This window comes from Ruegeria sp. YTSA064, assembly GCF_059610325.1.
In genome coordinates this window covers 1-115,343 of sequence record NZ_JBXWNK010000014.1, presented here as the reverse complement: position 1 = coordinate 115,343, position 115,343 = coordinate 1, and the positions used below count along the sequence as shown (strand labels likewise).

105 protein-coding genes and 1 tRNA gene (1 of these 106 running past the window's edge) are annotated in these 115,343 nt (G+C 55.6%); 64 read left to right on the top strand and 42 right to left on the bottom strand.

What is annotated here, in order from left to right:
- The 3 genes in view from coaE to AC2FI7_RS19545 are tightly spaced (each overlapping or abutting the next) and all read right to left on the bottom strand, a layout consistent with a single transcriptional unit that may run on beyond the window.
- A protein-coding gene (gene coaE / locus AC2FI7_RS19555; RefSeq protein ID WP_010442983.1) for a dephospho-CoA kinase crosses the window boundary here: on the bottom strand, positions 1–273 show its 5' end (the start). 321 nt of this gene lie to the left of the window's left edge; only the first 273 of its 594 coding nucleotides appear in the window; it begins with the start codon at positions 271–273; the stop codon falls past the left edge of the window.
- Positions 270–1,103, bottom strand: a complete 834-nt coding sequence (locus tag AC2FI7_RS19550; protein WP_496833571.1) for a shikimate dehydrogenase — start codon at positions 1,101–1,103, stop codon at positions 270–272. The genes coaE and AC2FI7_RS19550 overlap by 4 nt, the downstream gene beginning before the upstream one ends.
- On the bottom strand, positions 1,100–1,699 hold the full coding sequence (locus AC2FI7_RS19545; RefSeq protein ID WP_496816748.1) for a Maf family protein: 600 nt from the start codon (positions 1,697–1,699) through the stop codon (positions 1,100–1,102). The genes AC2FI7_RS19550 and AC2FI7_RS19545 overlap by 4 nt, the downstream gene beginning before the upstream one ends.
- A gap of 403 nt (positions 1,700–2,102) precedes the next feature.
- On the opposite strand from AC2FI7_RS19545, the gene hemJ reads away from it, so the two are divergent.
- From hemJ to AC2FI7_RS19510, 7 genes are all read left to right on the top strand, one after another.
- Complete coding sequence (hemJ, locus tag AC2FI7_RS19540) at positions 2,103–2,552, top strand: protoporphyrinogen oxidase HemJ (protein WP_010442980.1); 450 nt, start codon at positions 2,103–2,105, stop codon at positions 2,550–2,552.
- 126 nt (positions 2,553–2,678) lie between these two features.
- Complete coding sequence (gene rho / locus AC2FI7_RS19535; RefSeq protein ID WP_010442979.1) at positions 2,679–3,950, top strand: transcription termination factor Rho; 1,272 nt, start codon at positions 2,679–2,681, stop codon at positions 3,948–3,950.
- 30 nt (positions 3,951–3,980) lie between these two features.
- Positions 3,981–5,267, top strand: a complete 1,287-nt coding sequence (mnmE, locus tag AC2FI7_RS19530) for a tRNA uridine-5-carboxymethylaminomethyl(34) synthesis GTPase MnmE (RefSeq protein ID WP_010442978.1) — start codon at positions 3,981–3,983, stop codon at positions 5,265–5,267.
- A 12-nt stretch (positions 5,268–5,279) separates the two neighbouring features.
- Entirely contained in the window at positions 5,280–7,148 is a 1,869-nt protein-coding gene (gene mnmG / locus AC2FI7_RS19525) for a tRNA uridine-5-carboxymethylaminomethyl(34) synthesis enzyme MnmG (protein ID WP_496816747.1), read from the top strand.
- Positions 7,145–7,768, top strand: a complete 624-nt coding sequence (gene rsmG, locus AC2FI7_RS19520; RefSeq protein ID WP_010442976.1) for a 16S rRNA (guanine(527)-N(7))-methyltransferase RsmG — start codon at positions 7,145–7,147, stop codon at positions 7,766–7,768. The genes mnmG and rsmG overlap by 4 nt, the downstream gene beginning before the upstream one ends.
- Positions 7,761–8,564 carry a ParA family protein gene (locus AC2FI7_RS19515; protein ID WP_029622185.1) on the top strand — a complete coding sequence of 268 codons (804 nt, stop codon included), beginning with the start codon at positions 7,761–7,763 and terminating at the stop codon, positions 8,562–8,564. The genes rsmG and AC2FI7_RS19515 overlap by 8 nt, the downstream gene beginning before the upstream one ends.
- A gap of 20 nt (positions 8,565–8,584) precedes the next feature.
- A complete protein-coding gene (locus tag AC2FI7_RS19510; RefSeq protein WP_010442974.1) occupies positions 8,585–9,478 on the top strand; it encodes a ParB/RepB/Spo0J family partition protein in 894 nt (297 codons plus the stop codon).
- Here the strand turns inward: AC2FI7_RS19510 and AC2FI7_RS19505 are convergent.
- Genes AC2FI7_RS19505 through rph form a run of 4 tightly spaced genes read right to left on the bottom strand, consistent with a single transcriptional unit; the run spans position 9,468 to position 12,293 of the window.
- Entirely contained in the window at positions 9,468–9,821 is a 354-nt protein-coding gene (locus tag AC2FI7_RS19505) for a YbaN family protein (protein WP_010442973.1), read from the bottom strand. The two genes, AC2FI7_RS19510 and AC2FI7_RS19505, sit on opposite strands and share 11 nt — an antisense overlap.
- 3 nt (positions 9,822–9,824) lie before the next feature.
- Positions 9,825–10,979, bottom strand: coding sequence for a radical SAM family heme chaperone HemW (hemW, locus tag AC2FI7_RS19500; protein ID WP_010442972.1), 1,155 nt, complete (start codon positions 10,977–10,979; stop codon positions 9,825–9,827).
- Positions 10,969–11,583 (bottom strand): RdgB/HAM1 family non-canonical purine NTP pyrophosphatase, encoded by a 615-nt coding sequence (rdgB, locus tag AC2FI7_RS19495; protein ID WP_010442971.1) that lies wholly within the window; start codon positions 11,581–11,583, stop codon positions 10,969–10,971. Before rdgB ends, hemW begins: the two co-directional genes overlap by 11 nt.
- Positions 11,580–12,293, bottom strand: coding sequence for a ribonuclease PH (gene rph, locus AC2FI7_RS19490; RefSeq protein WP_010442970.1), 714 nt, complete (start codon positions 12,291–12,293; stop codon positions 11,580–11,582). The genes rdgB and rph overlap by 4 nt, the downstream gene beginning before the upstream one ends.
- Before the next feature lie 112 nt (positions 12,294–12,405).
- On the opposite strand from rph, the gene hrcA reads away from it, so the two are divergent.
- The gene (gene hrcA, locus AC2FI7_RS19485) at positions 12,406–13,470 is read left to right on the top strand and encodes a heat-inducible transcriptional repressor HrcA (RefSeq protein ID WP_010442969.1); all 1,065 of its coding nucleotides are present in this window, start codon (positions 12,406–12,408) and stop codon (positions 13,468–13,470) included.
- 10 nt (positions 13,471–13,480) lie between these two features.
- Positions 13,481–14,044, top strand: a complete 564-nt coding sequence (locus AC2FI7_RS19480; RefSeq protein ID WP_010442968.1) for a nucleotide exchange factor GrpE — start codon at positions 13,481–13,483, stop codon at positions 14,042–14,044.
- Between the two features lie 58 nt (positions 14,045–14,102).
- On the opposite strand, the gene mutS is transcribed toward AC2FI7_RS19480, so the two are convergent.
- Positions 14,103–16,718, bottom strand: coding sequence for a DNA mismatch repair protein MutS (mutS, locus tag AC2FI7_RS19475; protein ID WP_050806479.1), 2,616 nt, complete (start codon positions 16,716–16,718; stop codon positions 14,103–14,105).
- A gap of 161 nt (positions 16,719–16,879) precedes the next feature.
- Here mutS and AC2FI7_RS19470 point away from each other — a divergent pair, with 161 nt between their 5' ends.
- The gene (locus AC2FI7_RS19470; protein WP_496816744.1) at positions 16,880–19,135 is read left to right on the top strand and encodes an NADP-dependent malic enzyme; all 2,256 of its coding nucleotides are present in this window, start codon (positions 16,880–16,882) and stop codon (positions 19,133–19,135) included.
- A 3-nt stretch (positions 19,136–19,138) separates the two neighbouring features.
- Positions 19,139–20,011, top strand: coding sequence for a ribokinase (locus AC2FI7_RS19465; protein WP_010442965.1), 873 nt, complete (start codon positions 19,139–19,141; stop codon positions 20,009–20,011).
- Here AC2FI7_RS19465 and msrA (AC2FI7_RS19460) read toward each other — a convergent pair.
- From msrA (AC2FI7_RS19460) to AC2FI7_RS19450, 3 genes are all read right to left on the bottom strand, one after another.
- Positions 20,008–20,679 (bottom strand): peptide-methionine (S)-S-oxide reductase MsrA, encoded by a 672-nt coding sequence (gene msrA / locus AC2FI7_RS19460; RefSeq protein WP_010442964.1) that lies wholly within the window; start codon positions 20,677–20,679, stop codon positions 20,008–20,010. The two genes, AC2FI7_RS19465 and msrA (AC2FI7_RS19460), sit on opposite strands and share 4 nt — an antisense overlap.
- A 91-nt stretch (positions 20,680–20,770) precedes the next feature.
- Entirely contained in the window at positions 20,771–21,052 is a 282-nt protein-coding gene (locus AC2FI7_RS19455) for an SCP2 sterol-binding domain-containing protein (protein WP_037321989.1), read from the bottom strand.
- Between the two features lie 135 nt (positions 21,053–21,187).
- Positions 21,188–22,414 (bottom strand): argininosuccinate synthase, encoded by a 1,227-nt coding sequence (locus tag AC2FI7_RS19450; protein WP_010442962.1) that lies wholly within the window; start codon positions 22,412–22,414, stop codon positions 21,188–21,190.
- 139 nt (positions 22,415–22,553) lie between these two features.
- Between AC2FI7_RS19450 and AC2FI7_RS19445 the strand changes: the two genes are divergently transcribed.
- Together AC2FI7_RS19445 and ilvA are read left to right on the top strand one after the other, a co-directional pair.
- Positions 22,554–23,321, top strand: a complete 768-nt coding sequence (locus tag AC2FI7_RS19445) for a hypothetical protein (RefSeq protein WP_010442961.1) — start codon at positions 22,554–22,556, stop codon at positions 23,319–23,321.
- A gap of 57 nt (positions 23,322–23,378) precedes the next feature.
- The gene (gene ilvA / locus AC2FI7_RS19440; RefSeq protein ID WP_010442960.1) at positions 23,379–24,605 is read left to right on the top strand and encodes a threonine ammonia-lyase IlvA; all 1,227 of its coding nucleotides are present in this window, start codon (positions 23,379–23,381) and stop codon (positions 24,603–24,605) included.
- On the opposite strand, the gene AC2FI7_RS19435 is transcribed toward ilvA, so the two are convergent.
- Complete coding sequence (locus tag AC2FI7_RS19435; RefSeq protein WP_010442959.1) at positions 24,602–24,952, bottom strand: Hpt domain-containing protein; 351 nt, start codon at positions 24,950–24,952, stop codon at positions 24,602–24,604. The two genes, ilvA and AC2FI7_RS19435, sit on opposite strands and share 4 nt — an antisense overlap.
- A gap of 121 nt (positions 24,953–25,073) precedes the next feature.
- Between AC2FI7_RS19435 and AC2FI7_RS19430 the strand changes: the two genes are divergently transcribed.
- Positions 25,074–26,348, top strand: a complete 1,275-nt coding sequence (locus tag AC2FI7_RS19430) for a PP2C family protein-serine/threonine phosphatase (RefSeq protein ID WP_010442958.1) — start codon at positions 25,074–25,076, stop codon at positions 26,346–26,348.
- Here AC2FI7_RS19430 and AC2FI7_RS19425 read toward each other — a convergent pair.
- The gene (locus tag AC2FI7_RS19425; protein ID WP_010442957.1) at positions 26,345–26,788 is read right to left on the bottom strand and encodes an NUDIX hydrolase; all 444 of its coding nucleotides are present in this window, start codon (positions 26,786–26,788) and stop codon (positions 26,345–26,347) included. The two genes, AC2FI7_RS19430 and AC2FI7_RS19425, sit on opposite strands and share 4 nt — an antisense overlap.
- A gap of 76 nt (positions 26,789–26,864) precedes the next feature.
- On the opposite strand from AC2FI7_RS19425, the gene hslO reads away from it, so the two are divergent.
- The 8 genes from hslO to AC2FI7_RS19385 all read left to right on the top strand — a co-directional run bounded on the left by hslO (position 26,865) and on the right by AC2FI7_RS19385 (position 36,105).
- On the top strand, positions 26,865–27,851 hold the full coding sequence (hslO, locus tag AC2FI7_RS19420; protein WP_010442956.1) for an Hsp33 family molecular chaperone HslO: 987 nt from the start codon (positions 26,865–26,867) through the stop codon (positions 27,849–27,851).
- Positions 27,841–28,440 (top strand): CoA pyrophosphatase, encoded by a 600-nt coding sequence (locus AC2FI7_RS19415; RefSeq protein WP_496816740.1) that lies wholly within the window; start codon positions 27,841–27,843, stop codon positions 28,438–28,440. The genes hslO and AC2FI7_RS19415 overlap by 11 nt, the downstream gene beginning before the upstream one ends.
- A complete protein-coding gene (locus tag AC2FI7_RS19410) occupies positions 28,437–29,591 on the top strand; it encodes a CCA tRNA nucleotidyltransferase (RefSeq protein ID WP_496816738.1) in 1,155 nt (384 codons plus the stop codon). The genes AC2FI7_RS19415 and AC2FI7_RS19410 overlap by 4 nt, the downstream gene beginning before the upstream one ends.
- A gap of 194 nt (positions 29,592–29,785) precedes the next feature.
- Positions 29,786–31,624, top strand: a complete 1,839-nt coding sequence (locus tag AC2FI7_RS19405) for an ABC transporter ATP-binding protein (RefSeq protein ID WP_496816736.1) — start codon at positions 29,786–29,788, stop codon at positions 31,622–31,624.
- A complete protein-coding gene (locus AC2FI7_RS19400; protein ID WP_496816734.1) occupies positions 31,621–33,453 on the top strand; it encodes an ABC transporter ATP-binding protein in 1,833 nt (610 codons plus the stop codon). The genes AC2FI7_RS19405 and AC2FI7_RS19400 overlap by 4 nt, the downstream gene beginning before the upstream one ends.
- 39 nt (positions 33,454–33,492) lie before the next feature.
- A complete protein-coding gene (locus AC2FI7_RS19395) occupies positions 33,493–34,716 on the top strand; it encodes a class I SAM-dependent RNA methyltransferase (protein WP_496816732.1) in 1,224 nt (407 codons plus the stop codon).
- Between the two features lie 22 nt (positions 34,717–34,738).
- Positions 34,739–35,524: an ion transporter gene (locus AC2FI7_RS19390; protein ID WP_496816730.1), complete on the top strand. Its 786-nt coding sequence runs from the start codon at positions 34,739–34,741 to the stop codon at positions 35,522–35,524.
- Positions 35,525–35,586: 62 nt separating this feature from the next.
- On the top strand, positions 35,587–36,105 hold the full coding sequence (locus AC2FI7_RS19385; protein WP_029622180.1) for a L,D-transpeptidase family protein: 519 nt from the start codon (positions 35,587–35,589) through the stop codon (positions 36,103–36,105).
- 1 nt (position 36,106) lies between these two features.
- On the opposite strand, the gene AC2FI7_RS19380 is transcribed toward AC2FI7_RS19385, so the two are convergent.
- From AC2FI7_RS19380 to cysQ, 7 genes are all read right to left on the bottom strand, one after another.
- Positions 36,107–37,540, bottom strand: coding sequence for a nodulation protein NodH (locus tag AC2FI7_RS19380; protein WP_010442948.1), 1,434 nt, complete (start codon positions 37,538–37,540; stop codon positions 36,107–36,109).
- Between the two features lie 6 nt (positions 37,541–37,546).
- Positions 37,547–39,247 carry a DUF5927 domain-containing protein gene (locus tag AC2FI7_RS19375; protein WP_496816728.1) on the bottom strand — a complete coding sequence of 567 codons (1,701 nt, stop codon included), beginning with the start codon at positions 39,245–39,247 and terminating at the stop codon, positions 37,547–37,549.
- The gene (locus tag AC2FI7_RS19370; protein ID WP_010442946.1) at positions 39,244–40,230 is read right to left on the bottom strand and encodes a glycosyltransferase family 2 protein; all 987 of its coding nucleotides are present in this window, start codon (positions 40,228–40,230) and stop codon (positions 39,244–39,246) included. The genes AC2FI7_RS19375 and AC2FI7_RS19370 overlap by 4 nt, the downstream gene beginning before the upstream one ends.
- Before the next feature lie 149 nt (positions 40,231–40,379).
- Positions 40,380–41,426, bottom strand: a complete 1,047-nt coding sequence (locus tag AC2FI7_RS19365; protein ID WP_496816726.1) for a glycosyltransferase family 2 protein — start codon at positions 41,424–41,426, stop codon at positions 40,380–40,382.
- The gene (gene galE / locus AC2FI7_RS19360; RefSeq protein WP_496816724.1) at positions 41,423–42,406 is read right to left on the bottom strand and encodes a UDP-glucose 4-epimerase GalE; all 984 of its coding nucleotides are present in this window, start codon (positions 42,404–42,406) and stop codon (positions 41,423–41,425) included. The genes AC2FI7_RS19365 and galE overlap by 4 nt, the downstream gene beginning before the upstream one ends.
- A complete protein-coding gene (locus AC2FI7_RS19355) occupies positions 42,403–43,203 on the bottom strand; it encodes a 3-deoxy-manno-octulosonate cytidylyltransferase family protein (protein WP_010442943.1) in 801 nt (266 codons plus the stop codon). Before AC2FI7_RS19355 ends, galE begins: the two co-directional genes overlap by 4 nt.
- Positions 43,203–44,000 carry a 3'(2'),5'-bisphosphate nucleotidase CysQ gene (gene cysQ / locus AC2FI7_RS19350; protein WP_010442942.1) on the bottom strand — a complete coding sequence of 266 codons (798 nt, stop codon included), beginning with the start codon at positions 43,998–44,000 and terminating at the stop codon, positions 43,203–43,205. Before cysQ ends, AC2FI7_RS19355 begins: the two co-directional genes overlap by 1 nt.
- Before the next feature lie 123 nt (positions 44,001–44,123).
- On the opposite strand from cysQ, the gene AC2FI7_RS19345 reads away from it, so the two are divergent.
- Positions 44,124–44,945 (top strand): ABC transporter permease, encoded by an 822-nt coding sequence (locus AC2FI7_RS19345; protein ID WP_170471040.1) that lies wholly within the window; start codon positions 44,124–44,126, stop codon positions 44,943–44,945.
- On the opposite strand, the gene AC2FI7_RS19340 is transcribed toward AC2FI7_RS19345, so the two are convergent.
- Positions 44,942–45,544, bottom strand: coding sequence for an alpha-ketoglutarate-dependent dioxygenase AlkB family protein (locus tag AC2FI7_RS19340; protein ID WP_029622179.1), 603 nt, complete (start codon positions 45,542–45,544; stop codon positions 44,942–44,944). The genes AC2FI7_RS19345 and AC2FI7_RS19340 overlap by 4 nt on opposite strands.
- A gap of 214 nt (positions 45,545–45,758) precedes the next feature.
- Between AC2FI7_RS19340 and dnaK the strand changes: the two genes are divergently transcribed.
- The 3 genes from dnaK (at position 45,759) to radC (ending at position 49,807) form a co-directional block, all read left to right on the top strand.
- Positions 45,759–47,666 (top strand): molecular chaperone DnaK, encoded by a 1,908-nt coding sequence (dnaK, locus tag AC2FI7_RS19335; RefSeq protein ID WP_010442939.1) that lies wholly within the window; start codon positions 45,759–45,761, stop codon positions 47,664–47,666.
- 74 nt (positions 47,667–47,740) lie between these two features.
- Entirely contained in the window at positions 47,741–48,892 is a 1,152-nt protein-coding gene (gene dnaJ / locus AC2FI7_RS19330) for a molecular chaperone DnaJ (protein ID WP_010442938.1), read from the top strand.
- A 159-nt stretch (positions 48,893–49,051) separates the two neighbouring features.
- Complete coding sequence (radC, locus tag AC2FI7_RS19325) at positions 49,052–49,807, top strand: RadC family protein (protein WP_010442937.1); 756 nt, start codon at positions 49,052–49,054, stop codon at positions 49,805–49,807.
- A 3-nt stretch (positions 49,808–49,810) separates the two neighbouring features.
- Here radC and AC2FI7_RS19320 read toward each other — a convergent pair whose 3' ends face one another.
- The 3 genes from AC2FI7_RS19320 to secA form a co-directional block, all read right to left on the bottom strand.
- On the bottom strand, positions 49,811–51,367 hold the full coding sequence (locus tag AC2FI7_RS19320) for a phosphate ABC transporter substrate-binding/OmpA family protein (RefSeq protein WP_496816719.1): 1,557 nt from the start codon (positions 51,365–51,367) through the stop codon (positions 49,811–49,813).
- A 25-nt stretch (positions 51,368–51,392) separates the two neighbouring features.
- Positions 51,393–52,313, bottom strand: coding sequence for a hypothetical protein (locus AC2FI7_RS19315; protein ID WP_010442935.1), 921 nt, complete (start codon positions 52,311–52,313; stop codon positions 51,393–51,395).
- A gap of 100 nt (positions 52,314–52,413) precedes the next feature.
- Positions 52,414–55,131, bottom strand: coding sequence for a preprotein translocase subunit SecA (gene secA / locus AC2FI7_RS19310; RefSeq protein WP_010442934.1), 2,718 nt, complete (start codon positions 55,129–55,131; stop codon positions 52,414–52,416).
- Between the two features lie 176 nt (positions 55,132–55,307).
- Between secA and AC2FI7_RS19305 the strand changes: the two genes are divergently transcribed.
- Genes AC2FI7_RS19305 through AC2FI7_RS19295 form a run of 3 tightly spaced genes read left to right on the top strand, consistent with a single transcriptional unit; the run spans position 55,308 to position 57,783 of the window.
- Entirely contained in the window at positions 55,308–56,156 is an 849-nt protein-coding gene (locus tag AC2FI7_RS19305) for a peptidylprolyl isomerase (RefSeq protein ID WP_010442932.1), read from the top strand.
- Between the two features lie 5 nt (positions 56,157–56,161).
- On the top strand, positions 56,162–57,388 hold the full coding sequence (argJ, locus tag AC2FI7_RS19300; RefSeq protein ID WP_010442931.1) for a bifunctional glutamate N-acetyltransferase/amino-acid acetyltransferase ArgJ: 1,227 nt from the start codon (positions 56,162–56,164) through the stop codon (positions 57,386–57,388).
- On the top strand, positions 57,385–57,783 hold the full coding sequence (locus AC2FI7_RS19295; protein ID WP_010442930.1) for a (deoxy)nucleoside triphosphate pyrophosphohydrolase: 399 nt from the start codon (positions 57,385–57,387) through the stop codon (positions 57,781–57,783). Before argJ ends, AC2FI7_RS19295 begins: the two co-directional genes overlap by 4 nt.
- 57 nt (positions 57,784–57,840) lie before the next feature.
- Here AC2FI7_RS19295 and AC2FI7_RS19290 read toward each other — a convergent pair whose 3' ends face one another.
- Positions 57,841–58,782 (bottom strand): sterol desaturase family protein, encoded by a 942-nt coding sequence (locus tag AC2FI7_RS19290; RefSeq protein ID WP_496816715.1) that lies wholly within the window; start codon positions 58,780–58,782, stop codon positions 57,841–57,843.
- A gap of 367 nt (positions 58,783–59,149) precedes the next feature.
- Here AC2FI7_RS19290 and AC2FI7_RS19285 point away from each other — a divergent pair, with 367 nt between their 5' ends.
- From AC2FI7_RS19285 to AC2FI7_RS19240, 10 genes are all read left to right on the top strand, one after another.
- The gene (locus AC2FI7_RS19285; protein ID WP_496816772.1) at positions 59,150–61,093 is read left to right on the top strand and encodes an AMP-binding protein; all 1,944 of its coding nucleotides are present in this window, start codon (positions 59,150–59,152) and stop codon (positions 61,091–61,093) included.
- A gap of 75 nt (positions 61,094–61,168) precedes the next feature.
- Entirely contained in the window at positions 61,169–61,987 is an 819-nt protein-coding gene (locus AC2FI7_RS19280; protein WP_010442927.1) for an ABC transporter ATP-binding protein, read from the top strand.
- 29 nt (positions 61,988–62,016) lie between these two features.
- The gene (locus AC2FI7_RS19275) at positions 62,017–63,003 is read left to right on the top strand and encodes a branched-chain amino acid ABC transporter permease (protein ID WP_010442926.1); all 987 of its coding nucleotides are present in this window, start codon (positions 62,017–62,019) and stop codon (positions 63,001–63,003) included.
- Between the two features lie 3 nt (positions 63,004–63,006).
- The gene (locus AC2FI7_RS19270; RefSeq protein ID WP_010442925.1) at positions 63,007–63,264 is read left to right on the top strand and encodes a hypothetical protein; all 258 of its coding nucleotides are present in this window, start codon (positions 63,007–63,009) and stop codon (positions 63,262–63,264) included.
- A 3-nt stretch (positions 63,265–63,267) separates the two neighbouring features.
- Positions 63,268–64,344 (top strand): branched-chain amino acid ABC transporter permease, encoded by a 1,077-nt coding sequence (locus AC2FI7_RS19265; protein WP_010442924.1) that lies wholly within the window; start codon positions 63,268–63,270, stop codon positions 64,342–64,344.
- A gap of 76 nt (positions 64,345–64,420) precedes the next feature.
- On the top strand, positions 64,421–65,704 hold the full coding sequence (locus tag AC2FI7_RS19260; protein ID WP_010442923.1) for an ABC transporter substrate-binding protein: 1,284 nt from the start codon (positions 64,421–64,423) through the stop codon (positions 65,702–65,704).
- Between the two features lie 88 nt (positions 65,705–65,792).
- Complete coding sequence (locus AC2FI7_RS19255) at positions 65,793–66,626, top strand: ABC transporter ATP-binding protein (protein ID WP_029622175.1); 834 nt, start codon at positions 65,793–65,795, stop codon at positions 66,624–66,626.
- 19 nt (positions 66,627–66,645) lie between these two features.
- A complete protein-coding gene (locus AC2FI7_RS19250) occupies positions 66,646–67,863 on the top strand; it encodes a phenylacetate--CoA ligase family protein (protein WP_010442921.1) in 1,218 nt (405 codons plus the stop codon).
- A gap of 105 nt (positions 67,864–67,968) precedes the next feature.
- Complete coding sequence (locus AC2FI7_RS19245) at positions 67,969–69,633, top strand: ABC transporter permease (RefSeq protein ID WP_010442920.1); 1,665 nt, start codon at positions 67,969–67,971, stop codon at positions 69,631–69,633.
- 78 nt (positions 69,634–69,711) lie between these two features.
- The gene (locus AC2FI7_RS19240; RefSeq protein ID WP_010442919.1) at positions 69,712–70,062 is read left to right on the top strand and encodes a DUF2794 domain-containing protein; all 351 of its coding nucleotides are present in this window, start codon (positions 69,712–69,714) and stop codon (positions 70,060–70,062) included.
- Here AC2FI7_RS19240 and AC2FI7_RS19235 read toward each other — a convergent pair.
- The 3 genes from AC2FI7_RS19235 to AC2FI7_RS19225 form a co-directional block, all read right to left on the bottom strand.
- Positions 70,059–70,796, bottom strand: a complete 738-nt coding sequence (locus AC2FI7_RS19235) for a C40 family peptidase (protein ID WP_010442918.1) — start codon at positions 70,794–70,796, stop codon at positions 70,059–70,061. The two genes, AC2FI7_RS19240 and AC2FI7_RS19235, sit on opposite strands and share 4 nt — an antisense overlap.
- The gene (locus AC2FI7_RS19230) at positions 70,793–72,175 is read right to left on the bottom strand and encodes a leucyl aminopeptidase family protein (protein WP_496816711.1); all 1,383 of its coding nucleotides are present in this window, start codon (positions 72,173–72,175) and stop codon (positions 70,793–70,795) included. The genes AC2FI7_RS19235 and AC2FI7_RS19230 overlap by 4 nt, the downstream gene beginning before the upstream one ends.
- Positions 72,176–72,238: 63 nt before the next feature.
- The gene (locus tag AC2FI7_RS19225) at positions 72,239–72,628 is read right to left on the bottom strand and encodes a hypothetical protein (RefSeq protein ID WP_010442916.1); all 390 of its coding nucleotides are present in this window, start codon (positions 72,626–72,628) and stop codon (positions 72,239–72,241) included.
- Between the two features lie 143 nt (positions 72,629–72,771).
- On the opposite strand from AC2FI7_RS19225, the gene AC2FI7_RS19220 reads away from it, so the two are divergent.
- The 10 genes from AC2FI7_RS19220 (at position 72,772) to AC2FI7_RS19175 (ending at position 79,191) form a co-directional block, all read left to right on the top strand.
- Positions 72,772–73,422 (top strand): carbonic anhydrase, encoded by a 651-nt coding sequence (locus AC2FI7_RS19220; protein WP_010442915.1) that lies wholly within the window; start codon positions 72,772–72,774, stop codon positions 73,420–73,422.
- A 104-nt stretch (positions 73,423–73,526) separates the two neighbouring features.
- A complete protein-coding gene (locus tag AC2FI7_RS19215; protein WP_010442914.1) occupies positions 73,527–74,057 on the top strand; it encodes an SRPBCC family protein in 531 nt (176 codons plus the stop codon).
- 478 nt (positions 74,058–74,535) lie between these two features.
- A complete protein-coding gene (locus tag AC2FI7_RS19210; protein WP_496816709.1) occupies positions 74,536–75,747 on the top strand; it encodes a tyrosine-type recombinase/integrase in 1,212 nt (403 codons plus the stop codon).
- Positions 75,740–76,222 (top strand): hypothetical protein, encoded by a 483-nt coding sequence (locus AC2FI7_RS19205; RefSeq protein ID WP_496816707.1) that lies wholly within the window; start codon positions 75,740–75,742, stop codon positions 76,220–76,222. The genes AC2FI7_RS19210 and AC2FI7_RS19205 overlap by 8 nt, the downstream gene beginning before the upstream one ends.
- Before the next feature lie 65 nt (positions 76,223–76,287).
- Positions 76,288–76,461, top strand: a complete 174-nt coding sequence (locus AC2FI7_RS19200; RefSeq protein WP_170408056.1) for a helix-turn-helix transcriptional regulator — start codon at positions 76,288–76,290, stop codon at positions 76,459–76,461.
- Between the two features lie 111 nt (positions 76,462–76,572).
- Complete coding sequence (locus AC2FI7_RS19195) at positions 76,573–76,941, top strand: hypothetical protein (RefSeq protein ID WP_496833568.1); 369 nt, start codon at positions 76,573–76,575, stop codon at positions 76,939–76,941.
- Positions 76,942–77,041: 100 nt separating this feature from the next.
- On the top strand, positions 77,042–77,251 hold the full coding sequence (locus AC2FI7_RS19190; RefSeq protein WP_496816704.1) for a transcriptional coactivator p15/PC4 family protein: 210 nt from the start codon (positions 77,042–77,044) through the stop codon (positions 77,249–77,251).
- Entirely contained in the window at positions 77,251–78,333 is a 1,083-nt protein-coding gene (locus AC2FI7_RS19185) for a bifunctional DNA primase/polymerase (RefSeq protein ID WP_496816702.1), read from the top strand. Before AC2FI7_RS19190 ends, AC2FI7_RS19185 begins: the two co-directional genes overlap by 1 nt.
- A gap of 103 nt (positions 78,334–78,436) precedes the next feature.
- Positions 78,437–78,880: a DUF5681 domain-containing protein gene (locus AC2FI7_RS19180; RefSeq protein WP_496816700.1), complete on the top strand. Its 444-nt coding sequence runs from the start codon at positions 78,437–78,439 to the stop codon at positions 78,878–78,880.
- Positions 78,877–79,191 carry a hypothetical protein gene (locus AC2FI7_RS19175; RefSeq protein WP_496816698.1) on the top strand — a complete coding sequence of 105 codons (315 nt, stop codon included), beginning with the start codon at positions 78,877–78,879 and terminating at the stop codon, positions 79,189–79,191. The genes AC2FI7_RS19180 and AC2FI7_RS19175 overlap by 4 nt, the downstream gene beginning before the upstream one ends.
- A 952-nt stretch (positions 79,192–80,143) precedes the next feature.
- On the opposite strand, the gene AC2FI7_RS19170 is transcribed toward AC2FI7_RS19175, so the two are convergent.
- Together AC2FI7_RS19170 and AC2FI7_RS19165 are read right to left on the bottom strand one after the other, a co-directional pair.
- Entirely contained in the window at positions 80,144–81,322 is a 1,179-nt protein-coding gene (locus AC2FI7_RS19170; RefSeq protein WP_496816696.1) for an adenylate/guanylate cyclase domain-containing protein, read from the bottom strand.
- A 247-nt stretch (positions 81,323–81,569) separates the two neighbouring features.
- Positions 81,570–82,355 carry a heparin lyase I family protein gene (locus tag AC2FI7_RS19165; RefSeq protein WP_496816694.1) on the bottom strand — a complete coding sequence of 262 codons (786 nt, stop codon included), beginning with the start codon at positions 82,353–82,355 and terminating at the stop codon, positions 81,570–81,572.
- Positions 82,356–82,566: 211 nt separating this feature from the next.
- Between AC2FI7_RS19165 and AC2FI7_RS19160 the strand changes: the two genes are divergently transcribed.
- Positions 82,567–83,259 carry an SOS response-associated peptidase gene (locus AC2FI7_RS19160; protein WP_496816693.1) on the top strand — a complete coding sequence of 231 codons (693 nt, stop codon included), beginning with the start codon at positions 82,567–82,569 and terminating at the stop codon, positions 83,257–83,259.
- 221 nt (positions 83,260–83,480) lie between these two features.
- Here AC2FI7_RS19160 and AC2FI7_RS19155 read toward each other — a convergent pair whose 3' ends face one another.
- Both AC2FI7_RS19155 and AC2FI7_RS19150 read right to left on the bottom strand, forming a co-directional pair.
- Positions 83,481–83,909: a DCC1-like thiol-disulfide oxidoreductase family protein gene (locus tag AC2FI7_RS19155; RefSeq protein WP_496816691.1), complete on the bottom strand. Its 429-nt coding sequence runs from the start codon at positions 83,907–83,909 to the stop codon at positions 83,481–83,483.
- Positions 83,887–85,449: a hypothetical protein gene (locus AC2FI7_RS19150; protein WP_496816689.1), complete on the bottom strand. Its 1,563-nt coding sequence runs from the start codon at positions 85,447–85,449 to the stop codon at positions 83,887–83,889. The genes AC2FI7_RS19155 and AC2FI7_RS19150 overlap by 23 nt, the downstream gene beginning before the upstream one ends.
- 484 nt (positions 85,450–85,933) lie before the next feature.
- On the opposite strand from AC2FI7_RS19150, the gene pyrE reads away from it, so the two are divergent.
- Positions 85,934–86,470 (top strand): orotate phosphoribosyltransferase, encoded by a 537-nt coding sequence (pyrE, locus tag AC2FI7_RS19145; RefSeq protein ID WP_496816687.1) that lies wholly within the window; start codon positions 85,934–85,936, stop codon positions 86,468–86,470.
- Positions 86,471–86,875: 405 nt separating this feature from the next.
- Here pyrE and AC2FI7_RS19140 read toward each other — a convergent pair.
- A tRNA-Leu gene (locus tag AC2FI7_RS19140) sits at positions 86,876–86,962 on the bottom strand.
- A 198-nt stretch (positions 86,963–87,160) separates the two neighbouring features.
- Between AC2FI7_RS19140 and AC2FI7_RS19135 the strand changes: the two genes are divergently transcribed.
- Positions 87,161–88,144: a complex I NDUFA9 subunit family protein gene (locus AC2FI7_RS19135; protein WP_010442913.1), complete on the top strand. Its 984-nt coding sequence runs from the start codon at positions 87,161–87,163 to the stop codon at positions 88,142–88,144.
- Here the strand turns inward: AC2FI7_RS19135 and AC2FI7_RS19130 are convergent, their stop codons facing one another.
- Positions 88,145–88,948 carry an undecaprenyl-diphosphate phosphatase gene (locus tag AC2FI7_RS19130; RefSeq protein WP_010442912.1) on the bottom strand — a complete coding sequence of 268 codons (804 nt, stop codon included), beginning with the start codon at positions 88,946–88,948 and terminating at the stop codon, positions 88,145–88,147.
- Positions 88,949–89,177: 229 nt separating this feature from the next.
- Between AC2FI7_RS19130 and AC2FI7_RS19125 the strand changes: the two genes are divergently transcribed.
- The 7 genes from AC2FI7_RS19125 to AC2FI7_RS19095 all read left to right on the top strand — a co-directional run bounded on the left by AC2FI7_RS19125 (position 89,178) and on the right by AC2FI7_RS19095 (position 101,057).
- Positions 89,178–90,611 carry an NAD(P)-dependent oxidoreductase gene (locus AC2FI7_RS19125; RefSeq protein WP_010442911.1) on the top strand — a complete coding sequence of 478 codons (1,434 nt, stop codon included), beginning with the start codon at positions 89,178–89,180 and terminating at the stop codon, positions 90,609–90,611.
- Between the two features lie 124 nt (positions 90,612–90,735).
- The gene (gene gltB / locus AC2FI7_RS19120; RefSeq protein ID WP_010442910.1) at positions 90,736–95,268 is read left to right on the top strand and encodes a glutamate synthase large subunit; all 4,533 of its coding nucleotides are present in this window, start codon (positions 90,736–90,738) and stop codon (positions 95,266–95,268) included.
- Between the two features lie 186 nt (positions 95,269–95,454).
- Positions 95,455–96,375 carry a Hint domain-containing protein gene (locus AC2FI7_RS19115; protein ID WP_496833566.1) on the top strand — a complete coding sequence of 307 codons (921 nt, stop codon included), beginning with the start codon at positions 95,455–95,457 and terminating at the stop codon, positions 96,373–96,375.
- 38 nt (positions 96,376–96,413) lie between these two features.
- Positions 96,414–97,154, top strand: coding sequence for a monofunctional biosynthetic peptidoglycan transglycosylase (gene mtgA, locus AC2FI7_RS19110; RefSeq protein WP_010442908.1), 741 nt, complete (start codon positions 96,414–96,416; stop codon positions 97,152–97,154).
- 58 nt (positions 97,155–97,212) lie between these two features.
- Positions 97,213–97,878 (top strand): FtsZ-binding protein FzlA, encoded by a 666-nt coding sequence (fzlA, locus tag AC2FI7_RS19105; RefSeq protein WP_010442907.1) that lies wholly within the window; start codon positions 97,213–97,215, stop codon positions 97,876–97,878.
- Positions 97,879–97,953: 75 nt separating this feature from the next.
- Complete coding sequence (queG, locus tag AC2FI7_RS19100; RefSeq protein WP_010442906.1) at positions 97,954–98,991, top strand: tRNA epoxyqueuosine(34) reductase QueG; 1,038 nt, start codon at positions 97,954–97,956, stop codon at positions 98,989–98,991.
- Between the two features lie 62 nt (positions 98,992–99,053).
- The gene (locus AC2FI7_RS19095) at positions 99,054–101,057 is read left to right on the top strand and encodes a hydantoinase/oxoprolinase family protein (protein WP_010442905.1); all 2,004 of its coding nucleotides are present in this window, start codon (positions 99,054–99,056) and stop codon (positions 101,055–101,057) included.
- A 24-nt stretch (positions 101,058–101,081) separates the two neighbouring features.
- Here the strand turns inward: AC2FI7_RS19095 and msrA (AC2FI7_RS19090) are convergent, their stop codons facing one another.
- From msrA (AC2FI7_RS19090) to AC2FI7_RS19060, 7 genes are all read right to left on the bottom strand, one after another.
- Positions 101,082–101,594 (bottom strand): peptide-methionine (S)-S-oxide reductase MsrA, encoded by a 513-nt coding sequence (gene msrA, locus AC2FI7_RS19090; RefSeq protein WP_010442904.1) that lies wholly within the window; start codon positions 101,592–101,594, stop codon positions 101,082–101,084.
- The gene (msrB, locus tag AC2FI7_RS19085) at positions 101,591–102,040 is read right to left on the bottom strand and encodes a peptide-methionine (R)-S-oxide reductase MsrB (RefSeq protein ID WP_010442903.1); all 450 of its coding nucleotides are present in this window, start codon (positions 102,038–102,040) and stop codon (positions 101,591–101,593) included. The genes msrA (AC2FI7_RS19090) and msrB overlap by 4 nt, the downstream gene beginning before the upstream one ends.
- Positions 102,041–102,134: 94 nt before the next feature.
- On the bottom strand, positions 102,135–103,013 hold the full coding sequence (locus AC2FI7_RS19080; protein ID WP_010442902.1) for a DMT family transporter: 879 nt from the start codon (positions 103,011–103,013) through the stop codon (positions 102,135–102,137).
- A gap of 111 nt (positions 103,014–103,124) precedes the next feature.
- The gene (locus AC2FI7_RS19075) at positions 103,125–103,412 is read right to left on the bottom strand and encodes an HU family DNA-binding protein (RefSeq protein ID WP_010442901.1); all 288 of its coding nucleotides are present in this window, start codon (positions 103,410–103,412) and stop codon (positions 103,125–103,127) included.
- A 130-nt stretch (positions 103,413–103,542) separates the two neighbouring features.
- Positions 103,543–105,006: an AMP nucleosidase gene (locus tag AC2FI7_RS19070; protein ID WP_496816678.1), complete on the bottom strand. Its 1,464-nt coding sequence runs from the start codon at positions 105,004–105,006 to the stop codon at positions 103,543–103,545.
- Entirely contained in the window at positions 105,003–106,805 is a 1,803-nt protein-coding gene (gene ade / locus AC2FI7_RS19065) for an adenine deaminase (protein ID WP_496816676.1), read from the bottom strand. Before ade ends, AC2FI7_RS19070 begins: the two co-directional genes overlap by 4 nt.
- Positions 106,806–106,961: 156 nt before the next feature.
- Positions 106,962–107,837 (bottom strand): LysR substrate-binding domain-containing protein, encoded by an 876-nt coding sequence (locus tag AC2FI7_RS19060; RefSeq protein ID WP_496816674.1) that lies wholly within the window; start codon positions 107,835–107,837, stop codon positions 106,962–106,964.
- A gap of 119 nt (positions 107,838–107,956) precedes the next feature.
- Between AC2FI7_RS19060 and AC2FI7_RS19055 the strand changes: the two genes are divergently transcribed.
- Both AC2FI7_RS19055 and AC2FI7_RS19050 read left to right on the top strand, forming a co-directional pair.
- Positions 107,957–108,712: a class II aldolase and adducin N-terminal domain-containing protein gene (locus AC2FI7_RS19055; protein ID WP_496816672.1), complete on the top strand. Its 756-nt coding sequence runs from the start codon at positions 107,957–107,959 to the stop codon at positions 108,710–108,712.
- Between the two features lie 25 nt (positions 108,713–108,737).
- Positions 108,738–109,724: a sterol desaturase family protein gene (locus AC2FI7_RS19050; RefSeq protein ID WP_010442896.1), complete on the top strand. Its 987-nt coding sequence runs from the start codon at positions 108,738–108,740 to the stop codon at positions 109,722–109,724.
- A 56-nt stretch (positions 109,725–109,780) separates the two neighbouring features.
- On the opposite strand, the gene AC2FI7_RS19045 is transcribed toward AC2FI7_RS19050, so the two are convergent.
- Positions 109,781–110,413: a class I SAM-dependent DNA methyltransferase gene (locus AC2FI7_RS19045; protein WP_010442895.1), complete on the bottom strand. Its 633-nt coding sequence runs from the start codon at positions 110,411–110,413 to the stop codon at positions 109,781–109,783.
- Between the two features lie 88 nt (positions 110,414–110,501).
- Here AC2FI7_RS19045 and AC2FI7_RS19040 point away from each other — a divergent pair, with 88 nt between their 5' ends.
- The 3 genes from AC2FI7_RS19040 to katG all read left to right on the top strand — a co-directional run bounded on the left by AC2FI7_RS19040 (position 110,502) and on the right by katG (position 115,000).
- Complete coding sequence (locus tag AC2FI7_RS19040; protein ID WP_496816670.1) at positions 110,502–111,347, top strand: SDR family oxidoreductase; 846 nt, start codon at positions 110,502–110,504, stop codon at positions 111,345–111,347.
- Positions 111,348–111,393: 46 nt separating this feature from the next.
- Positions 111,394–112,377, top strand: a complete 984-nt coding sequence (locus AC2FI7_RS19035; protein ID WP_010442893.1) for a glycosyltransferase — start codon at positions 111,394–111,396, stop codon at positions 112,375–112,377.
- A gap of 421 nt (positions 112,378–112,798) precedes the next feature.
- Entirely contained in the window at positions 112,799–115,000 is a 2,202-nt protein-coding gene (katG, locus tag AC2FI7_RS19030) for a catalase/peroxidase HPI (RefSeq protein ID WP_170779994.1), read from the top strand.
- Positions 115,001–115,343: the final 343 nt, after the last annotated feature.

Genomic DNA, 115,343 nt, shown 5'->3' with positions numbered 1-115,343 from the left:
AGCAACCAAGGGGTGTACGATATTCTCAATCATTTTCAATGCATTAGAATCATTCGAAATGATCTGTTTTAGAGCTTCGCGGCTAACGGCTTCCTTTACAATCGCAGATGGAAACGCGTTGCGCATGGGCTCAACTGCAGAACCACCCTTTGCATAAAGCCGATGGACCGCCGCATCCGCATCCCAAAGCGCGCAACCTTCATCTGCGAACATCTGAGCGGTCGTGCTTTTGCCCATTCCGATTGATCCGGTGAGCCCGAGCGCAAAACTCATGCCAAGGCCGCCGCGCGCGTTTCGGCATCAACTTCAGGACGGACGCCAAACCAGCGTTCAAATCCGGGAACAGCCTGATGCAGCAGCATTCCCAACCCGTCGACAGTGGTACATCCCGCCTCTTCCGCCTGTTGCAAGAGACGCGTTTGAAGCGGTGCATAAACCAGGTCGGTGACAACAGCGCCGGGTTGCAATCCGTCCAGCGGAACGCGCAGTTCCGGCTGCCCCTGCATACCCAAGGAAGTCGTATTGACGACCAGTTCGGCATTCTCGATCACGTTGCCTGCCTGTACCCAATCCACGACGGTGATCCGCTGGCCGAACTCTTCTTTCAAATGATCGGCGCGGGTGCGGGTACGGTTGGTCAGCAGGATTTCGGGCACGCCTGCCTCTGCCAGCGCCTGCAGAACGGCACGGGCGGCCCCGCCTGCACCAAACACAACCGCCGGACCATCCGCTGGGTTCCAATCCGGCGCACCCGCGCGCAGATTTGCCATGAAGCCGTACCCATCCGTGTTATCCGCATGAATCGAGCCATCTTCGCGGAATACGAGCGTATTTGCCGCCCCGAAGACCGAGGCCCGGTCCGAGACGTGATCTGCCAAGCGCAAAGCCGCTTCCTTGTGCGGCACAGTCACATTGGCCCCAACAAACCCGGCTTTGGGCAGCGTGTGCAGAACAGTTTCCAGATCGGCCGGCGCGACATCCATCGGGATATAATGCCCTGCCAACCCATAGGTTTTAAGCCAATGACCGTGCAGCTTTGGTGACCGGGAATGCGCAACCGGATGCCCAATCACTCCGGCCAGAGGAATTCGATGGTCCGTCATTGATCGATCACTCCCTTCACGGCCAGAAAGTTAAGCAGCTCCAACAGGGGCATACCCAAGACGTTAAAATAGTCGCCGTCAATGGTAGTGAACAGACGTGCACCTTCTTCTTCCAGCTTATAGGCCCCCACCGCATGACGAATGCTTTCCCAGTTGCGCGCCACATAATCGCGCAGATAGGCATCCGAGCTGGCACGCATCCGCAAGCGCACCTGACCGACATGCCGCCAGATCGGTTTGCCATCCTGATAGATTACTGCTGCGGAAAGTAGCATATGTCGCTTGCCGCGCATGGCTTTGAGCTGTGCCAGTGCATCTTCCGGCGTATCAGGTTTTGATAGCAACTGCCCTTCGAAATCTAGCACCTGATCACAGCCCAGGACCATGGCACCCGGAACCTTGTCACTAATTTTGCGCGCTTTCATCTCGGCCAGTGCATCAGCGATATCGCGGGGCGATGCCTGCTCGGCCAATAGCGAACGCTTGGCCGTATCTTCATCTACACGCGCGATCTGAGCTGAAAACGAGACGCCCGCGTTTTTCAGCAGCTGCGCGCGGATCTCGGACCCCGAGGCAAGGACTATGGGGACAGTCATGTGGAAAACCCCGTGTGCAAATCATTGAGTAGTCTTGAACGGTTTGTATGACTTTCCGGTTGACACACAACCCCGGGATTTTAGCACAAGACTTCCCCGAGTCGCCCGGATCCTGTCCATACAGGACAAGGATAAGTCGAAAAGATCGGATAAGCAGACTATCCCAAGATACCCTACTGGTTATCCACAGAGAACATTATGAGCGATCACATTAAGTATCTGTAATTATGTTGTTTTTTGAAATATCAATAGATTGTACAGCTCAGCGAATTGTTTTGTCCACCTGGGGAAAAACGCAGGACAAAAAAGTAATCCACCGATTTTGACCTCCCTACAAAACCATCATCCTTTTTCTTTCTTATTTTTTTTATTAGGAGGGTTTCAGGCAAATCCGGAAAACCCGATGACCGATTTTCTTTTCGCAATATACCCATGGGTGAAATCGCTGCACATCATGGCCGTGATTTCATGGATGGCTGGGTTATTCTATCTGCCCAGATTGTTCGTGTATCACGTTGAAAAGGCGCAGGCCGTCGAGGGTGCGCAACAGATTTTCTTTGAAATGGAAGAAAAGCTGATGCGCGTGATCATGCGTCCAGCAATGATCGTGGCCTGGGTCTGCGGGCTGATCATGGTGTTCACGCCCGGTATCGTCGGATGGGATTGGAGCTGGCCTTGGGTCAAAGGTGCAGCTGTGATCGGGATGACCTGGTTTCATCATTGGTTGATGGACCGGCGCAAGGACCTTGCTGAGGGGCGAAATAAGCTCACTGGGCGGCAGTATCGCATGATGAATGAGGTTCCGACCATTCTGATGGTTGTGATCGTTCTGGCGGTCGTTCTGAAGTTCTAAGGGCCTGTTTGACTCTTCTTAAGTAAGCGCTTATCTATCGCGTAACGCGCCCGTCCGGGCGAGGTATCTTCCGTTCTGAAATTCCACTCTGGCGCCGCGGTCCAAGCGGCCGAGGTTCGTATCATCATGACAACTGAATCCCTGAATCTGGCTGACCTTAAGGCCAAAAGCCCCAAAGACCTGCTCGCCATGGCCGAGGAGCTTGAGATCGAGAACGCCTCGACCATGCGCAAAGGCGAAATGATGTTCCAGATTCTGCGCGAACGCGCGGATGAGGGATGGACCATCGGTGGCGATGGCGTGCTGGAAGTGTTGCAGGATGGCTTTGGCTTCCTGCGTTCGCCCGAGGCGAACTATCTGCCAGGCCCAGATGACATCTATGTTTCGCCTGATATGATCCGCAAACACTCATTGCGGACCGGAGATACGGTTGAAGGTGAGATCAAAGCGCCCGATGAAAACGAGCGTTACTTCGCGCTGACCAACGTCACCAAGATCAACTTTGAGAATCCAGAAAAAGCCAAACACAAGATCCTGTTCGACAACCTGACGCCTCTGTACCCGGATGAGCGTTTGAAAATGGAGATCGAAGATCCCACCATCAAGGACAAATCAGCCCGTGTGATTGATCTGGTATCGCCGATTGGTAAAGGTCAGCGTTCGCTGATCGTGGCGCCGCCACGGACCGGTAAGACGGTGATCCTGCAGAACATCGCGCATTCGATCGAACAGAATCACCCCGAATGCTATCTGATCGTCCTGTTGATCGACGAACGACCAGAAGAGGTGACGGATATGCAGCGTTCTGTGAAGGGTGAGGTCGTGTCCTCGACCTTCGACGAACCCGCAACGCGCCACGTGGCGGTGTCGGAAATGGTGATCGAAAAAGCCAAGCGTCTGGTCGAGCACAAACGAGATGTTGTTATTCTTCTCGACTCGATCACAAGACTTGGTAGGGCGTTTAACACCGTGGTGCCTTCCTCGGGTAAAGTTCTGACCGGTGGTGTGGACGCAAATGCCCTTCAACGGCCCAAGCGCTTCTTTGGTGCTGCGCGGAACATTGAAGAGGGTGGTTCGCTGACCATTATCGCCACCGCACTGATCGACACTGGTAGCCGGATGGACGAGGTGATCTTTGAAGAGTTCAAAGGCACCGGTAACTCGGAAATCGTTCTGGATCGCAAAATCGCAGACAAACGTGTATTCCCTGCCATCGACATCCTCAAGTCTGGTACCCGGAAAGAGGACCTGCTGGTCGATAAGGGTGATTTGGCCAAGACCTTCGTTCTGCGCCGCATCCTTAACCCGATGGGTACGACCGATGCGATCGAGTTCCTGTTGTCGAAGTTGAAACAGACGAAGACGAACGGCGAGTTCTTCGATTCGATGAATACCTGACACAGGTCTTAACCAACGCGAGGCCTTCGAATGGATACGATATTCGCCTTGGCCAGCGCGCAAGGCAAAGCGGGGGTGGCGGTCATCCGCCTCTCTGGCCCGCAGGCGCATTCTGCGGCCAACATTTTGGCCGGTGGAGGCCTGCGATCACGCGGGATGACGGTTCGGACGCTTAGCGCCGCCGATGGGATGCGGTTGGATGAGGGTTTGGTCCTGACCTTCAAGGCTCCCTCTAGCTTTACGGGCGAGGACGTGGCCGAACTTCAGATTCATGGCAGCATGGCTTCGGTTAACGCCGTATTGGCATCTTTGTCGGATATGGATGATCTCCGCCTGGCAGAGCCGGGTGAATTTACCCGGCGCGCTTTGGAAAACAGTAAAATGGATTTGGCGCAGGTCGAAGGCCTTGCCGATCTGATTGACGCAGAAACCGAAGCGCAACGGAAACAGGCGCAAACGATTTTGGCAGGTGCTTTGGGCACTTTAGCTGAAGGGTGGCGGCGCGATTTGATCCGTGCGGCATCATTGCTTGAGGCTGTGATCGATTTTGCCGATGAAGAGGTGCCCACAGATGTAACGCCCGAAGTCCGCACATTGATTTCAGGTGTCATGGGCGAACTGACCCGAGAGGCGAAAGGTGTTCGCATCGCTGAACGGATTCGCTCTGGCTTTGAAGTTGCCATTGTTGGTCTTCCTAATGCAGGTAAGTCGACTTTGTTGAACGCCTTAGCTGGACGCGAGGCGGCTATTACATCTGAATATGCCGGTACGACGCGGGATGTGATCGAAGTGCGTATGGATCTTGCAGGATTGCCAGTTACTCTGCTTGATACAGCCGGTTTGCGAGTAACCGACGATCATGTCGAAAATCTAGGGATCGAGCTGGCTCGCAAACGGGCAGATGTTGCTGACTTGCGTGTATTCCTAACGGATACACCTGACGATTTAGGTATCCAGATGCAGGAAGATGATATTCATGTACTGCCAAAATCTGACTTACGAGCAGCTGATGGGCGTGGGATATCCGGTAAAACCGGGCAAGGAATTGACCACCTTATCGACAATATATCGTGTATCTTAAGTGAACGGGCTACTAGTCATGGTATTGCGACCCGTGAACGCCATCGCGTTGCGATGATAAAGGCAGCGGAAGCGTTGGCTGCGGGACAGACAGTTCTGGAATTGGGGCCAGATATGTATGATATAGCAGCTGAGGAACTGCGAACAGCCATTCGCGCTCTTGAATCTCTGGTTGGACGAATAGATGTCGAAACCCTTCTGGATGAGATCTTTGCTAGTTTCTGCTTAGGTAAATGAGGAGTGTTTCACGTGAAACATTCAAAATTTGATGTCGTTGTTATCGGTGCCGGGCACGCAGGTACCGAAGCCGCACATGCGGCAGCGCGCATGGGCGTTAAAACTGCTTTGGTGACTCTGTCTGAACGGGACATTGGCGTCATGTCGTGTAATCCTGCGATTGGAGGGCTAGGTAAAGGACATCTGGTTCGAGAGATCGACGCTCTTGACGGAGTAATGGGACGCGTCGCGGATCGTGCCGGTATTCAGTTTCGTTTGTTGAACCGGCGCAAAGGCCCGGCGGTCCAGGGTCCGAGGGCGCAAGCCGACCGGACCCTTTATCGGGCTGCGATGGCAGAGGAAACTAAGAAACAGGACAACTTATCGGTTATCACAGGCGAAGTAACCGACTTTCTGATGGACGGTCATCGTGTTGTCGGGGTTAAGCTGGCTGACGATTCCGAGGTTCCGGCGCAGGCGGTCATTTTGACGTCTGGAACATTCTTACGCGGAGTAATTCATATCGGGGACGTGTCTCAGCCCGGAGGACGTATGGGAGATCGCCCATCAATTCGGCTGGCAGAGCGTCTAGATGAGTTTGCATTGCCCATGGCGCGGCTGAAGACCGGTACACCGCCCCGATTGGATGGTCGGACCATAAATTGGGATATACTGGAACGTCAGGATGGCGACGCGGAGCCAACTCTGTTTTCATTCATGTCTAGGTCGGTGACCGCCCCGCAAATTGCATGTGGTATAACTCACACGAACGCACAAACGCATGAGATTATAGAAAAAAATCTATCGCGTTCTGCCATGTATGGCGGTCATATCGATGGTGTCGGCCCAAGGTATTGCCCGTCCATTGAGGATAAGATCGTTCGATTTGCGGACAAGGAGTCCCATCAGATATTCTTGGAACCGGAAGGGGTTCAGGATAATACAGTATACCCAAATGGTATTTCTACCTCGTTGCCGGAAGATGTTCAGGTTGCCTACGTTCAATCGATTGTTGGACTAGAACATGCAAAAATCCTGCAACCAGGATATGCGATCGAATACGATTATGTTGACCCGCGTATCCTGTCGGCATCTTTGTCCGTTCCTGATGTGCCTGGTCTATATCTTGCGGGTCAGATCAACGGCACTACAGGATATGAGGAAGCTGCTGCACAAGGCCTGGTCGCCGGTTTGAATGCTGCGTTAGAGGTGCAGTCTCGAGTGCCCTTCTATTTTACCCGTTCGGACAGCTACATCGGGGTGATGATTGATGATCTTACCACCCGTGGGGTTGCCGAACCCTATAGGATGTTCACTTCACGGGCTGAGTTTCGGCTATCCCTCCGTGCTGATAATGCGGATCAAAGACTGACCCCGATAGGGGAGGAACTGGGCTGTGTTGGGACGCAGCGCCGGGGCCTATTCGCGAATAAGCTCGAAAAGCTAGCGGCTGCCAAGGCCAGTCTAACTGCGCGAACGTATACTCCCAAAGAAATTCTGGCTGCAGGGATTAATGTCAATCAGGATGGAAATCGTCGCGACGGGATGGCAGTACTCGCCTTTCCTGACGTTTCTTTTGAAAATATTGTCCTGCTTGAACCTGAATTGGAAGGGACAGAGAGGGAAATCCGCCGTCAGGTTGAACGCGATGCCTTGTATGCAAACTACATAGCGCGCCAGCAACGTGATGTTGAAGCAATGAAGCGAGACGAGGCCCATGAAATACCTCGGGATTTCAACTATTTTGGGCTGGACGGATTGTCGTCGGAAATGAAGCAAAAGCTGTCACAAGCCAAACCGGCCAATATTGCTCAAGCTGGTCGCGTTGAAGGTGTGACACCGGCTGCATTAACTTTAGTCCTGGCTAAGCTCCGGCGCGACGTGAAAGCTCGCAACGCATGAAAGGTCAAGACGTTGCCATCGCTGAGAAACTGAATGTTTCACGTGAAACATTCGAACGTCTCGCGATCTATGTTGCATTGCTTGAGCGTTGGAATCCAAGAATCAACCTAGTATCAAGGAACAGCTTAAAGGATATCTGGGTTCGTCATATTCAAGATTCAGTTCAAGTATTCAGAACATCAAAGCCTGTAGATCATTGGGTTGATTTAGGCAGCGGCGGCGGGTTTCCCGGAATGGTCTGTGCAATCATGGCAATAGAGTCCGCACCAGAAACCCGATTTACGCTGGTCGAAAGTGATCAGAGAAAATCCGCATTTCTTCGAAATGTGGCCCGGGAATGCGGGGCGAATTGCACGGTCTTAGCACGAAGAATCGAAGCAATTGATCCCTTGGGCGCGGATATCTTGTCGGCTCGGGCATTAGCGGATTTGACCACCTTATTATCTTTTTGCGACAGGCATTTAGATGAAAATGGCGTAGCTCTGTTGCCAAAAGGCGCAACCTGGAAAAAAGAGCTTTTAGACGCACGCAAGGAATGGAATTTCGACGCCGATCCTATTAAAAGTCTTACAGAACCTCAGTCTGTTATCCTGAAAATCAAAGGAGTTGCGCGTGGTTGATCTGTCTCGTCCTGCCGGACCTCGGATAATCGCGGTTGCGAATCAAAAAGGCGGGGTGGGGAAAACCACGACTGCAATCAATCTGGCAGCCGGGTTGGCCGAGGCAGGTTGCAAGGTTTTAGTCGTAGATCTGGACCCCCAGGGCAATGCCTCAACGGGATTGGGGGTCGAAGATCGCGATTGGACAACCTATGACCTAATATTGGACGACGCATCATTGGAAGCAGTGGTACAGGAAACAGAAATTAAAGATCTATTTGTAATTCCGGCCACCGTTGACCTAAGTTCAGCAGATATTGAACTGATCTCGAATGAAAAACGCAGCTATCTATTGCATGATGCGCTGCGCCAGAGAGCGATTGACTCGTTTGATTTGGATTTTGTTCTGATCGATTGTCCGCCATCTTTGAATTTGCTCACTGTAAACGCCATGGTAGCAGCTCATTCTGTCCTTGTGCCCTTGCAAAGCGAGTTCTTTGCGCTCGAAGGCTTGTCGCAGTTGATGCTGACTATCCGCGAAGTACGTCAGACCGCGAATCCTGACCTCAGGATCGAAGGTGTTGTGTTGACTATGTTTGACAACCGCAACAACTTGTCCCGTCAGGTCGAAAAGGACGCACGTGACAATCTTGGTCAGATGGTATTTAAGACCAAGATACCCAGAAATGTGCGGGTCAGCGAGGCGCCATCATATGCGCTTCCTGTACTGCAATATGATTCGGGCTCACTCGGCGCGATGGCATATCGGCATTTGGCGCGAGAAGTCATGCATAAGAACAACAAAGTAGCCATCTAAGTGGCCGTCAGGAGGGCAACATGAATGCCAGGAAAGGGAAACCCCGAGGACTAGGTCGCGGATTGTCGGCATTAATGGCTGATGTGGCACCAGAAGCTGATGGTCGTATCTCGTCGGAATCTCGCCGCCCCGACCTTACAGTGCCGATTGAGAAGTTGCAGGCAAACCCAGATCAGCCGAGACGTCGATTTGCGCAAGAGCAGCTGGATGAACTTGCCGCATCAGTCAAAGAAAAAGGCATTATTCAACCTTTGATTGTGCGCAGTATAGCAGGTGGCCAATATGAGATTGTCGCCGGTGAGCGCCGGTGGCGCGCCGCTCAGATGGCACAACTCCATGATATTCCAGTAATTATTCGCGAGTTTGATGATACCGAGGTGCTCGAAATCGCGATTATCGAGAATATTCAGCGTGCTGATCTGAATGCCGTGGAGGAAGCGGCAGGATTCAAGCAGTTGATGGATCGCTTTGGACACACGCAGGAAAAACTTGCCGAAGCTTTGGGTAAAAGCCGAAGCCATATTGCCAACCTGTTGCGTCTGCTGTCTTTGCCGATGGATGTGCAAACACTTGTGATTGAGGGGAAATTGTCTGCCGGTCATGCAAGGGCTTTGATTACAGCAGAAGATCCTTCGGAATTGGCGAAACAAGTTGTGCGTAACGGTCTTTCCGTGCGGGCTACTGAAGCGTTGGTCAAGAAACAACAGGGTGGTGCGGATAAGTCAGCGCTGAAACCCAGAAATCTGAATGCTGGGAAAGATGCAGATACGCGCGCCCTCGAAAAGGATTTGTCAGCTATTCTGGCAATGAAGGTCACCATCAACCACAAACCCGGATCTGAAACGGGACAGGTGGTGTTGTCCTATGAAAACCTTGATCAGCTGGATGATCTTTGCGCCAAGCTTAGCCGCTAGGGCGGGTCCAGATAAAAAGCATGACGCCGCTTAGCACAACGGCCTGAATGATCAGGACGTGTGAAGGCATGGACAGCAACACCGACAGGCCAAATACGGCGGCAACTGAAAGGGTGGCCGCCTTTTTTGCGCCAGGCCTAATTGCGCCCGAGTTCTGCCAGTCGATAATTAGCGGACCAAAGGTCTGATGGGTTAGCAGCCAATTATGCAGCCTTGATGAAGAGCGCGCAAAGAAAAATGCCGCGAGCAGAAGAAACGGCACTGTTGGAAGCAAGGGTAAGACCACTCCAACCATGGCGAGCGCGACGCAGGCCAACCCCAATCCAGCCCAGAGATATTGCATTTGTTACTCCAATAGCTCTCGGATAATGGCATTGAGAACGGCGCGGCCTTGAGATGTGGCGCGTAGCTGGTCGTCTTCCAGGATCAACATGCCCATATCGGCCAGTGCATAAAGCTTTTCCTGCGGTAGGTCTTCGCCCGAGAGTTGCTTGTATCTACCAATATTTAGGCCTTCTGAGATCCTTAGACACATCATAAGGTATTCAGACGCTTGTTCACGTTGTGTTAGTTTGAACCGGTTGCTTTCCCCACTTCCATTTTCAACGGCGGCTAGCCATTTGGTTGGTGAAAGAATGGTCTCGGTCGCGAATTTGTGGCCATCAAGGGTGATCCGCCCGTGTGCACCAGGCCCGATACCCACGTAATCACCATAGCGCCAATAGATCAGGTTGTGCTGAGACTCCGCTCCGGGTCGGGCATGGTTTGAGACCTCATAGGCGGGTAAACCATGGGCTTCGCATATCTCTTGCGTGGCCAGATACATATCCGCCGCGCTGTCATCCTCGGGCAGACCGCGCAGCTTACCAACTGCATAGCGATCTCCGAACGCCGTTCCCTCTTCGATGGTGAGTTGATAAAGCGACAGGTGATCGATCGCCATCGACAGGGCCTCGGCCAACTCAGCGCGCCACGCGTCCAGAGTTTGATGTTGTCGGGCATAGATCAGATCAAAACTGACACGGTCAAAGCAGCTACGGGCAATATCAAAAGCGGCGCGGGCTTCAGCCACGGTGTGAATGCGACCCAGACGGCGCAGGTCATCGTCGTTGAGGGCCTGCACACCCATTGAAATACGGTTCACACCAGCATCGCGATAGGCTGCAAAGCGACCGGCTTCGACTGAGCCGGGGTTGGCTTCAAGCGTGATCTCCATATCGTTGGCAGGGCGCCAAAGGGCGCGGGCCTCGTCGATGATGGCGGAGACGGTGTCCTGTGCCATCAGCGAAGGCGTGCCACCGCCAAAAAAGATGGTGTTAAGCACCCGACCTTGCGTTTCACTGGCTGCGCGTTTAAGCTCATTCAGATAGCTATTAAGCCATTGTTTTTGAACAATATTTCTTGAAACGTGGCTGTTGAAGTCACAATAAGGACACTTGGCCTCGCAAAAGGGCCAATGCACATACAGGCCAAAGCCCCCGTTACGCCAATCATCCGCCAAAGCAGCCTTTCACGAACATCTCCACCGCGCGGCCGCGATGGCTGATCTTGTTCTTTTCCCAACGGTCCATCTCGGCAAAGGTAATGTCGTGCCCTTCGGGGACAAACATTGGGTCATAGCCAAAGCCATCCTTGCCACGAATTGGCCAGGTCAAATGTCCAGGGGCCACGCCCTCGAACACCTCGTCATGCCCGTCGGGCCAGGCCAGAACCAGAGTACAGCGGAATTGCGCTGTGCGAGGGTGGGCAGCGCTCTTCGCTTCCAGCTCGTTATGTGCGCGGGTCATCGCCATCAGAAAATCACGGCCATTGCCGGTTTCTGCCCAATCGGCGGTGTAGACGCCTGGCGCGCCATCCAGCGCGTCGATGGTGATTCCGGAATCGTCCGACAGGGCGGGCAGGCCGGTGGCTTGCGCGGCGGCGTGGGCCTTAATCCGGGCGTTGCCTACGAAGGTATCCTCTATCTCTTCTGGTTCAGGTAGGTCCATTTCGCCGGCGCCCACGACGGCAACACCAAAGGGTTCGAGGAGATGTGCCATCTCCTCAAGCTTGCCTTTGTTGTGCGTGGCGACCAGCAGCTTGTCCCCGTTGAACTTACGAGTCATGCGGTGGCAGCTTTCTGTGAGGCAGCCAGTTCAGCCACGCCTTTTTCCGCCAGATCCATCAATTGGTCCATCTGTGCGCGGCTAAAGACGGATCCCTCGGCACTCATTTGCACTTCGATCAGTTTGCTAGAGCCGGTCATGATGAAGTTGCCATCGACGCCGGCCTCACTGTCCTCGGGGTAGTCGAGGTCCAAAACCGGCTGACCGGCATAAATCCCGCAGGATACGGCGGCGACGGGATCAACCAAAGGGTCCGAAATTACATCGCCTGTTTTCATCAGCTTGTTCACGGCCAGACGCAACGCCACCCAACCGCCAGTGATCGATGCACAACGTGTGCCGCCATCGGCCTGAATTACATCGCAGTCGACAGTGATCTGACGTTCACCCAGTGCAACCCGGTCGACGCCGGCGCGCAGCGCACGGCCGATCAGGCGTTGAATTTCTACGGTGCGGCCACCTTGTTTGCCGCTTGCCGCTTCACGCCGCATCCGCGTATTCGTCGCGCGGGGCAGCATGCCGTATTCGGCGGTGACCCAGCCCAGGCCCGAGCCTTTCATAAATGGTGGAACGCGGTCCTCGATCGTGGCGGTGCACAGTACATGGGTGTCACCCATCTTAATCAGGCAGGAACCTTCGGCATGTTTGGTAAAGCCGGTTTCAATTGAAACGGCGCGCATTTCGTTTAGATCACGTCCTGAGGGTCGCATGGAAAATCCTTTGTTTGCTGGGTTGGGGATACCGCTCTGCAGCGTTACGATGCAACCCCGATTGACCTTTCTTGTGCCTGCTATTTAATGACGATCCAGCAGAGGATTGCCGATGAGCGAAGCGAGCAAAATTCTGAGCGAGATGAACGACCGGTCACGTGAGGTGTTCCGGCTGATCGTCGAAAGCTATCTGGACAGCGGTGAGCCGGTCGGCAGCCGCACTCTGACACGCACGCTTTCGGAAAAAGTCAGCGCGGCGACCGTGCGTAACGTGATGCAGGATCTGGAATTCCTGGGCCTGCTGGACAGCCCGCATGTCAGTGCTGGTCGGATTCCGACGCAGCAGGGATTGCGGATGTTCGTCGACGGATTGCTTGAAATGGGCGATCTGGGCGCGGATGATCGGCAGAAGCTGGACGAAACACTAGGCTCTAACGCAGGCGATGTTGGTGGAATGTTGGATCGTGTGGGTTCGGCATTGTCACACGTGACACAAGGCGCCTCGCTGGTTCTGACACCCAAACATGAGGCCGAAATCAAACATATTGAGTTCGTCTCACTTGGTCATGATCGCGCCTTGGTGGTTCTGGTCTTCTCGGACGGGCAGGTCGAAAACCGGCTGTTCACACCTCCGCCCGGGCAAACACCAAGTTCGATGCGTGAGGCTGCGAACTTCCTCAATGCGCTGATCGAAGGGCGTACGCTTAGCGAAGTGCGTCGCCAGATGCTGTCGCAGATAGATGCGCGGAAGCAGGAAATCGATATTTTGGCGCGTGAGATGGTCGAAAGCGGCATTGCTGCGTGGGACGGGGATGGCAGCGACTCGGCTCGATTGATCGTGCGCGGACGCGCGAATCTACTGAATGAGCCGGGTCAGGCCGAGGAGTTGGATCGAATCCGCACCCTGTTTGATGACCTTGAGCGCAAACGTGACATCGCTGAATTCCTTGAATTGACCGAGGAAGGTGAGGGTGTGCGCATTTTTATTGGCTCTGAGAACAAACTTTTCTCACTTTCGGGTTCCTCTTTGGTGGTGTCTCCATATATGAACGCTGATCGTAAGATAATCGGTGCGGTTGGGGTCATCGGGCCCACACGTCTGAATTACGGACGGATCGTGCCGATCGTGGATTATACGGCGCAACTGGTTGGGAAGCTGATTTCCGACCGGAGCTAGAGGGTAAGAGATGGCAGAGCCCAAGAACGAAGATTTTCTGGACGACATCATGTCCGCAGAAGCAGAAGAGCTGGCCGAGGAATTTGCTGAGATCAGCGATGAAGCTCTGGAGTTGGACGAATTGCGCGCAGAGCGCGACGACTACAAAGACAAATTCATGCGAGCGCTTGCCGACGCTGAAAACGCCCGTAAGCGTGGCGATAAGGCACGTCGGGATGCCGAGCAGTACGGTGGATCCAAGCTGGCGCGTGACATGTTGCCGGTCTATGACAACATGAAAAGAGCGCTCGAAGCCGCGACCGATGAGCAAAAAGAGCTTGCTGCCGGCTTGTTGGAAGGTGTCGAACTCACCATGCGCGCGCTGAAGGACGTATTCCAGAAGCACGGGATCGAAGTAATTACACCTGAGGTGGGCGATCGATTTGATCCGAACGTTCATGAAGCGATGTTTGAGGCACCGGTTCCTGGCACCAAAGCAGGCGACATCATTCAGGTTTCGGCAGAAGGTTTCATGCTACACGACCGCCTGTTGCGCCCGGCGCAGGTAGGTGTTTCGTCGATGCCTGCGGGCTGATTGGCTTCAAAGAAGCCAAGCCTTCGGCGAGAGTATTTTTGAGAAGATGAAGGGGCGGTCAGGATTTGGCCGCCTCTTTTAGTTTGTAGATCAGGTCAAGGGCTTCGCGCGGGGTTAATTCATCCGGCAGAATCTCATCCAGCATATCCGTGACCGGTGTTGCCTTGGGGGCGGGAGGTGGCGGCGGCGGAGCGGCTGAAAACAAGGGCAGATCGTCGATCAAGGTTTTTTGCTTGCCTCCTTCGCGCTCAGTTTTTTCCAACTGGTCCAGAACAACACGCGCGCGTTCGACAACTGAGGCGGGCAGGCCAGCAAGTTGAGCAACCTGAACACCATAGGATCGGTCGGCGGCACCTTTATGGACCTCGTGCAGGAAGATCACCTCTCCCTCCCATTCCTTGACGGCTACTGTGGCGTTGTCTACGCCCTCCAGACTTCCTGCCAGAGCCGTCAATTCATGGTAATGCGTTGCAAACAGAGCGCGGCATTGATTGGCGGCGTGCAGGTGTTCCAGCGTGGCCCAGGCGATCGAAAGCCCGTCATAGGTGGCAGTGCCACGGCCGATTTCATCAAGAATGACCAGCGCGCGGTCGTCGGCCTGGCTGAGGATGGCTGCGGTTTCAACCATTTCGACCATAAAAGTTGATCGACCGCGCGCAAGATCATCTGAGGCCCCGACGCGGCTGAAGAGCTGGCTGACCACTCCGATATGCGCTTGCTCAGCAGGGACATAACTGCCCATCTGAGCAAGCAAGGCAATCAGCGCGTTCTGCCTCAAGAAGGTCGACTTACCGGCCATGTTCGGCCCGGTCAGCAACCAGATGGCGGCACCATCTACAGCGCTGAGATCGCAATCATTCGCAATGAATGCATCGCCGCCTTGCTGGCGCAACGCGTATTCAACAACCGGATGACGTCCACCTTCCACCTCAAAGCTGCGCGAGCTGTCGACCTGCGGACGACACCAGCTTTCCCCACGCGCTAGATCAGACAAAGAAGTAGTCAGATCCAGTTCTGCCAGACCTCGAGCCGCCTGGTTCAGTCGGGCGGCACGGTCCAGAATTTCGTCAGAAAGCCTTTGATAGAGCCGCTTTTCAATCTCCAACGCCAGATTTCCTGCGTTCAGGATGCGGGTTTCGATCTCGGACAGTTCCACAGTTGTGAATCGCACCTGATTGGCGGTGGTCTGGCGGTGGATATAAGTCTCAGAGAATGGCAGGCTCAGCATCTTCTCGGCATGGGTGGCCGTGGTTTCAATGAAATAGCCAAGCACGTTGTTGTGCTTGATCTTCAACGAGGTGATGCCAGTGTGTTCCGCATATTTTTGCTGAAACCCTGCAATAACAGAACGGCCTTCGTCGCGCAGCGTGCGGGCCTCGTCCAGCTCGGCGTCAAAACCCGGAGCGATAAATCCACCGTCGCGCGCCAGTAGGGGCGGTTCAGCAATCAATGCCTCATCGAGTAGGTTCAGTAGATCATCGAATCCTACGAGGTTCTGCAGAGCAGTTGCCAGCAGGATCGGCAGATCCTGGCCCTCGCAAATTCCGGCAATCGCAACAGCCTGAGTCAGCCCGTTACGAATGGCAGTCAGGTCACGGGGACCACCGCGTTCAAGTGACAGACGAGATAGGGCGCGGTCCAGATCTGGTGTTTTACGTAGGGCTTCGCGTAGATCCGAAGCAATTAGACTGTCTTCGGCAGCGAAACTCACGGCGTCCAGTCGGGCATGAATGACGTCCAGATTGCGCGAAGGACTGGATAGGCGCTGTTCCAGCAATCGCGCGCCACCAGGTGTCACAGTACGATCAACCACCGAAAGCAAAGAGCCCGCGCGACCACCGGACAAGGATCGGGTCAGTTCAAGATTACGACGTGTGGCCGCATCTATTTGCACTACCCGGTCCTCGGACTCTTTCAATGGAGTTTGCAGAAGGGGTAGTTTTCCTTTCTGTGTGATCTCCAAATAGTCAATCAGCGCGCCCATGGCCGAAATCTCGGCGCGTCCAAAATTGCCGAATGCATCCAGCGCGCCGACGTGAAACAAGCCGCAGATGCGCTTTTCAGCAGCAGTGCTGTCAAAGCTGGCACGTCCCACCGGGGTTAACGAAATGCCCAGATCGCGCACCGGTTCTTGCAACATCTGTTCCGTCCCGTCGGCCACGATAAGCTCGGACGGGGCTAACCGCGCCAGTTCGGGGCTGAGGCGTACGGTCGCCAATGGCATTACATGAAACGCACCCGTGGAAATATCTGTCCACGCCAGTGCAGCCTCATCCCGTACCTGGGAGTAGGCGGCCAGAAAGTTATGACGCCGCGCCTCCAATAAGGCGTCTTCGGTCAATGTTCCCGGAGTCACCAAGCGCACAACATCGCGCTTAACAACTGATTTAGAGCCTCTTTTCTTCGCCTCCGCCGGGCTTTCCAACTGCTCACAGACCGCAACACGAAAGCCCTTGCGGATCAAGGTCAGCAGATACCCTTCGGCAGAATGCACGGGCACGCCGCACATCGGAATGTCGATCCCGTTATGCTTTCCACGCTTGGTTAAGGCGATGTCCAGCGCTTCGGCCGCGTTGACGGCATCTTCAAAGAACATCTCATAGAAGTCGCCCATGCGATAAAATAACAGGGCGTCTGGATGAGCCTCTTTGATCTCAAGATATTGCGCCATCATCGGCGTGACTGTGGACAAAGGCGGCCCCCTTATGGCGTGTTCCGGGCGCGACCTTACAAATCCCGCATCTTCTGTAAAAGCCGAAAACTCATTCTCGTTGAGGCGCGGCCCCGCCTGCGCTATGAGGCAAAAGCCCTTAAGTCATGGAAACGACCTGTAAGATGCCCAAAGCGAAGATCACCAAAGAAGAGGCGCTGGCCTTTCACCTCGACCCGACCCCCGGCAAGTGGGAGGTGCAGGCCACTGTTCCCATGACCACGCAGCGCGATCTTTCGCTAGCCTATAGCCCCGGCGTTGCGGTTCCATGTGAAGCCATCGCTGAAGCGCCCGAGACTGCGTATGACTATACAAATAAAGGCAATCTTGTTGCTGTGATCTCGAACGGCACCGCCGTTCTGGGCCTTGGGAATCTTGGCGCGCTGGGCTCAAAACCGGTGATGGAAGGCAAATCGGTCCTGTTCAAGCGGTTCGCTGATGTGAACTCGATCGATATCGAACTGGATACCGAAGACCCTGATGAATTCTGCCGCGCGGTGCGTCTGATGGGGCCGACCTTCGGCGGTATTAACCTTGAGGACATCAAAGCGCCTGAGTGTTTCATCATCGAACAGCGCCTGAAGGAAGAGATGGATATCCCAGTCTTCCACGATGACCAGCACGGAACAGCAGTGATCTGTGCAGCGGGCTTGCTGAATGCCCTGCATATCTCGGGCAAGAAGATCGAAGATGTGAAAATTGTACTGAACGGGGCAGGTGCTGCTGGGATCGCCTGTATCGAACTGCTTAAGGCAATGGGCGCGCGGCACGAGAACTGCATTGTCTGCGATACCAAGGGCGTGATCTATCAGGGCCGGACCGAGGGCATGAACCAGTGGAAATCAGCTCACGCGATCTTGACCGATCTGCGCACTCTGGAAGATGCCATGAAGGGTGCGGATGTGTTCCTTGGCGTGTCGGTCAAAGGGGCTGTGACGCAGGATATGGTGGCGAGCATGGCCGACAATCCGGTCATCTTTGCGATGGCGAACCCCGATCCTGAAATCACACCTGAAGAGGCACATGAGGTCCGCGTTGATGCAATCGTTGCGACGGGTCGCAGCGACTATCCGAACCAGGTGAATAACGTTCTGGGCTTTCCTTATCTATTCCGCGGCGCGTTGGATATTCATGCCCGTGCGATCAATGACGAGATGAAAATTGCGTGCGCCCATGCGCTGGCACGATTGGCGCGTGAAGATGTGCCGGATGAAGTAGCAATGGCCTACGGCAAGTCGCTGACATTTGGTCGCGACTACATCATCCCGACACCTTTTGATCCGCGCCTGATTCACCGTATCCCGCCTGCGGTTGCCAAGGCCGGTATGGATACCGGCGCGGCGCGACGACCGATCATCGATATGGACGCTTATGAGCTGAGCCTGAAATCCCGCATGGACCCGACGGCCAGCATCTTGCGCGGCTTGAACGCGCGGGCACGTCAGGCGCAAAGCCGGATGATCTTTGCCGAGGGCGACGATCCGCGCGTGTTGCGCGCAGCCGTCATGTACCAACGCTCGGGCTTTGGGAAGGCGCTGGTTGTAGGACGACCGGACGATGTCAAAGAAAAGCTCGAAGCCGCTGGTCTTGGGGACGCGGTGCGCGAGATTGAGGTGGTGAACGCGGCCAATACCTTACATCTCGAGGCCTATAAGGATTTTCTCTATCAACGGCTGCAGCGCAAAGGGTTTGACCACAAGGACATTCACCGCCTCGCTGCGCGGGACCGACACGTCTTTTCGTCTCTGATGCTGGCGCATGGTCATGCGGATGGTCTGGTGACCGGTGCAACGCGCAAGTCGGCGCATGTTCTGGACCGCATCAACCATGTGTTTGACGCCGATGCCGCCCATGGCGCGGCGGGGGTTACCGCCTTGTTGCACAAGGGGCGGATCGTTCTGATTGGCGATACGCTGGTGCATGAATGGCCGGATGAGAACGATCTGGCCAATATCGCTGAACGCGCGGTTGCGGTCGCGCGTCATATGGGGCTGGAACCTCGGGTGGCCTTTGTCAGTTTCTCGACCTTCGGTTACCCGGTGTCTGAACGTGCTGAGAAGATGCACCGTGCTCCGGTAGTGCTGGACGAGCGCGGCGTCGATTTCGAGTACGAAGGGGAGATGACGGTTGATGTAGCCCTGAATGTGGATCAGCAGGAAGCTTATCCGTTCCAGCGCCTGACCGGACCAGCCAATATCCTGATTGTTCCCGCACGACACTCGGCTTCAATCTCGACCAAGCTGATGCAGGAAATGGGTGGAGCCACCGTGATCGGCCCAATCCTGTCCGGAGTCGACAAGCCGATCCAGATCTGTTCGACGGTTTCGACCGCGAATGACATTCTGAACATGGCCATTCTGGCCTCCTGCGATATTGGGTAAATCATGACGGTATGGAACCTCGGCTCAATCAACGCGGATATGGTCTACGCCCTGCCGCATTTGCCCTCAGCGGGTGAGACACTGGCGGCCAGCGGGTTGCAAAGGTTTCTGGGCGGTAAAGGGGCCAACATGTCGGTGGCTGCGGCCCGCGCGGGGTCACGGGTTTCGCATATCGGCGCGGTCGGGTCAGATGGCCTTTGGGCGCGAGACAGGCTGACCGAATATGGCGTGGACACCCGGCATATTGCTGAGGTGGATGTACCTACGGGTCACGCCATCATTGCGGTGGATGCGCAGGGCGAAAACCTGATTGTGCTGTTTCAGGGTGCAAACCACGTCATTTCTAACGACCAACTTGGACAGGCGTTGTCCTCGGCTGTTTCGGGTGACCTGCTGGTGATGCAGAACGAAACCAATGCTCAAATTGAGGCCGCCAAACTGGGTTGCGAAATGGGGCTGACCGTGTGCTATGCGGCCGCTCCATTTCAAGCCGAAGCGGTACAGGCGGTTCTGCCCTATCTGGATTTTCTGATCCTGAACGAGGTTGAGGCCGAGCAGTTGCAGGATGCAACGGGCCTGGCCCCGTCAGACCTGCAGGTCGAGCATGTTATCGTCACCTTTGGCTCAAAAGGTGCGCGGTATTATCAGCGGGGTCATAAACCACAGGCGTTTCGGGCGCATAAGGTCAACGCCGTGGATACCACGGGTGCTGGTGACACTTTTACCGGCTATGTGCTGGCGGGCATGGATCGGGGCATGCCAATGGAGCAGGCAATTGCACAAGCAAACCGTGCCGCGGCCCTGATGGTCACGCGGCACGGGACAGCTGATGTTATTCCTGATCTAAAAGAGGTACGCGAAGCGCAGCTGGATTAGGAACCGGCAAAGGGTGCTTCGCTTCCCCACAATTGCTTGACGCGCGCATCGCGACCGCAGGCTTTGCGGTATGCTTTGTACGCGTTCTTTTGGCGCTTGGGACCAAACCGGGTCAGGACCAGCTTGTCGCCCTTGTAATAATCCTGATGATAGGCTTCCGCCGGATAAAACGTGCCGGCCTGCAGGATCGGTGTGACCACCGTTTGACCCAACGCGTTTTGCGCGCTGCTCTTGGCCTGCTGCGCCAACGCCTTTTCCCCTGTGTTAGAGACGAAAATGGCGGTCCGATAACTCTCACCACGATCGCAGAACTGACCTCCCGCGTCCGTTGGATCGACCGAACGGAAGAACATGTTCAGCAAGGTTTCACGGGAAACGCGGGCGGGATCGAAGGTGATCTGCACCGCCTCGTAATGCCCGCTTCCGCCTTTTGAGACCTGATCATAAGTTGGGTTCTCGGTCGTACCGCCCGTATAACCCGAAACTGCACCTATTACCCCGGGCACGGATTCGAAATCGGATTCGACACACCAAAAACAACCCCCGGCTACGGTCAGCGTTTCTGTCCCCGCCGCCGGGGCTGGCAAGGCGCGCAGCATTGCGACCAACAGGATCAGCACAAACAGAAGCGAAGGTTTCAGGCAATCAAGGTAAGTGGTCCGGGTCATGGCAGGTCTCCTTCCGAAACCAAGCTGCCCGCCGGATTGCGCTTGTGCAATGTGCTGACATGATTTGTCACGCGCTGGTGAGATGAGTTTATCAGCCCAGCAACTGCCCCAGCTTCATCGCCACACCCATATTGCCTGAGATCTTCAGCTTGCCCAAAGCAACCCCGGTCATCGGGTTCAGCTTGCCGGTCAGCAGTTTGGTCAGGTTATCGCGCGAGATACGGATGGTGCAATCGGTCTCGCGATCTTTGGTTGAGGCAGTGTTGTCGGCCAGGACAATCACGCCATCCTCACCGCAATCGAATTTCAGTGATCCGTCAAAGCCCTTGCCATTCAGACCTTTCTGAATTCCGTCGGCGATGTCTTGCAGCATGATCCGTCCTTCTTTGGTTGACGTATGCGTAAAGACAAACGCCTGATCCGGGCAAGCCTGACCTGACGGGAACCGTGCAAAGAAAAACCCCGGCGCCTTATCGGACACCGGGGCCGTTTTTCGAATTCTGATTGCCTACTTGTTCAGTCGTTTGTCACGCGCCGCCAAGAGTTTCAGGCGCAGTGCGTTCAGCTGGATGAAACCTGCTGCGTCTTTCTGATCGTATGCGCCGGCGTCTTCCTCAAAGGTCACGTGTGCTTCGGAATAGAGCGAATGATCCGACCAGCGGCCCACGGTCGAGGCCAAACCTTTGTACAGTTTCACGCGGACGGTGCCAGTAACGTGCTCTTGTGATTTGTCGATGGCCGCCTGCAGCATCTCACGCTCGGGGCTGTACCAAAAACCGTTATAGATCAGCTCAGCATATTGCGGCATCAACTGGTCTTTCAGATGCATCGCACCGCGATCCATGGTGATGGATTCGATGCCACGGTGCGCTTCCAACAGTATGGTGCCACCGGGAGTTTCGTAGATGCCGCGCGATTTCATGCCAACGAAGCGTCCTTCGACCAGATCGAGACGGCCAATACCGTGCTTGCCGCCATATTCGTTCAGCTTGGTCAGGATGGTTGCGGGGCTCATCGCCTCACCATTGATACTGACCGCGTCACCATTTTCAAAGCCGATCTCGATAAACTCGGGCTCATTAGGCGCGTCCTCGGGGTGGACGGTGCGCTGGTAGACGTAATCGGGGGCCATATCGGCGGGGTCTTCCAGAACCTTGCCTTCGGACGAGGTGTGCAGCAGGTTGGCGTCGACCGAAAACGGCGCTTCGCCGCGCTTGTCTTTGGCAATCGGGATCTGGTTCGCCTCAGCAAATTCCAGCAGACGGGTGCGGCTGGTCAGGTCCCACTCGCGCCAGGGGGCAATCACCTTGATGTCGGGGTTCAGCGCGTAAGCCGCCAGTTCGAACCGCACCTGATCGTTGCCCTTGCCGGTCGCGCCATGGGCGACGGCATCAGCACCGGTCGCCTCAGCAATCTCAACCAGACGTTTCGAGATCAGAGGTCGCGCGATGGACGTACCGAGCAGGTATAGACCTTCATAAACCGCGTTGGCGCGGAACATGGGGAAGACGAAATCGCGGACGAATTCTTCGCGGATGTCCTCGATATAGATGTTCTCGGGCTTGATCCCAAGCAACTCTGCCTTTTTGCGGGCAGGCTCAAGCTCTTCACCCTGACCCAGGTCGGCGGTGAAGGTCACGACCTCACAGCCATACTCGGTCTGCAGCCATTTCAGAATGATTGAGGTATCAAGGCCACCGGAATAGGCCAGAACAACTTTCTTGGGCGCGGACATCTGACTTCCCTTTATGCGTAGAACGACTGGCCCCTAGCGGGTTTTGGACGCGGGGGCAAGCTGTGTGGATTGACGCAGGGCGGGAATTGAGGTGAAACGGTCCGTTAGAGAACAAGGAATAGTTGAGAGGGCGGTTTTTATGCTGGGATTAGAGATATTCGTGCATTCGGTGAGAATGGTTCTTAGGAATCTGACACAGGCATTGCAGATTTCTGTTGTACCAGCGTTGATTGGCGGCTTCCTAGCAATCGGCTTGTTCTTTCTGTTCGGCATCCCTTTTGAAGAATTTAACAGTGAAACCACTGGCTTTCCTGACGGTGTAACGGCGGCATCCTTCACCGGATTTCTGCTCTGCTTTATGATCGTTATATTTGGGGTCATGCTGTGGATTGTCGTGTCGTGGCACCGCTTTGTTCTTCTTGAGGAATATCCAAGCGGTTTGGTTCCGTCTTTCAGGTTCGACCGTGTGCTCGCCTATTTCGGACGTCTCCTGATGCTCGGCCTAATCGCTCTAATAATCATGATACCGGGGACGTTGATCATGAGCATGATGGCGCAAGCCTCTGCAGTGCTAGGAATTCTGGTTTGGCTGGGTTTGATCATCTTTCTCACCATCGGCTTCTATCGGGCCTCCGCGATTTTGCCCGCCGCAGCGATCGGAAAACCGCTAAAGCTGTCTGAAGCTTGGCAGGCGACCTCTGGCGCAAGCGGAGCAATCGCACTTCTGGTCGTCTTGTCTATCCTCTTCCAATTGTTGCTTCAGCTGCTGGCATCACTGCTGCTGTTCGTCCCGATCATCGGTATCTTCATTGTCTTGTTTGCGAGCATGCTGATCGTCCCATTGATCAATGTTAGCATCCTGACGACGATCTATGGTGTGTTCATCGAGAAACGCGAGTTGTCCTGAGCCCGTACACATATGTATTCCTTGCCCTTTCAGCGGTGATCGGGCAGGGAAATCGACATGACTGATTTCATGCCCCGTGCCCGCGCTGCCGAACAGGCGATGCGCTCTGTTTTTCCAGCAACGCCTCTACAGCGGAATGCCCATCTGTCCGAACGTTATGGCGCGGATATCTGGCTCAAGCGCGAAGACCTCAGCCCGGTGCGGTCCTACAAGATCCGCGGCGCATTCAATGCGATGCGCAAGCAGCAGGGGCAGGAGCTATTCGTTTGTGCCAGCGCAGGCAATCACGCGCAGGGCGTGGCCTATATGTGCAAGCATCTGGGCGTGAAGGGTGTGATTTTCATGCCGGTGACAACGCCGCAGCAGAAGATACAGAAAACCCGTATCTTTGGTGGTGACAATATCGAGATACATCTGACCGGTGACTATTTCGACGATACTCTGTCCGCCGCTCAATCCTGGTGTGCAGAGCAGGGTGGGCATTTCTTGTCTCCGTTCGACGATGCTGATGTGATCGAGGGACAGGCCTCTCTGGCGGTTGAGATCGAAGCGCAATTGGGCGGCGTGCCTGATCACGTGATCCTGCCTGTTGGTGGTGGCGGAATGTCTTCGGGGGTCGCCACGTGGTTTGGGGGCCGGACGCATTGTTTATTTGTGGAGCCAAAAGGCGGCGCGTGCTTGCATGCGGCAATGGCAGCGGGACATCCGGTGGCGTTGGAGCACGTGGACAATTTTGTAGACGGCGCGGCAGTCGGAAAAATTGGTGCGAAACCCTTTGAGCTGCTGAAGGATCATCATCTGTCAGATGTTCTGGTCCTGTCCGAGGATCGGATTTGTACCACCATGATCGAGATGCTGAATGTCGAAGGCATCGTTTTGGAGCCAGCTGGCGCCTTGGCGATTGAGGCGGTTGCCGATGTCCAGAGCTTTATCCGCGGCAAGACCGTGGTGTGTGTAACCTCTGGAGGCAATTTTGATTTCGAGCGCCTGCCTGAAGTGAAAGAGCGCGCGCAGCGCTATTCAGGCGTGAAGAAATACTTCATCCTACGACTACCGCAGCGCCCAGGTGCGTTGAAAGAGTTCTTGGGCATCCTTGGCCCAGAGGACGATATTGCACGATTTGAATACATGAAAAAATCGGCACGCAACTTTGGTTCCGTGCTGATCGGCATAGAGACCCGCAAACCCGAGAATTTTATGCGTCTGTTCGCGCATCTGGATGACGCAGGGTTCACGTATACAGATATCACCGAGGACGAGACCCTGGCGCAGTTTGTAATTTAGAGCAGGTTTTCGGCGAGACCCTCCTGAAACAAGGCTTTCGAAGCGTCAAAAGCCGTACAGATTTCACCCAGATCGACTGCAGCGCCGTCGCCGGCAGCGGCCCGTCGCTCGCCGTCCTGACATAGCTTCGAGAAGCTGTCGAACCCAAGACTTAATGCGCTGCCTTTCAGGAAATGCAGGTTCTGCTCGATCTCGATCCGGGCCGTATCATCGCGCAGCTTCTTGATGACCTCCTGAACCTCGTCCAGAAAGATATCAACAACCACATCGAACTCTTCTGCGCCGACTTCATCACGTAACTGTCTGACTCTGGACCACTGAATCATGCCACCCTCTTGCGGTTGCATATTGGTATCCTGCTGCGGGTAAATCTGGAGTTAAACTTTGGCTGCTCGATCTTTCATCGGATGTTAAGTTGACGCCCTTAGCGTTTTGTCAACTGGAGAGTTGAGCAAGTACAGGGACTTCATGGTGCCGGATGCCAGTCATGTTGAGACCCGGGTCGAGCTGGATTTTGGCGCGATCCGTAAGGTTCTTGTTGTAGACGACAGCCGTCTGCAGCGGCGCATTCTGCTGGCCTCGCTGAAGAAGTGGGGGTTCGAAGTTCTTGAGGCCGATAGCGGCGAGGCTGCGATTGAGTATTGCGCAACCGATACGCCCGATCTGGTGCTTAGCGATTGGGTTATGCCCGGCATGGGCGGGCTGGAGTTCTGTCGCGCCTTCCGAGAGCTGGATAGTGATCAATATAGCTATTTCATCCTTCTGACCTCAAAAAGCGAAAAGCAGGAGGTCGCAAAAGGGCTAGACGCAGGCGCAGACGATTTCCTGATCAAACCTCTTGAGGCGGATGAACTGCGTGCGCGCATCTCGGCTGGTGCGCGTATTCTGGACATGCAGCGCGAGCTGTCGCGCAAAAACCAGCTGATCGAAACCGCGCTGAACGAGCTGAAGCTCGCCCATGACGCGATCGATAAAGACCTGATACAGGCGCGAAAGATTCAGGAATCGCTGGTGCCAGAGTTGAAGGGAACCTTCGGTAAATCTCAGGTCAGCCTGCTTTTGAAACCCTGTGGGCATATCGGCGGCGATCTTGTTGGAATGTTCTCACCCGGTGTTAATCGGCTGGGGTTCTATAGTATCGATGTCTCAGGCCATGGCATCACGTCCGCGATGATGACGGCTCGTCTGGGCGGGTATCTGTCCAGTACGCATTTCGACCAGAACATCGCGATGGAACGCCGGTTCAGCAAATTCTACGCCTTGCTACCGCCCGAAGAGGTCGCGTCTCTGCTCAACTCCCGTCTGATCGCCGACACCGGGATCGAAGAGTATTTTACGATGGTTTATGCCATCGTTGATCTTCGCAACGGACATCTAAAAATGGTGCAGGCAGGTCACCCGCATCCGCTGCTGATGCGCCATGATGGCAAAACCGAGTTTTTGGGCGAAGGTGGGTTTCCAATTGGTCTGCTGCCGGAAGCACAGTTTCAGCAAACCGAAACCTATATGCAGCCGGGCGACAAGCTGCTGTTGCACTCGGACGGGTTTACAGAATGTCAGCTCGCCGATGGCAGTTTGCTGGACGAAGACGGGCTTAGGTCAATGGCTGTCGAGTGCGCTGAAGATAACGGAGGGCCGGAATTCCTTGAGGATATGTTCTGGCGACTCAGTCAGGTGATGTCGCCAGACAGCGGCATGACCGATGACGTCTCTGCCGTGTTTTTCGAATATAACGGACCTTAGAGCCCATGCAGGTGGCGCTGGGCGAAATGGGCGTCGCCCTCATTGCCTAACAGATGAACGGCATCTGCGGTCTCCATCCAAATGGCCTCATGAATGTCTTCGGTCGGAGGGCCTAGGCGACGGACGGGGTGGGCGCGGTAGATTAGGCAGACTTTCTCGGCCCACAGGTCGTATTCCGGCATGTAGGTGTATCGCCGAAACGCACCCATACGCCGGGGTGCGGCGATCAGCCAACCGGTTTCTTCGTAAACCTCACGGTGAAGCGCCGTAATGGGTGATTCCCCGGGATCGATGCCGCCGCCCGGCAGCTGAAGATCGGGGCCAGGTTCCAGCTGACAGGTCAGCAACAAACGGTTGCCCTGAGGTAGCAAAGCATAAACGCCGACTCGCCGGGTGTATTTACGATCTGCCTCGGGGCTTTCACCGAACCGTCTGATCATGTAAGGCCCCTTTCAACCAAAACTGTTCAACCTATATGGTGGCGGTATGCCAACCTGTGGCGCTTAAGGAAACCCCATGTCTATTGGAACCAAAATCGCGTGGGACGACACGGTCCTGCCCTTTCAACTCGATGTATCGGACATGCGTGGCCGCGTGGCGCGGCTGGACGGTGTGTTGGACGGCATCCTGAAACAGCACGACTACCCTGAGGTGGTCGAGGCGCTGGTGGCCGAGATGGCCCTGCTGACCGCATTGATCGGGCAGACAGTATCGCTGCGCTGGAAGCTGTCTTTGCAGGTGCAGTCCAAGGGCGCCGTACGGATGATCGCAACCGATTACTACGCGCCGCAGGTCGAAGGTGAGCCCGCGCAAATCCGTGCCTACGCCAGCTTTGATCGTGACCGGCTGACCGATGCTGCCCCCTTCGATCAGGTGGGCGAGGGCTATTTCGCCATCATGATCGATCAGGGCGAGGGCACGCAGCCCTACCAAGGCATCACGCCATTGGCCGGCGGATCGCTGAGCGCCTGTGCCGAGGCTTACTTTGCACAGTCTGAACAGCTGCCAACCAGGTTTTCACTGAGCTTCGGCAAATCGACCGAACCCGGTGTCGGGGAACACTGGCGCGCAGGCGGGATTATGTTGCAGCACATGCCCAAGGCTTCGCCCTTTGCCGCATCCGGGGAAGGCAGCGGAGAGATTCTGACCGCCTCGGATCTGGTGGATGGTGAAGAGGGCGAGAACTGGGATCGCGTTAACATCCTGCTCGACACCGTAGATGATCTGGAGATGATCGGGCCGTCCGTTGCGCCAACCGACCTTCTGGTGCGCCTGTTTCACGAGGAACAGCCTCGCGTCTATGATGCGCAGCAGGTAAAATTCGGCTGCACCTGTTCCGAAGATCGCGTGCGCCAAAGCCTGTCGATCTATTCGGCGCAGGATATTGCGACAATGACCACGGACGAAGGCACCGTCACAGCAGATTGTCAATTCTGCGGTGCGCACTACGTGCTGGATCCAACGACCGTCGGGTTCGAGGCCGAAGGTCCGGATGGCGCGTGATCTGATCTCGGAACTGACAGCGGCTCTGGGTCGTAATGGCGATGGGTCCAGTGACTTTGATCTGAACCCGGAGACGGTGCTGCCTGCGGGGCGCAAATTGCGCCCTGCGGGTGTGTTAGTGCCTATTTCCATAGTCGGCGATGTGCCGCAGTTGATCCTGACCAAGCGCTCTTCGGCGTTGCAGCACCACCCGGGCCAGATTGCCTTTCCGGGTGGAAAACAGGATGAAGGTGACGCGGATGTCACGGCCACCGCCTTACGCGAAGCCCGAGAAGAAATCGGTCTGCCACCCGAATTGCCGCGCATACTGGGCCATCTGCCAACCCATGAAACCGTAACCTCCTTTTCGGTCACGCCTGTTGTTGCGATCCTTGAAGCCAGCTTCGAAACCATCGCCGAACCGGGCGAAGTGGATGAGGTCTTCTCAGTTCCGCTTGCGCATGTCTTGAACCCAGAGAATTATGTCGTCGAGTCGCGCCGTTGGCGCGGCCAAAGACGGTATTACTATGCTGTGCCCTATGGCCCCTACTACATCTGGGGAGCAACGGCGCGGATGCTGCGGGGACTGGCAGCGCGGATGAGTGAATGAAGCGGATCACAGAAGATTGGTTAACCGAACAAGCCACACAGGATGTGTGCGCCGCACTGACTAACGGTGGGGCGCAGGCGCTATTCGTCGGTGGTTGTGTGCGCAATGCTCTGCTGCACGCACCGGTTTCAGACATCGATATTGCCACGGATGCAAAGCCCGAGCGGGTTATGGAACTGGCGCAGAAGGCTGGGCTGAAACCAATCCCGACTGGGATCGAACATGGCACGGTAACCGTCGTCAGCAAGGGTATTCCTCATGAGGTCACAACGTTCCGCCGTGATGTCGAAACGGATGGTCGACGTGCGGTTGTGGCCTTTTCAGACAGGGTCGAAGAAGACGCTGCGCGTCGTGATTTCACTATGAACGCGCTTTACGCCAAACCTGACGGCACGATCCTTGATCCGCTGAACGGTTTGCCGGATCTACAGGCGCGTCGCGTGCGGTTCATCGGGGAGGCCAGTGATCGCATCCGCGAAGACTACCTGCGATCGCTCAGATACTTCCGCTTTCACGCTTGGTATGGTGATGCAGACCAGGGCTTCGACCCCGATGCGCTGGATGCGATTGCTGCGAATTTGGACGGGTTAGAGACACTTTCCCGCGAAAGGGTTGGGGCCGAGATGCTGAAACTTCTCGCTGCGCCTGACCCCGCTCCGTCGGTTGCCGCCATGCGCAGCACAGGTGTTCTGGCGCAGCTTTTACCCGGCGCGGACGACCGGGCTTTGGCGATCCTCATCAAGTTGGAACAAGACGCCCACGCCACGCCCGAAGCGATTCGCCGTTTGGCTGCAATTGCACCACCCGAATTCGCAAAAACCCTGCGCCTCAGCCGTGCGCAACTGCAAAGACTGACTCGGATGCGCGACGAAGCGATGGCGACGACCAGCGTCACGGAACTGGGTTACCGCTATGGCTCGGAAGGCGGTTTACACGAGACGCTTTTGCGCCACGCATTTCTTGAACAGCCATGGTCAGACGACCTGAGCCAAGCCTTGCAACATGGGGCGGCGGCCAGTTTCCCGATCAAGGCGCCGGATTTGATCCCAGCCTTCTCGGGTCCCGCGCTGGGCGCAAAACTGGCCGAGCTTGAGGCGCGGTGGATCGCATCGGATTTCACGCTCAGCCGCGAAGAATTGCTGGCAGAATAAATTGAAGTCTCAAAAGGGGATGACAAATCCGATTTGATTTGGCAGGGTGCGCCAGACTCATATGGAGGGAGGAATGCGAATGTATTACGGGATCTGGTTCGGCTAAAGCCCGGAACACTTTGACCCGTAGGGGTGGTGTTCTGGCGCCATCTTTCTTCGCATGACCTATTTTTTGCTCAATCGGGGCACTCTCCATGTTTCGCTACTTCGAAAACCTTGTTGACCCTTTTGTCGCCTATGAACAGATAGATACCCCACCTACGCGGCTGTGGCCCTTCATGCTGGGCTATTCGCAGCCGTTCATGCGCATCTTTGTCTGGGCCGCGTTGATGTCTGTGATCGTTGCTGCTGTCGAGGTCGGGCTAATCTTCTACATGGGCCGCGTTGTGGACTTGCTGGGAAGTTCACCCGCTGAATTTTGGCAGGCGCACGGGACCGAGCTGATCGTGGTCGCCGCGCTGATTCTGTTCATTCGTCCAATTTTGCAGTTTGTTGATGTGCTTTTGCTCAACAACACGATCCTGCCAAACTTCGGCACGCTGATCCGCTGGCGAGCGCATAAACATGTGTTGCGTCAATCAGTTGGCTGGTTCGAGAATGACTTTGCAGGGCGTATCGCAAACCGGGTTGTTCAGACCCCGCCCGCTGCGGGCGAGGTGGTGTTTCAGGTCTTTGACGCGATTTCATTCTCGATCGCCTACATGATCGGCGCGGCCATATTGCTGATGGCGGCTGATCCGCGCCTGTTGCTGCCGTTATTGATTTGGTTGGTGTTCTATGGGGCCTTGGTGCGGTGGACCGTCAAGCGGGTCGGACCCGCGTCGCAAGCCGCGTCTGATGCGCGTTCGACCGTAACAGGGCGCGTGGTGGACAGCTATACCAACATTCACTCCATCAAGATGTTTGCCCATGACACGCAGGAACAGGATTATGCGCGCGAGGCGATTGCAGAAACCCGCCGCACTTTCCAGATCGAGATGCGGATTTTCACCATCATGGATGCCGCACTGGTTGCGTTGAACGGTGTGCTGATCGTGGGCGTCGTCGGCTGGGCGATCCTGCTTTGGGCGCAAGGTAGCGCTACGGTCGGTGTGGTGGCCGCCGCCACTGCGTTGACGCTGCGGCTGAATGCCATGACCGGGTGGATCATGTGGGCGTTGACCAGTTTCTTCCGGGAACTGGGCATCGTTGCCGAAGGGATGCAGACCATTGCACAGCCGATCGACTTGTTGGATGAGCCTAATGCGAAATCCTTGCGGCTGGGCAATGGCCAGATCGAAATCCGCGACCTGTCGCATCATTATGGGCGCGAAACTGGTGGTTTAGATCACGTCAACCTGACCATCCGGCCAGGCGAAAAGATTGGCCTGATCGGGCGGTCGGGGGCCGGAAAATCGACTCTAGTAAAGCTACTTCTGCGGTTTTACGACGTCGAGAAAGGCGCGATCCTGATCGATGGTCAAGACATCTCGAAGGTTACGCAGGACAGCCTGCGCAGCCATATCGGGATGGTCCAGCAAGACAGCGCTCTATTGCACCGCTCGGTGCGGGCCAACATATTGTATGGCCGGCCTGATGCGACTGAGGAACAGATGATTGCCGCCGCAAAACAGGCCGAAGCGCATGAGTTTATCCTTGATCTGCAGGATCCGGAAGGCCGCACTGGCTACGATGCGCATGTTGGCGAGCGGGGTGTGAAACTGTCTGGCGGTCAGAGGCAGCGGGTGACGCTGGCGCGTGTGATCCTTAAAGATGCACCGATTTTGCTGTTGGATGAGGCGACATCCGCCCTAGATTCCGAAGTCGAAGCTTCGATACAGGAAACACTCTACGGCATGATGCAAGGCAAGACCGTGATCGCCATTGCGCACCGGCTCAGCACGATTGCGCAGATGGACCGCATTCTGGTGATGGATGGTGGTCGCATCGTCGAACAGGGCGGCCATTCCGAATTGCTGGCGCAAGGAGGACTTTACGCCCAGTTCTGGGCGCGGCAATCTGGGGGCTTCCTTAACCCGGAGGCCGCTGAATGAGGATTGCCGACCTCATCCAACCGTTCAAAGACATCGAAACGCCCCCGCCGCAAACGCTGGGGGCGTTCATTCGCTGGAGCCTGTCCGGCGCCTGGCCGATGCTGTTCGTCGCTGCTGCGTTCTCGGCGATCGCAGGCGGTATGGAGGCCGGCACCGCCTGGGTCTTGGGACGGGTTATCGATCTGACTACAACCAGCGGGCCCGACGCGTTTTTGACCGGCGGCAATATTGCGATCATTTTGGGTGCTGTCGCATTCTTCATGCTGTTGCGTCCCGCGCTGTTTGGGCTGTCATCGATCACGAATAACTACATCGTCATGCCCAACATCACACCACTGGTATTAGCCAAGCTGAACCGCTGGACGCTGGGTCAATCGGTGACCTATTTCGACGATGATTTCGCCGGGCGGATTGCCCAAAAACAGATGCAAACCTCAAATGCGATGACGCAGGTGGTGTCCGAAACCATCAGCGCGATTGTGTTCGCCTTGGCCTCGCTTGCGGGGTCATTGCTTTTGTTAGGGTCTATTCATCCGCTTGTGATGGTCCCGTTCGCCGCTTGGTTGGTTGTCTACTTCCTGCTGGTGCGCTGGTATCTTCCACGCATTCGTGTGCGCTCTGCCGCGCGTGCTGGAGCACGGGCGATGGTGTCGGGGCAAGTGGTCGACACGATTACAAATATCAAGACGGTCAAACTGTTCGCTCATTCGGAATTCGAAGACCACGCTGCGCGCAACTCTATGGTCGACCTGCGAGAACGGTCGCTGGAATTCGGCAAGTTGTCGGCCAGTTTCCGGTTCATCCTGATGACGCTAGCCGGGGTTCTGCCAGTCCTGCTGATTGGTGCGACGCTGTGGCTTTGGCGGGTGGGCGGCGCGTCTGCCGGGGATATCGTAGCGGCTGGTGCCGTGGCGATCCGTATCTCACAAATGACCGGCTGGGTCAGTTTCACGTTGATGGGTCTATACGCCAATGTTGGCGAGATCGAGAACGGGATGCATACCCTGACCAAGCGCGACCGGGTCGAAGATGCCCTGAATGCGACTCCGCTTGTGGTTACGGAAGGTGAGATCGCCTTTGACCATGTCAGTTTTGCCTATGGCCGAGATGTGGGTGGCGTATCGGACCTGCATCTCACGGCGACACCGGGTGAGAAGCTGGGCATTGTTGGGGCCTCAGGTGCGGGGAAATCCACTTTGGTTTCACTGCTACTTAGGCTCTATGACGGGGAAAATGGCGTCATCTCAATTGACGGGCAGGATGTTTCTCGGGTGACACAGGACAGTCTGCGCCAACAGATCGGGATGGTCACGCAGGAAACTGCGATGTTCAACCGCTCGGCGCGCGAAAACATCCTCTATGGCCGTCCTGACGCGTCCGAGGCTGAAATGATTGAGGCCGCGACTAAGGCCGAGGCGCATGAATTCATCCTGGGGCTTGAAGATGCGCAGGGGCGTAAGGGCTATGATGCGCATCTCGGTGAGCGGGGTGTGAAACTCAGCGGCGGACAACGGCAGAGAATCGCTTTGGCCCGTGCTATCCTGAAAGACGCTCCAATATTGGTTCTGGACGAGGCGACCTCGGCGCTGGATTCCGAGGTCGAGGCTTCGATTCAGGCCGCGCTGCACCGAGTGATGCAGGGCAAGACCGTTCTGGCGATCGCGCACCGTCTGTCCACGCTCAGCGAGATGGATCGGATCATCGTTCTGGATCATGGGCATATCGTCGAGAGCGGAACACATAAGGCGCTATTGGAACGTGGCGGGCTTTATGCCCGGTTCTGGCACCGTCAGTCGGGTGGATTCATTCAGGCGGAAGCGGCAGAATAAGGGGTTTTGTTGGTCGCAAACCCCCGGTATCAGGCCCCCATGACGCAGCACTACACCATTAACCGCCTCGGACATCAGGGCGACGGGATCGCCGATGGTCCCATCTATGCGCCACGCACCCTGCCGGGTGAGGTGGTCAGCGGCACGCTGCTGGGGCAGTTCCTGAGAGACATCCGTGTAGAAACGCCTTCGGATCAGCGGGTCAAAGCACCCTGCCGTCATTACAAGGCCTGTGGGGGTTGCCAGCTGCAGCACGCAGCTGACGACTTTGTCGCCAACTGGAAGATCGACGTGGTCCGCAACGCGCTCGCCGCGCAGGGGCTCGATGCCCCGATGCGGCCCATTCACACCTCGCCCGAGCGATCGCGCCGCCGTGCGACCATCGCCGTTCGGCGCACCAAAAAGGGTACTCTGGCCGGGTTTCACGGACGCGCTTCGGACACGATCACCGAAATCCCGGATTGTCACCTGCTGCATCCCACCTTGATCGACGCCATTCCGGTGGCCGAAGCCTTGGCCGTGTTGGGTGGCAGCCGCAAAGGCGTGTTGGCCGTAACGCTGACCCTGTCCGAAGGCGGTCTGGATGTGGCGATTAAAGGCGGCAAACCGCTGGATGGACCATTGGAACTGGCGCTCGCGCAAGCGACCGAGCACCACGGCCTTGCCCGGCTCAGTTGGGATGATGAAGTAATCGCCATGCGTGAACCTCCGATCCAACACTTTGGAAACGCTGGCGTCACCCCGCCGCCCGGGGCGTTTTTGCAAGCCACCAAGGATGGAGAACAGGCTCTATTACAGGCCGTTTCCGATGCGACGCTGGGGGCCAAGCGGATCGTCGATCTTTTCGCGGGATGCGGAACTTTCTCGCTGCCGCTGGCACAGACAGCCGAGGTGCATGCGGTCGAGGGCGAGGCCGAAATGACGAAGGCCTTGGATCAGGGATGCCGCAAGGCGCAAGGCCTGAAACAGGTCACAACCGAGGCCCGAGACCTGTTTCGCCGCCCGCTCATGCCCGATGAGCTCAAGAAATTCGATGCTGTCGTGCTAGACCCGCCGCGCGCAGGGGCCGAGGCGCAGGTGGCCGAGTTAGCGCAGGCCCAGCGTCCAGTGCTCGCATATGTCGCATGCAATCCAGTGACCTTTGCCCGCGATGCAAAAATATTGGTTAACGCCGGATATACCCTTGAATGGGTGCAGGTGGTTGACCAATTTCGATGGTCGTCACACACCGAACTTGCCGCTCGGTTCATTTTGAACAATTAACCCTGAGATAAGGACCACCCGCATGGTGATCGCCCAACGACTGCTGCCCATCATCGAAGCGCCGACTTTCGGGAAGTTCATCACCGGCGTGATCCTGTTCAATGCGGTCCTGTTGGGGATGGAGACATCACCCACGCTGATGGAGGCGGCAGGCCCGCTGATCGTGACGCTTGATAAACTGTGCCTCACCATCTTCGTCATCGAAATCGTGGTGAAACTGATCGCGACCGGGCGTCGGTTCTTCACAAGCGGCTGGAACATTTTTGACTTTGTGATTGTGGGTGTCGCCCTTGTCCCCAGCGCGGGGGCGCTTTCTGTTCTTCGGGCACTGCGTATCTTGCGGGTATTGCGCGTCATCTCCGTTGCGCCGCGCCTGCGCCGGGTGGTCGAAGGCTTCATCTCGGCGCTGCCGGGCATGGCCAGCGTGTTCTTGCTGATGGCGATCTTGTTCTATATCGGCGCGGTGATCTCGACCAAACTGTTCTCATACAGCTTTCCGGATTGGTTCGGTGATCTGGGCATGTCTGCCTATACGCTGTTCCAGATCATGACGCTGGAAAGCTGGTCCATGGGGATCGTCCGCCCGGTGATGGAGGTCTATCCCTACGCCTGGCTATTCTTTGTTCCCTTCATCATGGTGACCACCTTTGCGGTGGTTAACCTTCTGGTTGGTTTGATCGTGAACTCGATGCAGGATGCCCACCATGCCGAGGATGAGGTCAAAACCGACGCCTATCGTGACGAGGTTCTTGAAAGGCTCGAGTCGATTGAACGCCGCCTAATGGAACAGTCGCACATCAAAAAGTGATTTAAGTTTCGCACAAATCTGGCATAATAATGGGCAAAAAAGAGCATCAGGCAGTGAAAACTATGGATCGTCGAGCATTTGGAATGGGCGCGATGGCAACGCTGAGCCTTTCAGCGTGCGCCTCAGCGAAACCCAGATTTCTTTCTTATCGCGGGCCCGAGGTGACCTCATTGGTCATCAACAAGGGCGCACGCAAGATGTATCTTCTTCATAACGAGCAGATTTTACGGGAATATGATGTCGATCTGGGATTTGCGCCCAGAGGTACAAAATCCAAAAAAGGCGATGGACGCACGCCTGAGGGCACTTATCTGATTGACCGCCGCAACCCACGTAGTCGGTATCACCTGTCGCTGGGCATCTCGTATCCGAACTCGGAAGATCGGGCGAAGGCCAAGGCCGCTGGCGTTGATCCGGGTGGCGATATCTTCATTCACGGACAGCCGAACCTACGATCCGAGTTCAAGCGTGCGAAGAAGACGCCTGATTGGACAGCGGGCTGCATCGCTGTGAAAAACGACGAGATCGAAGAGATTTACGCGATGGTGAACGAGGGAACTGTCATCACTCTGCGTCCCTGAATCAAAGCGGTTTCCAAGCACCAAACCCGAGCTGCACATAGTCGCGCTGGTAGGCTTCGGCTGCCAGCGCTTCAAGCCGTGCATCGTAAATTTGATCCAGCGAGAAGGGCACATCAGGCATTGCCTTCACCGGAGTTGGCGGTGCTTCGTGTCCCACTTGACGGGCAAGCTCGGGCAATTTGATTGCCATCTCAACCTCACGCAGAATCAGATCGGGTAGGGTGAATCCAGCCATGCCTTCTAGTGTTTGCGCCTGCCCGCACCATTCTCCGTCGACGCGGATCGGGGTCTGACCCGCAAGAATACTGCGCAACATGCCCAGATATGCCGAGAAAGCTTCGTAATGTTGGTCAAGTGAATAAGCACCTAGATCACCTTTGGCAGGTAGCGGCACTTTGTACCGCCGGCTCAGCATATTACGGATGCTGACATAGGCGCCGGGGCCGGTGTGCAGGATACGGTCACAGAATACCGCATGCGCGCGTGCCAACGGATGCCGTAACACTGTGAATTTGCGGTGATCGGGATGGCTTTGCATCCATTGACGCGTCTGTTTCTGATTGCGGCCAGTGATAAGGTCATCGGTTGTGACTCCATCGAGATCGGCGAGCCATTGCGCCACTTCCGCCTCGGGGCCACCGCGCACGGGTAGATACATCAGGGGCGTGTTTGCCGCGCCCACATAGCGCGAGACGGCAGGACCGCGGCGCGGCTCGAAATTTGGGATTTGGTGCAACTTGAACCAGTCGTACTGTGACAGTGCCTGCTCCATGTCGTCTGGATTGGTCACTTTCGACAAGACGGGTGCGGGGTTCTGGCGCTTGAGATGTTGGTTCAGCTCGGCAAGCCGTGCGCTGACGCCCAGCCAGGCTGCAAGCCCGTTCAGAACGTCCAGGTCATTCAGATCGTCATAGTCTATATAAAACGGCGTCTGCCCTGTGGTTTGCAAGTGCTTGAGAACGGTCTGTCGAAACGCCTGCCGTTGTTCAAGTTGGTCACAGAACTCTTCGGTGTCAAAGGTGACCTGCGCATCGCGGCGCTGCTTGATGTTTACCAATCTCCACTGCTTGGTCTCCAATGCGATTTTCCACGAGATGTAGCTGTCCAGAGGATTGCGCTTCAGGATGATCTTGGCACAGCGTGGATCATCAAGCGCAGGCCCAAGAGCACGCGCATCGTGATCACTGAAGAATCGAAAGCCGTTCATCTCGCCCGGTGCGTTTCGGATCGCATTGATCAGAGCCAGAGGATCGTTCTCGCGATCTTCTAGAGTAAACCCAAGAACGCTATCCAGTTTTGGCAGGCCGACGAAGTAGGGGTTGAACGCCTCACCGTGACAGGTCACCCCGTCGAGCGTATTCAACTGCAATTCCAACAGGTTCGAGCCAGTGCGCATATCGGCCAGTACGATGAAGTAATCGAAGAGGCGGGTCATTTTTAATTACTGCACCAGATAGGGCTTTTTGAACGATTTGGCTTGTCCGCCAAATACATCGTTAACAGGAAAATCACCCATCAAATAGGGATGCATGCCCTGGTTTTTGAGATTCTGCAGAAACTTACCAAACCCCGTCAGATCCACCATCGTGGGTGCCTCGGTCAAGTGGGTGGGCGGGGGCGCACCCATATCTTCAAGCACGGTCTGCAGGTGTTCCATGGGGGATTCCACGAACTCAGCCATAGTCCAGACCCGTATTCTAGATTTTGCGCGGGCTGTATCCAGCAACTCAAGCTGCTTTGTTTCCCGCTGCTGCAAACGGGCAGCTTCACACCGAATATCGGCAAAGTTCATGTTGGACCTGAACAAGGGAACCGCCCAGGCGCCAGTGATGATTGCAATACTGGCGTTCAGATCGCGCAACAGGAACTCGTTGATCTGTTGGGAATCAGTCGGTCCGAATTGAAAACATTGGCGCTCGCCCCGTGTGTTCCAGATGACGTTCGACAGGAATGCAGTCGGATTGTAGTCGCGGAGAGACGCGCAATCTGGAAGCGCGCCGTTCATCATTGTGCCACCGTTTGCAAATTGCGCCTTCTCCGGGTGAAACAGATGTCCGTGCACCCGTGCACTCGTCACATTTGCAAGCCAGGGCTCGAAATCTTCAAACAGCTCTGAAAAGCCTTGAAGCACGGAATAAGGAAAAGCGGTTAGGCCGCGTTCGCTTGTCGCGCGCGGAAAACAACTCTGCATGTACAATCCGTCCCGGCCGCGAATGCGCCGCTCGACAGCTTTAGAAAACACTCGGTCGATCTTTCCCGGATTGGGCTCAGCCGGTGTCATCGCGCTGTTTTCATCCGACAAAAAGGATTGATACAGCCTGTCTGCTCCGTGCCAGACTTTCCGCGCCACAAAGCAATCCGAGCGGCGTAGCAATTGTAGGTGGTCGTCGTAGAACATATGAGGTCGGCCCTGATAGTCGAACTTCGACAGTGTCAGCGACCGGCTTTCGATATGCGTGGAATACAGGCGCGCGAGTGTTTGGAAATAGCTTTCGTCCGGGATCCAGACCCTCCGAAAATACCGGTCATAGTCCGGGCGCTTGGGGTCCTGCAAAATGGCTGACAGGGTTTGCCGTGTCAGGCACCACCATTGGCTGCCCATATGTGGCACAAGACCTTCAGGGATCGCCCTGCGCATTCCTACTACGCGTTGAAGCCGCACGTAGGCGTCAAACAATCTCCGCTGTTTGCGCCATGAGAACGGAAAACGCAGCGTGAAGCGTTCAAGATCCAACCCCCCCATGGTCCAGCTGACATCGCGTGTTGTGGCGCTTTCGATGAAATCAACGCGGGGGCGATCAGCCAGATAATCCATCAGCTCGCCCACAGGGCGAAGCGGCAAACAAGCACCCGAGGCAAGGAAAACGTGACGCACCTGCGGGAAACTGTCCAACATCTGAGTTGCAGCGGACTGTGAGGCTGCAACGATGCCCCACCCACCCCATTCACAGACATGTCGATCCGAGAACTGGATTAAAGGATTATCTGAACAGGCGGTGACCAGAGTGGAATATGCCGAGTTGGTCACCTTGCGATCCACATGGATCACGACCGGGCAGCCCGATGCGGTCCAATGCCGCGCCACCCGCTCTACTCGGTCGAGTGCGGTGTGCACCAGCATGACGATGCCCAGGCTGCTCATGCCCAGTTCCCTTTTGACATCATGCCGAGGATCTCAAGCTGTCGCCAGTTGATGTATTTCTCGGACCAGTTGTTCCAGAAAACGGGCTTATTCTCCAAGTGTTCGGCATAAGCTCTATATTCGCCCGAGGCGCGATAATGCTGGCTGCGGCTTAGTTCCTCACGGGCCTTGTTGCCCAGAGTGTCGATTAACTTAGCATGTAGCAGTGCGCCGCTGGTTTTTTCACCCCCACGTTCCTCGTAAACTTGGTTGAGGCCACGGGGCAGCAGCGCATGGGTCGAGCTGACATAGGCGTATCGGCGATGCCATTTCACCAAAGGGATTTTGTTCAGTGCAGGGGCTTTTTCGGGCGTATCATGAAAGAAAACCCGTGCTCGGGCACCACCTTGAATCCACAGGTTTCCATAGGTGGGATTCCGGGCGATCATGTAGTTGCCTGAGTCAAACCACGGGGCGATCTCGAACGGATTCTGACCGGCATGATAGGGCGTGTCTTCGACGACCCCCTCAGGATACATGTCGATCAGCATTGTGCCGAAACTACGAACGCTGGTGTCATCCAACCAGTCGGTCAACGCCCTTATCGGGCGGGTATCACAGAACGGGTAAACAAAGAACTCGTCCGGATCGACGGTCAAAACCCAGTGTTTGTGGGCATAGGTTCGCAACAGATAATTTGACCAGTCCAGCCCATAAGTCGAACTTTTGTAGCTGGCATCCGTCCACCACAGTGACACGTCTGGTTGGTCGGTTAAAAATTCACGCGTTCCGTCATCGCTATTGTTGTCGACGAATAGGAAATGGTTGATGCCAAGCTTGCGGTAATAGTCCAGAAAATAAGGCAGGCGGATACATTCGTTTCGCACGACGCTCATCAACAAGATGTCTTGCGGGCGAATATCTGACGTGTTGTTCTGTATCGCTTTCAATTCGCGTCTTTTGCGCAGGCACCGCAAAAGGCGACGCTTGCGTCGCAATCTCATGCGATAGGAATCCAAAAGGCTCACGCGGCTGCCCAACCTTTTTTGATATACGCGCGTCTGCCCGGGGCCGCCTGAGGCCTGAGTGGTGCCGAGCCGTCATCGTTTTATGACATCTAGTTACCTTGCGAAGCAATGGGTTTAAATCCCGTTTACTTCCCCGTAGTGGCTGGAAAGCCGCCGCCGTTCAGCAGCCCCAAAGTCTCCAATTGTTGCCAATCGCGCAGCTTTACAGAATCAGACCCCCAAAGATCGGGCTTATTAATTATCCCATCATAATATGTGCTGAATTTTTCAGGGTCGTGGAAATGCTGGCGCCTGTGTTTTTCTATCTGCGATTGTTCTACAACCCCCGGCAGGAATTTCGTGTGCAGCAAAACGCCCGAAGGAGCCTGCCCCTCTGGCCCGTCATATTCAAAATTCAGGGCTCGCGGCAGGGCGGAGTGGCAGGAATTCACATAAGCCATATGTCGCGACCAATTGATCAAAGGGATTTTGTTCAGAGTCGGGGATCTTTCAGGGTGGTCCGAAAAGAAAGCTCTCTCGCGCGTCCCGCCTTGAACCCACAAGTTGCCCAATGGAAATTGACGTTGGGATCTGTAGGGGCCGGGGTCGAACCCGTTCAGAACATCAGTGGGATCGGATTGCGGGTCATAGTACTGCGTGCCCACTGGGCCTTTGGGAAACAGATCCAGCATCAATGCGCCAAAGGCGGACTGCCCACGCGCGTCCAGCCAGCCCGTCAAATCGTGTAACGAATGCGTGTCGTGATGGGCATAGACAAGCAATTCATCGGTATCGACCATAAGCGTCCAATGCCCGTGGCCAAATCTCCACTGCAGATATGTCAGCCAATCCAATCCGAACCGGGACGCACGATAGCTAGTAGTTGTTTGCCACAGAGATACATCTGGCTGATCAAGCAAGTACTGGGTCGATCCGTCGTCGCTGCCGTTATCCACAATCAGAAAATGATCTACACCCAGCGTCCGGTAGTGATGAAAAAACCACGGCAATCGGGTGATCTCGTTCCGTAGAGTGGTAAAGGCAAGGATAGCTCCCGGCGCGATTTGTTGCGTTTTGTCTGCACGCGAAGTTAACTGATGGCGGCTACGAAAAGACCGCCATAAAAGCCGCTTACGCTTTAGGCGCAGCTTGTATCGCTGCCCCCAGCTTAGCGGCTGATCCTTGGTGCTCACTTTTTGTAGCTGCCATTCTGATGCCAGCGCCACGCATCGGTGATCATCGTCTCTAACGTAGATCTTTTTGGCATCCAGCCTAGTTCTTGTTCTGCGCGGGTTGAACCGGATACCAGACGTGTACAGTCCCCTGCCCGGCGTGGGCCGATGCTGTAGGGCACCGCTCGATTGGTGACAGCCTTCGAATGCTCGATCACCTCCATAACCGAAAATCCCGATCCGGTACCCAGATTGAACACACGGCTCTCTTTGCCTTGTTCCAGCCACTTCAGACCAAGAACATGCGCAGCGACCAGATCGCAGACGTGCACATAATCGCGAATACAGGTACCGTCGGGCGTGTCATAATCGGTGCCGAACACTGTAAGACCATCGCGCTTACCGGCGACAGCGTCCAGCATCAGCGGCACCAGATGGGTCTCGGGTTGATGGAATTCACCAATTTCGGCATCCGGGTCGGCCCCGGCGACGTTGAAGTATCGGAAGATCACATGGTTTAGCCCGTAGGCGAATTCGAAATCACGCAGGATATCTTCGATCGCGCGTTTTGAGGCGCCATAGGCGTTCAGCGGTTGTTGAGGTGAGGTTTCATCGAGCACGACATTGTCGTGTTCTCCATAAGTGGCGCAGGTCGATGAAAAGACGAAATTCAAACAGCCCGCGTCGACCGCCGCTTGGATTAACGTCAAAGAGCCGGTCACATTGTTCGACCAGTACCTGCCAGGCTCGGACATTGCCTCACCTACTTGGCTGAGGGCTGCGAAATGCATCACGGCGGCTGGCTGGTACTTGGCAAAGACGGCGTCCAGATGCGCGCGATCCAGTAGGTCGCCCCGTTCGAACGGACCAAATTTCACCGCATCCTGCCAACCGGTGACCAAATTGTCATAGGTCACCGGAATATAGCCCGCCTTTGCAAGCGTCTTGCAGGCATGCGAACCGATATAGCCCGCGCCGCCGGTGACCAGAATATGGGTCATTCCAGTCCCATCGCGGCCATCATTTCTTCGATCTTGGCGACATCCTGGGGGTTGTTCAGTTCCCAAAATTGACGGCCCTTGGCTTCCACCTCTACGCACAGAACCTTACGACCGTTTTCCATGAAACGCAGTTGTTCAAGGCCCTCCATTGTTTCCAGCGGGCCGGTCGGCCAGGAGGGATAGTCTGCCAGTGCATCTGGCCGATAAGCGTAGACTCCGACATGATGAAAGACCGGAGTTGGATCATCGTTGGCATAGGTCTCAGAGGTGAAGGGAATTACCTCTTTCGAGAAATAGAGCGCACTGTGATCATTGCCGAACACTGCTGTCGTACCCCCAACGTGGTCGTGTTTGCGGTCATTCAACAACCCGTTCAGAGCGTCGCCATCGCAGCGCAGAACCGGGGTGGCCACACCGGCCTCAGGGGCATCGCGCAAGCCTGAGATCAGGTCTTCGACAAACCAGTGCGGCGTCAATGGTGCATCGCCCTGCAGGTTCACTACGATCTCATAACCGCTGCCCAGCGCCGTATGTGCTTCGGCGCAGCGCTCGGTGCCATTGCGACAGGTATCCGAGGTCATGATCACTTCGGCCCCGAACCCTTCGGATACTTCGCGAATGCGGTCATCGTCTGTCGCCACGACGACCCGATCGACACCCGCGACCGAAATGGCGGCGCGCCAGGACCGTTCGATCAGTGTCATGGCTGTACCATTGACCCCGGTCAGCGGCACCAGAGGTTTGCCCGGATAGCGGGTCGACGCGTAGCGGGCGGGAATGGCGATCAGAACAGACATCAGGCTTCCTTCAGGTCGACGCCCGGAGCATAGGCGATGAAAAATGGGTTGGCATAGCCGTCTTTGCCGTAGGTCAGCGGGGTGTGGTCATCAAAGCGCACGACATCTCCACCAGCACCGGCCAGTACTGCATGGCCCGCTGCGGTGTCCCATTCCATAGTACGGCCTACGCGGGGGTAAAGGTCAGCCTCACCCGTTGCTACCAGGCAGAACTTCAGCGACGACCCGGCGCTTTTGCTGTCGCGCACCTGATACTTGTTGATGTAATCCTCGGTCGCCTGATCCCTATGCGACTTGGAGGCAACGATCATCAGAGCTGAATTGTCTGGTTTAGAGACTGCTATTGGCGTTAGCGCACCCGGCTGATCCTTGTCGAGCGCGCCAGTTTCCTCAACCGCTTGCCCATCGGCCCGCGTATAAAACATCCGCCCCCGTGCGGGCGCATAAACCACGCCGCGCGTCGGTACGCCGTTCTCAACAAATGCGATGTTCACCGTGAAATCGCCACGACGGTTTATGAATTCCTTGGTGCCGTCCAGCGGATCGACGATCAGAAAGGTCTCACCTTTTTCCGAGTGCGAGTCCGCCTGCTCTTCAGTCACTAGTAAAATTTCGGGAAAAGCTTCGCGCAGCCCGGCCGAGATCAGCGCATCTGCGGCCTCATCCGCCTCGGTCACTGGGCTGGAATCGGATTTGACTTTGACGTCGAAATCATCCGCCTCGTAGATCTGCATGATCTTGTCGCCTGCCTGAAGGGCCAGCCGCCGGATGACGGGTATCAGGGCGTCATAGGTCACAAAAAAGCTCCGTTCTTGAGATTTGTTGATCCAAGTTTCTTACGGACTTATGGTGCGCTAGATACGGAACAGCAAGAAATTCGTGCCAGATTGCAGGTGACATGAGCAGGAAAGAGTGGTCGCGTGTTTCACTATAAGCGAAATCAGTCGTTGTTGGGCGGGGCCTTCACCACAGCTGAACTGATATTCCATGCGATTGTGCGCAATATCCGTTCGCAGCATTCAAATGCGGTGATGGCGATCCTTATAAATATTCTTCAGGTGGTTGTAGTCGCCGGAGCGTTCTACTTGATCCTGTCTTTCATGGGCACCCGGATCGCGAAGATACGCGGTGAGTTCATACTTTTTCTGCTGTCTGGAGTGTTTCTGTTTCTGACACATATCAAATCGGTCGGTGCCATTGCCGGTGTCGGAGATGGCAACAATCCCATGACTTTGCATTCGCCGATGACCATGATGGTGATGCTGGCGGCTTCGGCGCTAGGCACGCTCTATACCCAACTTGTCTCGATCCTGGTGATTTTGTTTGTCTACAGTGTTGCCGTTTCGCCGCTCGAGATTCAGGAGCCAGGCGGAGCTTTTGCCATGCTTGTGCTTGCCTGGTTTACGGGGTGTTCGGTGGGGCTCGTGTTACTGGCGCTGAAGCCGTGGTTTCCCAATACAGTGACCATCCTGAAAAATGTCTATCGGCGGATGAATATGGTTTTTTCCGGCAAGATGTTCGTGGGAAACGCGCTGGGCGGGTTCATGCTGACCATGTTTGCCTGGAACCCGCTGTTTCATGTTATCGACCAATGCCGTGGTTTTGTGTTCCGGAATTATTTTCCTCGCAACACAAGCTGGGAATATGCGCTTTGGGTGGGGATTGTCCTGACCATGATCGGGTTGCTGGCTGAATTCTACACGCGCAAACACGTGTCAAAAAGCTGGGAGGCGCGTCGCTAGGTGGCGACCCGAAGCGTCAGATTAATACGCCCGCCCTTCGGCAGCAGTTTGGATGATCCAAATCGGATGCGGTCAATCCCGTGATATGTCAGCCGGGCAGGTCCGCCCATGATCACCACATCGCCCGAGCTCAGCCAGATTGACTCGGTCTTGCCCCCGCGTGTCGTATTGCCGATGCGGAATAACGCGTCATCGCCCAGTGAAATCGACAGCACCGGCCAAGAAAAATCAGCCTCGTCCTTGTCTTGATGCAGGCCCATCTTGGTGCCTTCGCCGTAGTAGTTGATCAAGCAGCAATCGGGCTGACGTTCCGCACCGGTCACGTCTTGCCAGATCGTCAGAATATCATCCGGGATTGCAGGCCAGGTCATGCCTTTGGGATGGGTATCCTGATACCGATAGCCAGCCCGATCCGTAACCCAGCCCAATGCTCCGGCCGAGGTCATGCGTACCGACATTTCTTTGCCCGATGGGGTGAAGGGCCGATAGAGCGGTGCGGCCTTCAGAATCGGGCGCAACAGGTCAACCAGGCGGGTTTGCGACACCGCATCCAGATAGCCTTTGCGGATATCAAATCCGCGCAAAAGAAGCCGCGCCATGGAAGAATCCCCAAACCTTGCCAGAACCTTGCCAAAAAAGGCCACAAATTCCCGAAAACCTGCGTTTCTGACCGCTTGCAGGCCCCAGTTTGCGCCCTTATATACGCCTCGACGCGCGATGGTGTAGTGCTGTCGCGCACATCAGATCGGGGCCGGGATGCCGTAACGGGTTCAGGCCTCGGGACATCGCCTTAAATTGAAAGGGATCAAAATTATGGGAAAAGTAATCGGGATTGACCTCGGAACCACCAACTCGTGCGTGGCCATCATGGATGGCTCGCAGCCGAAGGTCATCGAAAACGCCGAAGGGGCGCGGACCACGCCCTCGATCGTCGCCTTCACCGAAGATGAGCGTCTGGTCGGTCAGCCTGCAAAACGCCAGGCGGTCACCAACCCCGACAACACCATCTTTGGCGTCAAGCGTCTGATCGGTCGTCGCGTGGATGATGCAGAAGTCGAAAAAGACAAGAAAATGGTGCCGTACGCCATCGTTGATGGCGGCAATGGCGACGCGTGGGTTGAAGCCCGCGGTGAAAAGTACTCCCCAAGCCAGATATCGGCCTTCACTCTGGGTAAGATGAAGGAAACCGCCGAGAGCTATCTGGGTGAGGAAGTCACGCAGGCGGTTATCACCGTTCCGGCATATTTCAACGACGCCCAGCGTCAGGCCACCAAAGACGCCGGTAAAATCGCCGGTTTGGAAGTGCTGCGGATCATCAACGAACCGACAGCGGCTGCGCTGGCCTATGGTCTGGACAAAGAAGAAACCCAAACCATCGCGGTTTATGACCTTGGTGGTGGTACCTTCGACGTGACCATTCTGGAAATCGACGATGGCCTGTTCGAGGTCAAATCGACCAACGGTGACACCTTCCTTGGTGGTGAAGACTTTGACATGCGCATCGTCAACTACCTGGCGGATGAGTTCAAAAAAGAACACGGCGTCGATCTGTCTGCTGACAAGATGGCCCTGCAGCGTCTGAAAGAAGCCGCTGAGAAAGCCAAGATCGAACTCAGCTCGACCTCGCAGACCGAAATCAACCAGCCGTTCATCTCGATGGGTTCGAACGGTCAGCCGCTGCACATGGTAATGAAATTGACCCGTGCCAAGCTGGAATCGCTGGTTGCGGACCTGATTAAGAAGTCGATGAAGCCGTGCCAGGCAGCCCTGAAGGACGCGGGCCTGTCGGCTGCTGATGTGGACGAGGTTGTTCTGGTCGGTGGTATGACCCGGATGCCGAAAGTGATCGAAGAGGTCACCAAATTCTTCGGCAAAGAGCCCCACAAGGGCGTGAACCCGGACGAAGTTGTCGCAATGGGCGCCGCCATTCAGGCCGGTGTTCTGCAGGGTGACGTGAAGGACGTGGTACTGCTGGACGTGACCCCGCTGTCGCTGGGCATCGAAACCCTGGGTGGCGTGTTCACCCGCCTGATCGACCGCAACACCACGATCCCGACCAAAAAGTCTCAGGTCTTCTCGACCGCCGAGGACAACCAGAACGCCGTAACCATCCGCGTGTTCCAGGGTGAGCGTGAAATGGCTGCGGACAACAAGATCCTGGGTCAGTTCAACCTCGAAGATATCCCGCCCGCACCGCGCGGTATGCCTCAGATCGAGGTGACTTTTGACATCGACGCCAACGGCATTGTCTCGGTTTCGGCCAAAGACAAAGGCACCGGCAAAGAGCAGAAGATCACCATCCAAGCCTCGGGCGGTCTATCCGACGAGGACATCGAAAAGATGGTCAAGGACGCAGAAGAGAACGCGGAAGCAGACAAGGAACGCCGCGAGCTGGTCGACGCCAAGAACCAGGCGGAAAGCCTCATCCACTCGACCGAAAAGTCGATGGAAGAGCATGCCGACAAGGTTGACCCGACCACCATCGAAGCCATCGAGCTGGCGATTGCCGCGCTGAAGGACGAGCTGGAAACCGAGAATGCCGACAAGATCAAATCCGGCATCCAGAACGTCACCGAAGCCGCCATGAAGCTGGGCGAAGCCATCTACAAGGCGCAAGCCGAAGAGGGTGAAGATGCGCCGGCGGCAGCCGATGAGGCACCCGGAGACGACGATATTGTCGACGCCGAGTTCGAAGATCTGGACGACGACAAGCGTAACTAACGGGTAACCGGGCCAATTCGGGCCGGTCCGGTTGCCGGGCCGGCCCGATTACGTTGAGGCAGAAGGAAGAACTGATGTCCAAACGCGACTATTACGAAGTGCTCGGCGTGTCCAAGGGCGCTTCGGCGGATGAGATCAAGAAAGGTTTTCGCAAGAAAGCCAAAGAACTGCATCCCGATCGCAACAAGGACAATCCTGATGCCGAAGCGCAGTTCAAAGAGGCCAACGAAGCCTATGATGTGCTGCGCGATGGCGACAAAAAGGCGGCCTATGACCGCTTTGGCCACGCTGCGTTTGAAAACGGTATGGGTGGCGGAGGTCGTCCCGGTGGCGGTTTTGGCGGCCAGGGCGATTTCTCCAGCGCGTTCTCAGACGTTTTCGACGACTTGTTCGGCGACTTCATGGGCGGCCAACGTGGCGGCGGCGGTGGACGTCGTGCAGCCCGCGGATCGGACCTGCGCTATAACCTTCGGGTTTCGCTGGAAGAGGCTTATGCGGGTCTGCAGAAAACTATTAATGTACCGACCGCCGTGGCCTGCTCTTCATGTGAGGGTACTGGGGCTGAGGGTGGGGTTGAACCCACCACCTGTCCAACCTGTTCCGGTATGGGCAAGGTGCGCGCGCAACAGGGCTTCTTCACCGTTGAACGCACTTGTCCGACCTGTTCCGGTTTGGGTCAGATCATCAAGAATCCCTGTAAATCGTGTGGCGGTGCTGGTCGTGTTGAAAAAGATCGCGCGCTATCGGTGAACATTCCAGCGGGCGTTGAAACCGGTACCCGCATCCGTCTGGCCGGTGAAGGCGAGGCTGGCATGCGCGGTGGTCCTCCGGGCGACCTCTATATCTTTGTCGAGGTTTCGGATCATAAACTGTTCGAGCGTGACAGCGTGAACCTATATTGTCGCGTTCCGGTCAGTATGGGTAAAGCGGCGCTGGGTGGCTCGATCGAAGTTCCTACAATTGATGGTGGTCGCGGCCGCGTTCAGATTCCGGCAGGCAGCCAATCCGGGCGTCAGATGCGTTTGCGCGGCAAAGGCATGCCCGCGTTGCGTGGTGGTGGTATCGGCGACATGTTCATCGAACTGGCCGTGGAAACTCCGGTCAATCTGACCAGCCGCCAGAAAGAGCTGCTGCGTGAGTTTGACGATTTGGGTGAAGACAATCACCCGGAATCGAAAAGCTTTTTCTCTTCTGTGAAGTCCTTCTGGGATGGCATGAAGGGTTAAACCGGTTAAGCAGGGGGGCTCTGCCCCCATCGCCCTTTGGGCGACTCCCCCGAGATATTTATGGCCAGATGAAGCGGGGGACCCGTGTGTTGTCGATCCGACGGGCAGGGATAAGGCGCGTTAACTTTTCGGAAACCGATTCTGCGTCAGAGTGGGGTTATGACCCAAGACGCCTTTGCCGAAGCCCCCATGCTGTTCGATACGGATGAAGCACCGGCGCAGCCGCTGCCCGTTGGTCGGTTACCCTCCTACATCAAAGACCATCGCAAGCGGCTGCGCGAAAGGTTCATGTCTGGCGGATCAGCAGCGATGCCGGATTATGAACTGCTGGAGCTGGCTTTGTTCCGATCCATCCCGCGTCAGGACGTGAAACCGCTGGCGCGTGCACTGATGGATGCGTTTGGTGATTTTAACCGTGTTTTGACAGCATCCGAGGAACGGTTACGCCAGATCAAAGGCGTTGGGGACACGGTGATTACCGATCTGAAAATTCTTGAGGCTTGCGCTCATCGGATGGCGCGAGCGCGGGTGATTCAGCGGCATGTGATTTCGGGCTGGGATGCGCTGCTGGATTATTGCCACACGACGATGGCCCATCGCGAAACCGAGCAGTTTCGGGTGTTTTATCTGGACCGGAAGAATGTTCTGATCGCAGATGAAGAGCAGGCGAAGGGCACAGTGGATCACGTACCGGTTTATCCGCGTGAGGTGGCGAAACGCGCGCTGGAGCTGAATGCGTCAGCGTTGATATTGGTGCACAACCATCCCTCAGGTGACCCGACGCCTTCACAATCTGACATCGACATGACCAACCGGATTCAGGATGCTTGCACGGCGCTGGGGCTGACCTTGCACGATCATTTGATTATCGGCAAATCGACAGAATTGAGCTTTCGCGCACAAGGATATTTTTGACCGCTATCGAATCCAGACTTCGACCCGACGGTTCACCTTGCGGCCCCATTCGGTGTCATCGCAGGCCATAGGCATCGCTTCGCCAAAGCCCTCAACCGCGATCTCGAGACTCGCAGGAATACTAGTTTCGATGGCCGCCAGCACCGCGTTACGAACGGTTTTGGCCCGTTGCAGAGCAATGCGCGTGTTGGATGTGGCAGCCCCGTCGCCATCGCTAAACCCTACAAAAGTCACCTGTCGCGCATCCAGCCTACCGCTTTCCAACACCTGCGCCAGGTGCAGGATATTAGAGCGGGATTGCGCATCGGGTCGCGACGAGCCGGGCTCGAAGCGAAAGGACAAAGATAACCGGGACAGAGGGCGGAGGGTTTCGATCATGCGCTGTAGTTCTTCCAGTCCAACTTCGGTTCCGCCGGTGCTGACGGCATTGACCAGCCGCTCGCCTTGTAACGCCATACCGATGTTCTCGGGTGATTGATCTACAAATCCGACTTGCCGGATCACCATTTGTGCAACGCCACTTTGGGTGTAGGCCAGAAATTGCCGGGCGAGCCGCGGCAATCTTCTTTGCGGCAGGTAGATAAACATCGGTGCGGTGAGCGGGTAGTCCTCGGTCTTTACTGATTGCCTCGTCGCCGAGAGGGTATGACCGCAGCCACCGGTCAGTGGCAGCGCTCGCGCTTCGCCCGTCTCAGCAAGGCTGGCGATACCAATTGCGAAAGGATCGCCTGAGATCGCGCGAACAAGATCGCTGTTGCGAGCATGGAATGTAACGTCTGCTGAGATCGGCGCATCGACCGGTGCCAGCAACAGATCCTCTATGGCCTGTGTCAGGCCAGATCCGGCTTTCGGCAGGTATAGCGAAATGGGCGCATCGGGACCGCCAAGATCGGACCAGTTTGTATTTTGTCCCGTGAAGATTTTGGCTAAGTCTGCGGGGGATATCTGACGTATGGGATTGTCGTCAGATACAATCGGAACAATCGCATCCAGTGCCAAGACCCTCGACCGGCGTGCCTGAGTCAGATCACCCAATCCAGCGTCGCGGTTCAACTTAGTCTCGTCCGGCCGAATCTCGCGTTGGGCAAGAACGATATCCGCCGCGCCCTTTGCAAGATCGGCAAACCCCTGAGAGGTGCCGGTCACGGAGAAGGTAAACCTGGCCAAAGGTGCAAAGCGGTCAGGATGATGCAATGTATACTCACGTTGGGTTACGGCAGTCTCGGAAACAGATACCGACAGACCTTCTTGTACGGCAAAACCCTGCACGAGTGCCGGCATCAAAGTTTCTGCCATTACGGATGAACCTGAAAATCGCACTTCAGCGACAAAATCGGTCAGATTGGGGCAGGCTGGTCCATCACATGTTACACCCGAGCCATCGATCGTCAGTTCGCCAAACTGCGTATCGACGCGGTAAAACTCACCATCATACCCAAGCAATGTGCCGACGACTTCGACCTTGCCGTCGTATGAGGTCAGAGTGATGTCTTGCGCGGAGGCTCCCTGTGCCAAGGACAAGGACAAAAGCGCGACAAATGCCGCACGAAGGATTTTCATTTTGGACCGTTGAATTGCCTGCTGCCTATTTGGCAGCGATTGTCAGGTCTGTGAACAGATTATTCAACACCAGAAAATCACCAGCCGTTTCGCAACCCGGCATATCCAATGTCAGATCGCGGGATCTCAGGCGTTGATCCGCGCGCCATTCCAGCGATTGCACGTTCAGAGGTTTGCCGCAATTGGCCTCGGTGACCTCAGTTTCGACTGATAGGGTGATCGAACCCGTCTCGGTCGCGGATTGTATTGGGAAGGAATAGACTTCAATATTGCGTGCAATGTCAGAGCCGCCCTGTCCAAGATGGATCACCGAACCTTCACCGCCGGCCTCAGAGCCAGTCCATACGTGGCCTTTTTCTCCGTAGCCTGCGCCGAATTCCAATGCGTGCAACTGCAGCTCTGTCTTACCCTGCCATTGTAGGGCGATCCGGTTGAAGTCGTTGATCTCTGGCACATGCGTTGTTGCAACTGTACCTTTGCCGTCGGGCAGAGAGATCAGGAATATGGCGTATTCGGACAGCGCCGGAACAGTCAGGTTCAAGCCACCAAGCGCATCGGTTTCGGTGCTGAATACCAGCCCGTTGTGATGAACTTCGATGGTTGCATTTGCATGGCACGGGGCCTTGACTTGTAACCGTGCATTCGCACCGGGTACAGCCAAAGCGCGCGCGCTTAGATCACAGTTGGATGGCAAACGGCTTTGTTCGGGAGCTGGAAGCGAGGATTTTGGTTGAATCTCATTGTGCGCTTCGGTGGGGGAGGAAGAAGTCAGAACCACGCTTTGCAACCCGGCAAGGTCCGCGCCCTGCTCAGAGATCGACGCGACACGCGCGCCGCTTGGTTCAGCGCTGGGTTGCTGCGCTGATCCGCTTTGCATCAGATATCCGATGGCCAGGGCGCAGGCAACAGTTCCGCCCGTGGTCACATAGTTCTTTATTACAAACAAGACACCCTCCCCAGTTGAAGGAGCGACTCGTAACTTGCCTCTGAATCAAGGCCAATATGTGGCCTTGAGGCGGACACATTGTGTTTGAAAGTGGATGACGTTAGGTCAATCTACCGTGGCAATGTTTGAACTTTTTGCCTGAACCACAGGGGCAGGGATCATTGCGCGACGGATTTCCCCAGGTTGTAGGGTCATCTTCGACAAAGCCTGGGCGGGCATCGCCCGAAGCTTGCGCCTCTGCCACTGCTTCGGCCTGTCCCGCCGCCTTATCCACTGCCTGCTGGGCCTGGGCCTGCTGCGCGGCCATCTGTGCCAGCATTTCCTTCTGTTCCTCTTCGCTGAGCGGGCGAACGCGCGACAATTGCTGGGTCACGGTTTCACGCAACGAATCAAGCATCCCTTCGAACAACTGGAAGCTTTCGTTCTTGTATTCGTTCAGCGGGTCACGCTGGGCATAGCCTCGGAAAGCCACTACCGAGCGCAAATGTTCCAGCGTCAGAAGATGTTCGCGCCATTTGCCGTCGATGGTTTGCAGCAGGACCTGCTTTTCGATGTTACGCATATTCTCGGGGCCGAAGGCGACGGCTTTCTGTGCCATCATTTCATCGGCTGCCTTGATCAGGCGTTCGCGGATCTGTTCGTCATCCACTCCCTCTTCGGCGGCCCAGTCCTGAACCGGTGCATCAATGGTAAGTTTGTCCTTGACGGCCTCATGCAGCCCTTCGGTATCCCATTGATCGGCATAGGTTTTCGGCGGCATGTATTCGTCGATCATATCGTCGATAACCTGCTCGCGCATATCCGAAACCACATCTGACAGATCGTCCGCTGACATGATCTCGCGTCGCTGGCTGAACACCACCTTACGCTGGTCATTCATCACGTCGTCAAACTTCAGAACGTTCTTGCGCATGTCGAAGTTGCGACCTTCGACCTTGGACTGCGCCCGTTCAAGCGATTTGTTCACCCAAGGGTGAATGATCGCCTCGCCCTCTTTCATGCCCAGCGTGGTCAGGACCTTGTCCAGACGTTCCGAACCGAAGATGCGCATCAGGTCATCTTCGAGGCTGAGGTAAAACACCGTGCGGCCCGGGTCACCCTGACGTCCCGATCGTCCGCGCAGCTGGTTGTCGATCCGGCGGCTTTCATGGCGTTCGGACGCCATCACGTAAAGACCGCCAGCCTCTAGCACCTTTTCCTTTTCTTCCGCGTGCTTGGCTTCTTCTGCCGCACGCAACTCGGCCGGGTCAGCCTCGGGGTTTTCGGCCAGCGCCTGAAGCACCTTCATCTCGACATTGCCGCCCAGCTGAATATCGGTGCCGCGGCCCGCCATGTTGGTGGCGATGGTCACCGCGCCCAGACGGCCAGCATCGGCCACAATCTGGGCTTCCTGTTCATGCTGGCGGGCGTTCAGAACGTTGTGTTCGATTCCCTCTTTATCCAGCATCTGGCTGATCACTTCGGACTTTTCGATCGACGTGGTGCCGACCAGGACCGGTTGACCTTTTTCACCGGCCTTTTTGACCTGTTCGATGATGGCGCCGTATTTCTCACCCGTGGTGCGATAAACTTGATCGTCCTTGTCCTCACGCGCAATCGGCTTGTTAGTCGGAACCTCGACCACGCCCAGACCATAGATTTCCTGAAATTCCTCGGCCTCGGTTAGCGCGGTGCCGGTCATGCCCGACAGCTTGTCGTAAAGGCGGAAATAGTTCTGGAAGGTCACGCTGGCCAGCGTCACGTTCTCGGGCTGAATCTGCACGCCTTCCTTGGCTTCGATGGCTTGATGCAGGCCTTCAGACAGGCGACGACCCGGCATCATCCGACCGGTGAATTCGTCGATCAGCACGACATTCCCATCCCGGACGATATAGTCCTTGTCGCGTTGGAACAGTTTATGCGCGCGCAGGCCCTGATTGACGTGATGCACCACAGTGGTGCTTTCAGGGTCGTACAGCGAATGCCCTTCGGGCAGCAGACCCGCCGAAAGCAGTTGCTGCTCGAGAAACTCGTTGCCTTCATCGGTGAAGGTCACGTTGCGGCTTTTTTCATCCAGAGAATAATGATCGTCCTGCAATGTCGGGATCACCGCATCGATGGCAGTATACAGATCCGACCGGTCCTGCGCAGGCCCCGAGATGATCAGCGGGGTCCGAGCCTCGTCGATCAGGATCGAATCCACTTCGTCCACAATCGCGAAATTGTGGTGTTTCTGATAAACCTGCTCCAGATCTGCCTTCATATTGTCGCGCAGATAGTCGAAGCCGAGCTCGTTGTTAGTGGCATACGTGATGTCGCAGTTATACGCGGCCATTTTCTCGGCATCGGGCTGACCTGTCCAGATCACGCCTGTGGTCATGCCCACGGACGCGAACACCTTGCCCATCCATTCCGAGTCGCGCTTGGCCAGGTATTCGTTCACTGTAACCACATGCACGCCCTTGCCGGTCAGGGCGTTCAAATAGGCGGGGAGTGTGGCGACCAGAGTCTTTCCCTCACCCGTCTTCATTTCCGAGATATTGCCCTGATGCAGGAAGATACCCCCCATCAACTGCACGTCAAAGGCGCGAAGACCCAGCGCGCGCTTGGCCCCTTCGCGGACATTGGCAAAGGCCTCAGGCAGCAGGTCATCCAGATTTTCACCGTCCAGCGCCCGTTTGCGCAGCTCAGCGGTCTTATCGATCAGGCCTTCGTCGGTCAGTTTCTCGAACTCGGGCTCCATCGCGTTGATCTTTTCGATCAGGGGGCGGGTCGCCTTGATCTTGCGGTCGTTCGGTGTTCCGAACACCTTTTTGGCGAGCGTTCCGAGTCCCAGCATGTTCACTCCAGCGGATCTGTTCTTATCGTGGTTGCGACAGGCTTGCCCACCTTGCGCGCAACCCATAGATACGGGGGGTGAAAGGCGGCCCTGTCCAAGGCTTCAAAGCGATGTAAGCGGCAGGTTCTAAAGTGTCAACGCTGCGCCCTGTCGCGGCAAAGAAATAGGATGATTCCATGCCCAAAGGCCTCACTTTTCTGCCATCGCTGGCGCTTGCTGCCGTGATGGCCCTGCCGTTGGCCGCCGAAACCAAGCCCGATGCCTCGACCGTCGTGGCGCGCGTGAATGGTGATGAGATCACATTGGGTCACGTCATCGCCACCGCGTCTGCTCTGCCCGCGCAGTATCAGCAGTTGGAAGACGACGTTCTTTATGACTTCATCCTTGAACAACTGGTCCAGCAACACCTGTTGGGTCAGCAACAGGATGCTCTGAACCCTCTGAACGCATTGCGTCTGGAAAACGAAACGCGGTCCCTGCGTGCGGTACAGACTGTTGAGGCGATCACCGCTGCCGAGGTTACGGATGAAGCAATCCAGGCCGCCTATGATGCGCAGTTTGCCGAATTTGAGGGTGAGGACGAATTCAACGCCAGCCATATTCTGGTTGAAAGTGAAGACGAAGCCAAAGCCATCAAGGCCCAGTTGGACGAGGGCGCGGATTTCGCCGAATTGGCGAAAGAGAAGTCCACCGGCCCCTCGGGACCCAATGGCGGTTCGCTGGGATGGTTCGGTAAAGGTCAGATGGTGCCCGAGTTCGAAAACGCGGTTGTAGCTTTGGAAAAAGGCAGTGTTTCGGAACCCGTCCAGACGCAATTCGGATGGCATTTGGTTGCTCTGAATGACAAACGCAAAACGCAGGCCCCGGAACTGGCCGTCGTGCGTGATGAACTGGCCCAAACCATCCGGCAGGACGCGATCCAAGCCAAGGTCGACGAGTTGACCCAGCAGGCAACGATCGAACGTCCAGCGCTGGAAGGGGTTGGACCCGAGGTCATGCGCCAGATCGAGCTGCTGCAGGAGTAACGCGCGTGGCGACGATCACCAAGGTATCACCATTGGCCCCAGAGGCCTTTCCTGAATTGCCTGCCATCGACGGCGTACGTTTTGCCACGGTTGAGGCGGGCGTCCGCTATCAGGGCCGCACTGACGTAATGATGGCGGTGCTGGATCCGGGCACATCGGTGGCTGGGGTTTTCACCCGTTCAGCCACGCGCGCGGCGCCAGTTCTGGACTGTCAGGACAAGATCGGCGGGCCGTATGATGGGCCTGCGGCAATCCTGGTGAATTCGGGCAATGCCAACGCCTTTACCGGTCATTATGGACAAACCTCGGTGGCCGAGGTGACGCAAGCCGTCGCCAAAGCCACCGGCGTTGCGGTGGAGCGGGTCTTCACCTCTTCCACCGGAGTCATCGGCGAGCCGCTACCCCATGACCGCATCGTCGCCCAGCTTGAGGTCTTGAAATCCGGCCTCAATCGGCACGCCATCGAAGACGCGGCGCGGGCGATCATGACCACGGATACCTTCCCAAAAGGGGCATCCGCGCAGGTTGAGATCGATGACAAAACAGTCTCTATCGCGGGGATTGCGAAGGGCTCCGGCATGATCGCGCCTGATATGGCGACGATGCTGGTCTATATCTTCACCGACGCCCATGTCGAACAATCCGCTCTGCAAGCGATGTTGGGCGCACAGACAGACCGGACCTTCAACTGCATAACCGTCGACAGCGATACCTCGACCTCTGACAGCATGCTTCTGTGTGCGACCGGAGCCTCGGGCGTTGATGCCACGGGGAATGACGCGTTTGCGCAGGCACTTGAAACTGTGATGCTGGACCTTGCGCAGCAAGTGGTGCGCGACGGGGAGGGGGCCACAAAATTCGTAGAAATTCGTGTGACCGGAGCTGCAACGGACGCTGACGCCAAAATCCATGGGCTGGCCATTGCCAACTCGCCTCTGGTCAAAACCGCCATTGCAGGCGAAGACCCGAACTGGGGTCGTATCGTCATGGCCATCGGTAAATCCGGCGCTGCTGCTGACCGCGACCTTCTGAGCATTTCTTTCGGCGACATCCTTGTCGCCGAAAAAGGCTGGGTTAGTCCCGATTACCGCGAGGAAGACGCCGCTGCTTACATGAAAGGCCAAGACCTCGTGATCGCAGTCGATCTGGGATTGGGTGAAGGTAAATCCACCGTTTGGACTTGCGACCTGACCCACGGCTATATCGAGATCAACGCGGATTACCGTTCATGAAAACAATCTTAGTGTCTGCGGTGGCTCTGATCGACATCGAGGGCCGCGTCCTGCTGGCCCAACGCCCCGAAGGCAAATCTATGGCCGGTCTTTGGGAATTCCCAGGGGGCAAAATCGAACCCGGCGAAACGCCTGAGGCTGCGCTGATCCGCGAATTGCACGAGGAGCTGGGCATCGACACCTGGGCGTCGTGCCTCGCGCCCCTGACTTTCGCCAGCCACAGCTATGACGATTTCCACCTGCTGATGCCGCTGTTTGCCTGTCGCAAATGGGAAGGCATCCCGCAATCGAAGGAAAGGCAGGCGCTAAAGTGGGTACGCGCGAATGATCTGAGAAATTACTCGATGCCTGCGGCGGATGTTCCGTTGATCCCGATTTTGCGGGATTGGCTGTAGGCACAGGGTGAGAGCCATTTTTCCAGAGGGCTACAGGGGCTCACCTCTCAAGTTTGTTCAACTGCGTTGAAAAATCCGAGCTGCTTTCATCAGTGGCTCGACATACACGCCGTATAGGGTCCGATAGTCTTCAGTTTCCGGTCCGATGCCAAACTGTAAATCTTCCCGGCCTTTGGGGACATAGAGCGTACCGCCCATCCGGTCCCAAACCGCCAATCCACCGCCCATGTTTTTGTCCCAATGTTTGGGGTCGCTCGAATGATGGATCTGGTGCATGGCGGGTGATATCAGCCATTTCTCAATACGCGGGCCATAGCTGACCCAGATGGGACTGTGGCGCAAAACACCACCGATGAGGTTGGACCCGAAGAAAATGACATTTGCGCCACCGATCTGATAGGCGGTCAGATGATCACCAAACAGACCTATGAAGACACCATTCACGATAGCGGCCGCACCTACTGCTCCGAAACCGAAAAATACCGCATCGAATGGATGGTGCCGCTCGGCGGTTGCAAAGTTCAGATGCTCTGCCGAGTGATGTATCTTGTGGAATTCCCAAAGAAACGGAACCTTGTGCTGTAGATAGTGCATCCACCAGCGCATAAAATCATTTACGACATACAGCGTGACGGTCAGCGCGACGGCGACCCAAACCGAGCCACCCTCGCTTTGAAGGTCTGCACCCAAAGACCGGATACCATCTGCGACGACAGGGGTCAGTTTCCAGAGTGTGTTGACGATCCAATCGAGGGCAAACACAAAGATGATCGGATTGAGAAGAAGGATTACATAATCAATGAAGGCCGAGCGGGAGCCCCAGACTTCTTTCTTGAAGAAAACCGAATGAAATCTGCGGTCATCTCCTCCCAATCGATGGGCGACGATTGCGATGCTCATACCACACAGGACATACACCCAAAAATGCCGCAGGTTTGCGTTATCCGCAAAGCCCGAAATTTTGGATATGGTTATCTGAGCAAGTTCTGAAAAGTCCATTCCGCGGTGCCTGTACCAAATTCACTGCATAACTGCATAGATGTAATCTCACTTAATACCGGCGGAAATGTGGCGCAGCCCTCCCCTTCTTCAGCTGTTCGGAGTGCTTTATCTAAATTCGATACACCAAAGGGCTTGGCCTGAGCAGATTTGGTCGGTCCCGGATCTCGACATGCCGACACGGTGCCTTGTTACAATTCGTAAGAATTGAGAAAACATCAGGCAAAACTTGACGCTGATCTTTTCCGCGTCCCTTATCGGGGCATCGGCGCCCGGGGCGTGTTCCCGGCTTGTCGTTTCCGGCCCGAGGAGGGGTCGGATGGGGAGGAGAGAAAGATTGGCTCAGACGCAGTCGGGCGCTGGTGGGATGCAGTCCCTTCCGGCGCTGTTACACCGCAATGTGACCCAGTTCGGGGATGCCCCGGCTTACCGAGAAAAGGAATTCGGGATCTGGCAATGCTGGTCCTGGGCCGAAACCGCTAAAGAAATCCGCGCCATTGCATTGGGCTTTCTGGAGATTGGCGTCGAAAAAGGCGATCATGTTGCTGTCATAGGCCGTAATCGCCCCGCGCATTATTGGTCGATGGTCGCGGCACAGATGGTGGGCGCGATCCCCGTGCCGCTCTACCAAGACGCGGTTGCCGAAGAGATGACCTATGTGATGGAGCATTGCGGCGCAAAATATGTCGTCTGCGGTGATCAGGAGCAGGTTGATAAGGTCATCGAAATTCAGGAAAAAGTGCATCAAATCAAGCACATTCTGTATACCGATAAACGCGGGATGCGGAAATACGACCACAGCCAGATGAACGCGCTTGAAGACATAATGGCCGAGGGCAGTGCTGGCCACGCGCGGTTTGATGCGGAACTCGACAAGCGCATCGCCGAGATCACCTATGACGACACCTGCGTGATGCTCTACACCAGCGGAACGACGGGCAAGCCCAAGGGAGTGGTGCTATCGAACCGGAATGTCATCGAAAGCGCCAAGAACTCGGCGGACTTCGATCATCTGACCCGGAATGAGGACATCCTCTCTTATCTGCCGATGGCCTGGGTGGGCGATTTCATCTTCTCCATCGGTCAGGCCTATTGGTGCGGCTTCTGTGTGAACTGCCCAGAAAGCGCCGACACGATGATGACCGACCTTCGCGAGATCGGGCCGACCTATTTCTTTGCACCGCCGCGCGTATTCGAAACTCAGCTGACCAATGTGATGATCCGGATGGAGGATGCAGGCAAGCTGAAGCAGCGCATGTTCCATCATTTCATGGCCCATGCTAAAAAGGTTGGCGGGTTGCTGTTGGACGGCAAGCCGGTAGGCTTGGGCGACAGATTGAATTACGCGCTGGGCAACCTACTGGTTTATGGCCCGCTCAAGGATACGTTGGGTTATGGCCGCTTTCGGGTGGGCTATACAGCGGGTGAGGCAATTGGGCCAGAAATCTTTGATTTCTATCGTTCTTTGGGCATCAACTTGAAGCAGCTCTATGGCCAGACTGAAGCGACCGTATTTATCACCGTGCAGCCGGATGGTGAGGTGCGCGCTGATACGGTTGGTGTGCCCGCGCCGGATGTCGAGCTGAAGATCGATGACAGTGGCGAAATCCACTATCGTTCGCCCGGTGTGTTTGTTGAGTATTACAACAATCCGGACTCCACGGCTTCAACCAAAGATGCCGAGGGCTGGGTTGCGACCGGTGATGCCGGGTTCATCGAAGAAAGCTCGGGCCATTTGCGGATCATCGATCGCGCCAAGGATGTTGGCAAAATGGCCGACGGATCGATGTTCGCGCCGAAATATGTTGAGAACAAGCTGAAGTTCTATCCTGACATTCTCGAAGTCGTGCTGTTTGGCAATGGCAAGGATCGTTGTGTCGCCTTCATCAATATCGATCTGACCGCGGTTGGAAACTGGGCCGAACGCAACAACGTGGCATATGCGTCCTATCAGGAATTGGCAGGCCATCCCCGTGTGTTAGAGACGATTCGCGGCCATGTGGAAGCGGTGAATAAGTCGGTTGCGGCGGACGAAATGCTGTCGGGCTGTCAGGTGCATCGCTTTGTGGTTCTGCACAAGGAACTGGATGCCGACGATGGAGAAATGACCCGAACGCGCAAGGTGCGCCGTGGCTTTGTCGAGGAGAAATTCCACGACATCATCGCTGCGCTTTATGACGGGTCTGGCCAAGTGTCGACCACCACCGAGGTGACCTATGAAGATGGTCGCAAGGGTTCGATTTCTGCGACGTTGGAGATTGTCGATGCACCGGTTGTGCCGGTCGTGCAGCACAAGGTGGCGGCGGAATGAGGGGGCTGACGTGCGCCGCTCGACCTGCGGTCATCGCCCCGCCCGCCGTCCCGTTTTTGTGTCAGGGAGGTTCTGATGCTGGATAACTCCGAAGGATATGTCGCCGAAGACGGCCGCAAGATCGGCGGTGTGGTGATGGAGATGAAGAACATCACCCTGCGCTTTGGCGGTGTGGTGGCGATCAAGGATATCTCGTTCGACATTCGCGAAGGCGAAATTCGCGCGATCATTGGACCGAACGGGGCGGGTAAGTCCTCGATGCTGAATGTGATCTCGGGCTTCTATGTCCCGCAAGAGGGCGAGGTCTGGTTCCACGGGTCCAAGCGCCCGCCGATGCGGCCCTTCGAGGTGGCGCAACAAGGCATTGCGCGGACGTTTCAAAACATTGCCCTTTTCGAGGGCATGAGCGTTCTCGACAACGTGATGACCGGACGTCTTGGCTTTATGAAGACCAACATCCTGCAGCAGGCCTTATGGAAGGGTAAGGCCGAGGCGGAAGAGACCGAGAACCGAGAAGCGGTCGAGAAGATCATCGATTTCCTCGAAATTCAGCACATCCGCAAGACGCCTGTCTCGCGCTTGCCTTACGGGTTGAAGAAACGCGTTGAACTGGCACGTGCGCTGGCGGCGGAACCTAAGCTGCTGCTGCTGGATGAACCGATGGCCGGGATGAATGTCGAAGAGAAAGAGGACATGAGCCGCTTTATCCTCGACGTGAATGACGAGTTCGGCACCACCATCGCCCTGATCGAGCATGACATGGGCGTGGTGATGGACCTGAGCGACCGGGTGGTCGTGATGGATTACGGCAAGAAGATCGGTGACGGCACGCCGGATGAGGTGCGCAACAATCAGGAAGTCATCGACGCCTATCTGGGGGTCAGTCACGACTGACGCTCGGGCAGAATTGGGGAGGGGCTGGCATGCCTGAACAACTCGTATTTGCGATGGAGGTCATCCTTAACGGTCTGATGGCCGGGGTGCTGTATGCGCTGGTCGCGCTAGGCTTTGTTCTGATCTACAAGGCGTCGGGGATTTTCAATTACGCGCAGGGGGTTATGGCCTTGTTCGCGGCGATGACGCTAGTCGGAATCATGAATGGGCAGGTACCTTTTGCGCATCTGATCAACGCCATCTTTGGCACGCATGTTCATTACTTTGGTTGGAACGTCCCCGCGCTGCTGGCGATCATTCTGACCATGGCGGTGATGGTGCTGCTGGCCTGGGCCGTGCAGCGGTTCGTGATGCGCCATCTGGTTGGGCAGGAACCGATCATCCTGTTCATGGCGACCATCGGCCTGGCCTATTTCCTTGAAGGCGTGGCGGACTTGATGTGGGGGTCTGAAATCAAGACGCTGGATGTGGGTCTGCCGCAGGGCATCAACCTGTGGATTGATGAAACCACCTTTAACATCTTCGACTATGGCTTCTTCATCGACAATCTGGACATCGTGGCGACGATCATCGCGGCGCTGCTGGTGGCGGCCTTGGTCGCGTTCAGCCAATACACCAAACAGGGCCGGGCAATGCGCGCCGTGGCGGATGATCATCAGGCCGCGCTGTCGGTCGGGATTTCGCTGAATTTCATCTGGGTGATGGTCTGGTCGGTGGCCGGGTTCGTGGCCCTGGTCGCAGGGATCATGTGGGGCACCAAATCGGGCGTTCAGTTCTCACTGTCACTCATCGCACTCAAGGCGCTGCCGGTGCTGATGCTGGGCGGGTTCACGTCGATCCCCGGAGCAATCGTCGGTGGGTTGATTATCGGTGTTGGCGAAAAACTGTTCGAGTTTGCCATCGGCCCGTTGGTCGGTGGTGCGACCGAGAACTGGTTTGCCTATGTACTGGCGCTGATCTTTCTGGTGTTCCGGCCACAGGGCCTGTTCGGCGAGAAGATCATTGAGAGAGTGTAGGGGATGACCAAGCTGATCGCCATCGTCAACGTGATTGCATGGGCCGGGTTCTGGGCCTTTGGCTACATCGCTCTGACGTCCAGTGATCTAAGTGAAGGCCAGCTTGTGATCGCTGTGCTTCTGGCTTTTGCCGGACTTGTTATGGGTGTTCTCGCCTACATGAAACTGGTGCGCGCCTCTGAGGCGACCGGATACGCCAAGGGCTCCAATCAACTGGACGCCGCAGCCCGCAATCGGGCGCAGGAAGAATGGGGAAAGTAAGATATGTTCTATCGTGAGGCCGGAGACTTCAAAACCTCCTACATAGCGGACAGCCAGACTTTCCCGATCAAGTTTGACCGGTACCGGTACTACGTAGTGCTGGCAGTGGCGTTCGGAGTCATTCCGTTCATTATCAACGACTATTGGGCCAACGCACTGCTGCTGCCCTTCCTAATCTACGCCATCGCAGCGATAGGGCTGAACATTTTGGTGGGGTATTGCGGGCAGGTCTCGCTGGGAACAGGTGGTTTCATGGCTGTGGGGGCCTATGCTTGCTACAAGCTGATGACGGCGTTTCCGGATGTCAGCATGTTCATCCATGTTCTGTTGGCTGGCGGTATCACAGCGCTGGTGGGTGTGCTGTTTGGTCTGCCCTCTTTGCGGATCAAAGGGTTCTACCTTGCGGTGGCCACGCTAGCTGCACAGTTCTTCCTTGTATGGCTTTTCAACCGGGTTCCGTGGTTCTACAACTACTCGGCCTCTGGCCAGATCAACTCGCCCGAACGGGATGTGTTTGGCATCATCATCACCGGTCCGAACGCGCCTGCCTGGGCGACCTATCTGTTTTGCCTGATCTTTTTGACCTTCAGTGCGATCATCGCGCGTAACCTGACGCGCGGCACTACGGGTCGGACATGGATGGCGATCCGCGACATGGATATCGCAGCCGAGATCATCGGAGTGAACCCGCTCAAGGCAAAGCTTACCGCCTTTGCCGTCAGCTCGTTTTTCGTAGGCATTGCAGGCGCACTGTTCTTTGCTGTCTATCTGGGCGCGGTCGAAGTGGGTGAAGTGTTCGGTATTCAGAAATCATTCCTGGTGCTGTTCATGGTAATTATCGGCGGATTAGGGTCTATATTTGGGTCCTTCGCGGGTGCGGCATTTCTGGTTTTGCTGCCAGTTGTCCTAAAGCTGCTGGGTGTCGATCTGCTGGGTTGGCCCACCGATATCGTTGCGCACCTGAACCTCGTGATTGTGGGCGCTCTCATCATCATATTCCTTGTTCTTGAACCCCACGGGCTGGCGCAGCTTTGGCGCGTCGCGAAAGAGAAACTCAGACTCTGGCCGTTCCCGCACTAGTGGGCAGGCCCAATGAAAAGACGGGCGGCTGAAGCCCGAAACCCAACATCGGATCAACTAAGGGAGGAGACACCCGATGAAAAAGAAAATGGCTACCCTGGCGCTGGGCGCGCTGATGGCAGCAGGACCTGCGCTCGCAGATCTCGTGATCCCATCGCTCAGCTATCGTACGGGCCCATACGCTGCAGGCGGTATTCCGTTTGCTGATGGCTATGCTGACTATTTCACCCTGCTCAACGAACGAGACGGGGGTATTGGCGGTGTTCCTGTCAACGTGATCGAATGTGAGACCGGCTATAACACCGAAAAAGGTGTGGAGTGCTATGAATCAACCAAAGGCGAAGGGGCGCTGATTTATCAGCCTTTGTCGACCGGTATTACATATCAGTTGATCCCCAAAGTAACGGCGGATGACATCCCTTTGCATACAATGGGTTATGGCCGGACTTCGGCCCGCAACGGCAAGGTGTTCAGCCACGTCTTCAACTATCCCGCGAACTACTGGGACGGTGCCTCGGGCGCGATCAACTATCTGCTAGACGAAAATGGAGGCGATCTGAACGGCAAGAAAATCGCCCTGGTCTATCACAACTCAGCCTATGGCAAGGAACCGATCAGAACGTTGGAAGAGCTGTCGAAAAAGCACGGCTTTGAGCTGTCGTTGTTGCCGGTCGACCATCCAGGGCAAGAGCAAAAATCCCAGTGGCTGCAGATCCGTCGTGAAAAGCCAGACTTTGTCCTGATGTGGGGCTGGGGCGTAATGAACCAGGTCGCCATTCAGGAGGCTGCCAATATCCGCTTCCCGATGGAAAACTTCATCGGCGTTTGGTGGTCGGGCGCGCAGCATGACGTACTGCCTGCTGGCGACAAGGCGAACGGTTACAAGGCCGTAACCTTCCATGCCGTTGGTGATGACTTCCCTGTATTTGACGACATCAAGACGCATGTCGTGGATGCCGGAAAGGCCGCAGGCGCAGGCGATCAGGTTGGTACCGTTCTGTACAACCGTGGCCTCTACTCAGCGATGCTCGCCGCCGAAGCGATCAAGGACGCGCAGGAAGCAAATGGAACCGGCGATGTTACACCGGGTATGGTTCGGGACGCGATGGAGCAGCTGAACATCACCGAAGAGCGCATGGCCTCTCTGGGTATGCCGAACTTTGGTCCGACCTTCCAGGTATCGTGCGATAACCATGGCGGCCCTGGCTTGATCGGCGTCTCTCAGTGGGATGCAGGTACACAAACATGGAACCTGATCTCGGACTTCAAGCCAACCGATGGTGAGGTGATCGGTGCGCTGGTTGAAGAAGACTCGAGCGCATATGCAGCCGAAAACAACGTCGAAACACGCTGCAACTAAGGCCTGCTTCGACCATAAACTTAGGGGCGGCGGTAAGCTGCCGCCCCGATTAAACGGTCCCACGGGGCAGGCATGAGGATATGCGCTGATGCTGGATGCTGCACAAACCACTGATGTACAAGCCGAAACATTGCTTGAGGTCAACAATATCGAGGTGATCTATAATCATGTGATCCTCGTGCTGAAAGGCGTTAGCCTGACTGTGCCGAAAGGCGGTATTACTGCCCTATTGGGCGGAAACGGGGCGGGTAAGACCACGACACTTAAGGCGGTGTCGAACCTTCTGCATTCCGAACGGGGCGAGGTTACCAAAGGCTCGATCAAATATCGCGGGACCAGCGTGCATGAAAGCGATCCGGCTGTTCTGGTTGAAAAGGGCGTGATCCAGGTAATGGAAGGCCGCCACTGTTTTGAACATCTGACTGTCGAAGAAAACCTGCTGACCGGCGCCTATACACGCAAAGACGGCTCGGCTGCCATCCAGCAGGATCTGGAACTGGTTTACAATTACTTCCCACGATTGAAGGAACGCCGCCGGTCGCAGGCCGGATATACTTCGGGCGGCGAACAGCAAATGGTGGCGATGGGTCGGGCGCTGATGTCACGCCCCGAGACGATCCTGTTGGATGAACCCTCGATGGGTTTGGCCCCGCAGTTGGTCGAAGAGATTTTCGGCATTGTAAAAGACCTGAACGAGAAGGAAGGCGTGTCCTTTCTGTTGGCCGAACAGAACACAAATGTGGCTCTAAGGTTTGCCCATTACGGCTATATTCTGGAATCAGGTCGCGTTGTGATGGACGGCCCAGCTGCCGAATTGCGCGAGAATCCTGACGTTAAGGAATTCTATCTCGGCATGTCAGACGAGGGCCGAAAGAGCTTTCGCGATGTGCGCTCATACCGCCGTCGCAAGAGATGGCTGTAAGCGGGCAGAGGATATTTCGATGACCTATTTCGATAAGCTTGAAACCCGATCAGCAGATGAACGCGCAGCGGATCATGCGCGCGCCTTGCCTGAACAGATCAACCGCGCGCAGGCAGCACCCGGATACAAGGATATCCTTTCTGATGTGCAGTCAGACGCAGTGACTGATATGCAGGCGCTGGCGCAATTGCCGGTGCTGCGGAAATCTGACCTGACCAAGGCACAGGCTGGGCGGCCACCATTTGGTGGGTTTACAGTGAAACCTGCGCGGAACTTCCAGCATGTGTTCCAGTCACCGGGCCCAATTTATGAACCGGGCAGCACCGATCACGACTGGTGGCGCATGGGCCGCTTTCTGAATGCCGCAGGCGTGGGCCCGGGCGATATCGTGCAGAATTGTTTCGGATACCACCTGACCCCTGCAGGTATGATTTTCGAAAGCGGTGCCCAGGCTGTGGGCGCGTCGGTTCTGCCAGCCGGTACTGGGCAGACTGAACTGCAGGTAACCGCTGCGCGCGATGTGGGTTGCACTGCCTATGCCGGAACCCCGGATTATCTCAAGATCATCCTCGAAAAGGCTGACGCGATGGGTGTTGCTCTGCAGTTTTCGAAGGCGGTCGTGGGCGGGGGTGCGTTATTTCCTTCCTTGCGTCAAGAGTACGCGGATCGGGGCATAGCTTGCCTGCAATGTTATGCTACAGCGGATCTGGGCAATATCGCCTATGAAAGCCCGGCCATGGAAGGGATGATTATCGACGAACACGTCATCGTCGAGATTGTCACGCCGGGCACTGGCACACCCGTTGCCCCCGGTGAGGTTGGTGAAGTTGTCGTAACCACTCTCAACCCCGACTATCCTCTGATCCGGTTCGCCACAGGCGATCTGTCGGCTATCATGCCCGGAGCCTCTCCGTGTGGGCGCACCAATATGCGCATCAAAGGCTGGATGGGGCGCGCTGATCAGACCACCAAAATCAAGGGTATGTTTGTGCGTCCCGAACAGGTGGCCGCACTGGTGGATAAGCATGACGAGATCGTCAAAGCCCGCGTTATCGCAGCCCGTCAGGGCGAGATGGACACAATGACCGTACAGATTGAAAGCCCATGCGAGAATGACGGTGCCTATGCCAAATCGGTTGCCGAGGTGCTGAAACTCAAAGGCGCGATTGAGGTCGTGGCCCCCGGTTCATTGCCCAAGGATGGGTTGGTGATCGAGGACCAGCGCGTCTACGAATAAGGGTCTGCGGCAGTATGTGCCGCAGATTTGTTTCCCGTCACACTGGTGTTTCTTAGCAATTTGGTCGATTAAAGACGGAACCTTCGGGATTCTCAGTCAGGCATCATGGCCGAAATCGAATATTCAGAATACGGAACACGCAATCGCGGCGCCTTGGGCACGCGTTTCGTGGGAGCTATCGCCTGTATTGTAGCAGCAGCTTGTCTGTTGCCGATGGTGGCCGTGGTTCTGGCAGCGGTGACCGGCGGAACGGACACCGTTTCCCACTTGTTAGAGACTGTACTACCCAGTTACGCTCTGACAACGATCATCCTTGTCGCGCTGGTTGCAGCGGGGACATTTTCAATCGGGGTCGGGGCGGCCTGGCTGGTGACCATGACCCGTTTCCCGGGGGTGAGATTTCTCGAAATTGCATTGGTGCTGCCGTTGGCCTTTCCGGCCTACGTTCTGGCCTATGCCTATACCTTTATCCTTGACCACCCCGGCATCGTGCAATCCACACTGCGCGATGTGACGGGCTGGGGGCCGCGCGACTATTGGTTCCCCGAAATTCGTTCGACCGAGGGCGCGGCGGTGATGTTGATCCTTGTGCTCTATCCTTATGTCTATCTGCTGGCACGGGCCGCGTTTTTGCAACAAAGTGCCACCGCCTTTTTGGCTGCCCGCGCCTTGGGGAACGGACCCTGGCCCGCTTTCTGGCGTGTTTCTCTACCTATGGCACGTCCCGCCATTGCGGGGGGAGTGCTGTTGGCTGTGATGGAGACCATCGCCGATTTTGGAACCGTCGCCTATTTCGGTGTCCAGACATTTGCCACCGGGATCTACACAAGCTGGTTTTCCATGGCCGACCGTGCCGCTGCAGCTCAGCTTGCCTTGTGCCTTCTGGGGTTTGCACTTGTGATGGCAATAGCCGAACGGACACAGCGTGGTAAGGCTAAATACTACCAAACCGGCAAACAGCATGCTGCCCAACCTGCTGCAGAGCTGAAGGGCGCAAAGGCGTTTGCCGCTTTTCTGCTTTGCGCAATTCCAGTTCTGTTCGGATTTCTTCTACCTGTTGTGATCCTCGTGCAGATGGGTCTTGAATCCGAACAAAACCTTCTATCACGCAGATATGTTGGGTTCATTCAAAATTCGCTAACGCTGGCCGGAACTGCAGCGGTAATCACTGTTTGCGCCGCCATCTCGGTCGGGTTCTATCAGCGCCTCAGACCCGGGCGTGGTTCTGCCACGGCGGCTTATCTGGCGCGGCTGGGTTATGCGGTGCCCGGTGGAGTGATCGCTGTCGGGCTGATCGTTCCCTTTGCCGGGCTAGACAATGCGCTGGATGCCTGGATGCGTAAAACCTTTGATGTTTCAACGGGACTGCTAGTTACAGGTTCGATCTGGTTGCTGGTCGCGGCCTATATGGTGCGCTTCCTCGCCGCTGCGCTCAGCGCATATGAAGGTGGCCAAAGTACCGTGCACTCGAATATGGACGCTGCCGCGCGATCGCTGGGGCAGACACCGCTGGGCACATTGCGCCGGGTGCATTTACCGATTCTGACCCCTTCGCTATTGACGGCGTTGCTGATCGTCTTTGTCGATGTCATGAAAGAATTACCCGCAACTCTTATCATGCGGCCCTTTAACTTCGACACATTGGCGGTACAGGCTTACCGGCTAGCTTCGGACGAGAGGTTGGAAGGTGCAGCGGTGCCGTCACTGGTTATCCTCGCAGTGGGGCTGTTGCCGGTGATCCTGATTTGCCGTCAGGTTGGACGCAGGTAGCACACGGTCGGTTCTAAAAATTCGTGTTGCGATTGCACTGGGCTTGATTCAATGACGATTTCCGGCAAGGCTTGTTTTATGAACATGCAGCCTCCCAGCCGGTTCGGGTCCGGTTCTGCCCAGATGCCGGTCGCGTTTGACCGGCGTGAGATGTCTCAAATCCTGTCTGTCTATGGCCGAATGGTCGCCGCCGGTGAATGGCGTGACTACGGAATTTCCAATTTACGCGAGACAGCCGTGTTTTCAATTTTCAGGCGGACTGCCGAACATCCGATTTACCGGGTGGAAAAGCACCCACGCCTGCGAATGCGGCAAGGTATGTATTCGGTGGTGGGTATGGATGGGCGCATTCTGAAACGTGGGCACGATCTGCGCTCTGTTCTGAGAGTTCTGGAACGCAAATTGATTCGGGCGGTTGACTCTGATTAGAGCCTTTTATGCGCCGTGACTGGCCCATCGCCTTGCGCTGCAATTCGGGCAATCGCCTGATCCATAGGCTCAAGCGCGACAGCCATGTGATAGGCATTGGCGTGGAGCAGCAAATTCCCGGCCGCCACCCAGGCCACATGGCCCTTCCAGAATAGCAGATCACCGCGTCGCGCAGATTCCCCTGCAGGCACAAGTTCTCCGACTTCACGTTCCTGATCGCCGCTGTCTCCGGGACAGGGGATGCCGCAGGCCAGCAGGGCAGCCTGTACCAAACCCGAGCAATCCAGTCCGAACCGGCTATTACCTCCCCATAGATATGGCGTGCCAAGAAACAGTTCGGCAGCGGCAACAGGATCGGCGAGCTGAGAGTAGGCAGGGACAGCGTGGACCGCTGGAATAAAGCCCAGTGCTGTCTCCATAAATCTGTCTTCCTCCGACAAAACGCGAATTCTGCTGCCGAAACTTAATGAGGTTAGGTCGCGGCTTTTTATGTCAGGCTTCTCGTATGCGTGGGTCGAGCCCGCAATGATCCAGTGAGTCTGGGGCTCAATCGGGCCCAACCGATCGGTGGGCAGCCATCCCTGATAACCATCCTTGCTGGCTTTGATCTTGCTCCAGCCATCAAGCTCTTCTTCGATGGTCACAGAGTCACCGAACAGCAATTGCCGGTCGCGCAAGCCATCGGGTTGACGTAGCAAATCGACGACGGGACGGATAATACGCGCTTGGGTCATAGGCCAAGAAGCTCCGGAAGGGCCGCCAGCAGGGCACGTGGTCCTTGACCCAACCCGCCCTTGCTGCGGCCGGGTTCCTTTCTACGTTGCCAGGAATAGATGTCAAAATGTACGTAGCGACTATCATCAGCAAACCGGCGCAGGAAAAGCGCTGCGGTGATCGAGCCCGCAAACCCACCGGACGGCGCGTTGTCGAGGTCGGCGATGCCAGGCTCAATCATCGCTTCGTAGGGCTCATGGAATGGCATGCGCCAGACCGGATCTGCGACAGTTTCTGCTGCCCGCGCTAGCGTTTCGGCTGCCTTATTGTCATCGGTATAATACGGTGCCAAATCGGGCCCCAACGCTACCCTTGCTGCACCGGTTAACGTGGCCATCGATATCAGCAGATTGGGCGCGTCCTCATGTGCCAGCGCCAGCGCATCGGCTAGAACCAACCGTCCTTCGGCATCGGTGTTGTTGATTTCTACGGTTATTCCACTTCGCGCGGTTAAAATATCACCGGGACGGAAAGCGTTGCCCGCAACTGAGTTCTCGACAGCTGGGATCAACACCCTCAGCTGTAATTCCAACCCGAGCGCCATGATCATACGGGCCAAACCCAGCACATTGGCTGCGCCACCCATATCTTTCTTCATCAACCCCATCGAGGCACCTGGTTTCAGGTTCAGCCCTCCGGTATCGAAACAAACCCCTTTGCCAACCAAGGTCAGTTTCGGGCCGCTGTCACCCCAATTCATCTCCAGTAGCCGAGGCGCCTGTTCCGCTGCGCGTCCGACCGCGTGGATCATTGGAAGGTTCTGGTCCAACAGCGCCTCGCCACTGATGACTGATACATCTGCACCGAACTCCTGCGCCAGGTCCTCAATGGCTTGTTGCAATTGCGTGGGGCCCATATCCGCAGCGGGAGTGTTGACCAAATTCCGTATTAAGGCCTCGGCATTTGCCATGATCTCGATCCGTTTGGCATCCACACCTTCGGGTGCAACCAACGCGGCATTCGCAGCGATTTGCGCGGCGTAGCGATCAAACGCGTACCCGGTCATCAGCCAGCCAAAGCATTCAGCTTCAAGCACGTTCGCCGGGATGCCCGAGGCTATGCGATAGGTTCCTTTTGGTAACGATTCCGCCGCTGCGGCCAAGGGAAACCGTTTGCGCGCTCGTTTTGCCGCGCTGCCATATCCTGCAAGGGCAAATTCAGGCTTACCATCTGGGCCGGGTACCAAAACTGTTTGACCAAGTGCGGCAGAAAAACCATCCGCCGAAACCCATGAGTGCACGTGATCCGGTTGATTTTCCAGCCAGCCCGCCAATTCGGATTGCTGCAGAACATATAGCGGCAAAGACGGGTCAGTAGCGGGGGCAAAGGACAGGGTCATACGGGCCTCGGCTGGTTGAAGTTTGGCACAGACTATCCGTCTGCGGCGTCCCCGCAACCCCTCTCAGACCGATAGATCCTGCTGATCCCAGATGGCGGTCAGCGAACGCTCGCCAACCCGGATCAGACGGCATAGCGTGGCGCCGGTAGCTACAGCATCGCCGGCATCAACCGAATGCACGACGTCACTCGCGACACGGGCCAATGCTATCATGCCGATCTGTTCGGATATGGCCACCAATGACTTGGCGCATTTGCGCAGCCCAGTCCAATCGCGTTTCCGCCAGAACCTTTCGCAATTCGACAGGCGCAGAGCGAGTTCTTCAACTGTTCTGCACAGCACATCCATCGCATTGTTGTCACCAAGTTGATGATACAGGCTGTTCAGGCGGTCCGGGTCCAGACGCACGGATTCTTTCTGTTCAAGCGTGATAATCTTGTCCACCACATTCACCCCAGTTGATATGCCCCCACGGCACGCTACGATTCTGCTTTGAAAAACCTTTGCAATTCCTTGCGGAGCAGCGGGATAATGTCTCGAATTTTGTGAGAATTCAGGGTACAGAGCGATCCAGTCAATACAACAGGGGCATCAGAATGAAATTTGCCAAACCTTTGCCGACCTATCTGGTGAAACGGTATCACGGCTGGAAGGCGACCACCTATTCCGAGAATCAGGTCTGGTATCGGCGATTGGCGACGGAGGGACAACGCCCGCGCGCGATGGTCATTTCGTGCTGTGACAGCCGGGTGCATGTGACCTCGATCTTCGGTGCCGATCAGGGTGAGTTTTTCATTCACCGTAACATCGCCAACCTGGTGCCACCTTACGCACCGGACGGGGATCACCACGGCACCAGCGCGGCCATTGAATATGCGGTAACGGCGCTGAAGGTCGCGCATCTGATAGTTCTGGGTCATTCTCAATGTGGCGGCGTGCAGGGATGTATCGACATGTGCAAGGGGCAGGCTCCGCAACTTGAGGCGAAAGACAGCTTCGTCGGACGTTGGATGGATATCCTCAAGCCTAAATACGAGCTGGTTGCCGATGTCGAAGACAGCACCGAACAAGCCCGGCAATTCGAGCGTCAGGCCGTGGTCGCCTCGCTGGAAAACCTGATGACCTTCCCTTTTGTATCTTCCGCCGTCGAAGAAGGCTCACTCAGCCTGCATGGGCTCTGGACCGATATCGGAGAAGGCGGGTTGCAGAGTTATGATCCGCAGGAAAAGAAATTCGTCGTGGTATAAGCGCGTCATTCATTGCTTGACTCTAAACAGCGCAGATCAGTCCTCTGATTCCGCGCTGTTTTTTGATATAGTCCATCCAGTTCAATTGGATTCGGACCTTTTCTATGAGATTGATTAAACGTATCCTCGTCGCCTTTCTTGTTATCATTCTGGCACTGGTTGGGGTGTCCTACCTGCTGCCAGGTAAAGCCGAGGTGTCGCGCAGCATCACGATTGACGCCCCGGCCGCCATAATATTCCCTTATGTTAATTCGATGCAGGAGACCGAGAAATGGTCGCCCTGGCTGTCGCGTGATCCCGAAACCAAGCTCAGCTACAGCGGCCCGGATGCTGGGGTTGGCAATACATTGAACTGGAGCTCAGACAATCCGCAGGTGGGCACTGGATCACAGGAAATTATTGAAAGCACCCCCGATCAGTCCGTCAAAACCGCCCTCGACTTTGGCCCGATGGGGACTGCGACGGCTACATTCGCATTGCAATCCGAAGGTGCAGGTACGCAGGTGACCTGGGGTTTCGTGTCTGAGTTGGGAATGAACCCTATGTCCCGCTGGATGGGCCTGATGATGGATAACTGGGTCGGTGGCGATTACGAGCGCGGGCTTGAGAACCTTAAGGCACTGGTTGAGGGATAGCGCCAAATCGAGACGTTGAATTGAGCGCGAGATTGATTCTCGTGAATTCAGCGGCATTGCGGCAAAAGAACCTTTCGGATTCATTGTGTTATCAGCAATCAGAATTTCGGCGATGACCAGGCAACTTTGAAAAGGTTGAGATAACAACCGGCTGCTCAACCGACTCGCTCACAATGCGGGTTCGTCTCAAAACAGGGAACGAGTATATTTACAGATGCCCGGAATTGACTTCAGTCGTGACTTTTATTCGGGAGAGCACCTGAATAATGATCAAAACCTCAATCAAATTGAGTTTTTGTGAACATCCATGTGGGAAAGATTTGGTGCCCAGGAGAGGCATCTAATCTCTGTTTCATGGTGTTTCATCATGTACCAGAATTTAACAGGATGATTGTTTTTCAGTGATTTAACTGTACCACTGTGTTCCACTATGCCCCACCGTATACTATATATAGAGGGTGGATAGAGAGGTGGATGAATGTCTCGCCCTTTGAACAAGCTCAGCGCATCGACGCTAAAGGTGGTCCCGCCGGGGAAGTACTCCGATGGCGGCGGGTTGTGGTTCCATCGGCGTGAAGATGGCGGTGCTCAATGGTTCTTGCGTGTCACGGTGCACGGTCGCAGGCGTGAAATGGGTCTTGGCTCCTTCCCAGACGTCTCACTTAAGGAAGTTCGCCAGGAAGCCGAGCACTGGCGGGCTGTTGCGCGAAAAGGCATAGACCCAATCAAAGAGCGGGAGCGCCTCAAGCGGGAGGAAGCCAGCAAACTTCACCTTTTGAAGGACGTCGCCCTAGATGCTTTTGAGAGCCGCAAGGCGGAATTGAAAGGTGATGGCAAAGCAGGTCGCTGGTATTCGCCTCTGGAGCTGCACGTACTACCGAAGCTTGGCAAGGTGCCTGTTGTCGAGCTGGACCAGAAAGACATCAGAGACACACTTGCCCCCATCTGGCATGACAAGGCTGACACGGCGCGCAAGGCCATGAACCGCCTATCAATCGTGATGCGGCATGCAGCAGCGCTCGGGCTCGATGTGGATCTGCAGGCAACGGACAAGGCAAAAGCGCTGTTGGGCAAGCAACGGCACAAAGTAAAGAACATCCCTGCCATGCCGTGGAAAGAGGTTCCGGCTTTCTATCAAAGTCTCGATGGGGGAACGACAACGGGACTTGCACTGCGCCTGCTGATACTCACGGCAGTTCGGTCATTTCCTCTGCGAAACTTGTATTTGGATCAGATTGACGGCGATGTTTGGACCATCCCAGCAGAGGCGATGAAAGGACGTAGGGACGCAACAGAAGCGTTCCGAGTACCGCTATCTGTAGAAGCCCTAACAGTGATCGAGAAAGCCAAACCGATGGCGCGGGACGGGTGTTTGTTCCCAGGCGTTCGGCGCGGTGTGATATCGGATATGACCATGGGTTCGTTCATGAAGCGGCGTGGCTTGGTCGAGCGCCCCCACGGGTTCAGGTCTTCGTTTCGGGATTGGGTAGCGGAGACTCAGAACGTACCATTTGAGGTTGCGGAAACTTGCCTTGGCCATGTCGTGGGCGGGTCTGTGGAGCGGTCTTACAAACGCACCGATTTTCTGGAACAGCGGCGCGCGCTGATGGAACGGTGGGCCACCCATCTACTATTGAGCATGACCCAAGGCAACCAAAACCAGATAAAGTTTGGAGCGAGGCATGGTTAAAAGAACGGTTCGCGGAATTTTGGATCACGTCCAAGCAGAGCACGACGCGGTAGAAAGGGAATGGGAGCAACCTAGCGTCGACTACGTTCCAGGCATGGGGCTGGGTGCAACCAAACAAGCGACCAGATGGGCTTACATTGGATACTGCCTGGAAGTCGAGCAGTTCATAAAGTCCGCTTTGACTGTAAAGAGAGGCCGCCCACCAAAAAATAAATTAGACTCCATAGACGCCCGAAGAGCGTTTCTTCTTTGGAAAATGGTCAATCAAACTTTCAGCGACATTCGGCTCGATTGCACTGTTAGATCACTAATAAGCATGGTGATTACTGTAGAAGAAAACTTGAAATTGCCCATGCGAGAAAGAGCTTTTCCTCCAAGTGGAAGCTACGCATCTTCGATTTCTAGAGGAAAGAAAATTCTAGAAATTGACAGCGACTGGAATTCCGCAATTTGCGAAAAAATCGATGCCACTTAACCGCAAATGACTGATAGATAACTGTCCTTCAGTGTGTGTGCCATGAGCAATCATGGAGCACACAAATGAACCTCCTTTCCTTCACGGACCTGCAGTCCAAGCTCGGCGGTCGTAGCCGTAGTTCGGTCTATCGCGACATTGAAATCGGTCGCCTTCCGAAGCCCATCAAGTTCGGCTCTCGTCTCTATTGGAATGAAGCCGATATCGACGCTGCAATCGAGAAACAGGTTGCTGCCTAACGAAAACCCGCACCCCAGGTACAGGGCGCGGGCGGTGTTTGATTGCGGCTAGTTGGATAGTTACAATTGTAACCGTTTCTCGCCCTTGGTGCAATAACCAAGGAGCAAAAAATGAGTACTGAGCAGAAACCAGACTTTGAACTTCCCCCATCAAACGCGCTTCGCGTTTACCGCTGGGCAGACCTTCCAAACCTGACGGTTCCGGCTCTGTATCGGATTACTGATCCGGGTCAGGAGCCGCGCGAAATCTATGAATCCAAGCACAAGCGCCAAGTCCTTGAGGGCCTGATGCGGTCCCCACTCTACGCGGCAAGCTACTGCCGCTTGTCGGATCAAGTGCTGCCTCTGCGTCGCGATGACGGCGTGAATATCGAGTGCAAAATGTACCGAGGCGATCCAGACACCGGACGCCAAAAGTTCGGCATCTATTTCCTCGTTAGCAAAGTAGAGCTGATCCAGGCGAACGAGGTGGCGGCATGAGAACTGTTGACCTCCAGATCCGCACCATCCGCCGAAAGCATGGTCTTTCAGAGGCCGCAGCACGTGTCGTTGCCGCCCTGTATTATGGGGGGCGTCGTTCATGAGTGTTGTTATTCAGAAAAACGTTCAGGAGGAAATCCACGTTTCGCGCGAGGAATACATGGGCCGCGACATTGTTAACATGCGTGTCTGGTATCTCGCGAAAGACGGGGAAAAACACCCGACGAAAAAAGGGGTGGCGTTCAGCGCCGCCCTTCTCCCTGACGTTCAGCAGGCATTGACTGAGATGGCACAGGAAGGGGGTGAATAATGCCTGCATTGGCTCATAACCCTTCGCCCCAAGTCCCTGCAGAAGAGATTGCCCGTCTTCATGGTGCCGGTTTCGACCTGTTGCCACTTGGTGGCGGGTCAAATGCAAAAGCCCCACTGTGCAGCCTACAAGGTTCCTCCAGATATCCTCTCAAGCGGGTACTGGGCCCGATGTACGGCAAAGGCAGCGCTTGCTATGGGGTTCGGTTGCCGGGATTGGCCGTCATTGATTGTGACGAGAACAACCCCTCTTTGGTCAAGGACATGGAGGCGCGCTTCGGTGGGTCTCCCGTCCAGGTATCCACTCCGCGCGGAATGCATCTTTACTACAGCGACCACGGCGGACAGGCCCCCAATCTGCGCGCCCAAGGCTTTCCTGTGGACATAAAGCGCGGTGCCAGAAGCTATGTTGTAGGCCCACTTTCAACACGGCCTGACGGCGGTTTTTATCATCCCGTTCGAGGTGTACTCGGTGCCGACGCTTTGCCTGCCATTTCACTGCCAACTGACAGAGTGGTGGCCAGCACGAGCGTGATTCCCAAAGGCAATCGCAATCGGGAACTGAGCCTTGCCGCCATCGAAATGGTGGAAGCCGTTGAAAGCCCCGATGAGTTGTTCGGCAATCTCGCTTTCATCCGTAATGACGAATGCGAAGACCCAGCGACGTTACCAGATTCTGAGCTTCGCAAAATCACCGATTGGGCCTGGACTAAGAGATTGGAGGGTAAAGTGTATCGCGACCGCGATAGCGAGTTTCGCATCAACCGAACTGCACTCGATAGGTTATCAACTTATGACAATGCCTATGACACCATCGGTCTCTTCGTAGTTCTTCAATCCAACCACGGTCACATCGCTGGTAAGACATTTGCCTTGGACCACGCTGGAATGGCCAAGGCTGGTCATACCAGTTTGGGTCGCCGCCGATTTTCGGACGCTATCAAGACGCTACGCCAGTCTGGTCTTCTCGGTGTCGCAAAGGAGTACTCGGTCGGAAACAGCCGCCGGACTTACCGGCTTCTGCGGATCACGCCTGAATTGCCCAACGTGCAATCACTGCACTCGGCCAAGGAAGTGTCCTAATGCAGGGGGGAAGGGGTTTAATAATTACATATGTTGACCGCTTCCGGTCAAAAGGGGTTTTGCGCCCGAAAGACACCAATACTCCAACAAGCGAGGAACGAGCATGACGGATGAATCCGAACGAAAAAACGTGGCCAATACGTACACGGATGAGAACGGTAAGTTTGCGCAGGGCAATCCCGGCAAGCCCAGAGGAACCCGGCACAGGGTCACGCGAGCGGTCGAGGAATTGCTTGAGGGGCAATCTGAGCAAATCACGCAGAAGGCGGTTGAGATGGCGCTCGAAGGTGACAGCACAGCCCTGCGCCTATGTCTGGAACGGCTAGCGCCCACCAGAAAGGACGCACCGGTTAACTTTGAGCTTCCACCCATCCAAAACGCACAAGACGCCTCCGAGGCCGCCCAGGCGGTCCTACAGGCCGTTTCTCAGGGTGACGTGACGCCCTTAGAAGGCGCAACCGTCATGGGGTTGGTTGAGCAGTATAGGCGGGTTCTGGAAACCACCGACTTGGAACGCCGGATCACAGCATTGGAGGCATCAAAATGAGCATCAGAAATCGTGTCAACAAACTGGAAGAAAAATCAGACAACAAGTTCAAGGTCGCCATCGTGAAAGGCGAATTCTTTGACAAGCGTGGTGAACCAATTTCAACAGATGGAGAGTACCCTCAAAATCTTGAAGAGCGGGTCCAAAGAGCAATCGTAGGCCTTTCGGATTTTGAAGAAACCGTCACATTAGAGCGTGAGGAAAGTGAGACTGGTGCCGAGTTCATGCGCCGTTTCGATCAGGCTGGCAACCTTCTGGGCAAAGGCGTTGGGGCCACCGTGACTCTGCGCTGGGATGTCAAATGGATTTGATAGGAAGCACGGCGGAAATGCCGAGGTGTGTATCGACGTTCTGATTTACAAAGCACCGCCGGGGGCGGCGTAGACGAAGAAATAGTCACGGCTCATGTCATGTGGGGGTTGGGCAAAGTTACCCTAAGATTACCCTAAGGTACGGCGCGCCGAACTCGTACCCCCTCATTGAAATCGCTAATCCCCATCAAGGCGCGCCGCATCACACTGCTACATGTGTTAAGTGTTTTAATTGAGCCCCTGTGGTGAATTATCTAGGATATTCGGACATGCGAATATCTCATTTCTGTTTCCAGCCATATGTTGGGAAATTCGCGGGGCGACACACCGAACTAACTAACCCCCTCAAATCCAGTTGGAAAAACCAGAACGTTCTAAAATCAAGACATGCCGCCCACGTTGTCAGGATCGCATTGTGGCAAATTTGTGTCCACGAATCATTTTGAAACTTACGGTTCGCGATTTGGGAACAAAGCGTTTCGATTTATTTGTAAGCATTAAGGGAATCCCCCAATTTCGGGGAATACGCTCAAACGCTAGGTTGTCCACAACGGAACAACACTACCACAACGTATACACCCTCAAGAGAGAGGGGCTGGCTAAGACCCCCTCATCCAGCCCCTCACCACCTTCACTCTCAATCATTTGTGAGACGGTGGGTTCTTCCCCTACTCCCAATTTGGGAGGCCAGCGCAATATACCACATGTGGCCCGCCATATTCAGCCCGCTATAAATGGGGGGTCGGCAGGCCAACTGTCAGAAGGTGACGAATTCTAAGTCATCACTCCGGTTTAGTCGGATGTCGGCTCTGAGCCCTGAGCCGTCATTGAACTGCCTATCGAGGATTCGGGTGCATTCGGTCGGTCGCAGTCGCAACTGGACGTTGACAAAATATATTGAACTCTTGTTTGACCGGACATGAAAGTACAGTGGGCTATTCTGTAAATTCGATTACGACTTGTTAGGGACTTCGATCACTACCGACATATGAATAGATGGGGTATCCCCCCATTCAGGCGAAGGGGCGTCTTTGCGAGGGTTGGCAAAGTTGGCCAAGTCTTGGTTGCCGCGCCAGTTTGCCGGTGCACCGGGTGCCCAGTTGGTATAGATTGATGGTTCGCCATTCAACCAATACCAACCGCCAGCTGGCTCAGGTGCTCCCTCTTCCTGAACGAGTCCAATCATAGGGCCTTCATAAGCCTTGCGGTTGTCAGGCACATCATAGACAGCCCAGTGCCCTTCATCGAGCAGCGTTAGATTGAAGACGAAGTCATTCTCAGCCTGCGATCCAATTGCGACAGGATACCCACCAAGCGCTTGAGCGAGTTCTTCGAATTCAGCCCAGTATCCACCCCAGGTTCGAATTACGTAATATGTATGACCTTCGAAAGTGCCTTTGGTAACTAGATCAAATGCAGACAGGATTTCTTCTGCGCTAGAAGAGCTTTCTATCAGTTGAGCAACTTCAGGTCGCTCCGCATCACCAGCCTTCTGATTTAGAACATAATATAAGACAGCTACAGTCATTGCTGCGACACATGCAGAAATACCCAAGGGTACAGCAGGGCTGCGCACAAGCTGTGAGATACGCCTTCGGAGTCGGGGAAGAAGAGTGCCGGAATCACCTACAGAATAGACCGATATTGGTTTGGTCACATTCTTTACCCGATGTTCACCCACTTTAGAAAAAGCCAATTCGATTTTGCCACCGACTTGATCCATTACGTTTTGTGAAACACAGATTCCACCGGGGTCCGCAAGCGCCTCCAGACGAGCAGCCACATTTACGCCATGACCCAATATGTCGCCGTTGGACTGTACCGTTACATCACCAATATTGATGCCCACGCGAAAGACCAATCGCGTGGCAGGCAGAACAGGGTCGTTGTATTCCTTATGCGCCTGCTGCAACGCAATGGCTGCTCGCACTGCCTCTACGGGACTCTCAAACCATGCAATAACTGAATCTCCGGCTGTATTAGCGATTTTCCCGGAGTGAGCTTCGATAACCGGGTCCATAAGACCACGGAGAGCGGCAAGGTGAGCTAGAGCCGTCTCTTCATCGGCCTCCACATGGCGCGTGTAGTCTGCGACGTCGGCTGCAAGGATAGTCAACAGACGACGGTTCATAGGTAACACGCCCTACGCAAGCAAACCCTCACTGCTTGCTTTCGTTGCCCCCCGCCCATTCTCAGAAACTTGGCCATTTTACTATTATTGACGTTATCCAACTAAACCTAGGACCCAAAGAAACCCTAAGAACCGTATGCCTGTCAAATATGGTAGTAGACGGACAATTCATTGCATCGAGTTCGATGATAGCCCACACGTGTTCCTAAATGCCCAAGCCTGACAGTCGGTCAACCTCGCTTGTACGTTACCTAGGTCGTCCATAGTAAATATTTCTAACTTGAATTTTCACCCCGCGTTTTGGAAAGGGCGCAAATGGGCTTGGCTTGCCAAGTTGCCCAAAATCCCGACCGTACCCACTAAAGTTTGGCCCGATAGCCCAGATTATGTCTGCTCTAGGTTTCTGTTTGCTTGGGTCGCACTGAAGTTTGTATTCCGCAGCGCAATCAGGAGGAATGACCGTCTGCGTATTTAATCTCCTTAGGACTACACGACCATTGCATTGCGCTTCCAAAAAGCCATCTGATTTTGCTGACCACTTTATCTTGAGGCGGAAATTATTCCATTTCCCAAACTCACTCGGTTTGACGCAAACTTGACGCTCAAAAGTCGCACCTCTAACGCCATCGAGTAGAATCTCATAGACGTGGTTCTTGATACCTTTGTTTCTTTTCCATTCCGCAATGAGCAGCCTGCTATATGCAGGGTACCGTTTATCTCCGTCATAGTTGAAAGATTTCGGAACAAAAAAGTCGAAGCTGTACTCCACGGTTTGCCCGACGCGGGCCAGCTTTTTTGTTCTGATTTGAGAACGAAGCCGCCCACCTCCGCAGTCGCTTTCTCCTCGCCCATCACCGTACTTTTTTGCTCCACACTCTCCAGGGCGAAGCTCAAAGATATGTGAGCCATTGGAGAATATAGGCTTTGTGCCATTCCACTTCACTTCTCGGAAAGCAGAACGATTGGTCTGAGCGTTTGCGGCGCTGAGGCTCAAATTTATGAGCACCAATATTGTGGTAACTAGAGCCAACATCCTCAATGTCATGCTCTCCCGAAGCGACTGAGACAGACTACTTTCGTAGCATGTTAACTAGAAAAATCATAACTCCTACAGTTTTGTTGTTGCCAAAATGAACCAATCACTTTTATCGGTGTCCGCTTAGTCCCGCATAACTGCCGTTAGTCTCGTCGCCAACCATCAGAAAGTTCACCAAACGTTCCCCCTGTTTTGCTAAGCTCACCGAATGTGCGGACGACTCGGCAGACCTGAAATGACATGGGCGGAGCTTTACGCTCTGCAGAACTGGATTGTGAACGGCGTTCCTATCCCAACCGAGCGCGATCCAAACGCCCAAGACCTGTCAATGAGCTGGAACGTGAAACCAACTCAGATGCTGGATATGGCGTTCATCCACGGCGACCGACTGGAAAGCTCTACGGCGCGCTGGTGGCTTGTGCCACACTGGTTCAAGGAAGACGTGAAGCAGTGGAAACCGACCACCTTCAATGCGAAGATTGAGACGGCATATAAACTGGGCTCAATCCGAGTCGCATGGAAAAGCAGCAGGTGCATTATTCCGGCCAGCTTCTACTATGAATGGACAGGTCCAAAGGGGGCCAAGCAGCCTTGGGTTATCAAGACAGACACCAATGACCCCTGCATGTACTTCGCAGGCCTCTATTCGCGCCTCTCATCTGGTCTGAACACCTGTACAATACTCACCCGCCCCGCCTTGCATCAAATCGAACACATCCATGCCAGGTCGCCGGTTATTCTAACGAATGAAAACCTTGTGCCCTGGATGATGGGTGAGATTAACCACGACGACGCGCAGGAACTCGGAACCGAATGGGAAGGACGGATGCGCTATCACATGGTCGCACCGATTGGCCGCGACGATGACGGGCCGGAATTAATCGACGTTATCGAGGCGTAATGGCCACACGCAGCAGATCCCCGAAGAAAGCAGCGGATGAAAAGTATTTCCCTATCAGGGTGCGTGTACAGGTTCCTGAGGAAGGATTCGACCAGAAAATGGATCGAATGTTTACCTGGCTAAACACTGCAGGGGTCGCATCTCGGAATGGAAGCGTGTGGACGCCAAGTATTGCAAGGAAGGCTGTCGCAAGAAGGCGGCGCGAAAGCGGCGGCCAAAATCTACCCATCAAATTCTCGCATCTTTTGACGTCCCAAAAGTAGCAGCGTCAGATTCCGCCCAGTCCGCAATATCGGATAAAGAAAAGAAGAAGCTCGGTGGGATTTGAAGACCCAAGCGGTTAGCTTGTTGAATAGCCCAGACCCACTACTAAGCAGGGCAAGTCGATGAACGCAATCGTCACCATGATATACGCGGCCACCGTAAATTAGGACCATGCCCTCGTTCAAATCATAACCCGCAGCCCATAGCGCGCTAACTAAAGAATTGTCTACACGAGCATCATGAAGATTGACGGGGCCGACACTTTTTCTCAAGCGTTGCCATTTTACAAAACGAGAGCAAAAGGGGCATTCGCCATCATAGACAATCCATGTTTCGTCAGCCTGAATACCAAGCTCCAAATCGTCAAAGCGGGAATTTGGTTTCATGTCGCGCAAGTTCCTTGATGTGTATTGCACCATTGTCGTCCACCCGGAGACATTTGGCTTCTACGATGAGGATGTAGTGACTAACTTGAGCTAAATCCAGCTTCTTGAACTCTGGGAAACTTACAAACGAAGACCAGATGTGATGGGGATAGATATCGTATAGAAAGTTTCCCGAACCGCCAATTCGCTCTAAAACCCGATTGTGGTGCCGGTGAACGAAATCACCAATAGCTTCGAGTTTCTGTGGATCGATCCTTAAGTTAATCCCACCGTCTGCATCGCATGAATTTGTAAACTGGCGCATGACGTTTGCGTCCATTGTTGTGCCCCAATCATGCGTTGGCAAAAAACCGTCGAACGGGCGCCCAGGGCGTTGTTGAGCAAACGACACGGATTTCGAAAGAAAGAAATTGGTCGGAACGTCAATACGCTTGCCCTCTTTGGTTTCAACTTGCCAATGAGCAAAATTCACACCTCCGCTGTCGAACCAACCGAGCCGGGCAACCTGAAAGAACTGCGGTGCAGACAACATGACAGCAAGCGCGGCGACACTCAGCCACAGCGGTATACGCCACTCGGTTTGCCTCATACGAGTGAATGCGTGCACCATCCCGAGGTTGAGCAATATCCATTTCCAAAAGAAGATTGCAGTTAGGGCGAATATCGCCAAGTGCATCAGATCAAAAAACATAGTAATACCAATCATGTAGCGCCTCGAAAAGACCGCTAGCACGACTGAGAGTTGCGCAAACAGAACCAGAGCGTTCAAGGGTACTGTTACCCACTTGACCACTACCATCGCCCAATCGGACAGAAAGGGCATGTCAAAGACGGTCAAATACGAAAAATCAATCGTATTGGCTGTAAGAATATACGTTGGGTTCTCCAAAACCCAAGTCAGCAGACCGGCATTTTCAAGCACAAGCTTCTGGTGGCCGGAAAAAAAGTAGTTCGACAGGTGTACTGCTGCCCCAATAACCACAGCTGCGTTCAGATAGTCCCACGTCAATTTTTCGAAATAGCTGCGATTTTGATGTCTGATTCTGGCAACTATTTGGAGAACGCTTGCAGGTAGAACAAAAATACCCAAGAGCACACCCAACTCCACCACAACCATGTAGTCCGTCGATGAAATCCCAAACCCGAAATCTTGGCGTGCGAGAATTTTCTCCCACATTACCGCGACAATTGGGATCAATGCGAATGAGGGTCGCCATATACTCAGGACTGCAAAAATCACTGGTAGCCACACCATGTCGGCTACAGGATGCCCGACGCGGAGATTATGTAAGGAATATCCTGTGCATAAGTAGAATGTGAGGGACCCTGTAACGTAGCCTAACAGAATGCGAAAGGCAGGGGGGGTTTGACTGCCCTTCAATCCCAAACCCAGAACCGCTAAAAACAGCATCAAATTAACATTTTCAGTGTCAGCCACCCGGAAAATGCGCGGGTATTCCTTTAGCCAAGCAAATGTCGCAATCCCAAACGCCAGCATTGTCAAAACTACTGCGGGGCGCCAGATGCGCTCATAGGTCATCGCGACTCTGGTGTTCATAGTTTCAGTACTTTCTCAGTATCGACAGAAGTCTCACAGTGACCATTGCAAATTTGTGCTGAACGACACTGCAAAAGTAGTGCACTTCATCCAGGAGTAGTTCTTCACGGCTTGTTATTCCATGGTTGACAGGTGGTCCATCCCGAACTTACCAGCGTAAGCTGCTGGGCTGATCGTTGCGCTCGGTGTGGGGCTTTCTATTGGGTCTCCCCAAAATTGGAGGCACCCCCGCAACGTTTCGTTCCGGTCAAAACGGGGTAAGGCTTATTGTCTATCACTACGCGCGCGTGTGACGGTTACCGATTGCCGGGGATTCTACAATTTTGGAACCGCCTCATGAGGTGATTGCATGAGTATTCAAACCAACTCAGTGCATTATTTTCGACATCCTTAACTTATTGCTGACAATGCCTCTGCAATCCTCTACCACCCGAGCCGTTTGAATAAAGAATATAGGAGGAAGCAAATGACTGGCATTGGCACATTTTCACCCTCGTCGCTCGCACGACAATTATCTGAAGTGGCGACAATAGAAGGTGAATTTCGGCTGCGGTCGGGGAGTATTTCACATCAGTACTTTGATAAATATCGGTTTGAAGGCAATCCAGATTTGTTGAGGCAATTAGCAAAGGAAATGAGCAAGTTACTTCCTTCTGGCACTGAAATAGTTGCCGGTCTTGAAATGGGAGGAATACCGCTGGCAACTGCCATTTCGCTTGAAACCGGTATACCCGCGGCTTTCGTCAGAAAAGAAGCGAAGACCTACGGAACTTGTCGCGCTATCGAAGGTCAGGACGTTGCAGGTAAGAAAGTGACATTTATCGAGGATGTAATTACCACGGGTGGTGCTGCGGCCGATGCTCTTAGGCTCGCCTCCTTGGAAAGTGCCGATGTTGTTGCAACCGTTTGCGCCATTTGGCGTGGAGATGGTAATCCCAAAGTCCAAGCTGCCCCTCAATTACCCATCTATGCGGTGTTCTCCAAAGAAGATTTGATTGGATGAAACTGTCCCGAACATTAGAGATGATGCCCAATTTGGTTGGTCGCAACGTAGTTCCGCATCGCCAGTCCTCCGTAGCGCAGGCCGCTGTTACTACCAAATGGCTCAATCTTGCATTACGGTCTTGGCGTCAGTAGCAACTTTCCACACTTTCGCGAGCAACTTGAATGTCTTCTCCAAATGAAGTGTACAATTCCAGATATGAGCTGACAGCCCTATTGTCCGACTTAGTCAACGCCAACAAGGCGTTCTTTTGACTGCAGGTGAACCAAAACTTGTAACGACATACATCGCTCAGCGCGCGAAATAAATTAAACCATCCAAACCTGTTTAGGTGGATGAAAGGATGGGTTGAACGAGGGCCACGTGGGGCAAGATTATGAATATATTACATTTATTTGGGGGAAATGGTGCCCAGGAGAGGACTCGAACCTCCACGTCCATACGGACACTAGCACCTGAAGCTAGCGCGTCTACCAATTCCGCCACCTGGGCAGGTGTCGTGGAGGGGCGTTTAAGCCGACTGGCGGTAGGCGTCAACCGGATTCGGGGCGTTTTTTGAAAGTTTTTTAGTGTCTCGCCCTGACGGGGATACACGCATTGGATTTTCGCGGATGCGCGGCGTTATTGCGCCTTGTCCGTCGGGCGGTTGGGCGGTAGATCAGATCAGAACCAGACAGCAGGAGCGCCATCATGTCCAAACTGGTCACGATTTTCGGTGGATCGGGCTTTGTCGGCCGATATATCGCTCGGCGCATGGCAGCCGAAGGCTGGCGTGTTCGTGTCGCTGTGCGGCGACCCAATGAGGCGATGTTTGTGCGGCCGTATGGCGCGGTCGGGCAGGTTGAGCCCATCCTGTGCAATATCCGCGACGATGCTTCGGTCGCTTCGGCGATGCATGGTGTCGATGCTGTAGTGAACTGCGTCGGTGTCCTGAATGAGCTGGGCAAAAATGCGTTTGACGCGGTGCAGGCCGACGGGGCCGAACGGATCGCCCGTCTGGCTGCGTCGAACGATGTCGATCGCATGGTTCATATCTCCGCCATTGGCGCCGATCTGGAATCTGATAGCGAATACGCACGCACCAAAGCCCAGGGCGAGGCGAATGTTCTGCAACACATGCAGGGGGCTGTTATTCTGCGCCCTTCGATAATCTTCGGGACCGAGGATCAGTTCTTTAACCGATTTGCAGGAATGACGCGCATGAGCCCATTCCTGCCTCTTGTCGGAGCCGACACCAAGTTTCAGCCGGTCTATGTGGATGATGTTGCACAGGCCGCAGTTCAGGGTGTTTTGGGCAAGGCCTCTGCGGGGGTTTATGAGCTTGGCGGTCCTGAGGTTAAGAGCTTTCGTGGCTTGATGCAGCAGATGCTCGAAGTGATCCATCGTCGTCGGATCATCATAGGCATGCCATTCCTCGCTGCCAAAATCATGGCGGGCGTACTGGATATCGTAAAGTTTGTTAGTTTTCAGTTGTTCCCAAACAATATCCTAACCCGCGATCAGGTCAGAAACCTGCGGCGCGATAACGTCGTGGCAGAAGATGCCAAGGGGTTTGTGGATCTTGGGATTGAGCCCGCAACACTGGATTCGATATTGCCGGAATATCTCTGGAAATTCCGCCCATCGGGTCAATATGACGATATTCAGAACTCAGCCAAGAATCTGCGTATCTGATCAGGAATAGGCGATAACTAACAGGATCGCCCCAAGGATCACGCGATAGATTACATAAGGTGTGAAACTGACGCTGCGCAACAGGCGCATCATCAGGCTCAACGCCAGCAGTGCGGCAACAAATGCAAACGCTGCCGCGATGACTCCGTCCTTCGCCAAATCCCAGTTAGCATCCTGGATGACGTCAACCGACAAAAGGGCTCCCGAGGCTAATATAGTTGGAATAGACATCAGCATGGCAATCCGGGCCCCATCTTCCCGTGTATACCCGAGTTGTCGCGCACCGGTGATGGTAATCCCCGACCGTGAGGTCCCCGGGACCAGCGCCAGCACCTGCCATAGCCCCATTATCACAGCATCTCTTATGCCCCAATCTGAGGCATGTTTGGTTTGCGCGCCTTTCTGATCCATCCAGTACAGCAGCAATCCGAATCCCAGCATCGTCCAGCCGATGACCGCGATTGAGCGCAGGGATTGCTGAAGCCCTGACAGGTACAGAATCGCGCCGACAATTACGGTTGGAATTGTGGCTACGACTAATCCGAAGGCCAGCTGTGCCTTGGGAGTATCAAGTCGCCCGGTCAAAACTTCTGGCAGACCGGCCAACGCCTGCTTCACATCTGACCAGAAATACAGAATCACGGCACCAAGCGTGCCCAGATGAACAGCGACATCGATCGCCAGGCCTTGGTCACTTGCGCCGGACAGACCCGGAAGCAGGATCAGATGGCCCGAGGATGAGACCGGCAAGAACTCGGTGACGCCTTGGATAATCGCCACAAGAATCAAGTGAAAAAGACTCATCTGCTCTGCCGGTGTTGTGGTCTGCTTGTTGTGATCAATGGGTATAAGCGTGTTGCGAGAAAGGAAAGCGCATAGATAGGTCCGAATCGGGACTATTTTCCGGACAAAATTTCGCCCCAACACGCCAAATCGCCAAAATTTTCTAATAATAGGTCAGTACATTTGACTTTTCATCCCCAATGACTTCCCTTAAAGAGACCCAAGCAAGCCAATTCATGGAGTCTGACCCGTGGCCAAGCAACCGATGCTGAAATTTGTGCAGATCGATCGCGTCATGCCTGAAAAGCGTGCCGCTGGTGACCGCAAAGAGGACTTTGATGAAATCTATGCGGAGTTTGCCGCCGAAAAAGCGGCCGAGCAAGCGAGTCGTTGCAGCCAGTGTGGTGTGCCTTATTGCCAATCGCATTGCCCACTACACAACAACATTCCGGACTGGCTGCGCCTGACCGCTACAGGACGGCTGGAAGAGGCCTATGTGACCAGCCAGGCGACCAACACGTTCCCCGAGATCTGTGGTCGTATTTGTCCGCAGGACCGACTTTGTGAAGGTAACTGCGTAATCGAACAATCGGGTCACGGGACGGTCACCATTGGAACGATCGAGAAATACATAACCGATACCGCCTGGGACAAAGGTTGGGTGAAGCCCGTCGCACCAGCGGCGGAGCGTGGCGAAAGCGTTGGCATCATTGGTGGCGGCCCCGGCGGACTGGCCGCGGCCGATATGCTGCGTCAGGCGGGCATCCAGGTCACGGTCTATGATCGCTATGACCGCGCAGGGGGTCTGCTGATGTATGGTATTCCGGGCTTCAAACTGGAAAAAGACATTGTCCAGCGTCGCAATGACTTGCTGGCCGAAGGCGGCGTAGAATTTGTTCTGAATTGCAATGTGGATGCTGCCAAGTTCGAAGAAATCCGAGCAAAACATGATGCAGTAATTATTGCGACCGGTGTCTACAAATCCCGCGATCTGTCCATGCCGGGCAGCGGTCTGACCGGGATCGAAAAGGCAATCGATTTCCTGACCGCCTCGAACCGTAAGAGTTTTGGAGATGCCGTTGAAGATTTTGATAGTGGCCGCCTGAACGCTGAAGGTAAGAAAGTTGTCGTCATTGGCGGCGGTGACACCGCGATGGACTGTGTACGGACGTCAATCCGGCAGGGGGCAACTTCGGTCAAATGTCTCTATCGCCGTGACCGGGCGAATATGCCGGGGTCAAAGCGTGAAACCCAAAATGCCGAGGAAGAAGGTGTCATCTTTGAATGGCTCAGTGCGCCCAAAGGCTTTACCGGCGACGACAAGGTTTCAGGTGTCATGGTGCAGAAGATGCGCCTGGGTCAGCCCGACGCATCAGGCCGCCAATCGCCAGAAGTGATCGAAGGCGCAGATTATGTCGAAGACGCCGATCTTGTCATCAAGGCGCTGGGTTTTGAACCCGAAGACCTACCCACCCTGTTTGGTCAGCCCGACCTGCCGGTGACTCGGTGGGGCACTATCAAGGCCGCATTCGAGACTGGTGAGACCGAAATGGAAGGCGTTTACGCGATCGGAGACATCGTGCGCGGGGCGTCTCTTGTGGTTTGGGCAATCCGCGATGGGCGCGATTGTGCTGACGCGATTATCGGCAGGTTAAACGCCAAAGCCGCAGTCGCAGCCGAATGATACAAAAAGCGGCGGATCACCTGCTGCAATCATAATATCAACTACCCGAAGGACAGGCGTTACTAAATGAACGCCCGCAAAGGTTCAGAAACCTTGGAGTGCCGACGGAAGAAGGAGACAGCCAATGACCAAGTTTGACGCAGATTGGGTGCAGGCCGAAGAAACCAAACGTCAGTGGATGGCTGAGAATGGTCTTTATTCCGAAGAAGATGAACATTCATCCTGCGGCGTGGGTCTGGTTGTTTCTGTTGACGGCAAGAAAAGCCGCAAAGTTGTTGACGCCGGGATCGATGCGCTCAAGGCGATCTGGCACCGGGGGGCTGTGGATGCTGACGGCAAAACCGGTGATGGAGCTGGTATCCATGTGCAAATCCCCGTTCCGTTTTTCTATGACCAGATCCGTCGCACCGGGCATGAGCCCAATATGGACGAACTCATCGCAGTTGGTCAGGTGTTCTTGCCCCGGACTGATTTTGGTGCGCAGGAAAGCTGCCGGACCATCGTAGAGACCGAAGTTCTGCGCATGGGGTATTATATCTACGGCTGGCGGCATGTGCCGGTCGATGTGACCTGTCTGGGTGAAAAGGCCAACGCAACCCGGCCAGAGATTGAACAAATCCTGATCTCGAACTCCAAAGGCGTGGATGAAGAGACCTTCGAGCGTGAGCTTTACGTCATCCGCCGCCGCATCGAAAAGGCCGCCGCCGCCGCGGGGATCTCAGGGTTGTATCTGGCCTCGCTGTCCTGCCGGTCGATCATTTACAAGGGTATGATGCTGGCCGAACAAGTGGCGGTGTTCTATCCCGACCTGATGGACGAACGCTTTGAATCCGCGTTCGCGATCTACCATCAGCGCTATTCGACCAACACATTCCCGCAATGGTGGCTGGCCCAGCCGTTCCGTATGCTGGCCCATAACGGTGAAATCAACACACTCAAGGGCAACGTCAATTGGATGAAAAGCCATGAGATTCGCATGGCCAGCGCGACCTTTGGTGACCATGCCGAGGACATCAAGCCGATCATCGCAGGTGGATCCTCGGATTCGGCCGCATTAGACTCGGTTTTTGAGGTTTTGGTGCGCGCCGGACGTTCAGCCCCAATGGCAAAAACCATGCTGGTGCCGGAAAGCTGGTCCAAGCAGGCAGTCGAACTGCCTCAGGCTTGGCGCGACATGTATTCTTATTGCAACTCAGTCATGGAGCCGTGGGACGGACCCGCCGCGTTGGCGATGACCGATGGACGTTGGGTATGTGCCGGACTGGACCGAAACGGCCTGCGCCCCATGCGATATGTTGTAACGGGTGACGGTCTGGTCATCGCGGGTTCCGAGGCCGGGATGGTCCCAATTGACGAGGCGTCGGTGAAGGAAAAAGGCGCGCTTGGACCGGGGCAGTTGCTGGCCGTGGATATGAAAAAGGGCAAGCTGTACCGTGACACTCAGATCAAGGACAAGCTATCGCGCGCCTTGCCGTTTGGCGATTGGGTTAGCAAGATCAACGATCTGGATACAACGCTTGCAGGTGTAACCGAAGCGCCCATGTTCTCGGGCGAAGAGCTGCGTAAGCGTCAGATTGCGGCGGGATACTCGGTTGAAGACCTCGAGCAGATCCTGGCCCCTATGGCAGAAGATGGCAAAGAAGCGCTTGCTTCGATGGGGGATGACACGCCATCGGCTGTTCTGTCGAAACAGTATCGCCCGCTCAGCCATTTCTTCCGCCAGAACTTTAGCCAGGTTACAAACCCGCCAATCGACAGTTTGCGCGAGTATCGCGTCATGTCGCTGAAAACTAGATTTGGTAACCTGAAGAACGTTCTGGACGAAGATAGCAGCCAGACCGAGATCGTGGTTCTGGAAAGCCCCTTTGTCGGCAATGCGCAATGGGAGTTGCTGGTCGGGCAGTTCAACTCTCCTTTGGCCGAGATCGATTGCAGTTTTGCCCCAGGTGAGGGTCAGTTGGACCTGGCTCTGGCCCGCATCCGCGCCGAGGCGGAAGAAGCGGTGCGTTCGGGTGCAGGACATCTGGTGCTGACCGATCAGCATTCCGGGCCAGACAAGGTGGCAATGCCGATGATTCTGGCCACAAGCGCCGTACACAGTCATCTGACACGGCAAGGGCTACGGACCTTCTGCTCGCTCAACGTGCGGTCGGCAGAATGCGTCGATCCGCACTATTTCGCGGTGCTGATCGGGTGCGGTGCAACCGTTGTGAACGCGTATCTGGCCGAGGATTCTCTGGCAGACCGGATCGAACGGGGCCTGTTGGACGGCACCTTGACCGAGAATGTGGCGCGATATCGCGAAGCCATCGATCAGGGCCTGCTCAAGATCATGGCAAAGATGGGTATTTCTGTCGTGTCTTCTTATCGCGGCGGCCTGAATTTCGAGGCCGTCGGCCTGAGCCGCGCCATGGTGGCCGAGTACTTCCCCGGCATGACGAGCCGGATTTCCGGCATTGGTATCCACGGCATTCGAGTCAAGGTCGAAGAGATTCACGCCAAGGGCTGGGCAAGCGGCCTGGACGTGCTGCCCATCGGTGGTTTCTACAAGGCGCGTAAATCGGGTGAGACCCATGCGTGGGAAGCGACCTCGATGCACATGATGCAAATGGCCTGTAATAGAGCCTCATATGAGCTGTGGAAGCAGTACTCGGCCAAGATGCAGTCGAACCCGCCGATCCATTTGCGCGACCTGATGGACTTCAAACCGCTGGGCAAGCCGGTGCCAATTGAAGAGGTTGAATCGATCACTTCGATCCGCAAGCGTTTTGTCACTCCCGGTATGTCGCTGGGCGCGCTGTCACCAGAGGCGCATAAGACGCTGAATGTGGCGATGAACCGGATCGGTGCGAAATCCGACTCGGGTGAGGGTGGTGAAGACCCTGCACACTTCGTGCCGGAGCCCAATGGCGATAACCCTTCGGCCAAGATCAAACAGGTGGCCTCGGGCCGGTTCGGTGTGACCGCCGAGTATCTGAACCAATGTGAAGAGCTGGAAATCAAGGTCGCTCAGGGTGCGAAACCGGGTGAGGGTGGTCAGCTGCCAGGCATGAAGGTCACCGACCTGATCGCGCGTCTGCGGCACTCGACTAAGGGTGTGACACTGATCTCACCGCCGCCGCATCACGACATCTACTCGATCGAGGATCTGGCGCAGCTGATCTATGACCTCAAGCAGATCAACCCGCGTTGTAAGGTGACGGTGAAGCTTGTTGCGTCGTCGGGCGTTGGCACAATTGCTGCCGGTGTGGCCAAGGCGAAAGCGGATATAATCCTTATTTCGGGTCACAATGGCGGTACAGGTGCCTCGCCCGCGACATCGATCAAATATGCTGGTCTGCCATGGGAAATGGGCCTGACCGAGGCGCATCAGGTTTTGGCCATGAACAACCTGCGCGACCGCGTCACTCTGCGCACCGATGGCGGCCTGCGCACCGGGCGTGACATCGTCATGGCCGCGATGATGGGGGCCGAGGAATATGGCATCGGCACCGCTGCATTGATCGCGATGGGCTGTATCATGGTACGTCAGTGCCAGTCGAACACCTGCCCTGTGGGTGTCTGTACGCAAGACGAATCCCTGCGTGCAAAGTTCACCGGCAACGCGGACAAAGTCGTAAACCTGATCACCTTCTACGCGCAGGAAGTGCGCGAACTTCTGGCCAGCCTAGGGGCGCGTTCGGTTGATGAGATTATCGGTCGCGCAGACCTGCTGGCTCAGGTAAGCCGGGGCTCTGCGCATCTGGACGATCTGGACCTCAATCCGCTGCTGATCACCGTCGATGGAGCGCATAACATCGTGTACAACCGCGATAAGGATCGAAATGCGGTGCCTGATACGCTGGACGCTGAGATCGTGCGCGATGCCGCCCGGTTCTTGAAAGACGGTGAAAAGATGCAGCTGTCATATGCCGTCCAGAACACGCATCGGACCGTGGGAACCCGTGTCTCCAGCCATATCGTCCAGAACTTTGGGATGCGGAACACGTTCCAGGACGACCACTTGCATGTCAAACTGCAAGGTTCGGCCGGTCAATCGCTTGGGGCCTTTGCTGCTCCGGGATTGAAGCTGGAAGTCTCAGGTGATGCCAATGATTATGTAGGCAAAGGCCTTTCGGGTGGCACAATCGTCGTGCGTCCACCGCAGGTCAGCCCGTTGAAGGCGGATGACAACACCATCGTTGGCAATACCGTCCTGTATGGTGCGACCGACGGACATCTGTTCGCGGCAGGTCGCGCGGGTGAGCGGTTCGCGGTTCGGAACTCGGGCGCAACTGTTGTGGTCGAAGGCTGTGGCTCGAACGGGTGTGAATACATGACCGGCGGTGTTGCGGTAATCTTGGGTGACATTGGAGCGAACTTTGGCGCGGGTATGACAGGCGGCATGGCCTATCTGTACAATCCCGAGGGCAAGGCCGAAGCGCTGTTGAACAACGAGACCCTGGTCACCTGTCCAGTCACGGTAGAGCATTGGTTGGATCAACTGAAAACGCTGATCCAACGCCATGTCGACGAAACCAATAGCCGCAAGGCTGCAGATATTTTGCAGCACTGGGAAGTCGAAAAGACGCATTTCCTGCAGGTCTGCCCCAAGGAGATGCTGAACAAGCTAAGCCACCCCCTGACCACCGAAGTCGCAGCGGTTCCTGCAGAATAGGATCTGCGATATCAAAAACGGTTTACCCGGCGTGTCGAATCCAACACGCCGGGTTCTCTTTTGCATATGCGCAGGGCTTCTAATCCTTGTGCAATTCGGTCCGGAACGCCTAGCTTTGGTCATTGTTTGTTCGGGAAATGCGGGCATGATCCTAAATCAATGATGTGAGAGAGGCGGAGTTTTGGTGTGCCGATAACCTATACAGACCAGTTTTATTCCTTCGATCCGGCAAACCCACCCCCCGTCGGATCCGCGATCACGGTCGATACATTTGATCTGGTTGATCAGGACGAAAATGGCGAGATTGAGGACTTTGGCGGTGACACTGTCGCCGGGCAAACGGTATCAGATTCCTGGCCCGGAGACACCGTGACGATAAATGTTCCCGGTGTCGGAGACGTCACCTATGTGGGTATTACATTCTATCTTTCGGACGGCGTCACGCGTGTTTTTACACCTACTGACGGTCAGGTTCTTCAGGCAGGCACGCTGGTATCGACGACATTTGTGAATGTTGAAGGCCCACTGATTGTCCCGGGCGAACTTGGCCCACCCTGTTTCACGCCCGGAACACTGATCGATACGCCAGATGGGCCGCGTCTGGCTGAAGACCTGAAGCCCGGAGATTCTGTTACAACAGCAGATAGCGGTGCAGAACCGGTGCTTTGGGTTGGTCGGACGACGGTTGCGGCAGACGGTAATCTTGCACCGGTTCGGTTTGAGGCCGGCATGTTTGGCCTTGTCGAGCCGCTGGTTGTTTCTCCTCAACACCGAATGCTTATTGACGATTGGCGTGCGCAATACCTTTTTGGACATGATGAAGTTCTGATCGCAGCGCATTGTCTTGTGAACGGTGATACTGTGACACGGGTGGAAGGGGGCGAGGTCGACTATATCCATCTCTTGTTCCGCCGGCATGAGATCGTGTTCGCCAACGGGGCCAAAAGCGAAAGTTACTATCCGGGACATGCGCTGACCCAGGCCGAGCAACGAACACAAGGTGAAGTTCTGGCGCTGTTCCCTGAGTTGAGTGTGCGCGGTGCTGCATCAGTCAATACGGCGCGCCCGGTTGTTCGTCCGCGGGACGGGCAGATGTTGTCGAATTAATCCGTTTTAAATGCGCCCTCTGCGGCGTATAGCAAAGCATGGCAAAGAAAGCAGCGCGCAAGTCACGCGGTAAGAATAAAAAGGCATCAGGCTCAAAGAAATCGCAAGGCCTCATCGCGCGGATGCGGCGGTGGGGGCTGCGAATCGGCTTAGGTATTGCTGTCGCGTTTTTTGCGTTGATCCTGATTTATTCGGTCGTGAACCCTCCGATCACACATACGATCTGGTCGGAATGGCGCCGGTTGGGTAAGGTTGACCGTGACTGGGTCGCCATCGAAGAAATTTCACCCGTCATGGCCCGATCTGCTGTTGCAGCCGAAGACGCAAACTTTTGCTTGCATTGGGGTTTTGATGTTGAGGCCATTCGGGACGCATTGGAAGATGGGGGCAATCGAGGCGCATCGACCATAACGCAGCAAGTGGTGAAGAATGTCTTCCTTTGGCAAGGGCGCAGTTGGGTGCGCAAGGCCCTTGAGACCTCGATAACCCCGGTTGTCGAAATGGTCTGGAGCAAGCAGCGCATCCTTGAGGTCTATCTGAACGTCGCCGAAACCGGGACCGGTGTGTTTGGTGTCGAAGCGGCGGCACAGAAATACTATGGGGTAAGTGCGGCAAAGATGTCGCCGGTCCAAGCAGCGCGTATTGCTGCAATTCTGCCCTCGCCGCGAAACAGATCAGTTACCGATCCTTCGGTTCGAACCCGCAGGCGTGCAGCATCGATCCTGGATGGAGCGGCCACCATCCGCGCAGATGGACGCGCCAAGTGTTTCGAGGATTGAATCTCAAGCCGGTCAGAGGCTAAAGCTGAGGTGTATTCTCTGGTTCGATTGGAAGCTCATGGCGCGTCTGTTTCACGTTCCCCTCTCTCCCTACTGCCGCAAAGTCCGCTTGTCCTTGGCTGAAAAGAAGATCGAGGTTGAGCTGGTCGAAGAACGATATTGGGAACAAGACCCGGACTTTTTGCGCCGCAATCCGGCGGGCAAGGTCCCCGTGTTGCGATTGGATGGTCAGATCATGGCCGAGAGTGCCGCGATTTGTGAATATATCGAAGAGACTCGTCCCGAGCCGCCCCTAATGCCTAAAAAGCCCGAGGCGCGTTACGAAGTCAGGCGTCTTGTTGGCTGGTTCGATGACAAATTTCATCACGAGGTCACCTCAAAACTGCTTTATGAACGAGTGAACAAGAAGGTCACTGGGCAGGGTTATCCGGATAGCAAGAACGTCAAGGAAGGTGCAAAGGCGATCAAGTATCATTTGGATTACATGGCCTGGCTGCTCGACCATCGCCGCTGGTTGGCCGGGGATCAGATGACACTGGCCGATTTTGCCGCAGCAGCGCATCTGTCGGCGCTGGACTATATCTCGGACGTGGATTGGAGCCGCAGCGCTGCGGTGAAGGACTGGTATGCGAAGATCAAGTCTCGCCCAGCATTCCGCTCGATTCTGGCGGATCAGGTGCCTGGATTCCGGCCACCGCCTCATTACGCTGATCTGGATTTCTGATAAGTTGGGGAAGGGGGCTGTCTGCCCCCTCTTGGCCCATTGGGCTAATTCACCCCCGAGGATATTTAGGGCCAGATGAAGAACGGATCGGAATTGAAGGCACGATTGGTGGAGCAGGCCCTTGTTGAGGGGTTTGTGGCCTGCCGGGTGTGCCGTCCTTGGGACGTGCCGCAGGTGCCAGAGCGGTTGGAGGCATTTCTGCAGGCCGGATATCATGGTCAGATGGGGTGGATGGCGGAGCGGAGCCATTGGCGCGGGGATCCGTCGGTGCTCTGGCCCGAGGCGCGATCCGTGATCATGCTAGCCGAGAGTTATACGCCTGAGCATGATCCTACAGAAGTGCTGTCGTATCCCGAATTGGGTGCAATTTCGGTTTATGCACAGAACAAGGATTATCATGATCTGGTCAAGAAACGCCTGAAGCGATTAGCGCGCTGGCTGATTGCTGAGGGCGGGGGTGAAGTGAAGGTGTTTGTCGACACGGCGCCAGTGCCTGAGAAATCTTTGGGAGAGGCAGCTGGGTTAGGTTGGCAGGGTAAACACACCAATCTGGTAAGCCAAGATTGGGGCAATTGGGCCTTCTTAGGGTCTGTATTCACGACATTGGACCTGCCAACGGACGTGGCTGAGGTCGACCATTGCGGGTCGTGCAGGGCTTGTTTGAATGCATGTCCAACAAACGCTTTTCCAGCGCCGTATCAACTGGATGCGCGTCGTTGTATTTCGTATCTAACCATCGAGCATAAGGGGCCGGTGGATGAAGAATTGCGTGGGCTACTGGGGAACCGGATATATGGCTGCGATGATTGTCTTGCAGCCTGCCCCTGGAACAAGTTCGCAGTCGCTGCCAGCGATATTAGATATGCAGCGCGTGAGGAATTGAAGGCGCCGTCGTTGGCAGAGTTGGCGATGTTGGATGATACGGCTTTCAGAGCGATGTTTTCGGGCTCACCGATCAAGAGAATCGGGCGGGACCGGTTTGTGCGGAATGTACTTTATGCGATTGGGAACTCAGGGGTACCGGCGTTGCTGCCAGTTGCTCAGACGCTGACCGATGATCCGGATCCGACCGTGACTGATGCAGCGCGCTGGGCGGCGTCTAGGTTGTCGTAAACAGGCTGGACGCGCCGTAGGAAAACGCTACACCCGATTCTGGCGAACAGATGGAGGACCCGATGGCGCTGGCTTTGGGTGTGGATACGGGCGGAACCTATACAGATGCGGTGCTGGTTCGGGGTGAGCGTGAGGTGATTGCCTCGGCTAAGTCTCTGACCACACGCGCAGATTTGGCGATTGGGGTTGGCCGGGCCATCTCGACGGTGCTTGCGGAAGCCGAGATCGCGCCAGATCAGATCGGATTGGCATCGCTTTCGACGACTCTGGCCACCAATGCGCTGGTCGAAGGCCAGGGGGGGCGTATCGCGCTGATTTATGTTGGGTTTCGGGAAAGTGATCTGGAAAAGCATGGGTTGCGGGATGCGCTGAAAGGCGACCCGGCGTTGGTCCTGTCCGGTGGGCACAATCACGCAGGCGGTGAGAAAGAGCCGTTGGATACAGAGGCACTTGAGGCCTTCTTGAAATCTCACGAAGGCATATCTGGCTACGCGGTTGCGGCACAATTTGCCACCCGAAACCCGGCGCATGAGCTTGAAGTTGCACGGGTGGTTGCAGAAAGAACCAGTATTCCGGTGACTTGCTCGCACCATTTGTCAGCCAAATTGAATGGACCAAAACGGGCTGTGACTGCGGTTCTCAACGCGCGATTGATAGGCATGATTGATCGTTTAATCGGGCGGGCGCAGGACCAACTGAAAGAACAAGGTATTTCAGCACCTATGATGGTGGTGCGTGGGGACGGGGCTTTGATGAGTGCCGAACAGGCGCGCGAACGCCCGATCGAGACGATCCTTAGCGGCCCGGCGGCATCGATTGTGGGCGCGCGTTGGTTGACGAATGCCGATAACGCGTTGGTTTCCGATATCGGTGGAACTACGACCGACGTCGCGTTGATACGGGATGGAAAGCCCGCGATTGATCCCGCAGGTGCACAAGTTGGCGGTTTCCGTACTATGGTCGAAGCCGTTGCGATGCGTACCCACGGTCTGGGTGGGGACAGCCAAGTACATGTTTTGACCGAAGGATTGCAGGGTGGTGTCTTTCTTGGCCCGCGACGTGTGCTTCCGGTCTCGTTGATCGCTGCCGAAGCACCAGAAGTTGTTCACGCAGAGTTGGATGAACAATTGCGCGCGACAACAGTGGGTGAACACGATACCCGTTTTGCGCGGCGGGTGGCGGGTATCCCGGCTGAAGGCGTGGGCCCGCGTGAAGCTGTCTTGCTGGACCGACTGGGCGATGGGGTGCTGGCGCTGAGTAAATTGTTGCAGACCCGGATGGAACATGGCGCGCTGACACGTTTGGTCGATCGTGGGATTGTTCAGGTTTCCGGTGTCACGCCCTCAGACGCGAGCCATGTTCTGGGTCGTCTGGACGACTGGGATGCTAAGGCTGCACACAAGGCAATAGAGCTAATGGCGCGTAAGCGGGTTGGATCTGGAGAAAAGCTGGCGAGATCACCTGAGGCGCTGGCGCAGATGATCGTTGATCAATTGACCGAACAAACCTCATTGACTTTGTTAGAGACTGCTTTTGCGGAAGAGGTCGACGGTTTTGGTCTTTCACCGCAGGAACTCGCGCGGCACGTACTAACCCACCGTGGTCTTGCCAAACACCGAGGATTGATCGCGCTGGATACCGCAATGAATGTCGATGTGGTGGGCCTAGGGGCCTCGGCACCCAGCTATTACCCCGCCGTAGGTGAGCGGTTGCATTGCAATATGATCCTGCCTGAACACGCTGGTGTTGCGAATGCTATCGGAGCGGTCGTTGGTCGGATGACCCTGCGCCGGTCAGGCACTGTCACGTCTCCCGCTGAAGGCCGCTATCGGGTGCATCTGGAAGAAGGGCCACAAGATTTCTTGGATTCAAGCGCTGCCCTGAAGGTACTTGAAACAGCTTTGCGTGGAGAGGCCGAAGGTGCCGTGCGCGAAGCAGGGGCCGAGGATATTCGAGTGACGGTCGAGCGCGACATCCGCACCGCCAAAATTGAGGCGCAGGAGGTGTTTGTCGAGGCGTTGGTCACGGTCGAGGCCAGCGGACGGCCTCGGGTGGCGGTGGGGTAGCCCCCGCAGGGGCTACCGGTATCCTTATTCTGCTGCGCTGGAGCGTTTTGGCAGCACCCAATCCGGGCGCGGGAAGTGGCAAGTGTAACCGTTCGGGATACGTTCCAGATAATCCTGGTGTTCTGGCTCGGCTTCCCAGAAATCTCCGACAGGCTCGACCTCGGTCACGACTTTGCCGGGCCAGATGCCGCTGGCATTCACATCGGCAATCGTGTCTTCGGCTACCTGTTTCTGGACCTCGTCAACATAATAGATCGCTGAGCGATAGCTCATCCCGCGATCATTGCCCTGACGGTTCAAGGTGGTGGGGTCGTGAATCTGGAAGAAGAACTCTAATATTTCACGATAGGTGATCTGTGCCGGGTCGAACCAAATCTCGATCCCCTCTGCATGGGTGCCGTGGTTGCGATAGGTCGCATTGGGCACATCACCGCCGGTGTATCCGACGCGGGTGCGGGACACGCCCGGCAATTTGCGGATCAGGTCCTGCATGCCCCAAAAGCAGCCTCCGGCCAGAACGGCGCGTTCATCGGTCATCTGATATCCTCCACATGGATCAGGAATTCGCCATAGCCCTCGTCCTCCATATCGTCGCGATGGATGAACCGCAGCGAGGCGGAATTGATGCAATAGCGTAGCCCACCATGTTCGCGCGGGCCATCGGGGAAGACATGGCCCAGGTGGCTGTCGCCGTGTTTCGAGCGGACCTCGGTCCGGATCATGCCATGGGTGGTGTCGCGAAACTCTTCGACATGTTCATGCACGATGGGTTTGGTAAAGCTGGGCCAGCCACAGCCGGATTCGTACTTATGAGTCGATGCGAACAATGGCTCGCCCGAGACGATATCCACATAGATACCGGGTTCCTTGTTATTCAACAGTTTGCCTGTGCCCGGGCGTTCGGTCCCGCTGCGTTGAGTGACGTGGAACTCCTCCGGCGAAAGGGCGGCGATGGCCTCGGGGTCCTTGGTGAAACGAGACATGGCTCCTCCGATTCTATTAGTTTCGACCAATAAATGGGGTTCTAAGGGGGAAAGCAAAGGCTTGTTACATCGGCTCGCGCAGTCGTGCGCGATCTTAGGCCAGCTTGGCGACGGGTTGGCGTGACAATTGCACGGCCAAAATACCCAATGTGGTGATCAGTACACCGATCGCATCAAGTGGCCCCACTTTTTCACCCAGCAGGAGGGCCGCTATGGCAACACCGAAGACCGGGTTGAGAAAATGGAAGGTTGCCGCACGGATCGGGCCGATCCGGTCCAGCAGCAGGAACCAGATCAGCGTGGCCAAAAGGCCGGGGAACAGCGTGGTGTAAGTAAAAGCCAGTATAAACGGAACGGTTGGGTGGATGTAGATGGTTTCAAAGATCGGGGCGGCGGCGAACAGTGCCGCTGCACCCACAAGCATTTGCAGCCCCACCACCATCATGAAATTGCCGCCAGAGGTAGCTCCGCGCACCGCCAGCGTAGCAAAAGTGAGTGCAAGTGCCCCGAACCCGCAGAGCATGACCCCAAACAGGTCGATGCCAGCCCCGATCCGGCTGCCCATGATCAAGGCGACACCGGCAAAGCCTGCAAACAAACCGATGACACCCACCGGACGCAGTTTTTCGCCTAGCAGTAGCCATCCAGCCAAAGCGACAAGCAACGGCATGGTTGATGCTATGATCGCGGCCATCGATGCTTCGACGGTCTGCATGGCGAAGAAATTCAGACCCAAATAAAGGGTATTTTGACAGATTCCGAATAGGATTGTGGCGCGCCATTGGGCAGGCGTCAGATTCCAGCTCTGTCCCATAGCGCGCGCGATCGCCACGCCGAGCATTCCGGAAATGAGAAACCGCAGCGCAAGCGAGAATAGGGGTGAGGCATCGGCAACAATGATCCGCGCCGAGGTAAAGGCCGACGACCAGATCAGGGCAAACACAAGCCCGATAGCGATGGCGCGCAGATCCATTTCGGCCTCCTTGGGAATTTGGGGCGACTGTCACCGGTTTTCGTGACAACCGCAAGGAAAAGGGGCCGCCCGGTGGCGACCCCTTCGATCTTGTGATCTGTCTACGGTGATTTAGCCGTTGACGCTGTCCTTCAGGGCTTTCGCGATGGTCATCTTGACCACTTTGTCGGCCTCTTTCTTGAACTGCTCACCGGTCGCAGGGTTGCGCACCATGCGCTCGGGGCGCTCGCGGCAGTAGATTTTGCCAACGCCGGGCAGGGTGACAGCACCACCGGCGGATACTTCGCGGGTGATCAGGCCGGTCATGGCCTCCAGCGCAGCGTTTGCGGATTTCTTGTCAGTTCCCATTTCCTCAGCGAGAGCAGCCACCAGCTGAGTCTTTGTCATAGGCTTTGCCATTTCTTGGTCTCCTTAACGTGCCCGATCTATAGGGCCTCACCGCGTAACTGTAACGGGATATTGTGGCTGAACACAACGAATAGTAGCACTAAAAACCCCAAAAATAGGGGAAATTCGTTGCTTTTTTGCTTCAGAGAAAGGCCGTTTCGTCGAACGAACGCAATTTCCGGCTGTGTAACCGTTCCAGTGGCATGCCGCGCAAGTGCTCCATCGCCCGGATTCCGATTGCCAGATGACGACTGACCTGAGTGGTATAGAACGCAGAAGCCATGCCGGGAAGCTTTAATTCACCGTGCAAAGGTTTGTCCGAGACGCACAGCAAGGTGCCGTATGGAACCCGGAACCGGTAGCCATTTGCAGCAATCGTTGCGCTTTCCATGTCCAGTGCAATCGCGCGGGACTGGCTGAGCCGTTGCACCGGCCCGGACTGATCGCGAAGTTCCCAGTTTCGGTTGTCGACCGATGCGACGGTGCCTGTCCGCATGATGCGTTTCAGCTCGTAGCCTTCCAGCTCAGTTACCTCGGCAACAGCCTGTTCCAGCGCGACCTGAACCTCGGCCAGTGGGGGGATCGGCACCCAGACCGGCAAGTCGTCGTCCAGAACTTTGTCTTCGCGTAGGTAGGCATGGGCTAGAACGAAATCTCCCAGCGCCTGCGTGTTGCGCAGACCGGCGCAGTGACCAACCATCAACCAGGCATGCGGGCGCAGAACCGCAATGTGGTCGGTGGCCGTTTTGGCATTCGATGGTCCGACGCCGATATTGACCAACGTGATTCCTGATCCATCCGCGCGCTTCAGGTGATAGGTCGGCATCTGCGGCAGTTTCAGCGGCTGTTCGATCGCCGCTTCTGGATCAGCGATCTCGACATTTCCAGTCGAGACAAAGCTGGTATAGCCGCTGTCGGGATCGGACAACTGCGCGCGCGCATAGTTTTCGAATTCAGAGACGTAGAACTGATAGTTTGTGAACAGAACGTGGTTCTGGAAATGGCTCGGGTCCGTTGCGGTGTAATGCGACAGCCGCGCTAGAGAATAATCTACGCGCTGGGCGGTGAACAGCGCCAGAGGCTCGGCATCGTTCTCGGGCTCGTTGATGCCATTTACAATGTCGTCATTGGTTGTGTTCAGATCGGGCACATCAAACGCATCACGCAACGTGAAACCGGCTGCGCCTTGGTGCGGAACCACCAGATCCGGGTTGTTTGCCACGGCGAAATGCACCGGGATCGGGGTCTCCGAGGCTCCAATTGTTACCGGCTGATCGTGATTCTTGATCAATAGTGCGATTTGCTGGGCCAGATAAGACCGGAACAGGTCGGGTCTGGTGACCGTTGTCGCATGCGTGCCCGGTTCGGACACATGGCCGAAGCTTAGTCGGCTGTCGACTTGTGCGTAAGAAGAGGTCCTTATCCGGATTTCAGGGTAGAACGCCCGGAATCTTTCGGTAGGAGCGCCATTTTTGAGCGCGTCAGCAAACTTGTCGCACAGGAACTTTGTCGCTTGTTCATAAAGCTCTTCCAATCGCGCGACAGCGGCCAGCGGGTCCGTAAATTTCTCGGGGTTGGGAACGTCAGGGGTTTGGATAATTGTCATGCAAGGGGTTCCAGAAGGTCAATCTTTTCAAATGTGCGTGCGTCTATTAGCCCAAGGTCTGAGATCCGCAGCTCAGGGATCACGACCAGGGCCAACAAAGAATGCTGCATATATGCGTTGTTGAGTTCACAGCCACAGGCTTTCATCGCCTCGACCATCTTTTCGGCTTTGGTAGCAACTTCGGCGGCTGGGCTGTCGGACATCAGGCCCGCTATGGGCAATTCAACCAGCGCCAGTTCTTCACCGTCTCGAAAGATTGTGATGCCTCCGCCCACTTCCGCCAGTCGGTTTGCAACCAGAGCCATCTGCTCGCGGTCAGTGCCGACAACGATCATATGGTGGCTGTCATGCGCCACGGTCGAGGCCATGGCCATTTTGCCCTGATACCCAAACCCCGACACAAAGGCGTTGGTTACTCCACCCGTGGCGCGGTGGCGTTCAACCAACGCGATCTGGCAAACCTCGCCTTCGCCCTCAACAAGCCCTTCGATAATGGGCAATTCTGACTTCAGCGCCTGGGTCGGGGCTTGATTCTCGACGACGCCGATCACATTGGCCATAACGCGGTTGGCGCCAGCGGGGGCCTTGATTTCAAAGTCGGTCGAAGACAGCTCATTTCCCAGATGGACAGTGTTCCGTGCCTTGGCGGGCCAATCCAGATGCGGACAGTCGACTGTCACCGTTCCGTTTTCAGCCACGACCCGGCCCCGCGCAATAACCGTTTCGATTGGCAGGCCGGTCAAGTCAGAACTCAGAATAATGTCGGCTCGCCGACCCGGCGTGATCGAGCCGATCTCACGTTCCAACCCAAAATGAGTCGCGGTGTTAATGGTAGCCATTTGAAGCGCGACCAGAGGATCACATCCGCAAGAGATTGCATGGCGCACCACACGGTTCATATGACCATCATTGACCAGAGTACCCGAATGGCAGTCGTCGGTACACAAAATGAAGTTGCGAGGATCCAACCCCTTTTCGGTCACCGCAGTGATCTGGCTTTCTACATCATACCAGGCAGACCCCAGCCGCATCATCGACCGCATCCCCTGACGGACCCGAGTAATGGCATCGTCCTCGCAGGTGCCTTCATGGTCATCAGCGGGGCCACCTGCGACGTAGGCTGCAAAATCAGGCCCTAAATCGGGCGAAGCATAGTGCCCGCCCACCGTTTTCCCCGCCCTCTGCGTGGCCGCGATTTCGGCCAGCATCTTCGGGTCACCATGAATGACGCCCGGGAAATTCATCATCTCACCCAGCCCGATAATGCCGGGCCAAGACATCGCCTCGGCCACATCCTCGGCTGTGATTTCGTAACCTGTGGTCTCAAGGCCCGGTGCCGAGGGTGCGCAGGACGGCATCTGGGTAAAGATATTCACGGGCTGCATCAGCGCTTCGTCATGCATGAGGCGCACCCCTTCAAGGCCAAGCACATTGGCAATCTCGTGCGGGTCGGTGAACATGGACGTGGTTCCATGCGGGATGACAGCGCGGGCAAATTCGGCGGGGGTCAGCATGCCCGATTCGATATGCATATGCGCGTCGCAAAGTCCGGGAATCATATACTGGCCGTCTGCCTCGATGACCTGAGTTTCAGGACCGATGCAATAGGAGGCATCCGGACCCACAAAGGCCACGCGTCCCGCAGCGATGGCGACATCATGATCCGGCAGGGCTTCTCGGCTGTGTACATTCACCCAGATACCGCCGCGGATCACCATATCGGCAGCTTCGCGGCCTGCAGCAACAGCGATAAGACGAGGGGTGGTATCGGGCCAACTTGGGAAGGGAGTGTATTCCATGGCCCAACTTTCACGAATGAAGCAAAAGGTGCAACCCCCACCGGCAAGGTATCATCCAATCATCACAATTCACGCCAACCGCAGCGCGCCAGCGCTGCTGCGCCCAACCAAAGGAGATGCCCAAAGGGCATTGAGGATGGGCGGGAGCGCCCCGGTCTAGCTTTGAGTGTCGGCTGCGATTTCTGAGCGCAGCCAGTCAACAAAAACCAATGCGCCCGGCGTTTCCTCAGCTTGAGGTGACAGCAGCAAATAATATGCCTCGGGCATGGCGGCACGGTGGGAGAACGGCGCAATAAGGCGACCTTCGTCAAGTAGGCGTTTGGCGATCATGTCATGGGCCAAACACAACCCGCCTCCAGCCATCGCGACTGACAGGCTGACCAGATAGGTCGTTGAATAGGTAACTTGCGGTTTCTCCCAAGTTAGACCCTGTTCCGTGATCCAGCTCTCCCAATTCGACAGCAAGTTCGAACAATCAAAAAGAGGCTGCTCTTGCAATGTTTCAAGTGTTACCCGGAAGCCCGGAGCACAGACGGGATAATAGTGATCGGTCTGCAATAGTTCTGTGCGCACCGTGTCGGCAGGACGCAGTGAATATCGAATTTCGACCGCCGCACCCTCAGCCATTTCGCGTGGCTCCCACAGCTCGGTGAAGATGTTCAAATGCACATCCGGGTGCAGTTTCCGAAACCGGGGAAGACGCGGCGCCAGCCAGTTGACGGCAAATGTTATGTTGCTCTGCACCTGAACCGCGTTTTGTTGCGCCCCCGTGACGGCCTGAGTGCCCCTTACAAGCGTTCGAAACGCCTCGCGCACAACCGGCAGATAGGTGATGCCTGCTTCGGTCAGTTCCAATGCGAGCGGGCGACGCAGGAACAACGGCTGGCCCAGATACCCCTCCAGCGATTTGACCTGCTGACTGACCGCACTTTGCGTCATGTTCAGATCCCGTGCCGCACCTGTAAACGACAGGTGACGGGCTGCTGCTTCAAATGTGCGCAGCCAACCCAGAGGAGGAAGTGGTTTCCGCATATGCATAACTCCGCCAGTAGTTTTACTTATGAATTAGGTGTGTTTTTTTCGTTGGTCAAACTTTTGCAGTGCAGGCACGATTTACCCAATGCCCCAATCGCCCCACGAAGGAGTCCGGTATGAGCGTCACCAACCTGCGCCCCAACATCGATCATTGGTCCGAACGTGTTGATATGGCCGCAGCCTTCCGCTGGACCGAGCGTCTCAACATGCATGAAGGGGTAGCGAACCATTTTAGCTTGGCTGTCAATGCAGACGGCACGCAGTTTCTGATGAATGCCAACCAGATGCATTTCTTGCGGATCAAAGCGTCAAATCTGCTGCTACTGGATGCCAATGACAAAGAAGTCATGGATCAGCCCGGAGCGCCGGACCCGACGGCATGGGGGTTGCACGGATCAATCCACCGCCATTGCCCCCATGCGCGTTGTGTGATGCACGTACATTCGATATTTGCGACGGTTCTGGCCTCACTGGCGGACAGCACCCTGCCGCCGATCGATCAAAACACCGCAACCTTCTTCAACCGCTATGTGATCGATGAGGAATTCGGTGGTCTGGCGTTCGAAAGCGAGGGCGAACGATGTGCTTCGATGCTGTCAGACCCGAAGAAAAAGGTCATGATCATGGGCAATCATGGGGTTCTGGTGATCGGTGACAGTCCTGCAGATGCCTTTAATAGACTCTACTATTTTGAACGCGCCGCTGAAACTTACATCCGTGCGCTTCAAACCGGGCAGCCCTTGCGCGTTCTGTCCGACGAAATTGCGGAAAAGACCGCACAGGAATTGGATGACTATCCCGGTCAGGCTGAGGCGCATCTGCGCGAAATTAAAGCAGTCTTGGATGCCGAAGGCTCGGACTACGCATCCTAAATACCCCCTCTAAGGAGTTTCAGCCATGACTGACGTTCATGATGCAGAAGCCGCCCGCTGGAATTACCGCCCCGACGGTCCGGTCGGTCTGAATCCTTTGTTCAACTGGCCGCCGCGCCCCGCCGCGATCCTGCGTTGGTACAGAGGGGCTTGGCTTCCGCTTACGTCGCTGACTCTGTGCATGGCTCTGGCAATCGTTGCATATATTGCGTTTTTGCCTGCATTAGAGACTATGAAATCCTTCGCGCCTGGTTGGATGTTCCGCGTTTGGCTATTGAATACGCTCCCTCAGATCCTGGTTGCTGGTGGCCTGCATTGGTGGCTTTACATGCGCAAAGGGCAGGGCATGTATAAAAAGTTTGACCGTCGGGACCAGACTCGGAACAACGGTTCATTCACTTTTCGAAACCAGGTTTTGGATAACATCTGGTGGACCTTGGGCAGCGCGATGACTGTGGCCACGGTTTATCAATGGATAATCTATTGGGCGATGGCGAACGGCTACGTGCCAGTCATAACATGGACCACAGCGCCGATCTGGTTCGTGATCTGGATGCTACTGATCCCAATGTGGTCCGGGTTGCATTTCTACTGGGTCCATCGGTTGGAGCATCACCCGAAACTCTATAAACACGTTCATGCCGTGCATCACCGCAACGTCAATATCGGGCCGTGGTCAGGGATATCGAACCACTGGTATGAAAACCTGCTTTATTTTTCGACCTACTTCATCCATCTGATCGTACCCTCGCACCCGCTGCATCTGTTGTTTCATGTTTACTTTCAGCAGATCAGCCCGGTTCTGTCCCATTCGGGCTTTGAAAAGCTAAAGGTTGGCGAGACGGACGCAGCGAGGGCAGGAGATTTCTTCCATCAGCTTCATCATCGGTATTTCGAGTGCAACTATGGCACTTCTGAGATTCCGTTCGACAAGTGGTTCGGGACCTATCACGACGGCTCAGCTGAGGCGACAACACGGACTCGGGCGTATAAGAAGCAGATGTATACCTAGATGTCTAATGCTGCGAAGGTCCAGATATTGTCAGATTCGCCCTGATTAGTGTCTGATCAGCCCTTTTCGAACAGTGCGATTAAAGCAATGTCATCCTTGTTGGGGCCAGCGGCTAGCTCACCATATATACGCACTTCGGTAAATGACAGATTGCTGATTTGTTCAGCCTCGAGAGCGCCGAATGCATCGGAAAACCCCAGCGCCTCAAAGTGCTTTGCGTTGATTGACAGAGCGAATTGTGCGCCGGGACGCGCGACCCGCAAGAGCGCGGGCAAGGCCTCGGGCCCCAGATGGCCATGAGTGAACGTTCCGGAGGAGACCACGCCTGCATAGCTGTCACGCGGGACGGGCAGGCCCTGATTCAGATCGGCCTCGATCGCGTCTCGGTAGATATCCTTGCGCATCGCCTGATCCAGCATTTCAGCACTGATATCAGTGGCGTCAATCGGGCCAACGCCCAGCCCCGCCAAAACCGCACCACATAACCCCGTTCCCGCTCCAACATCCAATACCGGACCCTGACCACCGGCAGCAACGAAAGCGCGCGCTGTGTGGATGTGGAGTTGATAGTCTTCCAGTGCGGCAAAATTGTCGTCGTAGTCTCCGGCCCATTCAGCGTAGAGACGCTTGTTCTCTTCAGGCGACTTCAAGGAATAGGCGGCGCGTAGATCGGGTGTTTTGTTGCTCATACATCAATGAAGGCGCATCAGAGGATTCGAATCAAGTGCGTCCATCCGGCGCTTGCATCCCCGGGCCGGGCGGATCATCAAAGGAGCTATGACTCAGACACTTTTTTCCTTCGGCCACGGCTATTCTGCCCGAGCGACATCGAAGCAACTTGATCCAGCATCCTGGCGGATCATCGGAACCTCGCGCGATCCAAAGCAAATTGACACCATTCGCGCGTCGGGCGCCGAGCCGATTGTCTGGCCGGGGGAACGGCCTGACCTGGAAGGTGTCACACATGTATTGATCTCAACCGCGCCTACAGCAGATGGTGACCCTGTATTGGCAGAGTTGCGCGATGAGATTGCCGCCCGCGCCGGGCAATTCAAATGGGTTGGGTATCTGTCGACCACTGCGGTTTATGGTGATCACGATGGGGGTTGGGTGGATGAGACCACCGCGCCCGAACCTACCGCCGAACGAGGTCGGTGGCGCGTGCGTGCCGAAACGCAGTGGGCAGATATCCCGGACCTCCCGTTACATACATTCAGATTGGCGGGGATTTATGGGCCGGGGCGTGGACCGTTTTCCAAGCTCAAGAGAGGTGGCCTGAGACGGATCATTAAGCCGGGACAGGTATTCTCGCGTATTCACGTTGATGATGTCGCGCAGGTGTTGATCGCATCGATGGCCAAACCCAATCCGGGCGCGATCTACAATGTCTGCGATGATGAACCGGTGCCACCGCAGGATGTGATCGGCTATGCGGCCGAGCTGCAGGGACTGCCGTTACCGCCTGCTGTGCCGTTTGATGAGGCTGATCTGACTCCGATGGCCCGTAGTTTTTACAATGAAAACAAACGCGTTCGGAATGATCGGATTAAAGAAGAGTTGGGTATCTCACTGCTCTACCCAAATTACCGGGTTGGGTTAGAAGCGTTGATGGAACCCTCGTGATCACTGCGCCTTGTCAAGAAACAGATGCAGGTAGTATGGGGATGCGATGAAGGATCGCTCTGCCACTCTGAAGATTACGGTTTCTACTCTCACCCGGCAGCGCCCCGAAATGCTGGCTGCATTGATCGAGAGCTGGGGCGAGATGAAGCTGCCGCCTGATTGCTCAGTGCGATGCCTTGTGGTCGAAAACGACAGTTCACCGCTTAGCGAGGATACCGTGCGGGCAGCGGGGGCTGTTCTGCCCAACGGGGCGGGTCTGGATTATGTCCTTGAGACCGAGCCTGGCATTCCTTTCGGGCGCAACCGTGCAGCACGCGAGGCGCTTGATCAGGGTTCGGATCTGCTCTGTTTTGTCGATGATGACGAAGTGGTGGCATCCGATTGGCTTGAGAGTTTGGTTGCCGGGTATCGCAAGAGTTCTTCTGTGTTGTTGGGTGCGCCACTCCGCGCTGCGGGGCCGACCGGACAAGAAACCGCAATGCAGCGGCTGATGCTGCGCAACATCAGCAATCGATATCTCGACAAGGAAAACACCGCCGCCAGGAAGGCGACATTGAACGATACCGGCGGTGTTACCATCGTGACCAACAACTGGCTTTGCGAGACGCGGTTGTTCAGTGAAACCGGGCTTTGGTTCGATGAAACCATGCGGATGACGGGCGGAACGGACGCAAAGTTTTACGCCGAGACCGTTGCCGCTGGATTGCCTGTGGGCTGGGTGCCTGATGCGTTCGTGTATGAAACCATTCCGCCCGAACGCCTCTCGTTCTTGTATCAGGCTGCCCGAGGGCGGGACCAGTCCAACACGCATATGCGGCGCAAGCTTGATCAGAAGCCGACAAAGGCGATCTTGGGTTTCCTGAGTGCACCTTTGCGTTTGGTGGCGCTGCTGGGGGCAATCCTGTTGTTTCCGTTCCAACCGGATCGGCGGTTGATCCAGATCGCCCGTACAGCCGGGTGGCTGGTTGGCGTATTGGGAATTCCCTTTGGCTACAAATCAGCCCTTTATAAGAAAGTCAGTGGCCACTGAACCTGTTTCGACAGACAGCTTGACGCTGGCTCCTGTCAGACAGTTCACAGCGGTCAGTATTGTAGATCCATTTGCGTCGCCACCCCCACGTGCCCGACTTGCCGGTCACGGTGAAGCCCAGCGGTGAAAATGCAATCACGTGCTTCAGCGTTCAGCTGCGCGTAGACGCTCAAGTGATAGTTTTGAGTTATCGATATCATCGAAAAACAAAACTTATGTGAATGGCTTGGATTTGTTAAATCTACATCCAAACAGAAAGAACGAGTCGTTAATGCTATTTCCTACAATGAAGGCAGGGCCAATTTGTGCGAACTCGCGCAATGCCCCAGCCAAGGACGAGCGCAAAAACACTCAAGACCCCTGTTTCTCGTTTCAAAGTTAACCGCGCGACGCACACATCTAGCCAGGACTGGAGATCGATATGGACGGAAGTGATACCCCCAACATGGGCAAATGCCCGGTAATGCATGGCGCCGAGGCCCGGTCCAACCGGGATTGGTGGCCGAACCAGCTGAACCTGTCGATTCTGCATCAGCATAGCCCTGCATCGAACCCGATGGGTGAGACATTCGACTATGCCGAAGAGTTCAAGAAGCTCGACCTGAAGGCGCTAAAGGAAGACCTTTACGCGCTGATGACGGATTCGCAGGACTGGTGGCCGGCGGACTATGGTCACTATGGCGGCTTGTTCATCCGTATGGCATGGCACGCAGCGGGCACTTATCGGACGGCGGATGGTCGCGGTGGTGCTTCGACCGGCAATCAGCGTTTTGCACCGCTGAACAGCTGGCCGGACAATGGCAACCTGGACAAAGCGCGCCGTTTGCTGTGGCCGATCAAGCAGAAATACGGCAACCAGATTTCCTGGGCTGACCTTTATATCCTGGCGGGCAACTGCGCGATTGAATCCATGGGTGGAACGACCTTTGGCTTCTCGGGTGGCCGCGAAGACATCTGGGCTCCCGAAGAAGACATCTATTGGGGTGCCGAGACCGAATGGCTGGCCCCAACCGAGAACCCGCACAGCCGATATTCGGGCGAGCGTGATCTGGAAAACCCGTTGGCCGCCGTTCAGATGGGTCTGATCTATGTGAATCCCGAAGGGCCCGATGGTGAGCCGAACGTTCTGGCCTCGGGCCGCGACATCCGTGACACCTTTGGTCGGATGGCAATGAACGACGAGGAAACCGTCGCTCTGGTCGCGGGTGGCCACACTTTTGGCAAGGCGCATGGTGCGGGCGACCCCAATCTGGTCGGCCCCGAACCCGAAGCCGCCCCGATCGAGGACATGGGCTTTGGCTGGATCAACAAATTCGGTTCAGGCAAAGGCGACGACACCACTACCAGCGGAATCGAGGGTGCATGGACCGCGAACCCGATCAAATGGGACAACGGCTATTTCGATCTGTTGTTCGGCTATGATTGGAACCTGACCAAAAGTCCCTCGGGCGCTTGGATCTGGGAACCGGTCGGCGTGAAAGATGAAGACATGGCCCCGGCGGCGCATGATCCGTCCAAGAAGGTCAAGACCATGATGACCACCGCCGACATGGCGATGCGCATGGATCCGATCTACGGCCCGATCTCGAAACGCTTCCACGAAAACCCGGAAGAGTTCGCCGACGCCTTCGCTCGCGCCTGGTTCAAACTGACCCACCGCGACATGGGTCCACGTGCACGTTATCTGGGAGCAGAAGCGCCCAGCGAAGAGCTCATATGGCAAGACAATGTCCCTGCCGTCGATCACGCGCTTATTGACGACGCCGATGTGGCGGATCTGAAAGCCAAGATCCTTGCGACAGAGCTGTCGGTTTCGGAACTGGTGTCGACCGCATGGGCTTCGGCTTCAACCTTCCGCGGATCGGACATGCGTGGCGGTGCCAACGGTGCGCGTATTCGCCTGGCTCCGCAGAAAGATTGGGAGGTCAATGAGCCGCTGAAACTGTCCAAGGCGCTGGGTGCGCTGGAAGGAGTTCAGGCTGCGTTCAATGATGGACAGTCTGGTGGCAAGAAAGTTTCGTTGGCAGATATTATTGTCCTAGGTGGCGCTGCAGCCATCGAACAGGCAGCCAAAGCCGCAGGCCATGACGTTGACGTGCCCTTTACCCCGGGCCGCACCGATGCCGCGCAAGAGCAGACGGATGTGGACAGCTTTGCAGTGATGGAACCCATCGCCGACGGTTTCCGCAACTACCTGCACAAGGAGTACTCGGTTCCGGCCGAGGCTCTGCTGGTGGACAAGGCCCAATTGCTGACACTGTCTGCGCCTGAGATGACGGCACTTGTCGGTGGGATGCGGGTGCTGGGTGCAAACTTTGGTGGCACCTCTCATGGAGTGCTGACCGACCGGGTTGGTACGCTCAGCACTGACTTCTTTGTGAATCTTTTGGATATGGGCACCGAGTGGAAGCCGTCTGGTGATGGCGTCTACGAGGGTCGTGATCGGGTGAGCGGCGAAGTGAAGTGGACGGGTACCCGCGCGGATCTGGTCTTTGGTTCGAACTCGCAGTTGCGGGCGCTGGCCGAGGTCTATGGTCAGGACGATGCGGGCGGTAAATTTGTCTGTGACTTCGTTTCTGCCTGGAACAAGGTGATGAATGCGGATCGATACGATTTGAACTAGTGACGCGACCTTCGCAGTGAATTGCGCCGCCCGAGGAGACTCGGGCGGCGTTTTCATTAGCCCGAGTTTAGGTTGTCTACCGAGCATTGGGTATGATTCCGCTGAAAGGTCGTCCACTTCGTTGCTGTGAGTTTCCTTTCAGCAGGATTGTGGGGCAAATTATGAAGCTAACATATTGTTTTCATTAAGATGTAGAAGAAACCGAGCGGAAATGTGAAGTTTTTTCAAAATGGGGGTTGCAGGTCTTAGACCTAATCCGTAAATACCCCTTCACCGGCGCTGCTGAGGCGGTTGCTGGGACGCTGGGAACGGCGGAGACGAGCCGGAGAGACGGTTGAGACGC

Bases quoted from the DNA above. Each gene is read 5' to 3' on its own strand.
- AC2FI7_RS19550 (WP_496833571.1), bottom strand. From the start codon at position 1,103: ATGACGGACCATCGAATTCCTCTGGCCGGAGTGATTGGGCATCCGGTT.
- AC2FI7_RS19545 (WP_496816748.1), bottom strand. From the start codon at position 1,699: ATGACTGTCCCCATAGTCCTTGCCTCGGGGTCCGAGATCCGCGCGCAG.
- hemJ (WP_010442980.1), top strand. From the start codon at position 2,103: ATGACCGATTTTCTTTTCGCAATATACCCATGGGTGAAATCGCTGCAC.
- rho (WP_010442979.1), top strand. From the start codon at position 2,679: ATGACAACTGAATCCCTGAATCTGGCTGACCTTAAGGCCAAAAGCCCC.
- mnmE (WP_010442978.1), top strand. From the start codon at position 3,981: ATGGATACGATATTCGCCTTGGCCAGCGCGCAAGGCAAAGCGGGGGTG.
- rsmG (WP_010442976.1), top strand. From the start codon at position 7,145: ATGAAAGGTCAAGACGTTGCCATCGCTGAGAAACTGAATGTTTCACGT.
- AC2FI7_RS19510 (WP_010442974.1), top strand. From the start codon at position 8,585: ATGAATGCCAGGAAAGGGAAACCCCGAGGACTAGGTCGCGGATTGTCG.
- AC2FI7_RS19505 (WP_010442973.1), bottom strand. From the start codon at position 9,821: ATGCAATATCTCTGGGCTGGATTGGGGTTGGCCTGCGTCGCGCTCGCC.
- rdgB (WP_010442971.1), bottom strand. From the start codon at position 11,583: ATGACTCGTAAGTTCAACGGGGACAAGCTGCTGGTCGCCACGCACAAC.
- rph (WP_010442970.1), bottom strand. From the start codon at position 12,293: ATGCGACCCTCAGGACGTGATCTAAACGAAATGCGCGCCGTTTCAATT.
- hrcA (WP_010442969.1), top strand. From the start codon at position 12,406: ATGAGCGAAGCGAGCAAAATTCTGAGCGAGATGAACGACCGGTCACGT.
- AC2FI7_RS19480 (WP_010442968.1), top strand. From the start codon at position 13,481: ATGGCAGAGCCCAAGAACGAAGATTTTCTGGACGACATCATGTCCGCA.
- mutS (WP_050806479.1), bottom strand. From the start codon at position 16,718: ATGATGGCGCAATATCTTGAGATCAAAGAGGCTCATCCAGACGCCCTG.
- AC2FI7_RS19470 (WP_496816744.1), top strand. From the start codon at position 16,880: ATGCCCAAAGCGAAGATCACCAAAGAAGAGGCGCTGGCCTTTCACCTC.
- AC2FI7_RS19465 (WP_010442965.1), top strand. From the start codon at position 19,139: ATGACGGTATGGAACCTCGGCTCAATCAACGCGGATATGGTCTACGCC.
- msrA (WP_010442964.1), bottom strand. From the start codon at position 20,679: ATGACCCGGACCACTTACCTTGATTGCCTGAAACCTTCGCTTCTGTTT.
- AC2FI7_RS19455 (WP_037321989.1), bottom strand. From the start codon at position 21,052: ATGCTGCAAGACATCGCCGACGGAATTCAGAAAGGTCTGAATGGCAAG.
- AC2FI7_RS19450 (WP_010442962.1), bottom strand. From the start codon at position 22,414: ATGTCCGCGCCCAAGAAAGTTGTTCTGGCCTATTCCGGTGGCCTTGAT.
- AC2FI7_RS19445 (WP_010442961.1), top strand. From the start codon at position 22,554: ATGCTGGGATTAGAGATATTCGTGCATTCGGTGAGAATGGTTCTTAGG.
- ilvA (WP_010442960.1), top strand. From the start codon at position 23,379: ATGACTGATTTCATGCCCCGTGCCCGCGCTGCCGAACAGGCGATGCGC.
- AC2FI7_RS19435 (WP_010442959.1), bottom strand. From the start codon at position 24,952: ATGCAACCGCAAGAGGGTGGCATGATTCAGTGGTCCAGAGTCAGACAG.
- AC2FI7_RS19430 (WP_010442958.1), top strand. From the start codon at position 25,074: ATGGTGCCGGATGCCAGTCATGTTGAGACCCGGGTCGAGCTGGATTTT.
- AC2FI7_RS19425 (WP_010442957.1), bottom strand. From the start codon at position 26,788: ATGATCAGACGGTTCGGTGAAAGCCCCGAGGCAGATCGTAAATACACC.
- hslO (WP_010442956.1), top strand. From the start codon at position 26,865: ATGTCTATTGGAACCAAAATCGCGTGGGACGACACGGTCCTGCCCTTT.
- AC2FI7_RS19415 (WP_496816740.1), top strand. From the start codon at position 27,841: ATGGCGCGTGATCTGATCTCGGAACTGACAGCGGCTCTGGGTCGTAAT.
- AC2FI7_RS19410 (WP_496816738.1), top strand. From the start codon at position 28,437: ATGAAGCGGATCACAGAAGATTGGTTAACCGAACAAGCCACACAGGAT.
- AC2FI7_RS19405 (WP_496816736.1), top strand. From the start codon at position 29,786: ATGTTTCGCTACTTCGAAAACCTTGTTGACCCTTTTGTCGCCTATGAA.
- AC2FI7_RS19400 (WP_496816734.1), top strand. From the start codon at position 31,621: ATGAGGATTGCCGACCTCATCCAACCGTTCAAAGACATCGAAACGCCC.
- AC2FI7_RS19395 (WP_496816732.1), top strand. From the start codon at position 33,493: ATGACGCAGCACTACACCATTAACCGCCTCGGACATCAGGGCGACGGG.
- AC2FI7_RS19390 (WP_496816730.1), top strand. From the start codon at position 34,739: ATGGTGATCGCCCAACGACTGCTGCCCATCATCGAAGCGCCGACTTTC.
- AC2FI7_RS19385 (WP_029622180.1), top strand. From the start codon at position 35,587: ATGGATCGTCGAGCATTTGGAATGGGCGCGATGGCAACGCTGAGCCTT.
- AC2FI7_RS19380 (WP_010442948.1), bottom strand. From the start codon at position 37,540: ATGACCCGCCTCTTCGATTACTTCATCGTACTGGCCGATATGCGCACT.
- AC2FI7_RS19375 (WP_496816728.1), bottom strand. From the start codon at position 39,247: ATGAGCAGCCTGGGCATCGTCATGCTGGTGCACACCGCACTCGACCGA.
- AC2FI7_RS19370 (WP_010442946.1), bottom strand. From the start codon at position 40,230: ATGAGATTGCGACGCAAGCGTCGCCTTTTGCGGTGCCTGCGCAAAAGA.
- galE (WP_496816724.1), bottom strand. From the start codon at position 42,406: ATGACCCATATTCTGGTCACCGGCGGCGCGGGCTATATCGGTTCGCAT.
- AC2FI7_RS19355 (WP_010442943.1), bottom strand. From the start codon at position 43,203: ATGTCTGTTCTGATCGCCATTCCCGCCCGCTACGCGTCGACCCGCTAT.
- AC2FI7_RS19340 (WP_029622179.1), bottom strand. From the start codon at position 45,544: ATGGCGCGGCTTCTTTTGCGCGGATTTGATATCCGCAAAGGCTATCTG.
- dnaK (WP_010442939.1), top strand. From the start codon at position 45,759: ATGGGAAAAGTAATCGGGATTGACCTCGGAACCACCAACTCGTGCGTG.
- dnaJ (WP_010442938.1), top strand. From the start codon at position 47,741: ATGTCCAAACGCGACTATTACGAAGTGCTCGGCGTGTCCAAGGGCGCT.
- radC (WP_010442937.1), top strand. From the start codon at position 49,052: ATGACCCAAGACGCCTTTGCCGAAGCCCCCATGCTGTTCGATACGGAT.
- AC2FI7_RS19320 (WP_496816719.1), bottom strand. From the start codon at position 51,367: ATGAAAATCCTTCGTGCGGCATTTGTCGCGCTTTTGTCCTTGTCCTTG.
- secA (WP_010442934.1), bottom strand. From the start codon at position 55,131: ATGCTGGGACTCGGAACGCTCGCCAAAAAGGTGTTCGGAACACCGAAC.
- AC2FI7_RS19305 (WP_010442932.1), top strand. From the start codon at position 55,308: ATGCCCAAAGGCCTCACTTTTCTGCCATCGCTGGCGCTTGCTGCCGTG.
- AC2FI7_RS19295 (WP_010442930.1), top strand. From the start codon at position 57,385: ATGAAAACAATCTTAGTGTCTGCGGTGGCTCTGATCGACATCGAGGGC.
- AC2FI7_RS19290 (WP_496816715.1), bottom strand. From the start codon at position 58,782: ATGGACTTTTCAGAACTTGCTCAGATAACCATATCCAAAATTTCGGGC.
- AC2FI7_RS19285 (WP_496816772.1), top strand. From the start codon at position 59,150: ATGCAGTCCCTTCCGGCGCTGTTACACCGCAATGTGACCCAGTTCGGG.
- AC2FI7_RS19280 (WP_010442927.1), top strand. From the start codon at position 61,169: ATGCTGGATAACTCCGAAGGATATGTCGCCGAAGACGGCCGCAAGATC.
- AC2FI7_RS19275 (WP_010442926.1), top strand. From the start codon at position 62,017: ATGCCTGAACAACTCGTATTTGCGATGGAGGTCATCCTTAACGGTCTG.
- AC2FI7_RS19270 (WP_010442925.1), top strand. From the start codon at position 63,007: ATGACCAAGCTGATCGCCATCGTCAACGTGATTGCATGGGCCGGGTTC.
- AC2FI7_RS19265 (WP_010442924.1), top strand. From the start codon at position 63,268: ATGTTCTATCGTGAGGCCGGAGACTTCAAAACCTCCTACATAGCGGAC.
- AC2FI7_RS19260 (WP_010442923.1), top strand. From the start codon at position 64,421: ATGAAAAAGAAAATGGCTACCCTGGCGCTGGGCGCGCTGATGGCAGCA.
- AC2FI7_RS19255 (WP_029622175.1), top strand. From the start codon at position 65,793: ATGCTGGATGCTGCACAAACCACTGATGTACAAGCCGAAACATTGCTT.
- AC2FI7_RS19250 (WP_010442921.1), top strand. From the start codon at position 66,646: ATGACCTATTTCGATAAGCTTGAAACCCGATCAGCAGATGAACGCGCA.
- AC2FI7_RS19245 (WP_010442920.1), top strand. From the start codon at position 67,969: ATGGCCGAAATCGAATATTCAGAATACGGAACACGCAATCGCGGCGCC.
- AC2FI7_RS19240 (WP_010442919.1), top strand. From the start codon at position 69,712: ATGAACATGCAGCCTCCCAGCCGGTTCGGGTCCGGTTCTGCCCAGATG.
- AC2FI7_RS19235 (WP_010442918.1), bottom strand. From the start codon at position 70,796: ATGACCCAAGCGCGTATTATCCGTCCCGTCGTCGATTTGCTACGTCAA.
- AC2FI7_RS19230 (WP_496816711.1), bottom strand. From the start codon at position 72,175: ATGACCCTGTCCTTTGCCCCCGCTACTGACCCGTCTTTGCCGCTATAT.
- AC2FI7_RS19220 (WP_010442915.1), top strand. From the start codon at position 72,772: ATGAAATTTGCCAAACCTTTGCCGACCTATCTGGTGAAACGGTATCAC.
- AC2FI7_RS19215 (WP_010442914.1), top strand. From the start codon at position 73,527: ATGAGATTGATTAAACGTATCCTCGTCGCCTTTCTTGTTATCATTCTG.
- AC2FI7_RS19210 (WP_496816709.1), top strand. From the start codon at position 74,536: ATGTCTCGCCCTTTGAACAAGCTCAGCGCATCGACGCTAAAGGTGGTC.
- AC2FI7_RS19205 (WP_496816707.1), top strand. From the start codon at position 75,740: ATGGTTAAAAGAACGGTTCGCGGAATTTTGGATCACGTCCAAGCAGAG.
- AC2FI7_RS19200 (WP_170408056.1), top strand. From the start codon at position 76,288: ATGAACCTCCTTTCCTTCACGGACCTGCAGTCCAAGCTCGGCGGTCGT.
- AC2FI7_RS19195 (WP_496833568.1), top strand. From the start codon at position 76,573: ATGAGTACTGAGCAGAAACCAGACTTTGAACTTCCCCCATCAAACGCG.
- AC2FI7_RS19190 (WP_496816704.1), top strand. From the start codon at position 77,042: ATGAGTGTTGTTATTCAGAAAAACGTTCAGGAGGAAATCCACGTTTCG.
- AC2FI7_RS19185 (WP_496816702.1), top strand. From the start codon at position 77,251: ATGCCTGCATTGGCTCATAACCCTTCGCCCCAAGTCCCTGCAGAAGAG.
- AC2FI7_RS19180 (WP_496816700.1), top strand. From the start codon at position 78,437: ATGACGGATGAATCCGAACGAAAAAACGTGGCCAATACGTACACGGAT.
- AC2FI7_RS19175 (WP_496816698.1), top strand. From the start codon at position 78,877: ATGAGCATCAGAAATCGTGTCAACAAACTGGAAGAAAAATCAGACAAC.
- AC2FI7_RS19170 (WP_496816696.1), bottom strand. From the start codon at position 81,322: ATGAACCGTCGTCTGTTGACTATCCTTGCAGCCGACGTCGCAGACTAC.
- AC2FI7_RS19165 (WP_496816694.1), bottom strand. From the start codon at position 82,355: ATGTTGGCTCTAGTTACCACAATATTGGTGCTCATAAATTTGAGCCTC.
- AC2FI7_RS19160 (WP_496816693.1), top strand. From the start codon at position 82,567: ATGTGCGGACGACTCGGCAGACCTGAAATGACATGGGCGGAGCTTTAC.
- AC2FI7_RS19155 (WP_496816691.1), bottom strand. From the start codon at position 83,909: ATGAAACCAAATTCCCGCTTTGACGATTTGGAGCTTGGTATTCAGGCT.
- AC2FI7_RS19150 (WP_496816689.1), bottom strand. From the start codon at position 85,449: ATGACCTATGAGCGCATCTGGCGCCCCGCAGTAGTTTTGACAATGCTG.
- pyrE (WP_496816687.1), top strand. From the start codon at position 85,934: ATGACTGGCATTGGCACATTTTCACCCTCGTCGCTCGCACGACAATTA.
- AC2FI7_RS19135 (WP_010442913.1), top strand. From the start codon at position 87,161: ATGTCCAAACTGGTCACGATTTTCGGTGGATCGGGCTTTGTCGGCCGA.
- AC2FI7_RS19130 (WP_010442912.1), bottom strand. From the start codon at position 88,948: ATGAGTCTTTTTCACTTGATTCTTGTGGCGATTATCCAAGGCGTCACC.
- gltB (WP_010442910.1), top strand. From the start codon at position 90,736: ATGACCAAGTTTGACGCAGATTGGGTGCAGGCCGAAGAAACCAAACGT.
- mtgA (WP_010442908.1), top strand. From the start codon at position 96,414: ATGGCAAAGAAAGCAGCGCGCAAGTCACGCGGTAAGAATAAAAAGGCA.
- fzlA (WP_010442907.1), top strand. From the start codon at position 97,213: ATGGCGCGTCTGTTTCACGTTCCCCTCTCTCCCTACTGCCGCAAAGTC.
- queG (WP_010442906.1), top strand. From the start codon at position 97,954: ATGAAGAACGGATCGGAATTGAAGGCACGATTGGTGGAGCAGGCCCTT.
- AC2FI7_RS19095 (WP_010442905.1), top strand. From the start codon at position 99,054: ATGGCGCTGGCTTTGGGTGTGGATACGGGCGGAACCTATACAGATGCG.
- msrA (WP_010442904.1), bottom strand. From the start codon at position 101,594: ATGACCGATGAACGCGCCGTTCTGGCCGGAGGCTGCTTTTGGGGCATG.
- msrB (WP_010442903.1), bottom strand. From the start codon at position 102,040: ATGTCTCGTTTCACCAAGGACCCCGAGGCCATCGCCGCCCTTTCGCCG.
- AC2FI7_RS19080 (WP_010442902.1), bottom strand. From the start codon at position 103,013: ATGGATCTGCGCGCCATCGCTATCGGGCTTGTGTTTGCCCTGATCTGG.
- AC2FI7_RS19075 (WP_010442901.1), bottom strand. From the start codon at position 103,412: ATGGCAAAGCCTATGACAAAGACTCAGCTGGTGGCTGCTCTCGCTGAG.
- AC2FI7_RS19070 (WP_496816678.1), bottom strand. From the start codon at position 105,006: ATGACAATTATCCAAACCCCTGACGTTCCCAACCCCGAGAAATTTACG.
- ade (WP_496816676.1), bottom strand. From the start codon at position 106,805: ATGGAATACACTCCCTTCCCAAGTTGGCCCGATACCACCCCTCGTCTT.
- AC2FI7_RS19060 (WP_496816674.1), bottom strand. From the start codon at position 107,837: ATGCGGAAACCACTTCCTCCTCTGGGTTGGCTGCGCACATTTGAAGCA.
- AC2FI7_RS19055 (WP_496816672.1), top strand. From the start codon at position 107,957: ATGAGCGTCACCAACCTGCGCCCCAACATCGATCATTGGTCCGAACGT.
- AC2FI7_RS19050 (WP_010442896.1), top strand. From the start codon at position 108,738: ATGACTGACGTTCATGATGCAGAAGCCGCCCGCTGGAATTACCGCCCC.
- AC2FI7_RS19045 (WP_010442895.1), bottom strand. From the start codon at position 110,413: ATGAGCAACAAAACACCCGATCTACGCGCCGCCTATTCCTTGAAGTCG.
- AC2FI7_RS19040 (WP_496816670.1), top strand. From the start codon at position 110,502: ATGACTCAGACACTTTTTTCCTTCGGCCACGGCTATTCTGCCCGAGCG.
- AC2FI7_RS19035 (WP_010442893.1), top strand. From the start codon at position 111,394: ATGAAGGATCGCTCTGCCACTCTGAAGATTACGGTTTCTACTCTCACC.
- katG (WP_170779994.1), top strand. From the start codon at position 112,799: ATGGACGGAAGTGATACCCCCAACATGGGCAAATGCCCGGTAATGCAT.